The sequence below is a fragment of the uncultured Fibrobacter sp. genome, assembly GCF_946062555.1.
Taxonomy (GTDB): Bacteria; Fibrobacterota; Fibrobacteria; order Fibrobacterales; family Fibrobacteraceae; genus Fibrobacter.
Genome location: NZ_CAMGVQ010000005.1, coordinates 1 through 101,590 on the forward strand (window position 1 = coordinate 1; position 101,590 = coordinate 101,590).

At 50.9% G+C, this 101,590-nt stretch carries 80 protein-coding genes, 3 tRNA genes, 1 other RNA gene and 1 pseudogene; 41 read left to right on the forward strand and 44 right to left on the reverse strand.

Annotated features, from left to right (window positions below; all coding sequences use genetic code 11):
- The first annotated feature begins 373 nt into the window (after positions 1 to 373).
- Positions 374 to 1,108: an SDR family oxidoreductase gene (locus Q0P86_RS02150; RefSeq protein WP_294111596.1), complete on the forward strand. Its 735-nt coding sequence runs from the start codon at positions 374 to 376 to the stop codon at positions 1,106 to 1,108.
- A 66-nt stretch (positions 1,109 to 1,174) separates the two neighbouring features.
- On the opposite strand, the gene tgt is transcribed toward Q0P86_RS02150, so the two are convergent.
- Positions 1,175 to 2,311 carry a tRNA guanosine(34) transglycosylase Tgt gene (tgt, locus tag Q0P86_RS02155; RefSeq protein WP_073317409.1) on the reverse strand — a complete coding sequence of 379 codons (1,137 nt, stop codon included), beginning with the start codon at positions 2,309 to 2,311 and terminating at the stop codon, positions 1,175 to 1,177.
- Between the two features lie 200 nt (positions 2,312 to 2,511).
- Between tgt and Q0P86_RS02160 the strand changes: the two genes are divergently transcribed.
- On the forward strand, positions 2,512 to 4,746 hold the full coding sequence (locus tag Q0P86_RS02160) for a carbohydrate-binding protein (RefSeq protein ID WP_295037130.1): 2,235 nt from the start codon (positions 2,512 to 2,514) through the stop codon (positions 4,744 to 4,746).
- 164 nt (positions 4,747 to 4,910) lie between these two features.
- Here Q0P86_RS02160 and Q0P86_RS02165 read toward each other — a convergent pair.
- The 6 genes from Q0P86_RS02165 to Q0P86_RS02190 form a co-directional block, all read right to left on the reverse strand.
- Positions 4,911 to 4,994 (reverse strand) — tRNA-Leu (locus Q0P86_RS02165).
- 163 nt (positions 4,995 to 5,157) lie between these two features.
- Positions 5,158 to 6,510 carry a UDP-N-acetylmuramoyl-L-alanine--D-glutamate ligase gene (gene murD, locus Q0P86_RS02170; protein ID WP_295037132.1) on the reverse strand — a complete coding sequence of 451 codons (1,353 nt, stop codon included), beginning with the start codon at positions 6,508 to 6,510 and terminating at the stop codon, positions 5,158 to 5,160.
- 229 nt (positions 6,511 to 6,739) lie between these two features.
- A tRNA-Leu gene (locus Q0P86_RS02175) sits at positions 6,740 to 6,823 on the reverse strand.
- Positions 6,824 to 6,862: 39 nt separating this feature from the next.
- Positions 6,863 to 7,291, reverse strand: coding sequence for a preprotein translocase subunit SecG (secG, locus tag Q0P86_RS02180; RefSeq protein WP_290995587.1), 429 nt, complete (start codon positions 7,289 to 7,291; stop codon positions 6,863 to 6,865).
- Between the two features lie 30 nt (positions 7,292 to 7,321).
- The gene (gene tpiA / locus Q0P86_RS02185; RefSeq protein WP_290995590.1) at positions 7,322 to 8,083 is read right to left on the reverse strand and encodes a triose-phosphate isomerase; all 762 of its coding nucleotides are present in this window, start codon (positions 8,081 to 8,083) and stop codon (positions 7,322 to 7,324) included.
- A gap of 168 nt (positions 8,084 to 8,251) precedes the next feature.
- A complete protein-coding gene (locus tag Q0P86_RS02190) occupies positions 8,252 to 8,692 on the reverse strand; it encodes a hypothetical protein (protein WP_290995593.1) in 441 nt (146 codons plus the stop codon).
- 79 nt (positions 8,693 to 8,771) lie between these two features.
- Here Q0P86_RS02190 and Q0P86_RS02195 point away from each other — a divergent pair, with 79 nt between their 5' ends.
- Positions 8,772 to 9,758, forward strand: coding sequence for a hypothetical protein (locus tag Q0P86_RS02195; RefSeq protein WP_290995595.1), 987 nt, complete (start codon positions 8,772 to 8,774; stop codon positions 9,756 to 9,758).
- Here Q0P86_RS02195 and Q0P86_RS02200 read toward each other — a convergent pair.
- The 3 genes and pseudogenes from Q0P86_RS02200 to Q0P86_RS02210 all read right to left on the reverse strand — a co-directional run bounded on the left by Q0P86_RS02200 (position 9,669) and on the right by Q0P86_RS02210 (position 12,417).
- Entirely contained in the window at positions 9,669 to 10,439 is a 771-nt protein-coding gene (locus tag Q0P86_RS02200) for a hypothetical protein (protein WP_290995597.1), read from the reverse strand. The two genes, Q0P86_RS02195 and Q0P86_RS02200, sit on opposite strands and share 90 nt — an antisense overlap.
- A 345-nt stretch (positions 10,440 to 10,784) precedes the next feature.
- Positions 10,785 to 11,792 (reverse strand): annotated as a pseudogene (gene recA / locus Q0P86_RS02205) (recombinase RecA); the annotation flags it as partial.
- A gap of 40 nt (positions 11,793 to 11,832) precedes the next feature.
- Positions 11,833 to 12,417 carry a CinA family protein gene (locus Q0P86_RS02210; protein ID WP_290995601.1) on the reverse strand — a complete coding sequence of 195 codons (585 nt, stop codon included), beginning with the start codon at positions 12,415 to 12,417 and terminating at the stop codon, positions 11,833 to 11,835.
- Between the two features lie 204 nt (positions 12,418 to 12,621).
- Between Q0P86_RS02210 and Q0P86_RS02215 the strand changes: the two genes are divergently transcribed.
- Positions 12,622 to 13,701 carry a DUF5683 domain-containing protein gene (locus tag Q0P86_RS02215; RefSeq protein ID WP_291023120.1) on the forward strand — a complete coding sequence of 360 codons (1,080 nt, stop codon included), beginning with the start codon at positions 12,622 to 12,624 and terminating at the stop codon, positions 13,699 to 13,701.
- A gap of 47 nt (positions 13,702 to 13,748) precedes the next feature.
- Here Q0P86_RS02215 and Q0P86_RS02220 read toward each other — a convergent pair whose 3' ends face one another.
- Together Q0P86_RS02220 and ffs are read right to left on the reverse strand one after the other, a co-directional pair.
- Positions 13,749 to 14,366, reverse strand: coding sequence for a histidine phosphatase family protein (locus Q0P86_RS02220; RefSeq protein WP_295037136.1), 618 nt, complete (start codon positions 14,364 to 14,366; stop codon positions 13,749 to 13,751).
- A 63-nt stretch (positions 14,367 to 14,429) separates the two neighbouring features.
- Positions 14,430 to 14,526: signal recognition particle sRNA small type (gene ffs, locus Q0P86_RS02225), an RNA gene on the reverse strand.
- Positions 14,527 to 14,928: 402 nt separating this feature from the next.
- Here ffs and Q0P86_RS02230 point away from each other — a divergent pair.
- From Q0P86_RS02230 to Q0P86_RS02260, 7 genes are all read left to right on the forward strand, one after another.
- Positions 14,929 to 19,299, forward strand: coding sequence for a cadherin domain-containing protein (locus Q0P86_RS02230; RefSeq protein ID WP_295037138.1), 4,371 nt, complete (start codon positions 14,929 to 14,931; stop codon positions 19,297 to 19,299).
- A 283-nt stretch (positions 19,300 to 19,582) separates the two neighbouring features.
- Positions 19,583 to 28,414, forward strand: a complete 8,832-nt coding sequence (locus Q0P86_RS02235) for a cadherin repeat domain-containing protein (RefSeq protein WP_295037139.1) — start codon at positions 19,583 to 19,585, stop codon at positions 28,412 to 28,414.
- A 50-nt stretch (positions 28,415 to 28,464) separates the two neighbouring features.
- Complete coding sequence (locus Q0P86_RS02240; RefSeq protein ID WP_290996412.1) at positions 28,465 to 28,794, forward strand: stress response translation initiation inhibitor YciH; 330 nt, start codon at positions 28,465 to 28,467, stop codon at positions 28,792 to 28,794.
- Between the two features lie 81 nt (positions 28,795 to 28,875).
- Positions 28,876 to 30,489: a FecR domain-containing protein gene (locus Q0P86_RS02245; protein WP_295037142.1), complete on the forward strand. Its 1,614-nt coding sequence runs from the start codon at positions 28,876 to 28,878 to the stop codon at positions 30,487 to 30,489.
- Complete coding sequence (locus Q0P86_RS02250; protein ID WP_295037144.1) at positions 30,489 to 33,611, forward strand: right-handed parallel beta-helix repeat-containing protein; 3,123 nt, start codon at positions 30,489 to 30,491, stop codon at positions 33,609 to 33,611. The genes Q0P86_RS02245 and Q0P86_RS02250 overlap by 1 nt, the downstream gene beginning before the upstream one ends.
- A 6-nt stretch (positions 33,612 to 33,617) precedes the next feature.
- Positions 33,618 to 34,460, forward strand: coding sequence for a deoxyribonuclease IV (locus tag Q0P86_RS02255; RefSeq protein WP_366941253.1), 843 nt, complete (start codon positions 33,618 to 33,620; stop codon positions 34,458 to 34,460).
- A 48-nt stretch (positions 34,461 to 34,508) separates the two neighbouring features.
- A complete protein-coding gene (locus Q0P86_RS02260; RefSeq protein ID WP_295037146.1) occupies positions 34,509 to 36,344 on the forward strand; it encodes a glycoside hydrolase family 9 protein in 1,836 nt (611 codons plus the stop codon).
- Here the strand turns inward: Q0P86_RS02260 and Q0P86_RS02265 are convergent.
- The 4 genes from Q0P86_RS02265 to Q0P86_RS02280 form a co-directional block, all read right to left on the reverse strand.
- Positions 36,330 to 37,181, reverse strand: coding sequence for an ElyC/SanA/YdcF family protein (locus tag Q0P86_RS02265; protein ID WP_295037148.1), 852 nt, complete (start codon positions 37,179 to 37,181; stop codon positions 36,330 to 36,332). The genes Q0P86_RS02260 and Q0P86_RS02265 overlap by 15 nt on opposite strands.
- 1 nt (position 37,182) lies before the next feature.
- Entirely contained in the window at positions 37,183 to 37,647 is a 465-nt protein-coding gene (gene rimI / locus Q0P86_RS02270; protein WP_295037150.1) for a ribosomal protein S18-alanine N-acetyltransferase, read from the reverse strand.
- A gap of 31 nt (positions 37,648 to 37,678) precedes the next feature.
- Positions 37,679 to 38,305: a tRNA (adenosine(37)-N6)-threonylcarbamoyltransferase complex dimerization subunit type 1 TsaB gene (tsaB, locus tag Q0P86_RS02275; protein ID WP_290996404.1), complete on the reverse strand. Its 627-nt coding sequence runs from the start codon at positions 38,303 to 38,305 to the stop codon at positions 37,679 to 37,681.
- A gap of 86 nt (positions 38,306 to 38,391) precedes the next feature.
- Positions 38,392 to 39,426, reverse strand: coding sequence for a D-alanine--D-alanine ligase (locus tag Q0P86_RS02280; protein ID WP_290996402.1), 1,035 nt, complete (start codon positions 39,424 to 39,426; stop codon positions 38,392 to 38,394).
- 788 nt (positions 39,427 to 40,214) lie between these two features.
- On the opposite strand from Q0P86_RS02280, the gene Q0P86_RS02285 reads away from it, so the two are divergent.
- Entirely contained in the window at positions 40,215 to 40,337 is a 123-nt protein-coding gene (locus Q0P86_RS02285) for a hypothetical protein (RefSeq protein ID WP_295037153.1), read from the forward strand.
- Positions 40,338 to 40,351: 14 nt separating this feature from the next.
- Positions 40,352 to 42,904, forward strand: coding sequence for an AAA family ATPase (locus Q0P86_RS02290; RefSeq protein ID WP_295037155.1), 2,553 nt, complete (start codon positions 40,352 to 40,354; stop codon positions 42,902 to 42,904).
- Positions 42,905 to 43,064: 160 nt separating this feature from the next.
- Here Q0P86_RS02290 and hisN read toward each other — a convergent pair whose 3' ends face one another.
- Both hisN and hisC read right to left on the reverse strand, forming a co-directional pair.
- The gene (gene hisN, locus Q0P86_RS02295) at positions 43,065 to 43,877 is read right to left on the reverse strand and encodes a histidinol-phosphatase (protein WP_295037157.1); all 813 of its coding nucleotides are present in this window, start codon (positions 43,875 to 43,877) and stop codon (positions 43,065 to 43,067) included.
- Positions 43,878 to 43,891: 14 nt separating this feature from the next.
- Positions 43,892 to 44,983: a histidinol-phosphate transaminase gene (hisC, locus tag Q0P86_RS02300; RefSeq protein ID WP_295037159.1), complete on the reverse strand. Its 1,092-nt coding sequence runs from the start codon at positions 44,981 to 44,983 to the stop codon at positions 43,892 to 43,894.
- 186 nt (positions 44,984 to 45,169) lie between these two features.
- Here hisC and Q0P86_RS02305 point away from each other — a divergent pair, with 186 nt between their 5' ends.
- Entirely contained in the window at positions 45,170 to 45,736 is a 567-nt protein-coding gene (locus Q0P86_RS02305; protein ID WP_291023096.1) for a hypothetical protein, read from the forward strand.
- A gap of 33 nt (positions 45,737 to 45,769) precedes the next feature.
- Here Q0P86_RS02305 and Q0P86_RS02310 read toward each other — a convergent pair whose 3' ends face one another.
- Entirely contained in the window at positions 45,770 to 48,091 is a 2,322-nt protein-coding gene (locus Q0P86_RS02310; protein WP_295037161.1) for a DNA internalization-related competence protein ComEC/Rec2, read from the reverse strand.
- A 232-nt stretch (positions 48,092 to 48,323) separates the two neighbouring features.
- On the opposite strand from Q0P86_RS02310, the gene Q0P86_RS02315 reads away from it, so the two are divergent.
- From Q0P86_RS02315 to Q0P86_RS02350, 8 genes are all read left to right on the forward strand, one after another.
- Positions 48,324 to 49,508, forward strand: coding sequence for a hypothetical protein (locus Q0P86_RS02315; protein ID WP_295037163.1), 1,185 nt, complete (start codon positions 48,324 to 48,326; stop codon positions 49,506 to 49,508).
- Between the two features lie 25 nt (positions 49,509 to 49,533).
- Positions 49,534 to 50,085 (forward strand): DUF4416 family protein, encoded by a 552-nt coding sequence (locus Q0P86_RS02320; RefSeq protein ID WP_295037164.1) that lies wholly within the window; start codon positions 49,534 to 49,536, stop codon positions 50,083 to 50,085.
- 30 nt (positions 50,086 to 50,115) lie between these two features.
- Positions 50,116 to 51,102, forward strand: coding sequence for a hypothetical protein (locus tag Q0P86_RS02325; protein WP_290991688.1), 987 nt, complete (start codon positions 50,116 to 50,118; stop codon positions 51,100 to 51,102).
- A gap of 12 nt (positions 51,103 to 51,114) precedes the next feature.
- Complete coding sequence (locus Q0P86_RS02330) at positions 51,115 to 52,062, forward strand: asparaginase (protein ID WP_291023088.1); 948 nt, start codon at positions 51,115 to 51,117, stop codon at positions 52,060 to 52,062.
- A gap of 99 nt (positions 52,063 to 52,161) precedes the next feature.
- The gene (fmt, locus tag Q0P86_RS02335; RefSeq protein WP_290991683.1) at positions 52,162 to 53,085 is read left to right on the forward strand and encodes a methionyl-tRNA formyltransferase; all 924 of its coding nucleotides are present in this window, start codon (positions 52,162 to 52,164) and stop codon (positions 53,083 to 53,085) included.
- Positions 53,073 to 54,371, forward strand: coding sequence for a transcription antitermination factor NusB (locus Q0P86_RS02340; protein WP_295037167.1), 1,299 nt, complete (start codon positions 53,073 to 53,075; stop codon positions 54,369 to 54,371). The genes fmt and Q0P86_RS02340 overlap by 13 nt, the downstream gene beginning before the upstream one ends.
- Positions 54,372 to 54,974, forward strand: a complete 603-nt coding sequence (locus tag Q0P86_RS02345; protein WP_290991677.1) for a hypothetical protein — start codon at positions 54,372 to 54,374, stop codon at positions 54,972 to 54,974. It abuts the gene before it with no gap.
- Positions 54,974 to 56,695, forward strand: coding sequence for a hypothetical protein (locus Q0P86_RS02350; RefSeq protein ID WP_295037168.1), 1,722 nt, complete (start codon positions 54,974 to 54,976; stop codon positions 56,693 to 56,695). Before Q0P86_RS02345 ends, Q0P86_RS02350 begins: the two co-directional genes overlap by 1 nt.
- 129 nt (positions 56,696 to 56,824) lie before the next feature.
- Here Q0P86_RS02350 and Q0P86_RS02355 read toward each other — a convergent pair whose 3' ends face one another.
- The 7 genes from Q0P86_RS02355 to aroE form a co-directional block, all read right to left on the reverse strand.
- A complete protein-coding gene (locus tag Q0P86_RS02355; protein ID WP_295037169.1) occupies positions 56,825 to 57,871 on the reverse strand; it encodes an A/G-specific adenine glycosylase in 1,047 nt (348 codons plus the stop codon).
- A gap of 123 nt (positions 57,872 to 57,994) precedes the next feature.
- Positions 57,995 to 59,482, reverse strand: coding sequence for a glycosyltransferase (locus Q0P86_RS02360; protein WP_291023075.1), 1,488 nt, complete (start codon positions 59,480 to 59,482; stop codon positions 57,995 to 57,997).
- Entirely contained in the window at positions 59,451 to 60,272 is an 822-nt protein-coding gene (hisA, locus tag Q0P86_RS02365) for a phosphoribosylformimino-5-aminoimidazole carboxamide ribotide isomerase (RefSeq protein ID WP_295037172.1), read from the reverse strand. Before hisA ends, Q0P86_RS02360 begins: the two co-directional genes overlap by 32 nt.
- Entirely contained in the window at positions 60,272 to 61,285 is a 1,014-nt protein-coding gene (locus tag Q0P86_RS02370; RefSeq protein ID WP_295037175.1) for a hypothetical protein, read from the reverse strand. Before Q0P86_RS02370 ends, hisA begins: the two co-directional genes overlap by 1 nt.
- Positions 61,286 to 61,384: 99 nt before the next feature.
- Entirely contained in the window at positions 61,385 to 62,368 is a 984-nt protein-coding gene (locus tag Q0P86_RS02375) for a GDP-mannose 4,6-dehydratase (RefSeq protein WP_290991665.1), read from the reverse strand.
- A gap of 92 nt (positions 62,369 to 62,460) precedes the next feature.
- Entirely contained in the window at positions 62,461 to 64,071 is a 1,611-nt protein-coding gene (gene aroB, locus Q0P86_RS02380; RefSeq protein ID WP_294111532.1) for a 3-dehydroquinate synthase, read from the reverse strand.
- Between the two features lies 1 nt (position 64,072).
- A complete protein-coding gene (aroE, locus tag Q0P86_RS02385) occupies positions 64,073 to 64,960 on the reverse strand; it encodes a shikimate dehydrogenase (RefSeq protein WP_295037177.1) in 888 nt (295 codons plus the stop codon).
- A gap of 155 nt (positions 64,961 to 65,115) precedes the next feature.
- Here aroE and Q0P86_RS02390 point away from each other — a divergent pair, with 155 nt between their 5' ends.
- The 3 genes from Q0P86_RS02390 (at position 65,116) to Q0P86_RS02400 (ending at position 68,490) form a co-directional block, all read left to right on the forward strand.
- Positions 65,116 to 66,240, forward strand: coding sequence for a PD-(D/E)XK nuclease family transposase (locus tag Q0P86_RS02390; protein ID WP_295037179.1), 1,125 nt, complete (start codon positions 65,116 to 65,118; stop codon positions 66,238 to 66,240).
- A gap of 62 nt (positions 66,241 to 66,302) precedes the next feature.
- Positions 66,303 to 66,749: a hypothetical protein gene (locus tag Q0P86_RS02395; RefSeq protein WP_290991657.1), complete on the forward strand. Its 447-nt coding sequence runs from the start codon at positions 66,303 to 66,305 to the stop codon at positions 66,747 to 66,749.
- Positions 66,715 to 68,490 (forward strand): DNA repair helicase XPB, encoded by a 1,776-nt coding sequence (locus Q0P86_RS02400; RefSeq protein ID WP_295037192.1) that lies wholly within the window; start codon positions 66,715 to 66,717, stop codon positions 68,488 to 68,490. Before Q0P86_RS02395 ends, Q0P86_RS02400 begins: the two co-directional genes overlap by 35 nt.
- A gap of 39 nt (positions 68,491 to 68,529) precedes the next feature.
- Here the strand turns inward: Q0P86_RS02400 and Q0P86_RS02405 are convergent.
- A tRNA-Thr gene (locus Q0P86_RS02405) sits at positions 68,530 to 68,602 on the reverse strand.
- Between the two features lie 107 nt (positions 68,603 to 68,709).
- Here Q0P86_RS02405 and Q0P86_RS02410 point away from each other — a divergent pair.
- Positions 68,710 to 69,393: a tetratricopeptide repeat protein gene (locus tag Q0P86_RS02410; RefSeq protein WP_072977005.1), complete on the forward strand. Its 684-nt coding sequence runs from the start codon at positions 68,710 to 68,712 to the stop codon at positions 69,391 to 69,393.
- A 139-nt stretch (positions 69,394 to 69,532) separates the two neighbouring features.
- Here Q0P86_RS02410 and Q0P86_RS02415 read toward each other — a convergent pair whose 3' ends face one another.
- The 4 genes from Q0P86_RS02415 to Q0P86_RS02430 form a co-directional block, all read right to left on the reverse strand.
- Positions 69,533 to 70,504 (reverse strand): rhomboid family intramembrane serine protease, encoded by a 972-nt coding sequence (locus tag Q0P86_RS02415; protein ID WP_295037194.1) that lies wholly within the window; start codon positions 70,502 to 70,504, stop codon positions 69,533 to 69,535.
- 45 nt (positions 70,505 to 70,549) lie between these two features.
- Positions 70,550 to 72,133, reverse strand: coding sequence for a hypothetical protein (locus tag Q0P86_RS02420; protein WP_295037196.1), 1,584 nt, complete (start codon positions 72,131 to 72,133; stop codon positions 70,550 to 70,552).
- Positions 72,133 to 73,038 carry a hypothetical protein gene (locus Q0P86_RS02425; RefSeq protein ID WP_295037198.1) on the reverse strand — a complete coding sequence of 302 codons (906 nt, stop codon included), beginning with the start codon at positions 73,036 to 73,038 and terminating at the stop codon, positions 72,133 to 72,135. Before Q0P86_RS02425 ends, Q0P86_RS02420 begins: the two co-directional genes overlap by 1 nt.
- 155 nt (positions 73,039 to 73,193) lie before the next feature.
- The gene (locus Q0P86_RS02430) at positions 73,194 to 74,048 is read right to left on the reverse strand and encodes an outer membrane protein assembly factor BamD (protein WP_295037199.1); all 855 of its coding nucleotides are present in this window, start codon (positions 74,046 to 74,048) and stop codon (positions 73,194 to 73,196) included.
- A 67-nt stretch (positions 74,049 to 74,115) separates the two neighbouring features.
- Between Q0P86_RS02430 and Q0P86_RS02435 the strand changes: the two genes are divergently transcribed.
- The 13 genes from Q0P86_RS02435 to Q0P86_RS02495 all read left to right on the forward strand — a co-directional run bounded on the left by Q0P86_RS02435 (position 74,116) and on the right by Q0P86_RS02495 (position 89,136).
- On the forward strand, positions 74,116 to 75,528 hold the full coding sequence (locus Q0P86_RS02435; RefSeq protein WP_294111514.1) for an LptF/LptG family permease: 1,413 nt from the start codon (positions 74,116 to 74,118) through the stop codon (positions 75,526 to 75,528).
- Complete coding sequence (locus tag Q0P86_RS02440) at positions 75,525 to 76,664, forward strand: LptF/LptG family permease (RefSeq protein WP_290991640.1); 1,140 nt, start codon at positions 75,525 to 75,527, stop codon at positions 76,662 to 76,664. The genes Q0P86_RS02435 and Q0P86_RS02440 overlap by 4 nt, the downstream gene beginning before the upstream one ends.
- 10 nt (positions 76,665 to 76,674) lie before the next feature.
- On the forward strand, positions 76,675 to 78,495 hold the full coding sequence (locus tag Q0P86_RS02445; protein ID WP_294111511.1) for a sensor domain-containing diguanylate cyclase: 1,821 nt from the start codon (positions 76,675 to 76,677) through the stop codon (positions 78,493 to 78,495).
- A gap of 82 nt (positions 78,496 to 78,577) precedes the next feature.
- Positions 78,578 to 80,065: a sodium:solute symporter gene (locus Q0P86_RS02450; RefSeq protein WP_295037203.1), complete on the forward strand. Its 1,488-nt coding sequence runs from the start codon at positions 78,578 to 78,580 to the stop codon at positions 80,063 to 80,065.
- Positions 80,066 to 80,073: 8 nt separating this feature from the next.
- A complete protein-coding gene (locus tag Q0P86_RS02455; protein ID WP_290991634.1) occupies positions 80,074 to 80,838 on the forward strand; it encodes an SIMPL domain-containing protein in 765 nt (254 codons plus the stop codon).
- A gap of 379 nt (positions 80,839 to 81,217) precedes the next feature.
- Positions 81,218 to 83,548: an anaerobic ribonucleoside triphosphate reductase gene (locus Q0P86_RS02460; RefSeq protein WP_295037205.1), complete on the forward strand. Its 2,331-nt coding sequence runs from the start codon at positions 81,218 to 81,220 to the stop codon at positions 83,546 to 83,548.
- A gap of 102 nt (positions 83,549 to 83,650) precedes the next feature.
- Entirely contained in the window at positions 83,651 to 83,797 is a 147-nt protein-coding gene (gene nrdD / locus Q0P86_RS02465; RefSeq protein WP_144264974.1) for an anaerobic ribonucleoside-triphosphate reductase, read from the forward strand.
- A gap of 1 nt (position 83,798) precedes the next feature.
- Positions 83,799 to 84,353: an anaerobic ribonucleoside-triphosphate reductase activating protein gene (gene nrdG, locus Q0P86_RS02470; protein ID WP_290991627.1), complete on the forward strand. Its 555-nt coding sequence runs from the start codon at positions 83,799 to 83,801 to the stop codon at positions 84,351 to 84,353.
- Positions 84,354 to 84,374: 21 nt separating this feature from the next.
- Positions 84,375 to 85,910, forward strand: a complete 1,536-nt coding sequence (locus Q0P86_RS02475; RefSeq protein WP_295037208.1) for a hypothetical protein — start codon at positions 84,375 to 84,377, stop codon at positions 85,908 to 85,910.
- Positions 85,911 to 85,937: 27 nt separating this feature from the next.
- Entirely contained in the window at positions 85,938 to 86,531 is a 594-nt protein-coding gene (locus Q0P86_RS02480) for a DUF1007 family protein (RefSeq protein WP_295037210.1), read from the forward strand.
- 67 nt (positions 86,532 to 86,598) lie between these two features.
- Positions 86,599 to 86,922: a thioredoxin gene (trxA, locus tag Q0P86_RS02485; protein ID WP_290996452.1), complete on the forward strand. Its 324-nt coding sequence runs from the start codon at positions 86,599 to 86,601 to the stop codon at positions 86,920 to 86,922.
- A 5-nt stretch (positions 86,923 to 86,927) separates the two neighbouring features.
- Positions 86,928 to 87,704, forward strand: a complete 777-nt coding sequence (hisF, locus tag Q0P86_RS02490) for an imidazole glycerol phosphate synthase subunit HisF (protein WP_295037212.1) — start codon at positions 86,928 to 86,930, stop codon at positions 87,702 to 87,704.
- A 49-nt stretch (positions 87,705 to 87,753) separates the two neighbouring features.
- Positions 87,754 to 89,136 (forward strand): TldD/PmbA family protein, encoded by a 1,383-nt coding sequence (locus Q0P86_RS02495; RefSeq protein ID WP_295037214.1) that lies wholly within the window; start codon positions 87,754 to 87,756, stop codon positions 89,134 to 89,136.
- A gap of 55 nt (positions 89,137 to 89,191) precedes the next feature.
- Here the strand turns inward: Q0P86_RS02495 and fabV are convergent, their stop codons facing one another.
- The 13 genes from fabV to Q0P86_RS02560 all read right to left on the reverse strand — a co-directional run bounded on the left by fabV (position 89,192) and on the right by Q0P86_RS02560 (position 99,639).
- Complete coding sequence (fabV, locus tag Q0P86_RS02500) at positions 89,192 to 90,397, reverse strand: enoyl-ACP reductase FabV (RefSeq protein ID WP_295037216.1); 1,206 nt, start codon at positions 90,395 to 90,397, stop codon at positions 89,192 to 89,194.
- 408 nt (positions 90,398 to 90,805) lie between these two features.
- Positions 90,806 to 92,617, reverse strand: coding sequence for a fibrobacter succinogenes major paralogous domain-containing protein (locus tag Q0P86_RS02505; protein WP_295037218.1), 1,812 nt, complete (start codon positions 92,615 to 92,617; stop codon positions 90,806 to 90,808).
- A 42-nt stretch (positions 92,618 to 92,659) separates the two neighbouring features.
- Positions 92,660 to 93,241 carry a hypothetical protein gene (locus Q0P86_RS02510; RefSeq protein ID WP_295037220.1) on the reverse strand — a complete coding sequence of 194 codons (582 nt, stop codon included), beginning with the start codon at positions 93,239 to 93,241 and terminating at the stop codon, positions 92,660 to 92,662.
- Between the two features lie 24 nt (positions 93,242 to 93,265).
- Positions 93,266 to 93,502 carry a hypothetical protein gene (locus tag Q0P86_RS02515; protein WP_295037222.1) on the reverse strand — a complete coding sequence of 79 codons (237 nt, stop codon included), beginning with the start codon at positions 93,500 to 93,502 and terminating at the stop codon, positions 93,266 to 93,268.
- Positions 93,503 to 93,604: 102 nt separating this feature from the next.
- Positions 93,605 to 94,606 (reverse strand): hypothetical protein, encoded by a 1,002-nt coding sequence (locus Q0P86_RS02520; protein ID WP_295037224.1) that lies wholly within the window; start codon positions 94,604 to 94,606, stop codon positions 93,605 to 93,607.
- Positions 94,607 to 94,627: 21 nt separating this feature from the next.
- Entirely contained in the window at positions 94,628 to 94,789 is a 162-nt protein-coding gene (locus tag Q0P86_RS02525) for a hypothetical protein (RefSeq protein WP_295037226.1), read from the reverse strand.
- Between the two features lie 205 nt (positions 94,790 to 94,994).
- Entirely contained in the window at positions 94,995 to 95,483 is a 489-nt protein-coding gene (locus tag Q0P86_RS02530) for an FISUMP domain-containing protein (protein ID WP_295037230.1), read from the reverse strand.
- A gap of 39 nt (positions 95,484 to 95,522) precedes the next feature.
- Complete coding sequence (locus Q0P86_RS02535) at positions 95,523 to 95,834, reverse strand: hypothetical protein (RefSeq protein WP_295037232.1); 312 nt, start codon at positions 95,832 to 95,834, stop codon at positions 95,523 to 95,525.
- An 18-nt stretch (positions 95,835 to 95,852) separates the two neighbouring features.
- A complete protein-coding gene (locus Q0P86_RS02540; protein WP_295037234.1) occupies positions 95,853 to 96,653 on the reverse strand; it encodes an amidohydrolase family protein in 801 nt (266 codons plus the stop codon).
- A gap of 112 nt (positions 96,654 to 96,765) precedes the next feature.
- Entirely contained in the window at positions 96,766 to 97,410 is a 645-nt protein-coding gene (locus Q0P86_RS02545) for a hypothetical protein (RefSeq protein WP_295037235.1), read from the reverse strand.
- Positions 97,400 to 98,842 carry a radical SAM protein gene (locus Q0P86_RS02550; RefSeq protein WP_295037238.1) on the reverse strand — a complete coding sequence of 481 codons (1,443 nt, stop codon included), beginning with the start codon at positions 98,840 to 98,842 and terminating at the stop codon, positions 97,400 to 97,402. The genes Q0P86_RS02545 and Q0P86_RS02550 overlap by 11 nt, the downstream gene beginning before the upstream one ends.
- A gap of 3 nt (positions 98,843 to 98,845) precedes the next feature.
- The gene (locus Q0P86_RS02555; RefSeq protein WP_295037240.1) at positions 98,846 to 99,388 is read right to left on the reverse strand and encodes a hypothetical protein; all 543 of its coding nucleotides are present in this window, start codon (positions 99,386 to 99,388) and stop codon (positions 98,846 to 98,848) included.
- A 110-nt stretch (positions 99,389 to 99,498) separates the two neighbouring features.
- Positions 99,499 to 99,639: a hypothetical protein gene (locus Q0P86_RS02560; protein ID WP_295037242.1), complete on the reverse strand. Its 141-nt coding sequence runs from the start codon at positions 99,637 to 99,639 to the stop codon at positions 99,499 to 99,501.
- Between the two features lie 295 nt (positions 99,640 to 99,934).
- Here Q0P86_RS02560 and Q0P86_RS02565 point away from each other — a divergent pair, with 295 nt between their 5' ends.
- Together Q0P86_RS02565 and Q0P86_RS02570 are read left to right on the forward strand one after the other, a co-directional pair.
- A complete protein-coding gene (locus Q0P86_RS02565; RefSeq protein WP_290994616.1) occupies positions 99,935 to 100,234 on the forward strand; it encodes a helix-turn-helix transcriptional regulator in 300 nt (99 codons plus the stop codon).
- A gap of 148 nt (positions 100,235 to 100,382) precedes the next feature.
- Positions 100,383 to 101,579: an AAA family ATPase gene (locus tag Q0P86_RS02570; RefSeq protein WP_295037244.1), complete on the forward strand. Its 1,197-nt coding sequence runs from the start codon at positions 100,383 to 100,385 to the stop codon at positions 101,577 to 101,579.
- Positions 101,580 to 101,590: the final 11 nt, after the last annotated feature.

A 101,590-nucleotide genomic window follows, 5' to 3' on the forward strand; every position in this document is an offset into this window, starting at 1 on the left:
CCCGTACGTCATCCTGCCCCAGTATCCCCGTTCGTCATCCCGCCCCAGTATCCCCGTACGTCATCCTGCCTCAGTATCCCCGTACGTCATCCCGCCCCAGTACCCCCGTTCGTCATCCCGCCCCAGTATCCCCATACGTCATCCTGCCCCAGTATCCCCGTTCGTCATCCCGCCCCAGTATCCCCATACGTCATCCTGCCCCAGTATGGGGCGGGATCCAGTGGCTGCATTCCTGCTTAAGGAATGAAAAACCTTCCCTTTACTTTTGTATACAGAAAAGGGCGGATTTGTTTTGCTTTTTGGGGTGCGAAAGTCTATTTTTTATTTGGAAATATGGCGGATTGTTTCGTCGTTAAAATAAAAAGGATGGATTATGATCGATGTGAAGGGCAAATGGACCTTGATTACCGGCGGCTGCCGTGGAGTTGGCCGTCTCACCGCTATTGAAATGGCGAAACTCGGTGCGAACATCATTTTGCAGGGGCGCGATAAAGCTCATGCCGAACCGGTGATTGCCGAACTCAAAAAATATGGTGTTGAAGTCTGCGCCGTAGGCTGTAACCTTGAAAACGAATCCGAAATTGATGCGGCGCTTGCCGAAATTGATAGCTGGGGAGTGCAGGTAGACTTGGTGTTCAACAATGCTGGACTCATGAGCCATTACTTTACCGACTATCTGACCAATACCATGGACGATTTCCACCACGCCATGGCGGTGAATTTCTTTGCCCCTATCAAGATTGCCTATCATTTCTTGCCGGGTATGATCAAGCGCGGTTTTGGCCGTATGCAGCTCACCACGAGCGGTATTGCGAATGAACCCGAACTGATGGGGTATGCGTGCGCCAAGGCCGCCCTCACCAAGTTCGTGAAGGATTTCGCCTGCAAGCTGAATGGCACCGACGTGATGATGAACGTGATGGATCCGGGTTGGCTCCGCACGGATCTCGGCGGCCCGAACGCACCTAACGCTCCCGAATCCGTGATTCCAGGTTCCATGGTGTCTGTGCTTCTTGACGACATGAAGAGCGGCCGTTGGTTCAGCGCGCAGGAATTTACCGGTATGTCCCTTGCCGACGCAGTTGAAAAGGGCAAGTCCGTAGAATAATTGAAAAATCGGGGGGTTTGATAAAAGGTCCGGCAAAGAATGCTGGACCTTTTTAAGTGCTCGGGACTATTGAAGGTCGCGCTGCAAAATTTCGCACTTTTCCTTTTTCCATTCCTCGAAGGTGTCGTCGGCGATGTGCTGCTTGGCCTCGCGCATCAGGTGCAGGTAAAAGTGCAGGTTGTGAATGCTTGCAAGCGTAAACCCGAGGGATTCTCCGGCGTGATGCAGGTGGCGCAGATACGCGCGGCTAAAGTTACGGCAGCAATAGCAGTCGCAATTCGGGTCGACCGGCTTGTCGAATTCTTCGGCATGGCGGGCGGCCTTGTAGCGTAATACACCTTCGCTGGTAAAGAGCATTCCGTTGCGGGCGTTTCGGGTAGGCATCACGCAGTCGCACATGTCCACGCCGCGCTCGATGAGTTCGAGCAGGTTCCACGGTGTTCCGACGCCCATCACGTAGCGGGCGTGGTCCTGCGGCAGAATGTCGGTGCAGAAGTCGGCGATTTCGTACATGGTTTCGGTCGGTTCGCCGACAGAAAGGCCGCCCATGGCATAACCGTCGGGGCCGAGTTCCGCGATGCGTTCGATAGCCTGCTTGCGCAGGTCCTTGTGCATGCCGCCCTGGATGATTCCGAAGAATTGCTGGTCGTAGCCGTGAATGGGCGGGTGTTCCTTGAGCCATTGCATGGCCTCGGCCGTCCACTTGAGCGTGAACTTGAGGCTATGTTCGGCTTCCTTGGCGGTACTCGGGAACGGAGTACATTCGTCAAGCGCCATAATGATATCAGCGCCGATTTCGCGCTGGGCGTTCATGACGCTTGCCGGGCTGAAAAAATGCTTCGAACCGTCCAGGATGCTCCTGAATTCCACGCCTTCGGGGGTGATTTTGCGCAAATCCTTTAAGCTCCATACCTGGAATCCGCCGCTATCCGTCAAGACGGGGCCGTCCCAGCCCATAAATTTGTGGATGCCGCCCGCTTTTGCGATTCGCGGGGTGGTGGGGCGCAGGTAAAGGTGATAGGTGTTTGCAAGGATAATTTCGGCCTTGATGTCCTTGAGTTGCGCGGGCGTTACCGCTTTTACGGTCGCTTCGGTGCCCACAGGCATGAAAATCGGCGTTGTCACGTCGCCATGGTCGGTGTGGACCACGCCAAGACGCGCTTTTGACTTTTTGGAGGTCTTTAGAAGCTCAAAACGGTTCATTAAGCCCAAATATAAAAAAACATATCGCAAAATCCAATTTTTTGAATCTAATTCCGAAATCCGAACTCTGAAATCCGAATTTTCCCCGTTGTCAATTTATCCATAGCAATATTGAAATTTAACTGGTTCTTACGCAAAAAAGGGGGTAGTTTTAACTTTGGATGGGTCTACATGTTGTAGATTCCAGTATGGAGTGATATATGGATTACAAAAAGGTGTGGAAAAGGGCCACCTGTCTTTTGGCGGGCTTGGCTGTGTTTGGCTTAGCCGACAATCCGATTTCAACATATCATTATTTGGCGGACCCTTCTGCCGCATCTGACGGCGATACGTTCTACATCCTGACCGATGTCGACGACTACAGTCCTCAGAAAGATTTTAATTACGATATTGTGGGGCTTAACGCGTTCACTTCACAGGATATGAAGAACTGGACCGATCACGGCATGATTTTCAAGTCGAAACGCGAGTTTGGAAATTACCCCGACAATACCTGGGCATCCGGCATCGCCGTCCATAAGGGCAGAATCTACATCGTTTACCCTAATGGCGCTAGCGGCGTGGGCATGATTACTGCGACAAGCATCGATGGCCCCTATACCGATCCTGTCAAGGAAACCCATGGCGTGAACTACATTGCGGCTTCCTTTGGATCTAGCGTGATTGGCAGCTGCGACCAGATTGCCCACTGCTTCGACCCGGGCATTTTCATCGAAGATGACGGTACGGGCTATGTGGTTTTCGGCGGTGGCGAAAACGCTCAGCGCCCCTATGGCAACAACCTGGATATCATTAAGTTTACCGAGAACAATGGCAAGATTACGTTCGATAAGAATTCCCTGAAGCGCATCAATGCTCCGGGTTCCTTCGAAGCTCCCTATATCCATAAGAAGGGTAGCACGTATTATCTGAGCTTCAATACGCAGCCGCAGGTGATCGACTACAGCATGTCCAATAACATCATGGGCCCCTATACGTTTGTAGGAACGGTCATTCCGGCTATCTGGAAGGTGCCTGATGCCCATAACGCGGGCGGAAACAACCACCAGGGCTTTGCGGAATTCAAGGGCAAGTGGTATGCCGTGTATCACGACCGCCGCCTGGTCACTGCGGACGAACATCCGGGTTCCTGCACGCAGTCGGGCCAGTGCACCAATAGCCCGAACAAGGAAAACCACAGAAGCGTGTCCATCGACGAACTCACCTGGGATGGTGACAAGATGAATGAACTGACCTTCACGAGCGAGGGCCCCAAGCAAATCAAGAATTTCGACCCGTACAATACCTACAAGGCACTCACGAGTTCCAAGCAGCGTAACGTGCGCAGCCGTACCGACTGGACCAAGGGCAAGCCCGTGGTGCATGTGCTGACTCCGCTTGGCACGAAGGAATCCTGGATCCGCGTTTCTGGCGTGGACTTTGGTAACGGTGCCGAGAATCTCCGCGTGAAGGCTGCGAACGTGGGCGACGGCAACAAGATTGAAATCCGCAAGGGTTCCGTGAGCGGCACGCTCGCCGGTACCTGCAGCCTCGAAAAGACGGGTAACTGGAACTCCTATGTCGATAACGATTGCGAAATGAGTGGTCTTTCTGGTGTTGTCGATGAACTCTTCTTCGTGTTCAAGGGCTCTAAGGATTCCACCATGGGTATTATCGAATGGGAATTCCAGGGCACCAAGCGCGAACCTGAACCGCAGCAGCCGTTTGGCGGCAAGGCTTGGGCTATCCCGGGCAAGATCGAGATGGAAGACTTCGATGAGCCGGGCTATGGCGCAGGCAATGATTCTTATGCCGATAACGATTCCGATGATCACGGTGCCGAAAGTAATGGCGGCAAGAGCTACCGCGAAGGCACGGGTGTAGACATCTACAAGAAGGCAACGGGCTATGTGGTTGGCTATAACCAGACTGGGGAATGGCTGGAATACACTGTGGAAGTGGCTGAAGCAGGCGATTACACCATGTATGCTGCGGTAGCCTCGGCCAATGCGACCTCAGGCTTCAAGCTTTCTATCGACGGTGACGACATTACCGAAGAAATCGCCGTGCCGCAGGCAAGTTCCGGCGAAGAAAACTACGATGACTACAACAAGGTCAAGGAAAACATGACCCTCACGGCGGGCAAGCATATCCTCCGCTTCACCGTGACCGGTGACTGGATGGATATTGACTACATTAACTTCGTGAAGGGCAAGGATGCCGAAGATACCGACCCGATCGGAGGTCCGACTGCAATCGGGAACAAGGTTGCGTTCAAGGCGATGCACTATACGGCTTACCGTGTGTTCGACCTGCGTGGCTCTGTGATAGGGACCGTGAACCTGGATCATGCTAATGCGGCCGAAGCCCTCAATGCTGCAGGTTTTGGCAAGGGCGTTTACATGCTCAAGCAGGTGCAGGGCGGCAAGAAATTCATGGTGAATACCGCCAAGTAGAATTTAGTCATACACACCTCCAAAAACCTTCTCGGTTCATGCCGGGGAGGTCTTTTGTTTAATGTCGTTGCTAGCCTGATTTGACAACGAGGTGATCTCTAGAGACAAAGTATTGGATTAGTTTTAAAACGAAAAAAGACTCAGTTTTCACTGAGTCTTTCTTCTGCGGTCGGACAGACTTGAACTGTCATGGGATCGCTCCCACTAGCACCTCAAGCTAGCGTGTCTACCAATTCCACCACGACCGCGTGGTCCTTAGCGGAACGACCCAAATTTAGATTAATTCATTCCGCTTGTAAAGGGGTAAGGGCGAATTTTTTTGAAAAAAAAGTGAAAAAAAAGAAAATGCCGCACAGGGTGCGGCATAACTTTAAAATTGATAATTCCGAAATCTGTATTCTGAAATCCGAATTACATGTCGGCGACGAGTTTGTCAAACACCTGCCCGCGGACTTTGTAGTTCTTGAACAGTCCGAAGCTTGCGCAGGCGGGGCTCATGATGACTGCGCCGCCTTCGCCGATTTGCAAACTGTCTGCAAACGCTTCTTCTAGAGTGGGGAAGATGTTTGCGGGGGCCTTTAGCCCGGCCTGCTTCAGCGATTCCAGCATGCGTTCCGCTGTAGCGCCGATGAGCGCGATTCGCTTGAGGTTCGGACGTTCGTTCACCAGAATCTGCGAGAGTTCGGTAAAGTCTGCGTTCTTTTCGGAACCGCCCAGAATCAGCGCGAAGGGGCGCTTCATGCTGGCGGTCGCGGCGATCGTCGCGTCGGGGCGTGTGGCGTAGCTGTCGTTAAAGAATTCGATGCCACGCTTTTCGCCCTTGAATTCCATACGGAAGGGGAGTGTTTCGTAGCTTTTCAGCGCTTCGAATGCGTTCGCCACCTTAATGCCCAAGGCCTTGCAAGCGAGGGTCGCCGCCGCCATGTTTTCGAGTTGGTAGATGCCGCGCACTTTGCAGTCCGAAAGGTAAAGTTTCTCGCCGTCGATGGCGAGGGTGGCTCCGTCGATGACGGCGTCTCCGTCGCCCGCGCTCGGACCATCCTTAAGACTTACTGCATATTTGGTCCCAGCGGGGCTTTCGCCTGCAATCTTTGCGGTCGGTTCAGCATCCTTCAGGTAAACGCAGGTGCCGGCGCGCTTCTGCCAACGCACCAAGTTCGCTTTCGCGTCACGATATTCTTCGACGCTCTGGTGCCAATCCAGGTGCTCCGTTGATACACGCAGAACCACGCCTACGTCCGGCGAAACCGACAGGGTCATCAGCTGAAAGCTCGAAAGCTCCAGAATGCTCACTCGGTCTGCCGTTTCTGTTTCGAGCAAGTCTAACGCCGGCACACCGAAGTTGCCGCCAATCTCGTTATTCACGCCGCACTTCGTCAGGATGTGGCTGATCATGCTTACGGTAGAACCCTTGCCGAGTGTGCCTGTAACGCCAACGACCTTATTGGATTTAGTTTGTTCTAAAAACAGCTGAATCTGGCTGGTCATTAGTCCGCCGTTCATCTGGAACTTGAACAGCGCGGGACTCATCGGGTAAACGCCTGCGGAACGCACCACCGTTACGCAGTCCTTAAGGCCGTCCATATAGTTTTCACCGGAACTCACCTTCACATTTATACCGGCGGGAACTTCCGGTAACTTCACCGGGTTTTTGTCCATGATTACGATGTCCTTGATACCGTTACGAACAAGGTAATTGAAAGTGCTCTGGCCTTCGACGCCAAAGCCCAGGACTCCGACCGGCGCGACTAATGTATTCTGCATAGATAAACCTCTTATAGAAATGTAGATAATAGGTTTAAGGTCGGCTTGCTTTGCAAGCCTTTGAACTGTGAGGTCGCACTTGCTGTGCTTTGTGTCAAAATATCAACGGCGCGACCATAAAACCTCAAAGACGCGAAGCGCCGTGCTCACTCCTCGGAGGCCCGACCTCATACACTGCGGCTATGCCGCAAAAAAATCCACCCCACTGTTAGCAGGGCGGACTTCGTAATGCGGTCGGACAGACTTGAACTGTCATGGGATCGCTCCCACTAGCACCTCAAGCTAGCGTGTCTACCAATTCCACCACGACCGCAGCGTTGCCTGCGCAGCCTAAGCCGCGCGAGACAAAACCTTACTTGGCTTCAGCCGGAGCGGCAGGAGCTTCCGAAGCAGGAGCTTCTGTAGCCGGAGCAACGTCGGCGGCCGGTGCAGCAGCGTTAGCGGGAACTGCAAAGTCAGCCGGGAGTGCCGGAGCCGGGGCTTGCTGCTGAGCAGCGTTTTCGCGGGTAGCCTTCTGCATCGAAGATTCTTCGACAGCCTGGTCCTGCTTGGCAGTAATCAGGCCGAGGGCGAATACGACGATAAAGAAGATCACGGCCACGACGCGGGTCAACTTCTGGATGAAGGTCGCGGCACCTGCGGTAGAGAAGGCAGACTGGGAAGTCATGCCGCCGAGGCCTGCGAGACCGCCCATCTTGTCGTTCTGAACCAGAACGAGCAACATGAGGAAGAGGCACAGGAACACGTGCAGGACGATACCAATCCAAAAGAGAGTTGTCATAGTCGTTTTACCTTGAGTTTAAAGTTTTGATTAGCGAGCTTCGGCAGCGTCGATGATTTCCTTGAAGGTGTTAGCCTTGAGGCCTGCACCACCAATGAGACCGCCATCGATGTCCTTCTGGGCGAGGAGGCCGGCAGCGTTGGCACCCTTCATGGAACCACCGTACTGGATGCGCATACCTTCGGCAACAGCTTCACCGTAGATTTCCTTGACAACGGAGCGAGCGTAGGCCTGGGTGTCCTGAGCCTGTTCGTCGGTAGCGGTAACGCCAGTACCGATTGCCCAAACCGGTTCGTAAGCGAGAACGCACTTGGCGGCGTCTTCGGCAGAAACGTCCTTGAAGGCGCCCTTGATCTGGAGACCGAGGACTTCCTTCAGGATGCCGCCGTTGCGCTGGTCGAGGGTTTCGCCAATGCAGATGATCGGCTTCAGACCGGCTTCGAGAGTCTTCTTGACCTTCAGGTTGACGGTTTCTTCCGTTTCGTGGAAGTACTGGCGCTGTTCGGAGTGACCGATAATCACGTATTCGGCACCGATTTCCTTGACCATGTCGATGGAAACCTTGCCCGTGTATGCGCCCTGGTCCTTCCAGTGGATGTCCTGGATGGCGAGCTTCACGTTGGTACCCTTGATGACGTCTGCAACCTTAGCAGCGGCGAGGTAAGTCGGGGCGATGACCACTTCGGTCTTCTTCACGTCCTTGACGGCTTCCACGATATCCTTAGCGAGCTGAACGGATTCGCTAACGGTCTTGTTCATCTTCCAGTTACCAGCAATGATATACTGACGCATAATTAACTCCTTGAGAGGTTTAAAATTTAACGCGCCTAAATTTAGTAAAATTCAACCGAAGGCGGTAGTCGGTCTTTCTTTTTTGCAAAAAAAGAAGATGCCCGCGCGATAGCGGGCATGACAACTCCATTATGTCATTCCGGGGTTTGACCCGGAATCCCTAATGAATTAGTAGTTGCTGGAATGCTTGGAGGTCGGAGCCGGAGAACCACCGTAGCGGTCGCCTTCGATTTTTTCCAGGATCCATTCGTTCTCGTAGCCCTTCAGGCGAGCCTGGTCAGGGTGCTTCCAGATAAGGCGGGTAATGAGCTTACCTTCGCGGGTGTAGTATTCCCAGATGCTCGTCTTGTCGTTGGTCTTTTCGTGGTCGGGAGGGCCCCACAGCAGGTTGACCATGTCGTTGGTCATGCCTTCTTCGATATAGCCCTGCTTGAACACGTCCTTAAGACGCTTGTCGATGCCCATACTTTCCTTGACGGCAAAGTATTCGCGTTCGTATTCCTTGCGACCTTCGCCACGTTCAATCAGGATGGGGGAGGAATAACGGCTAGCGCATGCCCAGAACATCAGGGCGCTCACGCCAAGCACGCATAAATGAGACAGCTTCATAGTGACTCCTATAAATTAATGCCTACAAAATAAGAATTTATGGCGCAAATGGGAAAATTATTTTAAATTTTATCCCGAAATGTCTTTTTTTAAGAAATTTTCGGCCTTTATTGTAGTTTTTTTTACTTGCAACGTCGCCTCCTTAGCTGACGGTTTCAATGAAATTGCCAATTATGGCTTCCGTTACGGCCCGAACCTTTCCTGGAGCCTGATGGGAAACGCCCCGTTCGTGTGGGGCCAGTGGCTTCCGCAGGCGACGGGTATGCTGCACTATACCTGGCTCGAACCCTTGCAGGATCTAGCGTACGGGGAACGTCTCGATATCAATCCGACCTACCTGCGTATGGATGCCGCGCTGGAGGTGTCTCCGTTTTATGGCGGTTACCTCGCTGGGCTCGGAATCCGTCCGTTCAAGACGAATCCGCAGCTGGAACTCAACGCGGTTTATGAAAGCTATGTTTATTTCCAGTCTAACCAGGAAATGGTGACTGCCGAGGTGGAAGGCGAGGGGCGCATTGCTGAAAGCTGGAACGCCGACTACATCACGGATAACCTTTACGAGGGTGACGACGATATTAACTATATGCAGCTTATTGACCTTGCCGCAAGCCTCAGCTATTCCTTTCCGAAGGGCTCCATCCTGGGGTTGAAGTTCCACTATGTCCTGTCGGACATCAGTACCGACTTCGAAGGCAAAAGCTACGACTACCGCAGGAATATTCCCGTGTTCAGCCGCGATTTTATCATCGTCCTGGAAGGTTACGGTCGAATTCCCCTGAACAATAACTTCGCGGTGCTGTTCGAATCGAGCTTTTACAAGACTGGCCTTTTGCGCGAGAAGAATACGGTGCAGAAGGAGTCGCTCAGTTATGGCAAGGCAATGCTCGGTACGCATTTCTTCTGGGATGACGGCCTGCAGAACATAATCTTGGAAGTTGGTGGCTGGAGCCGCACCGAAAAGCGGTTCTATAACGGATCACTCGCGCAGCAGTTCCTGATTCAGCTTGAGTATCAGGGGTATTTTTCTTTCCCCTTTCACCGGAATTTTTCTAAAGAGGTCCGGTAGCGGCTGCTTGGTCTTGCCTTCGACCTTGTTCTTCAACGGGTCGCTTGCGAGCGCTTGCATCGGATAGGCGGAACGGATCCAAAGTTCGCCACTGTATCTTTCGCTTTCCAGCTTTACGAGGGTGGGGAGCATTTCACCCGAGTAGTTTTTCCACTGACGGATGCTGAAGGTTCGCTTTTCTTTGCGTGCGCCGTTCATGGTGACCTTGGATGGCGTGGGCAGCGAATCTGCAACCAGGTTCCACCAGGCCATCGAGAAGGCGGTCGACAGAATGTTCGGCTTTTGTTCCGTAGAATCCTTGCACAGGAACTGCCCGTTTGCGAGAAGCTCCATGTCGTCAAGTTTCAGGGGAGTCTCGCCGATGTTTTCCTTGAGATGGTGCGTTCCCAGTTGACGCTTGACCTTGATATCTGGGAATTCCATATAGCGGTATTCGCCCGCAGTAATGAAGTTGAACTTGGGAGCGTCAGGCTGGTTCACAAAGAATGTGTCCAGTGCATCTGGATGGTGTCGCCATTCCACGTCGAGGCTTGCTCGTGACATCTTCTGGTTGATGAAAAATCCCTCGATGTTCACGACCATCGGGCTTTCCAGCAAAAAATGTGGACACGACGACTGGGAGTGGCACAAGGTGGCAATTCCGGCAATTGCAATCATCGCATTCTTTATTTTGCTGAACATATTTATAAAATAGCAAATAAATTAGACTGGGCGCTTCGGCTCGATGCCGCCTTGATCTGTAAACGGAAAACCCCGACCTGTCCCAATGGCTAAAGGATTGGTCGGGGTTTGTTGCTCTTCAGGAAGAAAAGGTTCGTCATTCAGGAGCGAGCCGCAGTTTCCCGTAATGGAATCGCAGAATGCTCCGGTTCGTCATTCAGGAGCCGCTAGGCGACGGAATCCAGAGATGCTGTTCCTGATGACTTTGAATGACTTTTATGCTTCGTCGCTAACGGCGACTTCTTCGCCTTCGTCGGCTTCGATGGAATCACCTTCGTTCAGCTTGAACAATTCCACGTCCTTCATGCTTTCGCGGATCTTCTGCTCGATTTCGTTGCAGAGTTCCACGTTGTCCTTCAGGAACAGGCGGGTGTTTTCGCGACCCTGACCGATGCGTTCGTTGTTGTAGCTGAACCAGGAACCGCTCTTCTGGATGATGTCGAGCTCGGTGGCGAGGTCAAGGATAGAGGCTTCGCGGGAAATTCCGCAACCGTAAAGGATGTCGAATTCGCACTGGGTGAACGGAGCTGCCACCTTGTTCTTTACCACCTTGACGCGGGTGCGGTTACCGATGACTTCTTCGCCGTCCTTGATAGCGGCGATACGGCGGATATCGATACGCTGCGTGGCGTAGAACTTCAGGGCGTTACCGCCGGTGGTCGTTTCGGGGTTGCCGAACATCACGCCGATCTTCATACGCAGCTGGTTGATGAACAGCATGCAGGTGTTGGACTTCGAGAGGATGCCGGTGAGCTTACGCAGGGCCTGGCTCATGAGGCGAGCCTGCAGGCCGACATGGTTGTCGCCCATTTCGCCGTTGATTTCTGCCTGCGGAACGAGGGCCGCCACGGAGTCGATGACGATGATGTCGATGGCTCCGGAACGCACGAGGGTCTCGGCGATGTCAAGGGCCTGTTCACCGGTGTCCGGCTGGGAAACGAGCAGGGATTCGATATCGACGCCGAGCTTACGGGCGTAAACGGCGTCAAAAGCGTGTTCGGCGTCGATGAAGGCTGCGACACCGCCAAGCTTCTGGGCTTCTGCAATGGCGTGCAGGGTGAGGGTCGTCTTACCGGAAGATTCCGGTCCGTAGATTTCGATGATACGGCCGCGGGGGAAACCTCCCACGCCGAGGGCCATGTCGAGCTGGATACAGCCGGTCGGGATCACGGGAATGTCTTCGACGGGCTGCTGGCCGAGAGCCATGATGGAACCTTTACCATAATTCTTTTCAATCTGGGCGATGGCGGCTTCTACTGCCTTTGCCTTGTCTGCGGAAAGGTTGCTGGTCGGGGTTGTTGTTTTCTTAGCCATATTGGACTCCATTTTGTTTTTTCGTTTTTAAATATAACATTTAGTGTTCACTTGTGCAAGTGCTTTTTTGGTTATTTAGCAAAAAAAGTAACTTGCCCAATACACTATACACGCTTTTTTCACGCACACAAGTGCGGTTTCCTGCGAAAATTTTACAAAAAGCCGTATTTTTTTTACCATTGGCCACTGCCATCCATACGGTGCCGACGGGTTTGCCGGGCTCTGCACCACCCGGACCTGCGATTCCCGAGGTGGCGATTGCCCACTGGCAACCGAATTTTTTGCGGGCACCTTCGGTCATGTTGAGCACTGTTTCGGCAGAAACGGCCCCCTTTTCCTCGAGAACGGAATGCGGGACTCCGAGAAGAGCTTCCTTGATTTCGTTCTGGTAGGCGACAATGCCTCCGGCGAACACGGCGGAACTTCCGGCAATATCGACGATGTGGCTTGCCACGAGACCGCCCGTAAGCGATTCGGCGGTGGCCATCATCTGGCCGCGCTCCAGAAGAATCTGCTGAATCTGTCGAGCGATTTCCTGCGTCTTTTCGCGGATGGTGGCGAGGTCTTCGCTGCGCTCGATTTCGTCCAGTTCGGCCATTTCGATTATTTTCGTTTCGTTTGCCATGTTCTTTCCTTTTACATTACCAAATATAGGTAAATTTAATGTCATAAAATGACAATGAAGTAAATCTGTGAAAAAAAGTAGAAAAAAACGAATTTGGAATAACGTTATTGCGAGCGAAGCGCGGCTATCTGCAACCGTAAAAGGTCCCTGGGCTTGCCGTAGAAGCGACTATGCCTTATCAACTATTTTCTATATTCACGCTCGATGTTTTTCCGTTCGTTTATTATGGGCGTTGTCTTGGCGGTACTGTTTGCGGTGCCGTCCTTTGCCGACGACAATCTGGCGGAAAAAGTTGCAGAACATCCTGCAGAAGTTGAACCTGCTCCAGAACCAGCTCCAGAAACGGCGGCTGTAACGGATTCCTCTGTGGTGGATTCTGTAGCTCCGGCAGATCCCTTGCAAAAGGGCAAGACGGGCATTGTCGCTATTGATACGCTTACGGTGAACGAGTGGGATATTCCGACATCGCATAATTCATTGCCGCTTACGCTGCTGTTTGCCATTTTCCCCGGTGGCGGTCAGTACTATACGGAACATTACGTGCGGGGCGGCTTTATTACGGGCATCGAGTTGTTGCTTCTTTACGAGGTGACGGCGAACAAGAGTTACCAGGACCGCCGCGTGCGGGAACAGACGAAACCGTTCCAGGATTCGGTCGGGATCTATACGCAATGGTTGCTCCATTCCTCTACGCGGGACAGTCTCGAATATTATCACGAAAAACGCGCCGAGTTCGTGGCACGCGTCCGCGAAAAAAATGACAAGAAGATGGAACAAGAAGATCTCCGCAAGGCTGAAACTGCCTGGATGTACGGATTGTATTTGTATAGTTTCTTTGATGCGTTTGGAATCTGGTATAACAACAATTACCGTAGTGTTGAACTCAAGAGCATGAAAACCGCTCTTCTCTGGTCGATTATCCCTGGTTTTGGGCAGATGTACAATCGCGAATTCGGCAAGATGGGGTTGTTGTATATGGCGTTCATCGGTTCAGCCACCAGCATCTGGACATCGCAGAACATGGTGGAATACTATCTGGACCGTAAGCACCTGGTCGAAAAGGAAAGTACATCGTCCGAGGAATACGAACGCGTCTGCGAACGCATCACCTACTACCGCAAGAACCGTAACCAGTACATTTGGGCAATAGCTTTAATTTATCTGTATTCCGTTGGCGATGCTGCGGTCGATGCCCTGTTGAGCGATTTCGACAACCCGATGCACCTGGCCGTGCTCCCGCGTCTCGAAGGCGGCGTGCAGGCGCTGATGTCGTTTGATTTTTAACTGTCATTCCGGGCATGTCCCGGAATCGCCATTTCTGCTTAAATACTTTAGCCGATTTTCAGCGGTTGCATCTGGATGCCGTCGTGGATTTTTTCGAATGTTCCGCGGAAGTGTCCTTCGGCGTCGCGCTTGAACTCGAAACGGGTTACCATGGCGTAACTAAAGGCTCCTTCTACGAACTGTTCGTCGGGGAGCCCGCAGGCAAAGTGCTGCAATGCGGCAATCACGCCCGCGTGCGTAATCCACAGGACTTCGCCGTTGTCGTCGAGCGTGTCCAGCAGCGACTGCACGCGGCGGTCGATATCATAAAAACATTCGCCGTCCTTGAACTTGTATCCGCGCAGGTCGCGTGCCCAGGCCGCCATTTCTTCGCGAGGAACTTCCGTGAGTTTCTGGCCTTCCCAGGTGCCGAAGTTCATCTCGATGATTTCTTCGCGCTTCTCCATGGAAAGTCCTGTCGCCTTTTCTGCCTTTTCGGCGAGTCGCAGACAACGCAAGAGGGGGCTCGTAAACATCCTTGTGGGTTTTGCGCCAGCGCCCAGCAACGCTTTCAATGCCCCGTCGCTTTCTTCTTCAAAAGTGGGGGATACATCAAAGTCGAGCCTGCCGTAGCAGACGTCGTTCGGGTTGTAGGGCTTGGTGTGGCGAATGGTCCAAAGAATCATGCTGCTGTATCCTGAGCTTGTCGAAGGATCTAAACTAAAAAGGCAACCGGGGCGGTTGCAAAAAAATCCTAGGCGACCTGAGCACATAAAAATTCGCAAGTCCGTTGCTGCTTTCGCCCTGGCGATTTGCCCGCAAATAGTCATTGCGCAGGGCCTAGGACTACCAAATCTAGCAAATTCCGTTGATTTCTGTCAACGATATTGCGCGTTTGGGGCTAAAATGAGTGATTTTTTGACATTTTGTTAACGAAAATACGATTAGTAGTAAAAAAATAGTAACATTTGTAATTTTTTTTGTATATATTAAGGGCGTGATGTTGAACACATTCCTTGCATCACGGGGGTTGTTGTATTTACTTGTTGCTCCAATTTGGAATATGCCAGATTGGGAAAACAGAAGGTTTGTATGAAGCTGAATGTGAAAAATATATGGTTAGCTTTTGTGGGGCTTTGTGCCGCCTGTTGTTTATGGGCGGCAGAGTCAACCTATTCAATAGATGTTTATCCTCTAACGTTTGGTACCCAGGACACAACGGCGCAGCTTAAGGTGTGGAACCGTCTAATGAAGTATAAGCTGTTCGCGGAGGGTCTTGCAGATGCCGATGGAATAGAGGGCGTTACCTTTGCGGGCCAAAATATCCATATTACCGATGAAGTGGGCTATGTCGGGAGCGCTACGGGCGATTTCCGTTTACAGGGAAACTTGAACCATTCTGTCGGCGGTCCGGTCTTGTTTGCCGGAAAGTTTGTCAACGGGGATGGTACGGATTCCATTCTTACTGGGCCGACGCGTTTTCTGCAAAAGTTTGAACCGACGTTCAATAGTAAGGACAAGAACTTTTTTGCGGGCTTTTATTGTTTTGATGCGGGGTATAACGCTGAATATACGATGCCTGGAATTGAAGCGGGAAAGACTGTAGTTTCGAATACGGCGATTCTTAGCACCACCTCGTGTGCCGATACGTCGGTTGTTCCTGCTGTCGATACGGATGTGGATATCCCGGAGCTCACCGGCGGTGTCAATGCGTATGCCTGGAATACGGGTATTAGCGGAAACGGGACGACGGAATATATTCATGTGCCGCCTCCGGCTGATGAAAACGATTTCAGCAGCTATAGCTATTTTGTCGAGTCCATTTCGTTCAGCAATAATTCGAAGCTATATATTGTCATGCCTCCCGAGGGCCGCTTGACGAAGGTTTTCGTTAAGACCTCGATTTATGGCTTGGGAAGTACAGACAATAATGACATCGTCGTGGTTTCCGGTGCTGAGGGATCCTGGAATGGGTCGGAATGGACTGAAATTGGTGAACCGCTAGAAAATAAGGACTATGCGGGAAACCTCCTCTTTTTCGTCAATGAAGATCTTAGTCTGGGGGCCGGTCAGAAAACAATGCAGGGTACCTACATTTCGACCGGAGTAATCAAGTTCGCGCAGCACACCAAGTTCGCGGGGCAGCTTCTTGCAAAAGTCATCAAGATTGATGCGGATTTTGAAGCCGGAGACTTCAAGTATGTTCCGTTCAATCCGCCCGTACTTGATCCTACGGCGCTCGCGTCAGGCCTTTTCTTGGAAAACGACAAGGACGTGAAGGTCCCGGTTCACCTGAACAAGGCTACAGAAACGGGAGTGTCCTTCAAGTATTGCTTTGAACTGAACGATTCGATTGCGGAAGCTGATTTCAACAAGATTATCGGGGACTATCCTCGCAAGGGAATGTTGCCCCCGTTCTGCGGAATCGATTCTGCAGAAGTTAAAATTGACAAGAATAATACGGAACCGACATTGCTTACCGAGGTATACCTGAATGTCACGGACGACAACCTTGAAGAAGGCAACGAAATGCTCCGGATGCATATCTCGGAGTTGACCGGCGCAGTGCTCCCGGGTAACAAGCGTTCGGGCTTCTTTACGTTGACCCTGGTTGACGCTCCGATTATTGACTTTGTCGACAACAAGGGTGACTATAGCGTCGAGGAAAATTCTCCTACAGAAACCGAAGTGGTGAGAATCAAGCTTCGGGGAAGTGATGCTTCCAAGATGGTGCTTTCGATGGTGGATAACGGAAGCGTAAAGTTCCCGCTCGATAGCCTGTTCAAGTATGACTTGGTCAAGGAAGGTTCTACTTACTATGCTGTCATTACCGTAAGGGATAGTGCCAAGCTGGATTATGAGCAGATTGACTCAGTGTACAAGGTGACGCTTGTGCTGAAGGACAAGAATGGTGCCGAAGGCTCTCATACGGTAGAGGCTCCTTTGAACATTCACATTATTGATGTCAACGAAATGCCGATTGCCATACATCCGACTCCGGATCCGACAATCAACGAAAACATGCCTTCGGGAACGGTTGTCGATACCCTCGAATATGACGATATCGACAAGGCTCTCAAATTCAGGGACGATGTGTTTGTTGCCGTCGGTGGTGATACGACTTTCTTCAGCATCGACCCCAGTGGCGTCATCAGGACCAATCAGGTTTTCGATTACGAAATGAAATTGTATGACAATCGCGATACGACCTATCAGTTGATTGTCCTTTTGAGGGACCGCAACGACGCTACACTTTCGGTACTCGATACGGTCGTGATTCATATCAAGAACGTGAATGAAATCCCCTACATACTGACTGATACGACGAGCGTTCTCGAAAACACGAAGCCGGGGACGGTGGTCGATACGTTGAAGGCTGTCGATGCCGACTTTGACGATGTTGATTCCTTGCTGAAGTTTACCTTGGTCGAGGATCCGAGCGGCTGCTTTGTTGTTTCTGAAAAGGGCGTCATTACGATCAAGGAATGTAAGGATCTCGACTACGAAAAGAACAAGCAGATTTCTATCGTGGTCAAGGTGGAAGATTCGCACGGCGGTTCCAGCACCAAGACTATCCACGTGAAGGTCCTGGATGTTCCTTCGCCTACGCTTGAAATCACCGAGGCAAGCAATGAAGATTCTATCTGGGTTAAGCCGAAAAACCCGATTTATACGAATGAGTCGGACATGAACGTCTGCTGGGAAGTGAACCGTACGAACCAGGATTGTGCCGATACCATCCTCAAGCCGGGAAAGAATGTTATCCGCAAGGAAGTCTGCGATATCGAAGGCTTTGAGGGCTGTGCCGTAGACTCGTTGATCGTGTATTACAGCAATGAGGCTCCGGTCGTGATCGTGTCTGCGAATCCGGATGACCAGAAGGCCACCAATATCTACACGATTGTCGAGAAGACGGATTCCGCCGATGCGAATATCTACGTGAACCGTACCCAGAACGATATCTTGGTGACGGTGAAGGATTCCGCAAGCCATAAGGATACCTCGTTTACGGTCAAGCTGAATCTGGAAACGTTGTCTGTTCCCAACAAGACTTACGAAACCCTGGCGTCCGTGGTGAAGGAGTCGGTCGCCCTTGACGAAGATGCGAAGAACAAGAAGTTGACGCCCGTAAACGGTACCGAAATCAAGGTGTCGTATCCGGCAAAGGTGGCTGGTGTCGATGTGACCGTAAGTTACATGACCGACAATGACGGCGAAATCGTCAGGCAGAAGGTCGTGAACGACAAGGGCAAGGAGGAATCGATCGAGGTTATCACGGTGTCCTACGAAACGGTAATCAACGGAAAGACCGTGACGGTCTCTTATCTGGCGGACGCGGCGACCGGTGCCAAGCTGGTCAAGGATGCCTCGGGCAGACTGATGACGGAGTCTGCGACCGAAAGCGAAAAGGTGCAGGCCGGATCGTACTCCGTGACTTACGAATACAAGGATGCTTCGGGCAATACCGTGGTGGTGACCTACTTTGTAGACGAAAAGGGCTCTTTGGTGAAGAATTCCGAAGGGAACACCGGCTACGAGGTTTCCTACGCTTATGAAAACCAGTACGGCAATTCCGCGACCCAGTCCGTGTTTATCGTGCTGGACCAGGTGGGACCCAAGGTTGAAATTATTACGCCCGTCAAGGGGCAGGTCATCCGTTCTAACTTTGTGAAGGTGGTGTGGACGGTTGATGGCTTGGAACAGGATTCCTTGACGCTCCAGGGCCTTGAAAAGGGAAAGAATTCGATTAAGCGAATCTATCGCGATAAGGCGGGTAACGAAGCTGTCGACTCGGTAGTCGTCATTATGAAGGATAGCAAGGATGTTGATATCTCGGTCGAACAGCCGGTGACTGAGATTTCAAAGGATAAGGTCGAAAAGTTCTATGCGGAAAATCCGCCTAAGGAAGGCCAGACCTTTGCGGTGAGCATCAGGAACCCGGGCACGGGCGAAGAAGTAGAAACCCTGATTGGCGGAGACTTCAAGACGACGGCGGGAAGCGGTAAGGCACCGTATTCGGGTGAAACGACCCATTTGGGCCCGACACTTGCCCTGGATGTTAAACTTCCCGTGGTGAGTGGCGTGGGCGGCCTTGCGACGCTAGACGACCTGTTGAGTTCCGATGGATTGATCCCGATGGAAGGCGTGGATGCCGATGGCGGAACCAAGATGACCGTAGAGGAATATGTCCAGGAATACTGTGAAGACGACGTAAAGACAGATGACTTGAGCCGGGTGAATCTGTATAAGACCAAGCTGAGCGTCAAGATCTGGGTATACACGACTCTCGGGAATTTTGTGGATTACTTCAGCTTCGGACAGGATATGAACGATCCCGATTATACGAACGATGCCGGCATGCTCCAGATGTTCTTTGAACTGAAACCGGACAAGGATGGCTACGTTCGCGCCGAAAATGGCAAGATGATGGGGACTGGCGCCTACCTGTACAAGGTGGAGGCATCGATCAAGTCGCATCTCCGTTGTACCTTGCCGTCTAAGGAATTCGATTCCAAGACGAAGACTTTCGGTGCAAACGCCAAGAAGAAGGGCGATTCCATCCGTTCTTCCGAAGACCTGCTGAAACCCTTCGGTTACAAGCGCCCCTCCGGCAAGTAGCCCAAGGTTCTGTTCAACATAATATGTGCAAAGGTTGTCCTGCGGGACGACCTTTTGCTGTTTCTGAAGTTTAGAAAGAAAAACTTTGGAATAGGCGAAATTTAGTGCATATCTCACGGAAAAATGTCTTTTCCTACAAAATCAGGATAATTAGTCAATGAAAAGAAGACTTTGTAAACTTTTTGTGCGAAAAGGTTATTGTAATTAAAATAAAAGTTTTCTATCTTTTACACAAAAAAATTTATAGGGGTGTATTGTACACTCTTGAGATTAGGAGTTTATTATGTGGTTTGGAAAGAACATAATGACAAAACTCGGCCTTGTACTGGCCATGGCAGTCCCTGCTCTTGCTGCGGATACATATCCTCTGTATTATACGGGGAAAACAACTGCACAAAATAATGACTATTGGGATTCCCTGATGATTTTTAAAGCATGGGGAACTACTGGTGTTGATATTGGCGGCCGTTCTGCCCTTCCTGATGAAAGTGGTGCTACGGGAACTGCCTTGGGTAGTTTGTCTTTGAATGACGATAAGGTTGAACTTGGTGGCCGTCTTCTTATTGGTGGTGATCTTACTGGCGGAAATGGTGGACATACATTAAATTCTGGGTCTGCTAGAATTCGTGGTGCTATTACCCTAGGAAATGGAACTGCGAATAATTTTAAGGGAACGTATTGCGTCACTGGTGCCAGTACTGTTGGTGGAAATGATGTTGTAGATGGCATTATTTATGCTGACGGAACTGCTATGGGTGATGGTCAGGCTTGTGCAATGAGTGCTGAAAAGCCCATCTCGCAGGTTTTTGATTATTTGTCTGTGCCCTTGCTTCACGATGAAAATGTTGATTATACACAGGAACGAATTGTTGTTGTTAATGGTACTCCCCAGAAGGTATATGGAGAAATTGTTGCCGATCAAAAAACTGTTGCAATTGATGTTCCGAAAATGGAAGAAGGTGATTCTAAGTTATATGATATATACCTTAAGAGCATTACGGTTAGAAATGGCGGTCGTATTATTGTAAGGATGCCCTATAATGGAGGAAACCGACTTGTCCGAATTTTCTTGAGTGAATCGATATCTTTTTCTGGTTCTCCGCGAAAGCTTCAGATTGTTTATGTTGGAAAAGGAGCTGAATTTAAAGATGGTAAGTGGAATGATGTTGGCGATGATTCTACCGTCGTAAAAAATCTTGATTATGCTGGAAATTTGTTGTTTTACGCTAAGGATGATATTACTTGGGGGGCCTTTAATGGAGGCGATACCATTCAAGGTTCTTATGTGACAAGGGGTACCTTGACGATGGGTACAAACGTAGCCCTTGCTGGTCAGCTGATTTCTGAAAAACTTATTATTCCGCAGGACTTTAATGGAAGGGGCTTTAGGTATGTTCCTTTTGATCCTCCTATTTTGAAACTGGAACCTACTGCAACAGGTGAAGCTGCCTATATTGTTGAACGTGATAATGCCAGTGATAAAATAAATATTACCTTGGATAAAGTTGCTGCAACCCCGATTAGCTTTGAATATTGTTTTGAATTTAAAGGAACTCCTGATTCTGAAAAGGGTGATGGTAAGCCTTATGCTAGTAAAGAGGACTTTATTGGATCTTTGCCTTTGTATGAAAATGGAGCTTGTACAAGTACAGAAAAAGCTTCATTTGAACCTGGATCGTTGGAATTGGTAGGATCGGGAATTGTATTGAAGGTGTTTAATGATAATATAATTGAAGATGCTTTAGAAAGTTTCAATATTAGAATTGTTAATTTACAAGGTGCCACCCTAGAATCCGGGGCCAGAGATGGATATATAGAATTGTTTGTTCAGGATAACGATGGCAAGCCTTTCGGTGAAAACATTACTGTTTCCGGAACGGAAGACATCCCCTACGTTTTCAATGCGTTTAATGTCATTAATTCTGACGGTGATGCGTTAACAGATTATTCTGTAGTTATTGCAACTTTCCCGAGTAAGGGTACGCTTTCTTATGTAAATACCGATGGCGATACCGTTGCTGTTGTAAAGAATCAAAAAATTGCTTCTACTGATATTGATGCAGGCAAGTTCGTCTATAAGTTTGTTGAGGATGACTATACCGTAGATACTCAAGCCGACTACCATCGCTATGATTTTGAATTCAGAGTTGTAGATGCTATGGGAAATGAATCTGATGATGCTTATAAGGCTTCGGTAACTGTTGCTCCGGTGAATGACAAGCCGAAGGCTGAAAGTGCTGAATTCACGATTAAAGAAAACAGCGTGACAACCACTATGTTGACCTCCTATGCCGAGGGTGATATCGGTGCAACGGATGTGGAAAATGATGTATTGACCTATTCGTTCGACCTTACTGCTGATACTCGTACTGCGGAATACTATGAGCATGTCGCTGAATTGTACGACATTGAACCGGCTACGGGAAAAATCTTTGTCAAGGAAGGCGCCAAGCTTGACTATGAATCGACGGACAGCTTGCTTTATATCAAGGTTAAGGTGACCGATGATGGGCATACGACAGCTGATCCCGATGACGCCAAGGATACGACGGTTGTCGTAACGATTCGTATGGTCGACGTGAACGATCCGCCTACTGTTGCAGACACGACGTTTACTATTCCTGAAAACCTGGGTAACGATAATTTCGTGGGCGAAGTTGTTGGTAAGGATCCGGATTCCTTGAATCAACATGGTTTCGAACACTTGGAATACTTTATTGACCCGACCAATACGGTTGCCAATGCTGCCTTCAAAATTGTGGATCCGACGAAAGGAAATATCGCCGTTAAGAATTCTACGAAGTTGGATTATGAAACGGTTCCGGGCCATAAGTTCGAATTTGATGTGCTCGTTAGAAACTGCGAATACGATGCAGTCAAGAAGGACTATACGGCAAATTGCTTAGAGGACGTGGTTTCCCATGTTACTGTTGAACTGACCGATGAGGGCGAACCGCCTATCATTATTCCTATATGCGAAGGCGATGAGTGTCCCACAATATGCCAGGGCGACAAGTGCGTCGAGTGCAAGGATGAAAGCTGTCACGAGGAATGCGTTGAAAATTGCGACAAACCGAATGATCCGGTCGATGTCCTGACTGTTTCTGTGAATGAAAATTCTCGGCAGAATTACGAGATCATGAGGTATCTGGTTCGCGATGAGGACTTTGATGTTGGACATTCCATGGCGTTGACGGCCGAAATCAAGAATACGACCGTTAACACCGGTGCTGAAGACCTTTTCGGAGCCAAAATGGAAAAGGATGCCGACGGTAATTGGAACGTAGTTGTCTATGTCGCTGATAGCTCGAAACTTGATTACGAGACGTTAGACTTCTATACGCACGATGTGACGATTAACGTGCGTGATCCTGATGATGCGGAAGGCGTGCATGGTTCTCTCCTCCGTGTCATCAAGGTTGTCGATGTGAACGAACCGCCTACTGTTGCTGACCCGACGTTTACTATTCCTGAAAACCTGGGTAACGATAAATTCGTGGGTGAAGTTGTTGGCAAGGATCCGGATTCCTTGAATCAACATGGTTTTGAACACTTGGAATACTTTATTGACCCGACAAATTCTGTTGCCAATGCAGCCTTCAAAATTGTGGATCCGACGAAAGGAAATATCACCGTTAAGAATTCTACGAAGTTGGATTATGAAACGGTTCCGGGCCATAAGTTCGAATTTGATGTGCTCGTTAGAAACTGCGAATACGATGCAGTCAAGAAGGACTATACGGCAAATTGCTTAGAGGACGTGGTTTCCCATGTTACTGTTGAACTGACCGATGAGGGCGAACCGCCTATCATTATTCCTATATGCGAAGGCGATGAGTGTCCCACAATATGCCAGGGCGACAAGTGCGTCGAGTGCAAGGATGAAAGCTGTCACGAGGAATGCGTTGAAAATTGCGACAAACCGAATGATCCGGTCGATGTCCTGACTGTTTCTGTGAATGAAAATTCTCGGCAGAATTACGAGATCATGAGGTATCTGGTTCGCGATGAGGACTTTGATGTTGGACATTCCATGGCGTTGACGGCCGAAATCAAGAATACGACCGTTAACACCGGTGCTGAAGACCTTTTCGGAGCCAAAATGGAAAAGGATGCCGACGGTAATTGGAACGTAGTTGTCTATGTCGCTGATAGCTCGAAACTTGATTACGAGACGTTAGACTTCTATACGCACGATGTGACGATTAACGTGCGTGATCCTGAGGATGCGGACGGCGTGCATGGTTCTCTCCTCCGTGTCATCAAGGTTGTTGACGTGAACGAAGCTCCGACGATTACTGGCGTTGAAGATTTGAACGGCGATTATAAGGGTACCAAGGATGATTTTACCTTCTACCCGAAGGAAGACCTCGTAGCAGGCGGTCCTGTGGGTTATGTCCATACGTATGATCCGGATGTGAAGCATTTGGATGAATTCGGTTATCGCGAATTCTCTCTCGATAATCCCGATAACTATCCGTTCGAAATGAAGGACTCCCTGCTGGTTCTGACGAAAAAGCTTGACTATGAGAAAGATTCCAAGGTGTACACGTTCGATGTCATTGTCAATAACTGCGAGCGAGCAAAGAATAGTGCGGGCAAGTATGAAAAGATTAATCCGCCGAAGTGCACTGAACCAGTAAAGCAGACCGTAACTGTTAAACTGCAGGATGTCCCAGAACCGCCTAAGATTATTCCCGTATGCGAAGGTGGTAATTGCGTCGAAATCTGTAAGGGAGACAAGTGCGAAGTGTGCGTGGGAGAAACTTGTGACGAACATGAAATTTGCACTGACAACTGCGATAATCCCCGTGGTGACGACCCTGCAAAGACTTTGACTGTTGCTGTGAAAGAACATTCGCAGACAGGTCATAAAATTATCAGCTATGCTGTTCGCGACGAAGACTATGGCGTTGGCCATACCACGGCTTTGACCGCTGAAATTAGGAATACAAATGGTTCTGGTGCGGACACCCTCTTCGAAGCCAAAATGGTGAAGGATATAAATGGTAATTGGAACGTTGTAGTTTCTGTGATTGACAGCGCGAAGCTCGACTACGAAAAAATCAATGAAACTCATAATGTGACGATTTACGTGTACGATCCCGAAGATTCGGATGGAATGTATGATTCGCTCCTCCGTGTCATCAAGGTTGTCGACGTGAACGAAGCTCCGAAGGCTGAAGACGCTGACTTTAAGCCGGAAGAAAATCTGCCGGATAGTGCAGTCGTGGGTGAACTGATGGTTGTTGAGCCGGATATCAAGCATATCAAGGAATTTGGCCACCTGGAATACTCCATTATCGGTAAGGACGAAACCTTCGTATTCGCGATGGATTCCAATAGGGTCATAGTGAATGATCCGTCCATGATGGATTATGAACTGCCTGTTCATTTCTACATCTTCGATGTCTTGATTGCAAACTGCGAATTGAACAAGACTTCGGGTAAGTATGATGTAGCCTGTTTGTATGACACCGCCAAGGTGACGGTCGATATCCAGGATGTCAACGAAAAGCCGACCATTATCGTTGATGGTCCGATTCCGGATGGTGACGACGATTCCGATCCGCTTTGTGTTGCCTACTGCGATACCACAGACCGTGGTGTTTCGACAGATTCTATTCTTACTATTGGAATCAAGGAAAATACCAAAGATAGTCTGCTTTCTAAGACGGATATGGTCATATTCCAATATCATGTAGTCGACCCGGATACCGGTCATGCTATGGGGGCCAAGGTCGAGTGGATCGATTTTGGGTCAAGCATAAGCTCTTCTACAGTGAAGGGTCCGGATCTCTTTGATATCAGCTACGATCCTACTACGCAGACGATTAAGGCTACGGTCAAGGACGAAAAATTGCTTGATTACGAAGAACTCAGGAAGGCAACTTCTCGTGAAGATCCTGATCCGGAATATAAGGTGGGTATTCTCGTTACCGATCCGAATGGTCTGAAGGATACTTTAATTCGTGTCATTCGGATTATTGACGTGAACGAAAAGCCGCTCTATACTGCGGAACCCTGCGTCGTTGTCGAAGGCAACCATCCTGGCGACTCTATTGGCCATGTGGAACACCCGAGCGACATCGACTCCCTGTCCAGGAATCCGGCCTTGTATGATAACCAGTTCAAGATTACAGGAGGCGATTTCGATCGCTTTGAACTGAGAAAGGATTCGACGGACTTGATGAGAGTCATGCTTGTCGCCCTTGATTCTATTGACTGCGAAAATGGTAGCTATGTTTGCGGAGTGGATTCCGTCTATTGGGTTGAATTGACCTACGGTGATACCACACTCAAGACCGTTTATAACAACATTAGAATACCGGTCAAGGTTCTCGACTTGAATGAACCTCCTGAGTTTAGGACCGATACTATCGGTGTCGCTGAAAACTCTCCGATGGGTACTGTTGTCGATACCATCAAGTGGTTTGATTGGGACCGCTTCGATACCACAATGCACTTCGAAATTTCTAACGATTCGAGTGGCTGCTTCGCTATTGATAAGAATACCGGTATTGTAACAGTGAAGAAGGATAAATGCGCCGCTCTTGACCATGAAAAGAACCCGACCTTAAAAATCGAAGTGGCTATTACTGACATGGTGGATGTCACGGATCGTAGCCTGATTTCCGGTGGCCCCAATACGGTCAAGAAGATTATTACGGTGAATGTCCACGACGTGAACGAACCTCCGACCATCATAAAGGAAACGTTCTCTGTGGATGAAGATGCCAAGAAGGGCTCCGTGGTGGATACGGTCAAGGCGACCGATCCTGACAAGGATCCTAAGTATAACAAGCTCATCTTCACGGCTATCGGTGGCGACACTGCTACGTTCAAGATCGATTCCATTACAGGTATCGTTACTCTGAAGGATACCTTGGATTACGAAACCAAGAACAAGTACGAACTTGTTGTTCGTGTGTACGACGGTGAGTATGCCGATACGGCAATCGTGCCGATCTATGTGAATAACAAAATCGAAAAGACCGAAGTGAAAATTACCTTGTACGACGATTCGACGAAGGTTTGGCATGATCCGGATACGGTGTTCACGAATAGTCCGGGGCGCGAAATCTGCTGGGTGCAGGGACGTTCTGACCGTGACTTGAAGGATACCTGCATGGATGTCCACATTACCAAGGATTCGGTAATCGTCATTCGCTATAAGGATCCGACGACGGATTCCTATGGTGTCGATTCCCTGTTTATCTTCTATAGTAACGCGACTCCGATCGTGACCATTTCGGGTGACCAGGAGGCTAACCTGGCGAACAACTTCTATACGATTGTCGAAGACACGGACAAGGGCGATACCAACCTGTATGTGAACGAGCGTAAGAAGGATGTACGCGTGACGGTGAAGGATCCTGCGAACAAGAAGGATACGTCTTTCGTGGTGAAGTTGAACCTGCAAACGGTGAATGTTCCGCAGAAGACGCTTGACGCGGTCAATAAGATTGTCAACGAAAATCGCTTTGTCTTGAACGAAAATCCGAAGGGCGGCGTGACCCGCACTCCGGTAAACGGCAACGAAGTCAAATACTCCTACAGGGAAGTCTTTGGCAAGGATACCGTGACGGTTTCTTATATGACCGATAACGATGGTAACCCGGTGCTGGTTCCTGTCTTGAATGACAAAGGCAAGGTTGATTCTATTGAAGTAATGACCGTTTCATACAATGTCGTGATTGACGGCAAGACGGTGACGATCTCTTTCGTGGTTAATGCTGCGACGGGCGAAGTGCTGGTGAAGGATTCTAACGGAACGCTTATGGAAAGTGGCGCCTCCAAGGTCGCATCCAGCTCGTCTTCGAAGGGCGATGCAACCTCTTCTAGCTCTAGCAACAAGTCTAGCGTGACCGAAGGCATGTTCCTGATTACATACAGCGTGAAGGATCCTCTTGGAAATTCCACAACGGTTTCTTACTCTGTCGACGAAAAGGGTAAGATGGTGCAGAATGCCGATGGCGATACGGGTTACGCTGTGGCCTATACCTACACGAACAAGTATGGCAATTCCGCAACGCAGTCCCTGTTCATTGTGCTTGACCAGAAGGGGCCGACTGTTGAAATCTTGAAACCGCTCAAGGGTCAGGTGATTCGTTCCAACTATGTGGAAGTGGTCTGGACGGTCAATGGCGAAATCCAGGATACCTTGACGGTGCAGGGACTTGACAAGGGTCCGAACTATATCAAACGCTTCTATCGCGACAAGGCCGGTAACGAGGCTGCGGATACGGTGCTTGTGATCATGAAGGATAGCAAGGATGTGGAGATTGCCGTCGTGACGCCGGTGACAGAAATGAACCCGGACGAGGTGAAGGAATACTACGAAGAAAATCCGCCTGAAGAAGGAGAAACCTTCGCGGTTAGTATCCTTAATCCGACGAGTGGCAAGGAAGTCGAAACCCTGAAGGGTGGCTCCTTCAAAACCAAGAAGGGTAGTGGTGAGGAACTCTATCCGGGCAAGGAAAAGAAGCACCTCGGTCCGACCCTTGCTCTTGATGTGAAGCTCCCGACCATTAAGGACGGCGAGGGCAACACGGGCCTGGGCGGTCTTGCGACACTTGACGACCTTGTGCTCCCGAACGGCAAGATTTCGAATATCGGTATCGGTATCGATACGTCGAAGTTGAGTGACGAACTCAAGCGCGAGTATAAGGAGTACACGGTTGAAGAATACGTGGAAAAGTTCTGCGAAGACGGAACCAGCGTACCGAGCGACTTGAGCAAGTTCAATATGTACAAGACCAAGATGCAGGTGAATATCTGGGTTTATACCTCGCTCGGAAACTTCGTGGACTACTTCAGTTTCGGTCAGGAAATGAACGATCCTGAGTACACTAACGATGCCGGCAAGTTGAAGATGTTCTTCGAAATGAAACCGGACAAGGATGGCTTTGTCAAGGCGGATAACGGCAAGCTTTATGCGACGGGCGCCTATCTGTACAAGGTGGAAGCGACAATCCGTTCGACTCTGCGTTGCACAATCCTGGACGAAGCTGTGCTGCACGACAAGCCCAATGCCAAGCGCAAGGGCGACAAGATCAAGTCTGACGACGAACTCTTGAAACCGTTCGGCTACAAGCGTCCGAAGACGAAGTAGGAATCTTTGGCCCCCGCCCCTTAGAGCGAGGGCCTTTTACAGGAGTGGATATGTCTATAGAAGAACGTTCAACGCTGGTTTATTCGACTGCCCTGGGCGGCCGTGTCAAGCAGGAGAAGCCCAAGGCCGAACGCCCTAAGGGTGACGGCGTGGTGCGGATTCAGCTCAAGAGACTCGGCGGGGGCAAGATGGCCAGTGTCGTGGTCGGGGTTCCGCTCGATGAACCGGAATTGAAGGAACTGGGCCGTGAATTGAAGCAAAAATGCGGTGTCGGCGGGTCGGTCAAGGATTTTGCGATAGAAATCCAGGGCGATAAACGGAACGTTTTGAAAGCCGAACTAGAAAAAAGGGGCTATACGGTAAAACTGGCCGGCGGTTAGGGTTGTTTTTTATCACCCTTAAAAAAAACTTTTACCCTTTTTGAAAAAAAAGGGTATTTTTATTATATCATGAAGGTGTCTATGTTTTGTTCTGCTAAGTTCTTTTTCCGTGTGGCAGTTGCACTGGCTGTTTTGCCTGCACTGTCGTTTTCTGCACCGGCTGCGGGCAAGGTTCGTTCTACATTGGGGATTGTCGACCGCTGGAAGGTAAAGTTGAATAATTGGGAGCAACTTTGGACGGGTGCGAAGGTCTATCAGTCCGACCTGGTGCGTACGGGTGTAGAATCCGAAGTTGTTTTTGCATTGCCCGACGGAAGCTCTATTACGATTGCTGAAAATACGGAAATAGAATTGTCCCAACTTTTGGAACCGAATGACGAAGGCGGTTTCGAAACGAAGATCGATGTTCACAAGGGCTTTATCAATTTTGCAGTCCGCAAGCAGAAAAACAAAAAGTCGAATTTCAAGTTCAAGACGGGAACGGCAACGGCATCGATTCGCGGAACTGAAGGTTTTGTCGGTGGCGAGGGAACGTTCTTTGCGGGACTTAAGACGGGTAAGCTGGAAATTGTACCCGACGGTAGCAACAGGATGGTGGCGATCGAGGCTGGCGAGACGACCTTCGGTCGCGATTCGCTCGTGGTCCTGAAGCTGGCGTCATCGGGCGAGAAGCGCTTTGCCGAACGCCTCGAAAAAATCCTTTTGAACAAGTCCAAGTCGATGGGAGATCTGGTGCGCGAGGTGCAACAGGCTGATTCGGCATTCCAGGAACAGTTGAGGGAAGAGGCTATTTCCCTGGCGCTGCCCGAAAACGGCTTTGCAGTGACGTCGGCTTCGCCGGTGAACGTCTGCGAACAGGGCCTGGTGCTGGAAGGTTCTTACAGAACTTCCGATGAAAACGCTTCGTTGATTTTGCAGGTGGGGAAGGGCTTTGTCTCGAACAACCTGATTCGCTCCGCCGACGGCAATCCCCATCCCTTTTCGCAGCAGGTCGTGGTGAATGACGAAAACGGACTGTGGACAGCGAACAAGGCTACTCTGACATTTACGGGGGCGGGTTTGACAACGAGTAAGTCCATTGACTTGAAGGTGAACAAGGCTTGCCCCGAAGTGAATATCAAGGCTCCGACCGTAGTGGTAGAATCCTACGATTCCTTGCGCTGTTCCGCGAATATTGCGATTAATGAAATGCAGAACGATGCGGGTATCATGGTTGTGGCGGCAGACGGGGCTCCGCTGTCCGAAGATGCGGTGACCAAGAATACTCAGAAACGCGTAAAGCTAAAATCGGGAAAACACGAGTATACAGTCAATGTCGAGGACCAGGCCGGCAATAAGGTGACTGTGGCAAAGACGATGGGCTGTTATCCGGTCAAACGCTTTAACGTGGACATTCAGGGTGGCTCCAGGGAAGTGCTGAAGGTTCCACCTCCGCCCAAGGATGTGACGGACCGGATTTCGCAAAGCTTGCAGTTCAGGATACGTATTCCGGATAACAATCCCGAAAACCTGTACAAGGTTGTCGTCAAGCAGAACGGAAAGGTTATTCGGCAGGAACTCCTGGCGCAGATCCATAGCCTGGATTACCAGATTCCACTTGAGTTGTCGAGAGGCGGTGTAAACCGTATTGAAGTGGAGGTGACCCACAAGAGCGGGTTCAAGGCGAAGGCTACGAAGGTGTACGAGGTTCGTTGATGAAATGGAAGTATTTGGCCTTGATGGTGTTTTTGATAGTGGCACTCCATGGGGGTGCTTTTGCCGTTGATACGGAGGAAGCCTCGGGGAATGTCATTGGGGGAAATCTTTCCGGCTTTTTGAAAGCGGATAGTTCGCCATACAGGGTGAATGAAACTCTCGTTGTTCCCGAAGGTCGCGTTCTTTTGATTGAGGCTGGCGTAGAACTGTATTTTGCGGAGGGAACGGGCCTTGATGTTCGTGGTGGATCGCTTGCAGTGATGGGTGAACTGGGAAATCCGGTTGTATTTGCCGCGGCAACGGAAGGGGGCTCCTGGAACGGAATCTCGGTGACGGGGGCGAAACGCTCCGAGGTGCAGGGTGTTGTTGTCAAGGATGCCGAGTTCGGTTTTTCAGTCGAAAGCGGCGCCCTGGAACTTCGTGATGCCGAAATTAATAATGCCTCACGGGCGGCCCTTTATGTCCGCAATGCGTCGGTCGATATTCAGTGGGCGACAATCCTGAATTCAGGGAATGTCGGTGTATGGGCGACTCAGAGTGCTTCGGTGATGATTGACGGGACGAACTTTGACAATAACCATATCGCCCTTGTGGTGGGGGATGAATCCAAGGTGAGCTTGCAACGTTCCTATTTGGAATCGAACGAAGCGGCCATTCTTGATATAGGGAACAGTTATCTGAAATTGCGCAATACGGTCTTGGAAGGAAACCAGATTGGCTATGCATCGCAGGACCTGCCTCCCGAAGACGTGAAGAAGTCCATGAAGAGTAACCATAAGGATATGATTCACGATGTGGAATATTTGCAAAACGGCATTGGCGATGAACCGCGCAATCCCTACGCGAACGGGTTGAAAATCGGCGCGAATCTCGAGGTGGAATCGGTCGATTCTGTATGGAATGTTTCGGGAAGTGTCGGTGTCGAAGTCGGTTATCACAAGGTGCTGACCCGGAAACACTATGAGAGTGAACCTTATGTGTCCGGAACCGATACGGTTTATACGGGGGATCGTTACATCAACTATTTCCAGGTTCCGGGACTGTTTACGAACTGGAATGCGGATGTCTTGATGCAATCTCCGACTGGGCAGGTGGTTGAGGTGGTCGCCGACGTTTCTAACGACAGCTGGGATCATTTCAAGGTGCACCGTTTCCAGGCGTCGTATACCGATGAAAACCAGCGACTGGTTTTGGGTGATGTCTATGCGCATGCGGGAGAACTTTACCTAGCCGGAGTGAACGCTTTCGGTGGCTCGTATGACTTGAAGTTTCTGCAAAATTCTGTGAAGGATCCGCTGTTCGAAGGTTCCGTCTTTGTGGGCGAGACCAAGGCTCCCAAGATTATAGGGGAACGCAACTATGACGTATACAAGGATTATGTGGAAGACGGCGAAGCGGAGCCGCAACGGATGATTGTGGGTGGAAAGGTTCGCTGGAACATGCATCGTCGATTCAATGGAACGCTTGGCTTTATCGGAAACGAGGATTACGTGGAAGATCCGTTCTTGAGGGACGGCATGTCGGAAAAAGTCAATATGGCGAGCCCGAGAATTTCGTCGAAGACTTTCTTTGCCGATGGAAACTGGCTCTTTTTCCCGGGAGATATCAAGCTGAATGGCCAGGTGGCCGTCGGTGGCGTCGATACGGTGAATGTCGAGACGATGAGGGCGATTAACCAGGTGTTTGCCGATGCGGGGCTGGATGCCTCTAATTATGCCTTGCTGAACCGTTTGATGAAGGACCCGCGTCAGGTCAGTGCGTTGACGGCTAAGCAGCTGGAATCGATTTATGGGGACAATTCACTGAAGACTCCTTCGGAAATGCGCGCAGAATTGCGGAGCCTGTTGGAAAAGGTGTCTAAGATTGCAAAAGAAACGGTCGTGGACCAGGCCAAGCCTTCGAAAGGAGATTTCTGGGGACATGAACATTGGGCAGTGGCGGGGTCTTACCAGTGGTCCGACGACAACACTTTTATAGAAGGTTACTTACGTTACGTGGGGAGCGAATACTTTAGTGCCGGATCTCCGGACCTGTTGCAGAATACGCGTATGATTGGCGGTAACCTAAAGCGGAAAATCTACGATTTCTGGAACCTGGGTTTTGGCTATACGGTGAATGTGGAAAACGCTGCCGACGATGGTTCCGGCTACAACATATTCGGCATGGCGGAAGGTTCCAAGTGGGGAATGTTCTCGGGAGCGGAAAGTGACTGGCTCGAGGAACATGAGCAGGATGAAACACGTGCTCAGTATATTCACGATGCTTACTTGAACAACGATTTCGGCTTGACGGACAAGCTTAACCTGATGCTGAAGTATTCCATAAATTATAGGACTCGCAGTACGCCGCAGCGTTTGTATGCCAATTATTCAGCCAATTCCGGAATCTATAATGATCCTTGGTTCAGGGCGCAAAGAGGATGCCCGACTTTGAAGGTTTATACCGAAGATGACACGTTACTAATTGACTCGGCTCGCTGGGCGAAGTATTATAGCGTGGCTGACGAAGATTACCTTGCGACCCAGTTTGTGGAGCGGTTGATGAAGCATACGCTTGAACTGGGATTGACTTTTAAGCTGCCCCAGAAGAGTGTCTTGAAGGTGGGCGGTGCTGTGGAAGTTCGTTCGGACATGTCCAAGTTTGAACAGGATGACCTGTTGGACCAGTTTGATTTCAATGATGAAACTTACGGAATATTGGGATACTATTTCCACGGTGGAGATTACTTTGAACAACGTTATCCAGTTTCCTTGACCATTTCAAGTGACGGCTTCAGGAATATGTTTGCCGTGATGCCGCGATACAAGATTTATAACCGCAACGAGATGCGCGAATTTGAATGGACCCTGTCGGACAATATGGATATCGACTTGTCCAGGAATTTCCTGGAACTTTCGCTCGGTGCGGGGCTCCGTCAGAATTTCCTGAGCTATGAAATCGAGGAAGAGGATTATGACGAAATGGAATTGGATGTAGATGGTTCCGCCAAATTGCGCGTGTATCATACGTCGTCGTTGTATTCGGATTGGACTGTCGGCGCAATCTTTAATTACAGACCGGATAACCGGGCCGATCAATACAAGGATTTCTACATGATTGCTGCTTTGAACTATGAATTCTAGAGGACCGTGATGTATATCGGTTGTCATTTGTCATCTTCCGCCGGTTTTTTCGCGATGGGCGAAACGGCTTTGTCGATTGGTGCGAATGTTTTTCAGTTCTTTACGCGAAACCCGCGCGGCGGTGCCGCAAAGCCCTTTGACAAGGCGGATGCGGCAAAGCTTGTCGCGTTGCTGGCGGAACACTGTTTTGGCCCGATTTTGGCGCACGCTCCGTATACGCTGAATGCCTGTGCCGCCGATGAAGGCCTTAGGCAATATGCCATTGACGTAATGAAGGATGACCTGTTCCGTATGGATCATTTCCCGGGAGCGATGTACAATTTTCATCCGGGAAGCCATGTGAAGCAGGGTGCCGAAGTCGGCATAGAGCTGATTGCAAAGGCATTGAATGAAATACTGAATCCTGCACAGAAAACGACCGTGTTGCTGGAAACGATGGCTGGCAAGGGCTCTGAGGTCGGAAGAACTTTCGAGGAATTGCGCGCGATTTTAGACCGTGTGGAACTTTCTGACAAACTGGGCGTTTGCTTGGATACTTGCCACGTGTTTGACGGTGGCTATGATATCGTGAATGACTTGGATGGCGTCCTGGAAAAGTTTGACAAGGTGATTGGACTGAAGCGCCTGAAGGCGATTCACCTGAATGATTCGAAGAACCCCATGGGAAGCCATAAGGATCGTCATGAGGTCCTTGGGGGTGGTTTTATTGGACAGGAAGCCTTGTTGCGAGTGGTGAAACATCCTTTATTGAAAGGGCTGCCTTTCTACCTGGAAACGCCCAATGAATTGCCTGGGTATGCGGCCGAAATTGCGCTTGTACGGAAGGCGGTTGCGGCGGTAAACGAATAAGTGGCGAAAGGGGTAGTGGGATTCGTTTTGAAAAGCTATTCTTGCGCTATGAAAATACCTGTCCGCTATAACCATGTGGGATATGCCCCCCAATGTGCCAAGATTTTCTTTGTGAATACGAAAGACTTGCCGTGTGACGGACTTGCTGTAGACGACTATTTCTTTAGAATCGTGAAAGTCGGTCGCGGTGTGGATGGTGTGCAGGTGTACGAGGGCCGTTTTAGGGACGGTACCTTTGAACACGGGGGACTTTGCGAGTACACAGGGGAATTGCTCTGGTCGGGTGATTTTTCGGTGGTCAGGGAGCTCGGCGACTATACAATCCAGATTTGGCAGAAAAACCGCATAGAGAAGGAGATGCTGTTGTTTGAAACTGCCCCGTTCGTAATTTCGGACGGCTGGATTTATCGTCAGTTGCTTGCGAATATCAAGTCGTTTTATTTCCAGCGGAGCGGGGTGGATCTTTTGCCCGAATTTGCGGGGAAGTGGATGCGTCCTGCGGCGCATCGCGACGATGCGATTGAATTTCACCCAAGTATGCAGAGAAAGGGCGTGTGGAACGCCCATGGCGGCTGGTACGATGCGGGGGACTATGGCAAGTACATCGTGAACGGAGGGGTGTCTGTGGCGACACTTCTGTTCGCTTGCGAACTGGCGGATGAAAGCCTTTGTGGAGAACCGGTTCCGTGCCAAAATCAGCTCCGTGAGGCGATTCTTGGCGGAGGGGTGGAATCGGGGGATGGCCTCAAACAGCATGGCCTGAAGGACGAGGTGAGGTTTGAACTGGAATTCTTCTTGCGGATGCAAGATGAGGACGGGGGCGTATTCTTTAAGGTGACGCCGGAACATTGGGACGGCTTTGTTTCGCCGAAAGATTCTGACTTGCTGCAGAAACGCATGATTCTGGGGAAGTCGACGACTTCGACGCTGAATTTTGCGGGTGTATTGGCGGCGGCTCACCGCGTGTATCGCGGAAGCGATGCAGCGTTCGCTGAACGCTGCCTGCAGTCCGCGGTTTCGGCGTACCGCTGGGCGGTCGCGCGCCCGTTTGTGGATTGGCCGCACAATACCGAAGGCAGCGGCGGGTACGGCGACGAACACGCCGAAGATGAATTTTTCTGGGCGCGCGCGATGCTGTACCGCGAACTGCAGACACGCGGCGGTGCATTCGCTGGGATGACTGCTGCGGAACTCCGCCCGCAGATTCTAGAAGATATGGAAAAGTTGCCGCCGAAGTTCGGTGCGGATTGGCGCGATACGCAGAACCTCGGCTGGATGGGGCTTGCCCTGCAGGACCAGGATGTGGAATTGCGGAATAGCGCAAGGAGCGCTCTCGAAAAGACCGCTGAAGATATTGTCGAGGCGCAAAAGCACGATGCGTACGGCATTTCCCTTTCCAAGTTTATTTGGGGCAGTAACGGCGAAATTGCAAACCACGCCCTCACCCTTGCTGTCGTGAAACGCTGGAAAAAAGACGGCTGTCTTGATGACGCTTGCGGCGGCGATTGTGGCAAAAATGTTGGCGGCGGCGAGCGCGAAGCCCGTGGAAAGGGTTTGTCTCTTGATTTCTGGTGTCGCGAACTGTTGAACTTTATCTACGGTCGCAATCCTGTAGATGTAAGCTTCGTGACGGGCTCGGCCTGGAGTTCTCCGAAGTATCCGCATCATCGCCTGAGCCATTCGGATGGCGTGACAGAACCGATTCCCGGACTTTTAGTGGGGGGAATTAACTGTGACCGTCAGGATATGCACCGCGCCCCGCATTACCCGGGAGAACTTGCGGGATTTTCGTATACCGACGAACGTTGCTCTTTTGCGAGCAACGAAACGGCTATCAACTGGAATGCCCCGCTGACAGCAGTCCTTGCCTTACTTTGTTGTTGAGTCCTTTGTCGTCGAGTCTTTCTTGACGACGGTATCCTTGACGGTCGTGTCCGCCTTTGCGGTATCCGCAGAGGTTTCCTTCAGCTTTTCCTGCACCTTGGGAAGGAGCGATTGCAAGTCGATGACGGGGTTGCTTTCGGATTCGAATTCCTTTGCGGAAATGATCGGCTTGTAGTAGAAGGAGTCTGTTGCAGTAAGGTTCCCTGCGGGCAAAAGATCGTAGTACGAGACAAGCAGAGCGGCCCAGCCTCGCAGCCATTCCTTGCGGGATTCGCGGCTTGTATACCAGGAATCGGCATTGTAGATAAAGTGGTGAAGGTCTTTGGTGAAGTAGACGGGACTGTCTCCGGAAAGAGTCCTGAAAATGTTCTTGACCCGGTGGGTCGAGGCGGCGCTAGTCAAGAGAAGCACGGTGTCCGCCTTGTGTTTCTTGAGCCAGGGAATAATGGTGTATGCTTCGCCGATGGTGGACGGATCATCATGCCTTGCGATAAAGACCGCATTACTGTCGAAATCCCCTAGCTTCATGAAATCGTCTAGGTAGAATTCGGCGTTGGTCTTGTTGCGGAAAGTACGTCGGCCGAGAATCAGTACGGAGTCCGCTTTCCCGCTAGCCATCAATTCGGCTGCATAGTCGGTGCGTTCCATATCGGCGGTCTGTCCGTCCAAAACGACAACCCAGTTTACGTGGTCGAAATCGTCGTCATCGACAAGCCAATGCCCGCTCTGCGTCATTACGATGTAGAAGGTGATGACGGAAAAAATGGCGGTAAGGACAAGCGCACTAAGAATGATCTGTTTCTTCTTGATTTGCTTCTTGGTGGGTAGCTTGGACAATTTAAACTCCTTTTCGCGATGGATCTATGTCGCTTCTTTTTTCGGTGCGGTAGAGGGCCGCGTTTTCACCGTCGGCGTAGTATTTCTTGCGTATTCCGAACAAAGTAAATCCGTGTTTTTCGTAAAAGCGGCGGGCTTTGAGGTTGGTCTCGCGGACCTCCAGAAAGCAACAGTCCGTTTTTTCAAGGTCAAGTTGCGAAAGCCCTGCCTGCAAAAGTTTTCCACCGATTCCGTTATGTTGAGCCGAGTCGCGGACTGCGATGGAGAGCAATTCCGAATCAGCGCCCAGTAGATGGAATACCGCATACCCGGTGATATCGCCATCGTTTTCGTAGACGACGGCGTAGGTGTAGGGAGCCTTGATTTCAATCTCGTATTGACGCTCGTTCCAGTCTTGGAATGCGAGTTCGCCCTGAATTCGCAGTACGGCAGGAATGTCGGCTGAATTCATCTTGCGAATGGGCATGGCGTTTTCCTATGTGGCTGTAAGGCGGATGTCAGTGCAATTTTTCGAAATAGGATGGCTGGATGTAGTTTGCTTCGAGCATCAGGCTTGGAGTGACCGTATTGAAAAGGTTGCTCCATTTGCTGAGCGGCTGACCCTTATCCAGAATAGTCCTTGCGCCGGTTGAATTGAATGCGGCTTGCAGGGACTCGTCGGCGAGGGCTGCCTCGTCTACGACGACCTCTTTTACAGGGTGAGCCTTGAGGGCTTCGATGACCTGGGCCGTTTCGATAAAGCCTTCTTTTTCGTCGAGGCGCAGGTACCAGTAGTCCTTGCGGGCGCGGATGACGACTGCCGCACTTTCGGACGCGTCGGCAAAGCAGGCTAGGGCCGCAAGGGTGGAGACTCCGTAGAGCTTGCGCTTGCCGCTAAAGCTGAGCCCTTCGCAAAAGGCGACTCCCGTGCGTAGGCCGCTGAAAGAGCCGGGACCGAGCGTGACCATGACGCGCGTGACCTGGTCGAGGGTGGCGCCCGCTTTTTCGAGGAGGGCGTCGAGCATGGCCGAGGCGGTTTCGCCACGGGCCGATTCATCGATGGATTCGATGTAGCGGTTTGCTCCCGATTCGAGGAGCGCCATCGAGATTCCCTTGCGCGAAGTATCTACAAATAAGTCGAACATAGTTAGAATTTAGAGCTTTGGGCTAAGAACTTAGAACTTAGAAGAGCTTTTCTTGTCGAAGCTCTACCAACTAAGTTCTACAAACTTTATCTTTTGATGTAGAGGCTCTTGTCGATAATCAGGTCAATCAGCTGGCTGTAGGTAATGCCTACGCTGGCGGCTTCGGCCGGAAGAATCGAAGTCGGAGTCATGCCCGGGAGCGTATTCGTTTCGATGGCGAACAGCTGCTTGTCTTTGGTGATACGCACGTCGGTACGGCTGTAGCCTGAACCGCCAATAGCATAGTGAGCGCTTTTCACGAGTTCCTGGATGCGCTTGGTGAGGTCTTCGTCAAATTCGGCCGGGGTGACTTCCTTGCATTCGCCGTTGTACTTGGCTTCGAAGTCAAAGTATTCGCGGGTGGTCATGCGCATTTCAGTCGGCGGCAGGGGCTTTTCGCCTTCGATGTAACCGCAGCTCGCTTCTTCGCCGGCAATGAACTTTTCGCAGAGCAGGCGGTTGGAATCCTTGAACAGGTCCTGGGCAATTTTGCCTGCTTCGTCAAGGTCCTTGGCGATACCGATGCCGATGGAGGAACCGCCCAGCGGGTCCTTGATCACGAGCGGGAATCCGAGTTCATCGGAAACGGACACGAGCGTGTCGCCGGTAAAGTCATGCTTCCAGATGACGCGATACGGCGGAGTCGGGATGCCATTTGCCCTGTAGATTTCCTTGGTCTTCACCTTGTCCATGGCAAGGGCCGAGGCAAGGAGGCCGCAACCGGTGTAGGGAATGCCCCAGTTTTCGAGCATAGCCTGGATGTGGCCGTCTTCGCCCCATTTACCGTGCAAGGCGAGGAAGGCGATGTCGGCATCGGGGAGTTCAGAAAGGGCCGGAGATTTTTTGCAGTTGGCGGCAGCACCTTCGAGTCCGCGGAAATAATTGACCGAGAAATTGTCCTTCTGGTATGGGGAAAGTTCGCGGGAAGACCAGTGCCAGGTGCCGTCTTTGTCGATAAGGACGGGGTGGATATTGTAACGGTCCGGGTTCATGGCACGAACAACGCCGGTGCCACTGACAACGGAAACATCATGTTCGGTGGACGGGCCACCCATTAAAACGAGTACGCGCATACGAGCCATTATAAACCTCTTTAGAAATAAACTTTATAAATAATGTAGTAAATTAGGAATTTTGGGGAATAAAAAAACTAACGGCATCCCCCCAAAGGGATGCCGTAGTTGGTGTTTGGGATGTTTGGTTTCGTATCTATAAGATAGATTTGTGGAGGGGCAAAAGGTAGGGGGAGGATTGATAAAGTGTTGTTGCGTTTTACAACACTTTTAGCTCTCTTTGAACATCAGCGAGGGGGGGGAGGGCATATAATTTTCGTTAAAAAGAAGATTTATATGCTTTTTGCTCAATATTAAGAACAAAGTAACTGTTTTTTTGTTGAAAAAGTGGCTTATGCTGCATATAATTTTGCCAAAATGGGACTTTTATATGCTTCACACTTTTTTTTACCCCCAAAAAAGCTTATGTTAATGATGATTTTTTGGGGCTGAGGCATATAAATAGTAGAAAAAGATTGAATTATATGCCTGCGTCATAAATGAACTCTATTTAAAGGGCTTTTCGGCATGCCATAGCCGCGATTGTCTTTGATGGAATGCGAGTGCAGGTGTGCGTCGTGACAAAAATGCTTGCATTTGTTTATTGAAATATCCGCATTCTTTGTTTTTTTTATTGCCATGCCTCAAATAAAACAGATGACATACGGATCGCTTATCAGGTGCATAATAATGTGCGTAATGTTGTTTTCTTTCCACACCTTATTTTATCTCGGCTCATAAAGAGTCCCTATAAGACCCATTTCTGAATATACATTATTTATGCGGAATTAAACACCCTTGCGTCTTATTTTGAAAAAATGCCGCTGAAAAATGCGACATTTTTTGCTTTTTTACGGCGAAAAATGCCGTTTTTGCACGGTTTTGGGCGTTTTTTGCCGAGCGTGGCCCTTGGCATGGGTTTTGCATCTGGAAAGCGGTAAAAAAGAGAGGTTATATGTCTGATTTCAATAACGATGCAGAAAAGGTGTTGGCGAAGGCCCAGAGCCTGCGCGACCGTTGCTCGCATTCCTACCTGGGTGCGGCGCATTTGGCGGTAGGCCTTGTCGAAGGCCCGGATGCCACCTTGAAGAAACTCTACAAGTCGAAGGGCGCGAAGACGAAAGAGCTCCGCGGCAAGTTGGAGCCGTTCGTGCAGAAGATCCCGCGCATGGAAGGCGTGAACCCCGACGTGGAACCCGATAACGACTTGAACCGCATTTTGCGCGCCTCTGTGCAGGCGGCGCGCCAGGTGAACCGTATGGTGACCCCGGGCGATATGCTCGTGGCCTTGATGAAGTTCTCGGGCGATCGTGGCCTTGCGAAGGTGTTCGAAGATGCTTTGGGAAGTGTCGAGGTTGTGGAAACGTGGCTTTCGGACCCGTTTGCGGGTGCCGCCAATGCCGAGGAACAGTCTCCGCTGAAACTCTACGGCCGTGAGCTCGTGGAAATGGCTGCCGACGGCAAACTTTCGCCGGTGATTGGCCGTGAAGAGGAAATCCGCCGTGTCATCTTGATTCTGAGCCGTAAGACGAAAAACAACCCGTGCCTGGTCGGTGAACCCGGCGTGGGTAAGACCGCCATTGTGGAAGGCCTTGCCGAGCGTATCTATCGCGGCGATGTGCCTGACGCTCTGAAGGGCAAGAAGTTGTTCGCGCTGGATTTGTCGGCCTTGATGGCGGGCGCAAAATACCGCGGCGATTTCGAGGAACGTTTGAAAGCCGTGCTGGACGCCCTTGAAGAAGACGGCAATACTTTGCTGTTCATCGATGAAATCCACACCATCGTGGGTGCAGGCAAGACGGAAGGATCCATGGACTTGGGCAATATGCTCAAGCCGAAACTCGCCCGTGGTGAACTGCACTGCATCGGTGCCACCACCACGCAGGAATACCGCAAGTACATCGAGAAGGATTCCGCATTGGAACGCCGTTTCCAGCCCGTGCAGGTTGACGAACCCAGCGAAGAAGAATCGATTTCTATTCTGCGTGGCATCAAGGATGGTTTTGATGCGCACCACGGCGTGCGTCTGCACGACAACGCGCTTGTGGCCGCGGTGAAGCTTTCGAACCGCTACATCAGCGATCGTTTCTTGCCGGATAAGGCTATCGACCTGATTGACGAGGCCGCAAGCCTTGTGAAGACGCAGATGGATACGGTGCCCGAAGCCTTGGATACCTTGCAGCGTAAGGAACTCCAGATGAAAATCGAGGAGCAGGCCCTGGCGAAGGAAACCGACGACACCAGCGTAAAGCGCCTGAAAGAGCTGCGTGAAGAACTCGCGACGACGGATGCCGCAGTCAAGCTGATGCAGGACCGTTGGCAGGAGAGGCGCGCGAAAAACGCCGAGTTGCAGGGCCTTAAAAAGTCCTTGCAGCAGGCGAAGGACGAGATGGAGCAGGCAGAAGCCCGCTACGACTTGAACCGCGCCGCCGAACTCAAGTACAACAAGATCGTGAACCTGGAGCGTGAAATCGCCGCGAAGACGGAAGAAATCAAGAAGTCCGCAAGCGACGGCGACCTGAGCGAAGAGGTGACGGAAGAGACCATCGCCCTTGTGGTGAGCCGCTGGACCGGAATTCCGGTGACCAAGCTTTGTGAAGGCGAAAAGGCCAAGTTGTTGCACCTGGATGAACGCCTGCATGCCCGCGTGATTGGCCAGGATGAAGCCGTGGAAGCGGTTTCGGAAGCAATTCTCCGTAACCGTAGCGGTCTTAGCCGCGAGAATGCGCCGATTGGCAGTTTCTTGTTCCTGGGCCCGACGGGTGTGGGCAAGACGGAACTGGCGAAGGCGCTTGCCGTGGAACTGTTTGACGACGAGAACGCGCTGGTGCGTATCGACATGAGCGAATACATGGAAAAGCATAGCGTGAGCCGCTTGATCGGTGCGCCTCCGGGATACGTGGGCTACGAAGAAGGCGGCCAGCTGACCGAAGCCGTGCGTACACATCCGTACTGCGTGATTCTGCTGGACGAAATCGAGAAGGCTCATCCCGACGTGTTCAACACGCTGTTGCAGGTGCTTGACGACGGTCGACTGACCGATGGCAAGGGCCGTACCGTGAACTTCAAGAACACCTTGATTCTCATGACGTCGAACCTGGGTGCCGCTCACTTCCAGAACCGCGCGGGTGATGCAAAGCCCGTGACCCTGAAGGAAATCGAGCCGGAACTCCGTAGCTTCTTCAGGCCGGAATTCCTGAACCGTCTGGACGAAGTGCTGGTATTCCAGAGCTTGACAAAGCCGCAAATCAGGGACATCGTAAGGCTCAAATTCAAGGGACTCGCCGAACGCGCCGCCCGTCAGGATTTGCAGCTCACCCTGACCGACAAGGCGCTCGATGCCATCGCTGATGGCGCTTACCAGCCGGAATTCGGCGCGCGGCCGATTCAGCGTTACCTGGAAAGGAACGTGGAACGCCCGCTGAGCCATGCCATTCTCGCTGGCAACGTGAGTGCGGCAAAGCCCGTGGTCATCGACTACGACGGAGCCGCGTTTACGGTAAAGTAATTTCTCCAATCATCCCTCCCTAACCAAAAGACCCGCCCCAGTGAAAACTGGAGCGGGCTCTTTGGGTTATATATAAACAACGATCAAAGAGAATTCCAACAGACTGCTGGTCCGTTGCCGCAGCTTGGCTTTTTTAAAGCAAGGATGGATTGCCGCGTTGCTACGGGTTCATGATTTTCGCGACTTCGTCGTGAATCAGTCCGTTCGAAGCCATACTTGTATAGCCTTCGTAAATCGGGGCAACCGGCTTGCCGCTTGCATCGAAGAGGTCCGTTTTGCCATCGATGGTACTGAACTTGCCGCCCGCTTCCTTGAACAGGAGCGGATATGGGGCGATGTCCCACAGCGAAACCACGGGATCAATCATCAGTTCGGCGCGTCCGGCGGCCACCAGGTAGTAACCGTAGCAGTCGCCCCAACCGCGGTGCAGCTTGGCAGCGCGACGCACGGCTGCATACTTTTCGCCGTAGCCTGCAGTTTCCATGGTATTCACGGTGCCCGAAAGTACCAACGATTCCGAAAGGGTTGCTACCTTGGAACAGCGAATTTCACGGCCGTCTAAGAAAGTTCCGCCATCTTTGACCGCCCAGACCGCCGTGTTCATCGCGGGAATGCGAATGAGGCTTGCAATCGGCGTGCCCTTGTGATACAGCGCAATCAATGTTCCAAACAACGGCACGCCGTGAATGAACGCCTTGGTGCCGTCGATGGGGTCAATTACCCACTGGTATTCGGCATCAGGATTTTCGATGCCGAATTCTTCGCCAATCACGCCGAAGCCCGGAGTTTCTTTTTCCCAGAACTTGCGGGCAATTTCTTCGGTGCTCTTGTCGGCGATCGTTACAGGCGTGTTATCCTTTTTCCATTCCACGCCGACACTCGCCTGAAAATGCTTCATGATATTTTCTTGGGCAAGTTCAGCCGCCTTGAGCGCGATTTTCAAGAATTCTTGATTTTCTGCAGTCGCTGCCATAACACCTCCGGCGATTAGACTTGAGCCATCCACTTTTTGACGAGGCTGACCAGGAGTTCGTTTTCTTCGCGCTTGCCGAGGGTCACGCGGATGTGCTCGGGCAAGCTGAAGCTGGTGAGGCCGCGAACGATCATGCCGTTCTTTTCGAGGAACAGCACGAGGTCCTTCGCCTTGGGGCCAATGTGCACGCAGATAAAGTTCCCCTGGGTCGGCAGCACCTTGAATCCGAGCGATTCAAATTCCGGTGTCAAGTACTTGATGCCTGCGGCGTTGAGTTCAAGAGTCTTCTGGACATGTTCCTTGTCGGAAAGGGCTGCAATCGCCGCCACTTGGGCAGCCTGGTTCACGTCGAACGGCGGCTTGATTTTCCACATGGCCTTGATGACTTCGGCATTCGCCATGGCGTAACCAATGCGCAACCCTGCGAGTCCGTAGATTTTACTGAAGGTGCGGTTGATGAACAGATTCTTGTATTTGTCCAGCATATCGATGAGCACCGGATAATCATCGGCGGTCGCAAATTCGGAATAAGCCTGGTCGAGGAATACAAGCACTTTGCTCGGAACTTTGTCCAGGAATTCAAGCAGTTCTTGTTTGTTGTAGTAAACGCCAGTCGGGTTATTCGGGCTGCAGATAAAGACCACGCGAGTCTTGTCGTTGATAGCCTTCAAGAGTTCCGAAAGTGGCGTTTTCTGGTCGCCGATGCCGACACCGATAAAGTCGGCGCCGTTTGAAAGCGTCGTAAACTTGTAGACCGAGAAGGTCGGCGTAATGCCCACGCAGTTGTCTCCCTGACGGATGAAGGCCTTGCCCACCATGTCGATGATTTCGTCGGAACCGTTACCGATGACAATCTGGTTTGTGTTCACACCGTAAAAATCGGCGATGGCGTTGATAAGCTTGGGAGCATCACCGCGCGGGTACAAGTGCAAGGAGTCCGCGATTTCGTGGTAGGCTTCGACGGCCTTCGGGGAGGCTCCGAGCGGGTTTTCGTTCGAGGCGAGTTTGACAACTTCGGAGAGCCCGTACTTTGCACGGATTTCCTCCATGGATTTGCCGGGAACGTAGTCAGAAAGTTTAGAAAGCTCTGGACGCGGATCTATCATGATATCCTCTTTTTTTGTGGCTAAAATTTAGCTAAATTGAGGCGCATGAAACATGTCCATTTCATTATTTTGGCGTTAATCTGTATTTGCTTTCAGAATGTGTTTGCTCTGGATCGTATGTGGAATATGCGTTTTACCTTTGGTCCTGAAGCAAGGCCAGTACCGAAATTTGGAGCCGGCGTAGGGATGCGTTCTGATTTTGGCAGTAATGTCCTTTTCCCGATCAACATTATGGGCTCGTTGAACAAGGAGTGGGAACTGGGCGCCAAGGTGGATATGTATACCTACAACCAACTGGATAACGTGGAAGCGTCGGTGGACTTTGGTGGACGCTACCGTATGGGGGCTGCCCGCTATATTCAATTGGATGGTTACTTCGGGCTGAACCGAAACAATGGTGGAGCTTTGGTTCTGACTTACGGAAAGGAACATTACATCGCCAAGAACTTCTCGAATTCCTATGAAGCCCGTGCCGGTTTTCTGGAAGGAGTCACGGGGGAAGATGGGTATGTGAAGTTTGGTCTGGGAACAATTCCGACGCTTCATTTTGGAAGAAGTTTTCTTTGCATGATTGAAATTACGTCCAGCGGTAGTATTGGACATTTGAAGGACGATTTCATGGTGGATATTATCCCCAAGATGGAAATCGCCTTCGGTGCGACTAGGGTTCGTGTCGAATTTGATATCGGCGTGATGCAGGACGATAACAATGATCAGAAGAGTATCGCCTTGTACGTGATGACTGCTTTATAGATGTGTGATGTGGAATGACATTGTTCATTCAAGCTATTCTATCATAGTTTCAACAATCATCGTATCTGCGCGGAATGTTATGTCAATCGTTCCGCGTTCAGCCGTATTCAAATACGGAATTTTCAGCGAATCAAGTCTTTGCAGGACCTGCTTGCTTGGATGGCGGAAACGGTTCTTTCGTCCGCTAGAAATAGTGGCCAGTTTCGGTCGAATTTGCTTCAAAAAGGATCGGCTGCTTGAAGTCTTTGAACCATGATGCCCCAGTTTCAGAATGTCACTGTTGAGGTAAACATCGGTTTTGAGAATATCCTTTTCTCCTTGAACGGTCAGGTCTCCGGTCAGTACCGCCGAGTGCTTGAGACCTGCCATCCTGAAGGTGATGCTTTGAGTATTGGCGTCTATGCAGTGCCTGGTTTCGGGATGAAGGACTTTGATTTCAAAGAGGTTTTCCCTGTATCTAAATCCGCGTGCAATGTCGCGTATGCGTATGTTGCGCCGGTAGGCTTCGGAGATGATTTGTTGCCATTCTTCTTTGGGTTCGATTCTAGCACAGTCGGTAATCCAAAGTTCCTTGACGGGGAATGTCTTGATGAGCGAAAGGGCTCCGCCGAAATGGTCCTGGTCCGGATGCGTGATGATGAGTGCGTTCAGGTGCGATACCCCGATATGGTGCAAGTAGGGGACGATGATGTCCTTCCCTGAATCATGTCGCTTGATGTCGCCGGCGTCTACGAGGAGGTGATTTCCGGAGGGGGTGGTAATCAGGTGAGAATCGCCTTGGCCCACATCGATGGTGGTGAGTTTCCAAGTCGGTGAATTGGCCGAATGAAAACTGCTGTAGCTGAAAATAGTTGCAAATAGCAAAAGGCTTGTTAGTGAAATTCGTCTTGCAATGCGATTCTTGTAGAAAATAGGAAATAGGACAAGCAGAAATCCTGCTAAAAGGAGAATGGATGGGCCGAAGGGGCCGACGGTGACGGAAGCCTGAGCGGAATCCGACAGTAGCCGGGTCAGGAGAGAGGCGAGCCTTAAAAAGAAACGTGCCGCGTAGCAAAAGTGCTCCCGCAGCAAATCTATTGGCGACAGGAGTGCGAAAAGTCCCGCCTGCATTCCCATCGATATTGCCGGTACTACGACGATATTGCCGAGCCAGGCAACGGGGGAGAGCGTCTTGAAATGGTGTATCAGAAACGGGGCGGTCGAAAGGGTTGCACATAAAGTAACGTATGTAGGATCCAGGATGAAGGCTTGGAATCGCGTCCACCATTTGTTCTTGATAAGCGCTTCGGGGAGTTTTTTGAACGGATTTAGCGGGCCTCCGATAAGGATGCCCATGGTGGCGGCGACAGAAAGCTGAAATCCCGGATTCCAGATGACGGAGGGCTCCGGTAAAATGATGAAAAGCAGGGCGACTCCGAGGCTGTTCAAGGTGTTGGCGGGGCGTTGAAATAAGGCCCCTAGCTGCGGCACGGCGAACATCAGGACGGCCCGCCTTACGGCGGGCGAGCCGCCGGTCACGGGAACATATAACAGCAGCAGGAGAACGGCGGCTACCCGCACCAGCCGGTGCGGGAGTCCTGTCGCCTTAAGGAATATCATCAGCATTCCGGCGAGCAGCACCACGTGAAATCCGCTGATGGCAAGTACGTGAACCAGTCCCGATCGTTGAAAGTCGCTCCTTAATGCATCGGGAATTCCTGACCGGTCTCCCGCGAGAAGCCCGAGAAGAAGCCCTGTTTCGGCAGAATCCAGGTACTCGTGGAATCTGTGCCCTATCCAGTTGCGGAAGGCAAAAAAGCTGCGCTCGGGAATCCAGTGGCTGCCGTGTACAGTCCAGTGAAGCATTTTGCCGTAGGCGGCAAGACCCTGTGAATTCAGCCAATTCCTGGTGTCGAATGCACCCGGAACGCTTGGAGGCATGACGGGGTACCATGAGGCTTCGTAACAGATGGAATCACCCGGTAGCGGGTACTGCGGCAATTCCCTTTTTTCGGTTAGCCTTATACGATACTCTGTTTTTCCCGACGGAATTTTGGTGGAATAGCCCGTACGGATGACGATTGCCTTTCCGCTTGCTTTTTGCTGGATTGTTTCGATCGTTCCGCAGGCTTTGGTGGCGGGGGTTGTCGTCGATGCGATGTATGGACTGTTTCCTGAAATTAAACTGTGACTTACGATAGCCGTTGTGATTGAAAATAGGACGACCCATTGGAGCGGCCTTGGAAAGAAATGCGTTGCAATAACCAGAGGAAGCATCAATGCGGGGGCGAAAGTTGGGGCGTCTAGGCTGGCGAATACGGCGATAATAATGATGGCACTTAATAGGGCTGGTTTTCCGACTAGAGGAGATAGCATCTGCACAAAATCGGCAGAGAGGGCGTGTTTTTTATACCATTTGGAACTCATAAAGGTGTATTTCCTTGTAAAAAGTTGTATCTTCTCTATACACGTATCTTTTGATGTCTCACGGTGCCTTTTTATGCAAAATTTTTGTAAAAAATTTTTTATTGCGCTTGGCTTTAGTATCGCTCTTTGCGTAAGTGTTCTTTTGACGGCCTGTTTTTGGGAGGATGAATCTTCAGAAAAAGTGGTTCTGTATCCCGACAACACGATATCCTTTTCGATATTTCCGAATGACCAGGCTCCCAATGATTCTATAGCTGCAAACCTTGCGCACGGAATCAGCCTAGAAGTTCATCCATCGGCGGAATACCTGCTGTCTTTCGATGAAGATCCTTCTTTTGAACCTCCCGTTCTCCAGCTGTTCCGGGTCAATAAGAATAATCGCTACCGTCAAGTCAGGACGTTGAAGGCGGAACGCTCAGGGGGTCGTCTGGTTTATCGCTTTGTTTGCGAAGAGTCTTCTGCTACGGAATGGGTTACGACCTTGGAACAGTCAGGAACATTCTATAAGGGGAAGGTTTCTAATGTCCGGTTTGAAGGCGATGGCGCTTATTCCTCGGTTCTGTCCCTGAACCTGATTGCGGTCGGTAATGTAGAAGAGGAACTGGGTGATATAAGCTTGCGGGAATTTGGGGACGAGTTGCTGGCTGCTTTCCGTCATTATTATACTTCGATAACGATAGATACCTTATATGTGAACCGTGCGCATGAACATCCGACTTTAGGGGGAAACTATCCGGCAAATCTGCCTTGGGTGGCTGAGTATGGATCTGCCGGCATGATGCTTTCGGAACTGGGGGCTTGGCCCGGGGCTGAAAAGGCTTTGGACATCGTTTTGGTTCACGCGATTAACAGTGAAGGCATTCTCGGTACCTCTTCGCTTTTTGGCGGTGGTCTGGGTGGCGGTATTGCCAGTACGATCTTGTTAGGAACAAGTGTAGTCGCTCCGTATAATACCGAAAAACGCGAATCTCTTGAATCGATTGTCGAGACTGCCGTGCATGAGACGGGACACTATTTTGGACTACGCCATACGACTTCGACGAAGGCTGATATGCAGCATTTGGTGGATGGAATTGATTATGGCGATTATTCCAATATCGAAGATGGCTTGGATGATACTCCGTTTTGTTCGGAACTGTTCAAGAGCGGTTTGCTCAAGGCGTCCGGATCGGTCAACAGCGATGTTGTTATTTATCCGCCTCATAAGAAATACAGCCTTTATCAAAGGTCTCTAATTGATATGACTGCTGAATGTCCCGATGCGGAAAATGTGATGTTCCCGACGACAGTCAAGAATCGTTCGCTAAAATTTAGTGATCAGCAACTCCAGCTGATTCGCAAGAGCTTAATGATTTTCCCGCATTGATGGTGCGGTCTAGAGATAAGATACGATGAAAGCTTCTCAATTTTCTGAAAACGCACAACTTTTGGCTTTTGTCTTGCAGCCCAGTGAGCAGTGGCTGCCCGAAGTGATTGACGCACTGGAACGTACCTGGGGCAAAATCCGCCACAAGGGCAAGCTTTTCGCATTCGACCAGACGCCTTATTACACTCCCGAAATGGGCGAAGGCCTTTACCGCGGCGTGGTTTCTTTTGAAAAGGAAATTCCGCCCGAAACGATTGCCGTGGAAAAGGAACGCAGCAATACTCTGGAACTGACGATGGCGCAGGCGAGCAACCCCGATGCGCGCTGCGTGAATATCGACATCGGTTACATGGACTTGGACAAGGTGGTGCTCCCGAGTTATAAGCGAGGGCCGTTCAAACTTTACGCCGGCAAGGGCGTGTGGCTTGACATGCTGTTGACTTATGCAAAGGGGCAATTCCACCCGACGGCGTGGGCGTTCGAAGATTTCAAGCGGAACCCCTACCAGCACGACTTGCAGCTCATTCGGGAAAAATTCAAGAAATTGGGCCGCCACGTCATTGCGAGCCCCCTGTAAGGGGACGAAGCAATTCATTCTTAAGGTAAAATGAAGAATCTTGTTTATATAATCATCGGCGTAATCGTCTTGCTTATTGGTGTCCGCTGGTTTATGCAGCAATCGGCGGCCAAGGAGGCTTTCGACAAACACGAAGCATTAATCAAGGAAACCAACGAATGCCTAGAAATGGCGGAGTGGAACTGCGCCGAGAAAAACGTACGCGCACTTCTCAAGGAATCTCCCGACGACCAGAATTTGCAGCTCCATTTGGCAGGAATCCTTTACGAACAGGAGCGCTACGAAGACTGCATTGCCTATGTGCAGTCGCGCAAGTTTAATCACGCCGACTTGGATTATTTGAAGCAGAAAAGTGAAGCCCTAATCCGCGAAATGGACGAGCTCAAGATCGAACGCTCCATGCATTTCCGCGTGGAATTCGAAGGCCGCCCCGCCCGCAAGGATATCATGGAAGCGCTCGCCGTGCTGGAAGTCGCCTACGATTCGCTCTGTCACCTGTTCGATTTTCATCCTGAAAACAAGATGCACCTGGTGCTTTACGAGTCGTCGCAGTACCAAGGCGTGGGGCCTCGCCCCGAATGGGTTGGTGCCGTTTTTGACGGCAAATTGCGAATTCCCGTAAACGTGATGGCCTACCGCGAAATTTACCGTCCGATGTTTTTCCACGAACTTACGCACGCCTTTATCCGCGCCATGACGCGCTATCATGTTCCGCTTTGGGTTAACGAAGGAATCGCCCAGGTGATTGACGCTTCGCGTACAGGCATGCAACGGCCCGAGGGTGGCGCCCCCAGCATCGGAGCACTTACGACACCGTTCGTGAACGAAAACAACACCGGTGCGGCCGTTAAACTTTACTGGTATTCGCAGGCCATGGTGGAACGCCTTTTGGCCCGCAATGCAAGCCTTGTGCACTTTAGGGATTTCATCCAAAATATGCGCACTTTGGGCGACGAGCCTGCTTTGCAAAAGTTCTATGGCGTGACAACGCAGCAGCTGCTCGACGAAGTGAGGTAGCAGAGGATTTCTATGGCGAAGAAAAAACACATCGTGATTCTTGCGACGGGCGGCACTATCGCCGGCGTCGGTGAGCCCGGCAAAAATACGGGCTACGTGTCCGGGCAGATTTCTGCCGAAGACTTGGTGGCGTCCGTGCCGGAGCTTTCGGAGTACGCCGAAATTACGGCCGAGCAGATTTGCAACGTGAATTCCGACGACATGACGGACAAGCTGTGGATAGCGCTTTCGAACCGCATTGCCGACTTGCAGATGGACGATTCGGTGGACGGCATCGTAGTCACTCACGGCACCGACACCATGGACGAAACGGCCTACTTCGTAAGCCTTACGGTCAAATGCGAAAAGGCGGTGATTTTCACGGGCTCCATGAAGCCCGCTACCGCCAAGGATCCCGACGGCCCCGCAAACTTACTGGGCGCCGTGCGTGCGGCAGCCGGCTTCGCGGTCGACGACGATCCGCCGGCGAATTTGGTGTGGGTGTATTTTGCGGGCGAACTTTTTGACGCCCGGAGCGTTCAAAAGTGCTCTGCCTCGGCGATTAACGCGATGGGCGTAAGCGCTCCCGGCGAGGGCTCCAACTGGAACGCCTTAAAGGAACAGAATTTCTTTGACGTTTCTAAGCTCGAAAGTTTGCCGCGTGTGAACGTGGTCTATTTTACGGTCGATGCCAACCCTAAGATTCTGGAGTACGCCGCCTGCGTCTCCGACGGTCTCGTGATTGCGGGCGCCGGCTCGGGCGAATTCAGTATCGCCTGGGCCCGCGCCCTCGAAAAGATCGATATTCCCGTGGTCGTTTCGACCCGAATCCACCACGGGCTCGTGACGCTCAACGAATCCCTTGCGCCTGGCCGCATTTGCGCTGGCCGCCTGCCGCCTCAAAAGGCCGCAGTCCTCCTCAAGCTCGTGCTCACACAAACTAGCCGCACTGACGAAATTAAGCGTGTTTTTGCGCTGTAGAGTGGACTAGATTTTGTAGATTGTTGAAAGCCTTGAAAATGCCCGCGGATGCGGGCTTTTTTAGATGCATTTTGCAGGGGGTTTTCTAAATTATTCATTATGAAAATCGTATTTATGGGAACGCCGGATTTCGCGGCTCATTTTTTGGAACATCTTATCGCTTCTGATAATGAAGTTTTGGCTGTTGTCACTCAACCGGATCGTCCTGCGGGCCGTGGGCGCGTCCTTACGCCTCCGCCGGTGAAGGAAGCTGCTCTGAAGCATAATTTGCCGGTGCTGCAACCGACGGACTTGAAGTCGCATGAGTTCGAAGCGGATCTTCGTACGTACGATGCAGACCTTTTTGTGGTGGTCGCCTATTCGATTCTGCCGAAGAATATCCTCGCTGTTGCGAAATTCGGTGCGGTAAACGTTCACGGAAGCCTTTTGCCGAAGTACCGCGGTGCGGCTCCGGTGCAGCGTGCGATTGCAGACGGTCTCCCCGAAACGGGCGTGACGGTTTTCCGTCTCGACGAAAAGATGGATCATGGCCCGATTTTGGCGCAGCGTACGGTTGTGATCGGTCATCAGGATACGACGGCGTCGCTGTTGGACAAGATGGTTGCTCCCGGTTGCGATGCGCTGGACGATGCGATTCGCCAGTTGAAGGGTGGCTGCGAGAAGGACTTGACCCAGGATCATGCGCAAGCTTCGGGAGCTCCCAAGCTGAAAAAGGAAGAAGGCCTGATTGATTTTAAGTTGCCGGCGAAGGTGATTCACGACCGGATTCGAGCTTTCAATCCGTGGCCGGGCGGATACGGAAAACTCGGTGGCCGCATGGTGTACCTGCGTAAGACGGATACGCCGGAAGTAGGGCCGAAGCTTGCCCCGGGCGCGGTTGAATTCAAGGATAATCGCTTCTATGTCGGAACGGGCGAGGGAGTCCTCGAAGTCGTCGAGATTCAGGCCGAAGGCAAGAAGCCGATGCCGGTCGCCGACTTTATGCGTGGAATCCAGAAACACGAAGGACTTTGCTTTTGCTAGATGAATCCTTGAAAGAACGCATGGACGCTTACCGCGTCCTTTTGCTTTGGCAGAAGGACGGCTCCTTTATCAAGGAAAGCGGACTTTCGCCATTTGCGATGGAACTTGCCCTGGGCGTGTGCCGCCGGCATTTGTATCTGCAATATGTTTTGAAGTCGCTCGTGAAAAAGGCGCCTTCGCTTGAAGTCTGCACGGTGATTGAACTTGGACTTTTTCAGATGTTCTTCACCGAAGTGCCGGACCATGCCGCCGTCGCGACGACGGTCGAGTTGATTAAGGCGGCGAACCTTGGCGAAGGTTCCGCGCGGCTCGTGAATGCCGTGCTGCATGCCGCGCGCAGGTCCGGCTTGCCGCAGCTCCCGCCGCAACGGGTGCGTCGCGTTTCTATCGAGAATTCGGTGCCTGAATGGCTGGTGCGCCGCTGGTTCGATATTTACGGAGGCGACCGCGCCGAAGCGATGGCGAAGGCGACTCTTGAACGCCCCGTGGAATGGATCCGCGTGAACTTGCAGAAAACTTCGGCTCCGGTGGTGGCGCAGAAGCTTGGCTTGACTGGCGTAAGCATTCTCTACGATCGCTACATTCAAGTGCCCGCCGATGCAAAACTCAAGCCGATTCTGGAATCGGAATCCTTTGCAAAGGGCGAATTCAGCTTGCAGAATCCGGCCGCATATCGGGTTATCCAGTTGCTTGACTTGAAACCTGGTCTTAAGGTGTGGGATGCCTGTGCCGCTCCTGGTGGCAAGTCTGCGCTGATGGCCGAGATGGATTCTTCGCTAGATATTCTCGCGAGTGATGTCTCCGAGACCCGCGTGCCCAAGATGCACGACCTTGTAAATCGCCTGGGACTTACGAATGTCCGTGTGGAATGCCTTGATGTACTTGGGGGCGTTGCGGGCTCTCCCGCTAGAAGGGGTAGCGAGCAACGGACTCGTGCGAGCGAGGGGGAGACTTCCCCCTTTGACAGGATATTGCTCGATGTTCCTTGCAGCAATATGGGCGTTATCGCGCGTCGTCCGGAATCGGTTTACCGCATTACACAGGAGTCGATCAAGGAACTGGTCGAGTTGCAATTTAATCTGCTGGAAAGCGCTTCACGCTCGCTAGCTCCCGAAGGCGTTCTTGTCTATGCGACTTGTAGTCCCGATCCCGATGAGACAACGAAGGTCATAGACCGATTCTTGAATGCCCATCCTGATTTTGAAAAAGCGGGCGTTGCGGTGCTGCCCGGCACTGAGGATTCCCGTTTCGATGGATTCTTTGCACAGGCTTTGCGGAGAAAATAGATGGTTTTGAATAAATTAAATATCGTGCTGGCGGTTGCATTCTTTGCGGTGCTGTCGTGGGCTGAACCGAATGCGTCCGTAGAAGATGTTGCGTTTTCGCATGCGTCCATCGGCATTGAGGGTGGTGAGATTTATCCGTTCGGAGAGCTGGAAGACGCCGTAGAAAGTTCGCTTTACGGTGGCATGAATTTTCGTTACGCCTATTGGGAAAATGTGGAAGGCGTCGTGATGTTCCATTATGCCTATTTTAAGCCGATTCCAGAAGCGGTGCCTTACGACGGCGTGCATCAGGCATCGGGTAAGCTGGGAATGGATGTTCAGTTGCCATGGATTCGTTTTGCGAAACTTGGAGCGGGATTTGCCTGCAACTGGACGCGTGCCGACTTGGAAGATGAAGACAAAAATGAAATTTATGGGCAACCGGGTGGCACTCTTGGTGACAACGAAACGGAATTCGGCTGGTACGCAAGAATGAATTTGAATGTGCTTCATTACGAAAAATACAAGGTCGGCCTCAACGTGATGTGGGAAGAACTCTGGACTCTGCCGGAACGTTCGGACATGTTGTATGTAGGCCTCTATGTAGAAAGGAGTCTCTGGTGATGGAGAAATTTGTACAGATTCCTTTTTTGGCGTTGTCCGTTTTGCTTGGAATGGCCGTTGCTCCGTTTGCCCAGATTCCTGCAGAAATGGAAGGAATGGAATACGAAATTCGTGCCGATGGAACGTTCTTGATTGGTGGCCCGACTTATGCGTTTGATCGGATTCTTGGTGCCGGGGGAGTTCATTCCGAAAGTGAACTTTGGACTCCCGCCAAGTTGCGTGACCGTCTGCTTTTTAACCGTTGGTCGGGTACGCCTTCGTGGACTCCGTTCGAACCTTCGGTCTGGATGAAGACCGGAAATGAACTCGGCGACTTGATTTACCAAGATTTTGTGACCGAAAAGGACAGGCCTGCCAACAGGACTCCGATTTTGGAAGGCGGTTTCCGTACCCCCGATTACAAGGGGCTCTGGGCGACTGCCCGCTTGTTCCAGGACGATCATTTTTGCAGCGGCGCTTATGGCTACCGCTATAAGGCCGTCGATGGAGATTATTCGCATTTTGGTGCCAATTGGCCGTTCTTCAGTTCGGCGTACGCTGGATTCGGTTTCACGAATTCGCTCGTGAATGCCTCTGTGCTGGCGGGCGAGGAATATCTGTGGTTCTACACGGCGACCTCGCTTTGGATTCCGGTACATTACAAGCCGCGCGTCGAGGGGCGTGTCGATGTGAAAGATTTGTCCTTGACCGTTGCCTACGAAGACGGCGAATACCAGAATATGTACAAGAAGGAAACGGGAACGCGCAAGGAGGTAAACGGTTCCGTTTACTACAAGTGCGGTAAGGCTTGTCAAAAGGGTATTTTGCAGGTCTCGGCGGGGCTCGCTTTCCGTGCGGTCGATGATTCGGGCAGTGTGTATACGGAACTTGAAGAAGACCGTGTCGCTTGGCCGTTTATGGAGCTGCGTGTACAGCCGATTCACTGGATGAGTGCCGACGTGGCGTTTGGTATAAATGAACGTGACTGGTTGGTGCAAGACAGCTTGCAGTTCATGCCGATAACTCCCGATGATCTGGGAGTGACAATTGGTGTCAAGAATATTTCGGGCTCGCGAATGAATCCGTTGGCGGATACGAAGGAATTTTATGATGGCCGAGTGGTTGATTTGACTGCAGACGGTCAGATGAATTTGATCCAGGGATACCTTTCTTTTGTAGATACGATGGGATTTGTTGCCATGGGGGGGCGCGGCTCCTATTGGGCGGAATACGGTGCCGAAACTTTCGAAGTCGAAAAATATTTTTTGGGAAAAAATGATGACCAGGCTGGTATCCAGGCTCGCTATGGAAACGTCGGCCGGATCCACGACTGGATCAAGGGCGTGACGGGTGAATTTTGGCTGAATGCATGGTATCGCGATATGTTCAAGTTCACGGCGATGGCAGGGTTTGAACGCATCGATGGTCCTGTCGAAAATGCGGAAGTGACTCCTGCGGAGTTCTACACGGGCTTTACGGGGGACTGGCTCCTGAATGGAACTTTCAAGATTTCGCATTCGTTGCGTTACCGGAGCGACGCCCAGTGGAATTTGCGCTCGAGGGATCCGATGGTGGTCAAGGGGGACTGGATCTGGGATGCTTCGTTCTCGCAGATGTTCCCGAAGTACGGCTTTACCTTGACGGGGACGCTGTTGCATGTGCTGGCCGACGAGGTAATGGAAACGGTGAATGGCGGCTATGACCGCATCCGCTTTATCTGCACGGCGAAAAAGACCTTCTAGAAGAACGTTTCCCGTGTTCCTATTATGCCTTCCCTGTACATTCTACATGCTCAGGGCTGGCTTTGGCGGGGATCTCCATTTCTTGTGTATGTCATTCTGGAACCACGAAGTGGTGACGCAATCCAGGGATTATAGCAAGGCCAATGCTTTTAGGCAGAAGCTGTTCGCGAAAAATTCTTGAGCTTCTTCTCGCTTGATCCACTGAATTTCATGCGCCGTTTTTGCAGAATGATTGCGAACGGGAGCCTTGCTTCTGAGCTGGATATGCAAAACGTCGCATTCCATTTTATGCACCGTGATGTTGTGCTTGAATTTCCCGATGCATTGAACGCTTGTCACTAGGTCTGCGTTAAAGTAGGTTTCTGCCTGGGCGGGAATACCTGCGGTCGCATTTCGCGGCGATTCAAAATGTGGCAGCGTGAATTGGTTCTTGAAGAATTTTTGTCCACCGTGGATTGCCAGAATCTTGTGGTCGCTGCTTTCGATGACGAGGATGGTTCCGTGCCAGTCCTTTTGAATATGCTTTTTGCTGGGCGGAAATTCGGCGGTGCGATTTTCAAGAGCCGCTCGGCAGACCTTTTGAAATGGGCAGCTTGCGCAATCGGGATTCTTGATTTTGCAGACGGTGCGGCCTAGCTCCATCAGGGCTTCGTTATGTATGTAGGCCTTGGGTGAGTCGGCGATTTCGCGGGCGTAATCCCAGTAGGTTTTTAGGGCGTCCTTGGATTCCGTCGGCAAAAAATCGAGTGCGTAAAGTCGCGAGAAAATGCGCACCAGGTTGCCGTCGAGAATCGCTTCTTGCTGGTGGTAGGCGAGGCTTAAAATCGCCCCTGCCGTGTATGCCCCGATACCGGGCAACGCTTCCAGTTCCTTGCGGGTCGTAGGCATGGTCGCCTTATTGTCATCCTGGAGCCGTAGGCGACGGGATCCATCCATTTTTTGCTGATTGATTATCTTGGCCGTCTTCAGAATGTTCCTGGCGCGGCTGTAGTAGCCGAGTCCCTGCCAGTAGCGGAACACTTCGTTTTCATCGGCGGCGGCAAGCGTTTCTATGTCGGGAAACCGCTTCATCCATCTTACGAAATAGTCGCGTACGGTAGAAACCTGCGTCTGCTGCAGCATAGTCTCGCTAATCCATACCGCATACGGATCGCGCGGCGCATCCAAATCGCTCAAGCGCCACGGCAAATCCGCAGCGCTCTTACGGAACCAATTGCGGAGTTCTTTTAAGGATTGCTTCGTCGTGATACTCCTCGCAATGACGTTTTGAATTCTGAAATCCGAATTCAGAATTCCGGATTATATCCCGTACGCTTCTTTTTTCAGTTTCCTAAAGTAATCGAACTGGGCCTTGGTGGAAGATTCCATAGTGTACTTGAGGCTGCGTTCGTGGGCCGTTTCGCGCATCTTGGCGTAGGTATCGGGTTCTTCAAGGTACAGCTTGCGGCATTCTTCCAGGGCGTTCAGCCAGGCGTCTTCGTCAATCGGCAAGATTCGGCCGGCGGCTTCGTCCATCACGATGTCGTGCGGTCCGCCGTAATCGCTGACGATAGCGGGCGTGCCGGTGGACATGGCTTCGACGACCACATTCCCGAAGGTATCCGTGGTGCTCGGGAACAGGAAAAAGTCGGAATCGGCGTAAAGGCCTGCGAGTATCTCGCCGCCCTGTTCGCCTGCAAAATGCACGCTACTGTCGCCTTCGAAAAATTTCTTGATTTCTTCGAGGTACCAGCCGTAACCTACATACATGAGTTCTACGTCTTTGTGCTTGGCTGCAAATTTTTTCCAGACGCTGTTCAGGAATTCCAGGTTCTTTTCCTTGGAAATGCGCCCGATGAACGAAAAACGAACCTTGCGCGCGATCCTAACTTGAGTCGCATTCGATTGTACAACATCTGTTTGTGTGTTGTCGGTAGGCGCGCCTGCTCCGTTGAACCTTTCCCAGGTTCCCTTGCCGCGTAGGTTCTGCGAGAATTTTTCTAAGGGGAGTCCGCGGGGCAAAATTTGCACTTGGTTTTCGGGCACTTTTAGCTGCGAAGTCAGAATGTTCGCATAGTCCTTGCAGGGGCTGACCACGGGGCGCGTCATGCGGTAGAAAATCTTCATGAGCCGAAGTACAAAGTGGAACATCCACTTGGCTTTCACGAGCGTCTTGGTGTAAGTCGGAACGTCGGTGCGGTAGTGGCTGAATACCTTGATGCCTGCGACTTTCGCGCAGAAGCAGACAAGCCATGCGCCAGGACTCGGTGTCTCGAATTCAATCAAGTCGACGGGGTAGCGCTTGAGCAGGCGAAGCACCGGGCCTACGCGCGGAATGGCGAGCTCGCTATTGGCATATCCGAGTTGTTCCATGCTGAACATGCGGGGAAGCAAAAGGCAGTAGCCGTTTTCCACGACGCCGCAGGGACGCGTGTTGAAAGCGTTTCCGGCGAGGAATGCGTTCATGCCGTGGGCCCGCATGTAGGGGATCACGTTTCTTAAGTTGTTTGCGATACCGTTGGTTTCGTCCAGGTTGTCGGAATAAAAAAGAATGCGCACATCATCGGCTGGGTGCTTCTTGCGTTCTTTTTTTAAATAGAATCGCAACTTCAGAAGTTTAGGCAAATTAAGAAACAGCGATCCGAATACGATCGGCGGAATCATGCCGGTGCGCAAGTTTCCGGGGGGCTGGTGCTTGAAACCGGACATCTTTCTGAAGGTGCTCGTGACGGTGCGTCCAAAGATAGCCGGACGCGTATCTAGCGAATCTGTTGGCTTAAGCTTTGTTGAATTTGACGCAGTCGGCATACTTCACTCCTTTGCCACCGAACAGGTCCAAGGCCGATCCGATGGTGAGATCAATCGTTCCGTTAGAAATTTGTTTGCAATGCTTGAGGTCTTCTAGCGACTTGGCGCCTCCCGCATACGTGCAAGGAATCGGGCTGTGCTCGGCGAGGAACATAATCAGTTCATCGTCCATGCCCTGCTGCTTTCCTTCGACATCGGCGGCGTGAATCAGGAATTCGTCGCAGTAACGCGAAAGGTCTTCGAGCGTTTCCTCGTTGATTTCAATGTCTATCAAAGTCTGCCAGCGGTTCGTGGCGATTTTCCAGCGGGGGCGTGCTTCGTCCGGACCGTCGATTTCGTCGTCGGGGACAAATTGCTTTCTCTTCGCAGAACTCACGCGCTTGCAGCTCAAGTCAAGCACCAGATGCTCCTTGCCGACCGTCTTGGAAAGCAATTCCAGGCGCTCACGGTCGAGCTTGCCTTCAGGGAAAATCCAGCTTGTCACGATTACATGAGATGCACCGGCATCCAGATATTCTTTCGCGTTCTCGGCAGTGATGCCACCGCCGACCTGCAGTCCGCCGGGATAGGCGGCGAGCGCTGTTTTCGCGGCTTCGGTGTTGCCCTTGCCGAGCATAATCACGTGGCCGCCCTTGATTCCATCTTTCTTGTAGAGTTCCGCAAACCAAGCGGGGGAACGGTCCGTTTCAAAATTCGTCTTGAGGCCAGCTCCGCTGTCATTCAGCGAGCTTCCTACAATCTGCTTTACACGTCCGTCGTGCAGGTCGATGCAGGGGCGAAACTTTGTCATTAGTCTTTAACTCCGGTAATGCACCAGTCCAGTTTTTTCCCGTGGCTTGCGTCGCTACGACCCCTGTAAAAGAGGACTTCGCCGCCGGCTGCAATCTTGAAGGCCTTCTTGGCGAACCAGCCGTCTACCTTGTCCAATAGACTAGCTTTCTGGAGCGTCTTTGCCACGCTGAACTTGAGTGCAGGAATAGAGGCGTCTTGCCATTCGAAGGTCAAGTCGCTTTTAGCAAATTTCTTGCCGTTGTAATTGTCGCTACCATCTTTGATTGCCTTGGGGCTTGCGACTTTCATTCCGGATTCGTCCTTGTATAGTGCGTATCCGAACGGTTCGCCACTTTTGGAAATCGAAACTCGGCCAGCAAATAGCGGGCTACGGGCGCTGGTGCTGAAGTTGACCGAACGTGCGGCCATATCGGTGGCCTGCTCGGTTTGCCAGGTCTGATCCATGTAGGCGTAGCCCTTTACGGCGATGGTGTCTTCGTTGTAGGCAATTTTGCCTTTTACACGGCCGTAAGGAATGTGCACGTATTGCCCGAATGTTTCTTTGCCGATTTTCCACACGCCGTTGCCGGGAACTTTTCCGACTTCGGCAGATTCGAATGTCACGTCGACCAGGAATTTGCCTCCCTTGTCGGCGGAAAAGAGCACGCGGTGATCTTTGCCCGGCTTGTGTTCCATCGCATATTCGCCGTTGATGTCTATGCTTGCCGTGGCCTTGTTTGCCTTCAGGCGTTCTGGCGGATACTGGCGGCCAACCGTGTACGTTTTGCTCTTGAAGTTCCAAAAGCTCATGTCGCAGGTGACTTTTTTACCGGCGCCAGGAATATGGAGCGTGGAATAGTTGATAAAGGCGCGAGTACCGTTGTCGAAAACGAACTGGTAACTCCAGGTCTCGTTGAATTCCTTGACGTTGCTCTGGTGCGGCATAAAGTCGTCGACCGATACGCTACGCACGGAACCTTGCGGCGCCACCACATCGCCTGCAAAAGCAAACGATGTACAGAGTGTTGCCATAATCGCTATCAGTATAGATTGCTTTGTCACGTTCGTTCCTCGCAATGACAATTCATTTTTTTCATATTCTATTCCGAACTCTGAATTCCGAAATCCGAATTAGAGTCTCAAGTCCTGTCCCATACCGAGCTTGAGTTCTGTACGACGGCGTAATACCATTTCATTGAACAAGTCGGTCAGGCAGTCTTCGATGCTGATCATCGGCTTCCACCCCATGCTCATGGCCTTTTCTGGGTTTCCGATCAGGAGCGGAATGTCGTTGCTGCGTTCGTAACCGGGGTCAAAACGGAAGTCGACGCTCACGCCGGCAATGTCGACGAGCATTTCGGTGAGTTCGCGGAACGTGTATGACTTGCCGCAGCAAAGGTTGTAGGCTTCACCCGGTTCGGACTGGTTCAAAAGCTGAATCATGCCGCGTGCCACATCGCGCACGTCAATTACGTCGCGGCTAATGTCGAGACTGCCCGAATAGACGGTGGGCTCCGCGCCGTAATACTTGATTTTGACAAGCTGGTAGGTGATGGAAGGAATCACGAAACGGCGGCTGTGGTGCGGGCCCGTAAAGTGGAAGGGACGCGCGAAAACCACGTGCAATCCGTAGGCGTTCTTGAACTGGTTGCCCAGAAGTTCCATGCAAGCTTTCGATGTTGCATAAGGCGTGAGCGGATTCGGGGCGTCTGTTTCTTTATGCAAATAGGTGAGCTGGTGGTCGGTGCGACCGTAAATTTCGCTGGAACTCAAAAGCATCACCTTTGCCTTCGGGCAATTCTGGCGCACGGCTTCGAGCAAGTTCTGCGTGCCGAGCAGGTTAATGTTCAGCGTTTCGTACGGCTTCTTGTAGCTGAGCCCCACCGACGACTGGCTCGCCAGGTGGTAAATGTGCGTGGGCTGCACGAACTGAATCACGTCTTGCATGTGTTTGAAGTTCAGCAAGTCACCATTCAGGTATTCGACTCCTTCGACTTTCTGCCAGGGCTGCGGCTGTTCGTCGCTAAAGCTGTACAGATCGTGGGTGGTACCCACAAGGCTCGACAGAATGTGGTACCCGAGGGCACCCGTTCCTCCAGTTACAAGAATACTCATATATTCGTCCTTAGTCCATAGTTGTTGGCAATTAGAAATAAAGAATCAGAATTGCAAAATCATTCTGAAATCCTAATTTCCTAATCCCGAATTCATTTAATCGCTCCCCAGCTTTGAGTAATGAAGTCTTTGTCGATGTTCACGACCTTTTCCACGGCTCCAATCTTCGTGGGAAGGATGTAAACACGTTTGCCCTTTTCTGCCTTCTTGTCAACAGCCATGGCGTCCCATGCGGCTTCCACGTCGATATCGTATTTCTTCGGGAATCCGAGGTCGTCCAAGAGTTTGTTCTGACGAGCTTCTTCTTCGGCGCTGATTTTGCCGAGGAGAACTGCTGCGCGGGCGGCCACGCGCATGCCAAGCGACACGGCGATGCCGTGGGTGAACATGCTGTAGTGCGTCAAGTTTTCGATAGCATGCCCGAAGGTATGCCCGTAATTCAAAATAGCACGGAGTCCCGCTTCCTTTTCGTCGATGCCGACGACTGCGGCCTTGATGGCGCAGCTGCGGTAAATCAGGTGCTTCAAAACGTCGAGGTCGTGAGCCTTGATCTTTTCGACGTTCTGTTCCATATAACGGAAGAATTCTTCGTCGTAAATCACGCCGTACTTTACGATTTCGGCAAGTCCCGCCAGGTATTCCGTTTCGGGCAAGGTGCTGAGCACCGCGAGGTCGCAGACCACAGCCTTCGGCTGGTAGAATGCGCCAATCATGTTCTTGCCTTCGGGGTGGTTCACGGCAACCTTTCCGCCCACGGAACTGTCGACCATGCTCAAAAGAGTTGTCGGGAACTGGATAAACGGAATGCCGCGCTGGTAGGTGGCGGCACCGAAGCCTGCCATGTCGCCGACCACGCCGCCGCTAAACTGCAACAGGCAGCTCTTGCGGGTGTAGCCGCGGTGGAGCATGAAGCTGAACAGCTGGTTCAGGTTGTGAAGCGTCTTGTTCTTTTCGCCGGCCTGGAATTTGAAAATTGGACAGCGTCCGGCCTGGCCTCTCAGTTCGCCGAGCATCTGGCTCTGGACCTTTGCGATGTTTGTGTCGGTGCAGACCAGGAACTCGTGGCTTGGTGCAAGCTTCAGACATTCCAGCAGCACGCCCGCTTCGGGAATAATGTTCTTGCCGATAAAGATGGGGTAGCGTCCGCCGCTGCTCGGGCACACGTCCAGCGCATGACTGTTCCAGAAATTCAGGATGTACAGGATGCGTTCGATCACGTGGTCTTCGGTGTATTCGTCGGAGCTTTCTACACTGAAGTCGGCGTGTGCGTAATTCTTTTCGCGTTCCTTGAGCATCACCTTGATTTTTTCGAGGCGTTCTTCGTCGGAGAGGTTCGCAAGCAGCGGGCGAGTGTTCTTGCGGCCAATGCGTTCCGAAAGCACTTCGGGCTTTGCCCACAGGCGAATGATCGTGCCGTTTTCGCGGATGACTTTGAGGTTGTCCGGCTGCGTGAGGGCTCCGCCGCCCAAAGAAATAATGTGCGGCGTTTCTTTCTTTGCAAATTCGGCAACCACGTCGCGTTCCATTTCGCGGAACTTGGCTTCGCCGTCCTGTTCAAAGATTTCGCTGATGGTTTTTCCAGCTCGTTCGACGATAACGGCGTCGGTATCCACGTAGGGGCGGTTTAACCGTTCTGCCAGGGCGCGTCCGGTGCGGGATTTTCCACTTGCCATGAATCCGGTGAAAAAGATGTGCTTGTTCATGTTAACCCTGCATTCCTTTACGCATAATCTGTGCGAGTTCGTCGTTCATCTTGTTTTTAGTTTCTTCGGGGAACCATTTTCTAAAGCTTTCGATACCCTGGTGCACCAGCATTCCTTCGCCGGTCACCACCTTGCAGCCTTTTGCCTGGGCCGTTTTTAACAGCTTGGTCATGGGCGGTGTGTACACGATATCCATCACGGCCTGACCTTGGTGCAAGGATTCTTCGGTCAGGGGAGACTGGTCTTCGTTTGGAGTCATGCCCACGGAGGTCGCATTGATGATGATTTCGATATCCTTGGATACGACCGGAAATTCATCGAACGTGGCGACTTGGACCTGGGGAGCCTTGCCGTTAAAGAACTGGTTCAGGCTATCGGCGAGCGCTTGGCCTTTCTCTCGGCTACGGCACACGATGGTGAGCTGGTTCTGCATTTCGGCGAGCGTGTAGGCGATTGCCTTGGCGGCTCCTCCGTTTCCGAGGAGCGCTACTCTCTTGTTCGAGGGCTCAACTCCAGATTCCTGCAGGTTGCGGATGCATCCGTAGGGGTCGGTTGTCGTACCACATAAAGTGCCCCCGACAACGCCGTCTTTCCAGTAGAGCGTATTCACGCTGCCGGTAAACTTCGAAATGTCCGAAAGTTCGTCCACAAGGTCCATAACGGGTGTCTTGTAGGGAATCGTGACATTTGCCCCGCGGAACTTCATGGCCCTAAAACCCTTGATGGCGTCGGCCAAATTATCGGGCTCCGGGGCGTAGGGCAAATAGGCCGCATTGATGCCTAATGCTTCAAATAGCGCATTATGCATCAGCGGCGACTTGCTATGACCAACAGGATGACCGAAAATACAAAGCGTCTCGGTCTTTCCATTCAATTTTAACTGGCTCAAAAAAACCTCTTTTTTTACAATATAAAGATATAAAAATACACGAAAATGAAAGATTGTGATGTCACGGAGGGTGGTATATGGTCTTTATTTTCTCATTTTTTCAAATACTTGCGTGTATAGTAGTAGGGACTATTAAAAAAAAGGAACTATTGACTATGAAAACTGCAAATAATCGTGGCGTTGACCCCATTCTCGAACTTCTCGGCCTTGCACACCTGTATCGTGGCAGGCGTCCGCTTGTCTGGATTCCGGATCTGTACCCAAAGCCGGTATCTACACCTCTAAAAACCGATGAACAGCGCGAAACGAAGTCGAATTCTTTACGTGAAAAGGTTTCTGCGTATGGGGTGGGATCAAGGGATCCCGGTAAAACGGGGGATTCGGCTAGCAGTTCCGTCGAGGTCGATCTCTCGGAATATTTCGTTGACACCAGGGAGGATGGCCCCTACGCGAGCCTCTTGACTGATGAAACCTTCAAAAAGGCGTTTTCCCCCGATACGGAGCAGGGCAAGTGCAACCTTCTCAACTTGCTGAACGATATGCTCGAAGGGCAGATTCCGCACCGCATTATTGACGTGTATTCGCAGCAGCTTGAGCAGAACGAATCCGGCAGCAAGGAGTCCAGGACTTCCATTTTTGACCTGCATTGTCGCGACGAGGTGGGGGATTTTATCGAAATCGAGGTACAGATCCGTAAAAAGACGAACTTCTTGAAGCGCCTTGCTTTCTATTCGGGGCAGATGATTGTAAAGCAGGGGATTCCTGGTGACGAGTGGAATTACGATGTCAAGCCGACTTACGTCATTGCGATTACGAAGCACAGGGTGTTCGATGATGACCGCACTATCCACCGTGCGGGTATCGTGGATTATGCGACTAACAAGCCGATTGTCGATAGTGTCAACTTTACGGTGGTTGAGTTGCCGAAGGTCGGGCGGATAATCCGCGAGAACGATGCCGAGGCTGCAAAATGGATGTTTGCTCTCAAGTACCTGAACCGTATCAAGCGCCTACCTCCCGCCTTGAACGAGGGAAAGTTCAAAGGGTTGCTTCTTTCTGCAAAAGTAGCTAGATTCAATAAGGAAGAACTAGAAAGGTACAGGTATACTATGAAAATGGAATGGGACGATTATGCGGAATGGACTGCCCTTGTCGAGGACCACCCAGAGTACTTGAAAGAGGCTGAGCAAAAGGCCGTTGACGCTCGTGATAGTGAAATAGCGCAAATGCTTGATGACGGAATGACTCTGGAAAAGTTGCGGGAGTACTTGCGTAAATAGGGATCGATTCGTTTTATGGGAATGGTGATTATGTTTTGCTAAAAAATCATTCCTTTTTCCCGATGATGGCGCTATCTGCCATTTTCTTTACTGCTTGTGGCGAAGATTCCTCTAATAACTCGAACACCTCGGAACAGGCGGCCTGTTCCGTGAGCAAGAATGACGATGCTGAGTCCTACACCCTCAAGTGCCTGGACGGCACCGAAGTCGTGATTCACGACGGTAAAGACGGTTCCGACGGCAAGAATGGCTCCGATGGAAAGAATGGCGATGATGGTGGCGCGGGCATTTCCGGCGAAGGGTGTTCGGTAAAGTCAAATGATGACGGCTCGTTTGCTTTGACTTGTCCCGATGGTACGAACATCGATTTTTATGCGCCTTTCAAGATGAGTGTGCGTGAAGGTAGTGAGAATGTTTTATTTAAAAGCATAAAATATTATTGTCATTCCGATTTTTTTACTAAATTTGGCGCCTATGAATCCGAATGGCGCCATTATTGTTCAGAGTAATATGGAAATTATGGTGGAGGTTGATGCCCCTACCTACGAAGCTGCCCGCGACGCGATTGCCCCTTTCACCGAACTGGTCAAGAGCCCCGAGCATTTGCATACCTACAAGATTAGCCCCCTCAGCCTGTGGAACGCCGCTTCGACGGGCCTTCGTGCACCCGAAGTTCTGGAACGTCTCGAAAGCCAGAGTCGCTTCCCGATTCCTGAAACCGTCGTTACGGAAGTTCAGGATTACATGGACCGTTATGGTCTGTTGCGTCTTAAGAAAGAAGGCGACAAGCTGATTGTCGAATCCGATGACAAGTACATGTTCACCGAAATCTGCCACCTCAAGGAGGTGGAACCGTTCATTCGTCAGTTTATTGACGACTTGCACGCCGAAGTGGACCCGGAACGCCGCGGCCACTTGAAGATGGCCCTCACGAATGCGGGTTTCCCGGTGGAAGACTTGGCCGGTTATACCATGGGCGATCCGCTTCCGATTCACTTGCGTGAAACGACGGTGGGCGGAAAGCCGTTTGCTCTCCGCGACTACCAGAAGGAAGCTGCCCAGGTGTTCTACGCGAGCGGTTCCGAAAAGGGCGGTTCGGGCGTGATTGTGCTGCCTTGCGGTTCGGGTAAGACCGTGATTGGCCTTGCCACGATGGCTTTGGTACAAACTAAGACCTTGATTTTGACGCCGAACATTTCGGCTTCTCGTCAGTGGATTCGTGAAATTTGCGACAAGACGGACTTGACTCTCGACCAGGTGAAGGAATACTCCGGCGAAGTCAAGGAAATCGGCCCCGTGACGGTGGCGACCTACCAGATTTTGACGCAGCGTAAGCGTGCCAAGAAGGCCGACGAAAAAGCCGATGCCGATATCGATGATTTGACCGAAGAAGAAGTCAAGAAGGAACTCGCGAACTTCCCGCTCTTTAGTCAGGAAAAGTGGGGCCTGATGATTTACGACGAAGTGCACTTGCTGCCGGCTCCGGTGTTCCGTCTGAGTACCGAAATGCAGGCCACTCGCCGCCTGGGCCTTACCGCCACGCTCGTGCGCGAAGACCACAAGGAAACCGAAGTGTTCAGCTTGATTGGCCCCAAGAAGTACGACATCCCGTGGCGTATTCTGGAAGCCCAGGGCTGGATTGCGACTGCCGACTGTAACGAAATCCGCATCCCGATGGAAGCGGAACTCAAGATGAAGTATGCGCTTGCGCCTGTCCGCGAAAAAATTACGCTGGCATCTACAAACCCCGAAAAGACGGACATCGTGGAACGCCTGCTCAAGTACTTTGACAAGCCCGATGACCGCGTGCTGATTATCGGCCAGTACATCGACCAGCTCGAAGCCCTTTCCGAAGACTTGCAGATTCCGCTGATTACGGGTAAGACGCCGAACAAGGAGCGCGAAAAGCTTTATGCCGCCTTCCGTAACGGAACGCAGAAGAACTTGATGGTCTCGAAGGTGGGTAACTTCGCTATCGACTTGCCGGATGCCAACGTGCTCATCCAGATTTCGGGTACCTTCGGTAGCCGACAGGAAGAAGCCCAGCGTCTCGGTCGCGTGCTCCGCCCCAAGAGCGACGGTGGCGCCGCCCACTTCTACAGTATCGTGACGCAGGATTCCAAGGAACAGGAATTCGCCATAAACCGCCAGCTGTTCCTTACGGAACAAGGCTATGCTTATAAGATTATCAAAAGAGGAGACTGGGACATTCTCGCCAGAACTCCTGAAGAGTTAGCTGCTAGAAAATAAATAAAAGAAAAATCCCGCTCATCGAGCGGGATTTTTTCGAGCCACCCAGCAGATTTGAACTGCCGACCTGCTGATTACGAATCAGCTGCTCTACCAGCTGAGCTAGAGTGGCGTGGTAGGCCAAAATTAGTAAATCGGGGTTGTTTTGTCAAGGTCTGCTGACAATACAATAAAATTTTTCTATGATTGGAACACGAAAATTTAACATGGATGTTAAAAATGGCTAACGAATCGAATACCAACAATTCTGAAATTAAGGAATTTTTTGTCGCTCACGGCTCCAAGGTCGTTGCCGCCCTCGTGGTGGTGATGGTTATCGTGGTGGGTGTGGTGCAGTTCCGCGACTACCGCAAGGCTTCTGCCGCTGAACAGGCTGAACTCCTCGGTCCTGGCATGACTTATCTGTATGCAAGCGAAAAGGACAGTGCCTTGGTGGAATTCGAATCCAAGATCAATTCTGGCAAGCTTTCCGGCGTGGCTCTGGCCAAGGCCGCTCTCTATGCAGGCAACATCAAGTACCAGTCCGGTGACTTTGACGCCGCCGCAGTGTTCTTCCAGAAGAGCCTCGACAATGCCGGCTCCGTGGCCTTGGTCCGTTCGGCCGCCATGCACGGTCTTGCCTCCGTGAAGATTGAAAAGGGCGACTATTCCGCCGCTGCCGGTCTGTTGGAAAAGTACATCTCCGAATTTGCAAAGCGCACGGGTGACCAGGAAGACCGCTTCCAGAAGGACGAACCGGTGGACGAAGTTCCGATGGTGGCCGACGCCATGTGGAAACTCACTCTCGTTTACGAACAGCTCGGTGCTGCCGACAAGGCCAAGCAGACTGCAGAACGCATTCTCACGGTCTACGGCGACAACCAGGCGTACGCCGACAAGGCAAAGAAGTTCCTCGCTAAGTAATTAGCGACTGCGCTCTTGTGGCGCATCAGTTTTGCCGAGTATTAAGAAAGGCGGCTTTTAAGCCGCCTCTCTTGTTTTTTATCGCTGTCAAAAAATGTCTCGCAAAATCCAATCCAATTTAGAGCCAGGTGGGAATCTCTTATAAAGCCAATTTCCACGCGATTACGTATAGCGCGTAGTAAATGAGCAGGCCGACTCCGTCGGCGGTAGCAAGCGGCGTTCCCCAGCGGAGCGCTTTTTTGCTGGGAATGAATCCGCAGAAAAGTCCGGCGACGAATCCGTAGGCGTGCCCCAGAATGTCGGCGTTCTCGCCGAGTCCAAGGAACACGGCGAGCGATGCCGCGCCGCAGAGCGGCGCGAACCTGCGAAGCAGTCCATGCGTTTCCTTGGGCATGAGCCTAAATTCAACGACGCTGAGGCAACCGATAGCGGCGAAAACGAATGTCGAAAACCCGAGCGAACGGAAACTCGTCTGTACGGTCAAGGAAACGCACAGGTTCGCGATTGCTGACGCAATCGCGATAAACGGCGCGAGCCGTAAGAGCGGAATGCGGAAGGTAATCATATTCATCACGATGTAGCCGCAAATTAAATTCGAGGCCAGGTGCCTTACGTCGCCGTGCAATGTTTGCGCGGTCAGCGAACGCCACCATTCGCCCTTAAGGACCTTGGCTGCATCCGAAATGCCGGGCGTATGCAGGTTCATGGCGTCTGTAAAATCAATCAGCGTGACAATCAAGGGTGCAAGCAAAACCCAGAGCGGCTGCAGGCTAAAACTCAAGGGAATCGGCGGGTTTTCTTCTTTGGGCGGATTCTCTTTGCGGTACAGCTCCAACTGTTCGCGTGCTCGCGCCTCGTGCTCGGGCAAAACAAAAATCAGGAACGGGCCTTCGATACTGCGCAAGAGCCGGTGCGAAATTCCCTGCGAAAGCAGCACCAGGCTGTCATCTCGAATCTGGCGGAACGTGCCTTCGGACACGCAGACGATTTCAGGGTATTCTGGTTCCTGCGGCTCGGGCGATTCGTCGTTTGGCGTTGGAGGCTGTTCGGGCGGAATATCCAACGGAGAACGCATGTAGCGCGGTCGCAATGGCGACATGAATCGTGGCATGTGTACCTCCTCGGATGGGTTTCCCTTAAGATATAAAATTCGCTACTACGCGAGTACCGCCGCCGAGGTCATCGCGAACTTGCCGCTTGCCGTTTCGCATTCGGCGCGCAGGTAGGCAAAGTTGTCTGCGTTTACGGTGATGTCTGTTTTTGCCGGGGCGGCGACAAGGCTTTCCATGCAGACGGTTTCGTTCTTGGCGAGCTTGCCACCTGCAGAACGCTTGCGCCCGAAAATGCGGATGTAGCGGAAGGCTCCGCCAAAATCTTGCGTATTGCGGGCATGGAATGTCACCGTCTTTTCGCCGCGTTCCCACCAGAGAGCCGGGCCATCGGTAATGTAGCAGTTGTCGCCCGCGAATGCTTCGTGGATTGTCTCGCTTGAAACTTTAGTTCCGAATTCCGAATTCCGAATTCCGCATTTAATTACCGTTCTCACTTTCCCGAAAACATGTTCGCGTGAAAGCCTCAATGAAATCAGCGGCATGCTGACTGATGTCGTGTCGTTCAAGTCGCCGTGAGCGTCGTTGCCACCAATCGGGAGCAAGAAATTCCCCTTGCCGAGTTCCTCGATCCACCATTCTCTTCCAAGCTTGAATCCTTCATCACGAATTCCGTTCCAGAACTGGATTCCGCGGATTTTGTGAGGGGCGTCCAGATTCAAATCTTTGTGGCTCCAGTAGCCGCGACGGAAAATGAACTTTTCGAGGTAGCCCATGGGCTGCATCGGGTGGGCTGCAAAGCAATGTGCCGCGGTCATTTCCAAAAGCTTGGAAATCTTGAAGGTAGGCTTGTTGTCGAGCCAGTTGCGCCCGCAGTCGCCAAGGCCGGGCAGGTATCCTTCGGGGCCGAGTACAGTCATGTGCACGTTTTCGCCTTTGGAATTGCCTGCAGAAACTTCTTCGCCCGCAATCATCAGAGGCATGTCGGTGACCTCGTTCAGCTTGCGTACTTCTTCACGGAGGGCATCAAAGCGGGTGAGCGGAGTGTCCGCCTCTTTGGTGTAGTCTTCGGTGGTGTAGGCAAAATCGTAGGCGTGGTCGGTGCAACTTACAAAATCGAGCCCGACGGCTTGGGCCGCCTGTTGCAATACTGCAGGCGAGGCGCCGTGTTCCACGTGGTCTGCCGAGTAGTGCGTGTGGCAATGCATTTCGCTGGCGATAAATCCCGGGGCTTTCGGCGGCTCTTCGGCGAGCACATGAATTTTTAAGGGCTTGGGTTTTAAGCCCGGATAATTCCAGCGGGTAAAAATCTTGGTTGCAGTGCGCTCGCCATTCTCGTTGATTCGCTTTGCGTAAATTTGGCAGTCGATTTCATAATTACCCGCAGGAAGCTTGCCCAACCTGACGGGGTAAAATCCAAATTGCTCCGTGGTGCGGATATGTAAATCGACGCTCTTGTTAGTGCTGAAATTTTCGGAGCCTGTAATTGAAATTTCAATTTTTTCAATAAGCGTCGGGAACCGATGCGCGTCGCGGACCACCAACCATAAAATAGGCTCGACTCCAGGAACAAACTGAAAGGGCGCGTCCGCTAGAATTTCAGGCCACGGCCTAAACAGCAGCGACCAGGGGAGTTTAAACTTGAAATGCGTCTCGGCGTAATGCAACTTTTCGCCAGGAAGAAAACTCATTATTCCTCCGGGGCTTTTTCTTTTGCAGTCTGCTCCGGTTCGCTTGCCGGGGGAGTTGCTGTGGAAGTTGCCGGGGGAGTTGCTGCGGAGGTTGCCATGGATGTTGCCGGGGGCGTTGCAGTATTTGTTGAGTTGTCGTCCGCGTCGTCTTCTTCGACAGGCTCGGGTTCGTTCCACAGCCCAAAGCTGACGCGCACTTGCATCGTGAGTCCGCCGATATTCCATTTGGCTTTCTTTTCGGGACCGTCAGGAGCGATGTCCGAATACTTCTTGTCCGATTCCACCTTGATGCTGCTGTAGCCTATGTCGCCGTAAATGTTGAAGCTTTTCCAGTTGGCAATAAGGTAGCCGACGCTGATGCCGAAACCCGCTCCCACAGCGGACGATTTTGCTTCCAGCTGTCCCCAGGTGCTGTAAATTTCGGTGCCTGGCAGCACCCAGTACCAGCGCACGGCGATACTGAAGAGGCTTTCTCCCGAAAGGGTCATCAGGTTGCGCGGAATGCCGAGGCGGTATTCAAGGAACAGCGGCATTCCCTGGATGGTGTAGCTGTAGTTATGCGTCCTGTTCTTGCGGTCGGTGAGCACCACCTCTTCGTTGTCGTAGATAAAGCTCAAACCGAGACTTACGAAATTCTCGGGGAAAATTTGGTATTGCAGTCCGGCCGAAATCGGGAAACAGAAATTCACCTTCTGGAAATCCTGCTTGGCGACGCTGAGCGATTCACTTTCGGTGAGGGCGTCTTCCCTAAAACTGTAGTAGAGGGTGTCGATGGCGTTCTGGAAGTATTCTCGCTCCGGAAAATCCAAAAAAGAAACGGCGGGCTGCAAAAAAATCGAAAGTCTGGAACGGTCGCGTGTCGAGGTTTCTTCGGCGGCCATCGCAGATGCGGCAAGGAGCACCACAAGGAAAATGTGTAGCAACTGTTTCGTTTTTGGTTTCCTATTAACGTCTATCACAATACGTCATTCTCGACCCTGGAGTGCGTAGCACGATAGGGGAGGGAATCCAGTACTGGTTCCCGTCCCCCCTTCGGGGGGCCAGGATGACATTTTAAGGGTTAGTTCTGCATTTGTCGGTCTTCTTTCCAGAACCTCTTCTTCTGAGAATCCTGCTTCATGCGCTTGGCGAAGGCGAGCTCGGACTTGTCGATAGCCTTTTCGCTTTTCTCGATTTTTTTCAGGATATCCTTGTCGTCGGGGGAGGCCTCGTTTCTTGCGATGTTCAGGTACAACTTGGCGGTTTCGAACTGGTCAAGTTCGTTGTAGGCTTCCGTAATCATGAACAGGGCCTCGGTATGGCGCTTGCTGTTCGGATAGGTTTCCAGGAATTCCTTCAGATAGATGACGGCTGCCTGGTACTTGTCCATGCGCATATAGAGTCTGGCCGTCTGGAATTCCTTTTCGGCAAGGCGTTCCACCAGCAGGTTGTAGTAGTAGTTCACCGAGTCGCGCAGCGGAGATTCGGGGTAGTTCGACAGGTAACGTTCGAAGTCCCTCATGGCGATTGTCGTGTTGGCTTCGTCGCGGCTCACGCGGAATTCCATGTTGAACGAAGAAATGGCCTTGCGGAATTCGGCGGTCTCGATAAACGGGGAACCGGGGAAGTTCAGGATAAAGCTGCCGTACTCGCCGCGGGCCTCGATCCAGTCTTCCATGTTGAAATAGCTTTCCGCTATCAGGAACTGGGCCTGTTCCATATAGCCGGTTCCGGCGCAGGTGGCGAGAATTTCTTCGAGTTTGTCGGTTGCACGCCCGTACTTCTCTTTCTTGAAGAGTTCCTCGGCGTTCTCGTAGCGGATTCTGCACCATTCGGTATGTTTCATCTTGGTCTGCCCGCTAGACGAACAACCTATAAAAGCGATTGCAAGGGCCAAAAGATAAAGGAATAGGGGAATCTTTTTGAACGGGTTCATTTTTTTTCTTTGGTTTTAATTCTAATTTTACTCCCGTAAAGTAGAAAATTTTGCAAGTCCAGAAGTAATGATTCTAGTCCGCTATGTGTTGAAAGAGCTTATAGCCCCGTTTTTGGCGGCTCTTTTGGGCATCACCTTCTTGTTCGTGGTGGACTTTCTCGTAAAAATCTTGGACAACGTGCTTTCCAAGGGACTCCCGGCGGAAACGGTGCTCGAAATATTCGCCCTGAACCTCGCGTGGATGCTCTCGCTCTCGATTCCGATGGCGGTGCTGGTGGCTAGCCTCATGGCGTTCGGCCGGCTTTCGGGTGATCAGGAAATTACGGCCTGCAAGGCGGCGGGCGTGTCGCCGCTTTCGCTGATGCGCCCGGTTCTTCTCGTTTCGTTGCTGATTTCTTTGTTGATGGTGATTTTCAACAACTGGGTGCTTCCCGAGGCGAACCACCGTTCCGTGGAACTCATGAATGCCGTGTCGCGCAAGAAACCGCACGTGTTTATCGATGCGGGCCGCCTTATTACGCAGTTTCCTGACGTGCAGCTGTGGGTAAACCGCATCGACCCCGTTTCCGGAACTTTGTACGGAATCCAGATTTTCGAGATGGAGAAGCGCGGTGCTCCCCGTATCGTGTATGCGGATAGCGCTTCCATGGAATATGCGGATAACGGCGCGACCTTGATGCTTAGGCTCCGCAGCGGCGAGACGCACATGACGGATGCCGACAACCCCGAAAACTATTTCCGCATTCGATTCTTCTCGCAGGATCTCGCGATGAAGAATGTCGATGACCGCCTGGAACGCCGTAGCCGCAGTTACCGCAGCGACCGCGAAATGCCGATCGAGATGATGACCGAAGTCGTGGAAGATGCGCAGAAAAAATATGTGGAATACCGTGATGCGGCCCTCGAAAAGCGTCTGGGCTCGCTGGTGGCGTTGCGGAACGATGTCGAAGGCGATTCGATTGTTCCCGAATCGCTCGAGAGCGGCGTGACACTCGATTCTATCCAGCGCAGGCGGTCGTTGCAGCGTCTGCGCGTCCAGGAAATCGCGACTTTCCGCACGACGGAGCGCCTGTACGGTCGCATGGAAGCGGAACTCAAGCGCGAGGCGCAGTATACGGTAGAAATCCAGAAAAAATACAGCACGAGTTTTGCCTGCTTCATCTTTATTCTGATCGGGGCTCCCCTCGGTATCATGGCCCGCAAGGGCGGTATCGGAACGGGTATCCTCTATAGCCTTGCGTTCTTTGTGATTTACTGGATTTGCCTGATTGGTGGCGAAAATATGGCCGACAGGCTCCTGGTGAGCCCCTATCTTGCCATGTGGGCGTCCAATATCATTATCGGTGCGTTCGGCATCTTCATTACGATTGCGATGGTGCGAGACCGTTTCTCGGGCGATTCCAAGTTCTTCAGGGCGGTGCGTGCCGTGGGGCGCTTCTTCAAGAATATCTTCGGCTTTTTGGGGAGGAAATTCAGATGAAGTTTACCCGCTACATGATGTGGAATTTCCTCAAGATGTTCCTGCTGGTGTTGCTGGGCGCAATCCTCATGTTTGCGGTCATCGACTTTGTGGGTAACATCAAGACTTGGCTTGCCCGCGACACCAAGGATGCCGTCGATTACTACGTGAGCTATATCCCTTACATGGTGTACCTGATTACGCCGGTCGCCTTGTTCATTGCGGTACTCGCATCTATCGGTAACATGGCGCGTCACCTGGAAACGAGTGCCATGCAGAGTTCGGGGCAGAGCCCTCTCAAGACCCTTTTCCCGATATTTGTTTTTGGAGTCCTTGTTTCGATCGGCTCGTACGAGATGAGCGAACTTTGGCTGCCCGATGCGAACCATAAGCGACTCGAGACAATGGAAACGAATGCGCAGAAAAAGAAGAATCCGCGCATCAAGGAAAAACGCGACTTTACCTTTATCGACAGTGAACGGGCGAGCTGGTTCTTTAGGCATTACTCCGGCGTCAATCGACTAGGCCGCGACGTGGTGCTCCTGCTGCGCGAAGATGGCCGCCTCCGGGAACGGTACGACGCAAGGATTGTCCGCTGGGAAGAATTTCCGCCGAAGGATTCCTTGGATTCTATCGCCCGGCTCGAAAGTATCGAACCGCCGCCGGGATGCTGGCAGTTCGAACGGGGAAACCGCCGTGAATTCAACAAGGACGGTTCCGTCAAGGTTTACCCGATCAAGCGCGAAAAAATTTGCGACAAGGTCAACACGCATCCGAACGACCTTATCAACGAACGCCAGACCGCCGACGAAATGGATTCCAAGATGGTGATGGCGCGAATCAGCGTGCTGAAACGTTCCGGCGAAGATACCCATGCCATGGAAACGGCCTTGCAGTTCAAACGTTCGGCCCATTGGATGAACTTGATCGTTCTGCTCATTGGAGCAGCTCTTTGCCATCGCTATAGCCGTTCCGGGGGGCTTTCCCAGAAGTTCGGGGTTGGCCTCTTGATTGTTTTTAGCTATTATATCTTTGAACGAATCGGTTTGAAAATGGGAGAAAACGGTGCGTTGACGCCTTTCTGGGCGGCGTGGATTAGCCACTTCGTTTATGGAGGCGTTGCCGTGGTCATGTTGTACCGTTCGTTCCGTCTTTAGAAGGTGAAATATGTCGGTTTCTGAAATATTGTTTATTGTGGCAGGTCTTTTGCTTGGCCTTTCGTTTCTGAACGGGATGTTCCTTTTCCTGATCCCCTTTGCCGTGGTGGCTTTTGTCCTTGCCTGGATGAATCGTCCGCGCCTGGCCGGCCCGGGGGCATCTACGGCGACACTTCCGGTGATTACGCTCAAGAACCGTGCAACGGGTACGACTCCCGTGGTGGCTCCCGATTTGCGTTCCGAATTCCGCAACGGCAACGGTATGGCGAATGAACCCGAAGCGGCTCTCAAGGTGAGCCAGGTCTGGGCGCGTGCCAATGCCGACATCAACAGGGCCATGATGGATCTTCTCCTTGCCCTTAAGGGTATTGTCCCGAATGTCAATTCCGCCCTGGTCTTTTCGCAGCGCAATGCCAAGGAATGGGGCGTCCGCAATTACGTGAATGACAAGGAAGTTTCCGTCAATCCATCTACGGTAATCACTGAAACTTCCGGACTTTTAAGTCAGCTTTTCCGTTCCGGGGTTGACCGTCTCCTGGAAGGCGACTTGCCTGGTTGCAAGAGTCTGCAATATTATGTGGACAACACCCCGATTAAGTCGGTGGTGGCCGTGCCCCTGATCGACCATGGAAGCGGAGTCCGTGTTGGTGCCCTGATTTTGGATTCTGTTTGCCCGAACGCCTTCAACAATGCGACAGCCCGAGCGCTGACTTATGTGGCCGGGGCGATTTCGATGCTCGACTACAAGGGCTTCTATTCGGCACAGAAGCATATTGCCCTGCAGCAGTATAGCGGCCTTTACAACTACTTGCGCAAGTTCTTCAAGACGATGTCGGTGAATGACATTTACAAGGAAATCATCAACTACGTCAGGGCCAATATGGCCTACGATCGCCTGACGATCATGGCGATGGACAAGGATAAGGATTCTGGTCGTGTCATCCATTGCGACGGCGTGGATGCGGACCAGTTCGTCAACAAGCGCTTCACCCTTTCGGACAAGGGCATCTTTGTCCTTTCGATCATGCGCAACCGTCCTATGGAACGTTCATTCTTGCCCGGCTTTAAGGATTACCTGCCTCGCCTGAACGATTCCGAAAAGAGGAACCTGAACCTCCGCCAGATTTTCGTGATGCCTATTGCGGCTGAACACGATGCCGCCACGGCCGATATCGCCATTTGTCTCGAAAGCAGCAGCTCGCTTCCCTATAACGATCACGAGAAGGAATTGCTCAAGGCGTTCGCAAGTGTTGCCGGTTTTGCCTACGACCGTGCCTGTAAATTCGAAATGGGCCGTGAACAGGCGATGCGTGACGGCCATACGGGGCTTATCAATAAGAAGACTCTGTTCGAAAAACTCCGTGCCGAAAAGAGCCGCGCCGATCGTAGCAAGTACAGTATCGGTGTCCTGATGATGGATATCGACCATTTCAAGAGCGTGAACGATACCTACGGGCATCCGATCGGTGACGTGGTCATCAAGGGAATCGCCGATACGATCAGCAAGGAAATCCGTAGCGATATCGACATCGTGGCGCGTTTCGGCGGCGAAGAATTTGTTGTGGGGCTTATCGAGACCGATGCGAATGGCATGGTCGAAACGGCCGAACGTATTCGCAAGGCCGTCCAGAAGCTCTCCTTCGACATTCACCAGGCGGAACCCCTGCGCGTAACGGTCAGTATCGGTGCGTTCCTCCTGCAGCCCAATTTCAACGGGGATCTCCAGAAGGCGGTAAACAACGCCGACCAGGCACTCTACCGCGCCAAGGAAGGCGGGCGTAACCAGGTGGTTCAGTTCCAGACGGCGGAACCCGAACCTGTCGCAGTTTAATTTTGAAATAGGAATTCTGAATCCTGAATAAGAAATTGTAACTGCGAATTCTCTAAGTTTAACCAACTAACGGCTTCCTGCTATGTTTACTGTTCTTGATTGGATTGTTCTTTCGGCGTACTTGCTGCTGTCTGTATTTATCGGTCTCTGGGTGTCTCGTGGCAACAAGAACCTCAAGGAATACATGCTTGGCGGCGGCTCCATCCCGTGGGTGGCCGTGGGCATCAGCCTTATCGCGACGTCGGTGAGTGCGACCACGTTCCTCGGAGCGCCTGCCGATGTGTATGGCGACAACATGACATTCCTGATGTTCCAGATCGGGGCGCTCATAAGTATCGTGGTCGTCGGCTTCGTCTTTATTCCCAGGTTCCGCAGTTCGGGAATCAATAGCGCCTATGAACTTTTTGAGGTGCGCTTTTCCAGGCCGGTCCGTCGGCTCGCTGCTATTTTCTATTGCCTGCACCTGTTGCTCCGCACGGGAATCCTGCTGTTCGCGCCGTCGCTGGTGCTTGCGCAGATTCTGCATATCGACCTTAAGCTAGCGATTGTCGTGTCTGCAACCGTGGCCATTTTCTACACGTGGTTCGGAGGCATCAAGGCGGTCATCTGGACCGATGTGATGCAGTTCTGCGTTTTCTTTGGTGGCGGCGTGCTGGTGCTCCTGGTAATTGCGAATTCCGTCGGTGGCTTCGGCGAAATGGCTGCTCTCGCTTCCGAGGCGGGCAAGACCAAGTGGTGGGACTCCTCGATGGATATTTCGAATGCCCGTACGCTTGTTTCGGCGGGCTTTGCATACGCCATTCTTGAAATTGCAATTCGCGGCTGTGACCAGCAGTTCGTGCAGCGTTACCTGAGCTGCAAGGATGTCAAGGCGGCAAACCGTTCGAGTATCCTTTCGATGGTGCTGGGCTGTGCGGTCTCGATTCTATTCTACTGGGTAGGTGCTGCGCTCTACGTTTACTACCAGAAGGCTCACGCGGCTCCGCTCCCGGAAGGTCTGGGACAGAACGACGTCTTCCCATACTTTATCGTCCATGGACTTCCCGCGGGAATCACGGGACTCATCGTGGCGGCGATTTGTGCGGCGGCCATGAGCAGCCTCTCGAGTGCCATCAATTCGCTCGGCAATACGTCTGAACGAGATTTCCTGGGCTGGGACGAAAACGAAGGAATTGGCGGCCTCAAGCGTGCCAAGATCTGGACGGTCGTGTGGGGCGTTTTAGGGATTTTCTTTGCCCTGTTTGCGGCGACGCAGCAGGGAAGCCTGCTCAAGAATGCCTTGTTTTTTACGGGACTTTTCACGGGACCGCTCCTGGGTATGTTCCTGTTGGCTTTCTTTGCCGACAGACTGTTTGGAACGGGGGCGAAAAGACTTCGTGGCTGGGTCGTAATTGTGGCCGTGCTCTGCGGCATGGCAAGCCTTGTCCTGGTGCAGGGAATTCCGGCCTTTGGCGTTTCCGCGGTGCTTGGAGGAATCTTCAGTTGGCCGTGGATGCCCTTTATCAGCATGACGACGACGGTGGCCGTGGCGCTCCTAGTCAATGCCTTTGTTAATTTATTTAAAAAGTAGGAGGAAAAATGTCTAACAAGCTTTTTGTTTTGGTCATAGTCCTTTTGGTTTTTGTCGCCTTCATCGTCGTGTCGGTGGATAAGGACGAAACTCCCGGCGAAAAATTGTCGCAGATGCTGCCTCTTGGCGACAAGACAACGCCTACGGTAGAAGTTTCCGCTTCGGAAAGCCGCAAGTACGAGGCCAACGAATTCGTTACGGTTGCCTGCCTTGAATTGCACGGCAAGGACAAGGAACTTCTTTTCAAGCAGTTGACGAGCCGTCGTGCTTCTATCTTCGAGCAAATGAAGAACATCGACGTGACGGAAAGTGATATTGAACAGAACAGTGTCGAAATGCGCAAGGAATGGTCCTACGACAAGGGAACGCGCAGTCTTACAGGTTACGTGGTCAGCCAGTTCTTTGCGATCAAGTCTTCGAACAGGGCTACGGCTGCGGCGGTGATTGCGGCCCTTTCTGCCGAACTGGATGTGGAAATCAGCCATACGTCGGCAACGCTCAAGAACGAGGCCGAACTCAAGAAGGGGATTATTAAGGCGGCTGGGGAAAAGGCTCTCGAAACGGCGTCCAGCTACGCGGAAAGCGTGGGCGGCAAGCTGGGTAAGGTTATCTCGGTGACGGGAAATGGCGATGGCCTTTCTTTTAGAAATTCTGTCCTTGGTGCAAGGAAGGCCGCTTTCTATGACGGGGCGACAGCGGATAATCTTTCCGCCGTGGCGGATTCGGTAGAAATTTCGGCGTCTATCCACCTGGTGGCGGAACTGCTCCAATAGCGGCTAGTCAAGAAGCCTATTATTGTCAAGGTGTAGTTTACAAAAAAACTTTTGTTTTTCTGTTGATAAAGCTAACTTCTTATAAATAAAGGGGTTAGCTTTTGCTTTTGTTAGTTTGTTTGTGCCTGCGTCGAAACCCCTTAAAAGGTTGTGGATAAAACGCCTTGTTTGAAAATTAAAATTTACATAAAAAGCAAATTTTTTTCTGAAAAATGTCTTCCAACTGCGCCTACATTTATTATATTGTTTTCCATATCTTGTGCTTTTGACTTGAAGGAGAGCACAAGATATAGTAAAAAAAGAAATTGAAAGAAAAATGTATGTTCGGTACGGAATTTGCCCGTAGGGGGCCGATTCCGCCGGATACAAGGATTGGTAGATGATTGTTTCTGTAAGGAAGCGTGACGGCCGTGAGATGCCGTTCAACATTGAAAAAATCGCCGATGCCATTGTCAAGGCTTTCCGCGCCTCGGGTGAACTTGATGAGCAAATCAAGGCGTCCCAAAGTCAGTTGAATTTGTTGGGTAGCGATGACGTGCTTACGAGCACGGCGCTCAAGGTGTCTGCCGATGTGGTGGGCAGACTCGAAGCCGAGGGCAAAACCGTTCCTGAAATTGAAGAAATCCAGGATGCTGTAGAAAAGTCTCTTACCGAAGGTGGCTACGCCGATACCGCCAAGAGCTACATCTTGTACCGTGCCGAACGTACTCGCGTGCGCGAAGTGAATACTCGCCTCATGCATACGCTCCGCGACATCACCTTCAGTTCTGCCAAGGAATCCGACCTCAAGCGCGAAAACGCGAACATCGATGGCGACACCGCTATGGGCACCATGCTCAAGTACGGTTCCGAATCGGCCAAGCACTTCTACACGATGATGATGCTCAAGCCCGAGCACAGCCGCGCCCACATGGAAGGCGATATCCATATCCACGATTTGGATTTCTACTCCCTTACCATGACATGCTGCCAGATTGACCTCAAGAAGCTCTTCAAGAACGGTTTCAATACCGGTCATGGTCATCTGCGTGAACCCAAGGATATCCGTAGCTATGCCGCCTTGGCCGCTATCGCGATCCAGTCTAACCAGAACGACCAGCACGGCGGTCAGTCCATTCCGAACTTTGACTATGCCATGGCCGACGGCGTGCGTATTACGTACCGCAAGAGCTATTTGGCCAATATGGTCAAGGCCCTCATGCTCTTGACTTCCAAGACTGAAGAAGAAATTCAGCCGGTCGTCAAGAAGCTCCATACCGAAATGGCGGAAATGGGAATGGTGGCGACGCTCGTGCCGAACGAAAAGTTCCAGGATACCGAAGCTCGTGAACTTTCCAAGACTTATGGCGAAGAAGCTGTAATCAACGCTCAGAAGTTTGCCGAAAAGATGGCTTACGAAGAAACCGACAAGGCGACCTTCCAGGCCATGGAAGCCTTTGTCCACAACTTGAACTCCATGCATAGCCGCGCCGGTGCCCAGACTCCGTTCAGCAGCATCAACTACGGTATGTGTACGGAGCCCGAAGCCCGCATGGTCATGAAGAATTTGCTCCTCACGACCGAAGAAGGCCTCGGCGGTGGCGAAACGGCTATCTTCCCGATTCAGATTTTCCGCGTCAAGGAAGGCATCAACCTGAACCCGGAAGACCCGAACTACGATTTGTTCAAGCTGTCTTGCCGCGTGAGCGCCAAGCGCCTGTTCCCGAACTTCAGCTTCCAGGATGCCCCGTACAATCTGCAGTACTACAAGCCGGGCCACCCTGAAACCGAAATTGCCTACATGGGTTGCCGTACCCGCGTGATCGGTAACCACTACGACCCGAGCCGCGAAATCAGCTTCGGCCGTGGCAACTTGAGTTTCACGTCGATCAACCTTCCGCGTATCGCCATCAAGATGAAGTCCGTGGACCTGTTCTTCAAGGAACTCGACCGCATGCTGCAACTGGTGAGCGACCAGCTCATGGAACGCTTTGCCGTTCAGAGCCGCCGCAAGGTCAAGAACTTCCCGTTTCTCATGGGACAGGGCGTGTGGATTGATTCCGACAAGCTCGGCTGGGAAGATACCGTGGGTGAAGTCATCAAGCACGGTACGCTTTCGATAGGCTTTATCGGACTTGCCGAAACCCTGGTGATGCTTACGGGCAAGCACCACGGCGAATCCGAGGAATCCCAGAAGCTCGGCCTCAAGATTATCGGCCACATGCGCGAATTCTGCGACAAGGAATCCGAACGTCTCGGCCTCAACTTCAGCTTGCTCGCTACGCCTGCCGAAGGCCTTTCCGGTCGTTTTGTGCGTATGGACAAGAAGAAGTTCGGTATTATCCCGAACGTGACCGACCGCGACTACTACACCAACTCTTTCCATGTTCCGGTGTACTACAAGATTTCCGCTTTCAAGAAGATTTCGCTGGAAGCCCCGTACCATGCGCTCACCAACGCAGGCCACATCAGCTATATCGAACTTGACGGCGACCCGACGCAGAACCTGGATGCCTTTGAAAAGATCGTGCATCACATGGCGAAGTCCGGTATCGGCTATGGATCCATCAACCACCCGGTCGATCGCGACCCGGTGTGCGGATTCGTGGGTGTCATCGGTGACTGCTGCCCGCGTTGCGGCCGTACCGAAGGTCATGCGATTGCCCCCGAAAAGATCGAGGCACTTCGCAAGCTGTATCCCGGCATGCCCGTATTCAAAGGAGTCCGGTAGTAAGAACTTGGAACTTAGAACTTAGAACTTAGAACTTAGAACTTAGAACATTCTCTTTTCTCTAAGTTCTACCAACTATTTATCTAGCAAGGAGAAACAACAATGTCCGAAAAAGAACTGAACAAGTATGGTGAAGGTGTTGGATTCGAACGTATCCGCCGCATCACGGGTTACCTCGTCGGTACCGTCGATCGCTTCAACAACGCCAAGCGTGCCGAAGTGAACGATCGCGTGAAGCACGGCGTATAGTATGGACGAATACCCTCGCTTGCGGATTGCCGGAATCGAACCCGAATCGTTCGTGGACGGTCCCGGAATCCGCATGACAATCTTTACTCAAGGTTGTCACCATAATTGCCCCGGGTGTCAGAACCCGAAGACCCACGATTTTAACGGGGGTCATTTTATTGATATTGAAGAAATCCTCGATATGATCGAGGAAAACCCGTTGCTCGACGGCATCACGTTTAGTGGCGGTGATCCGATGGACCAGGCGGCTGCCCTGATCCCTTTGGCGCGTGAAATCAAGGAACGGGGCATGAACCTGGTGATTTTCACCGGTTACACCTACGAACGCCTGATGGAACTGACGCATGAACGTCCCGAAATGTTCGAACTCTTGACGTTTGCGGACATTTTGATTGACGGACCGTTTATCTTGGCGAAGCGTTCCCTGGAACTCAAGTTCAGGGGGTCGTCGAACCAGCGCATTATCGATGTGCAGGCTAGCCTTTCCCAGGGTCATGTGGTGCTTCACCAGATTCAACTGGACGAAATGAAGGCTCACCCCGACCTTTTGGGCTAAATATTTATTTATTTTTAGAACATGTTTAAACGAATTCTGATTTCGTCTTTTTTGGCGTTGGCGTGGGCTGCTTTTGCCCAACCGTCTTCGGCTGAGGTCGTTTCGTCTTCGGTGGAGGTGGTCGCTTCTTCGTCGTCTGCGACGGTGGTTGCAGCCTCTTCTGCAGCGGAGGCCCCGAAGGGGCGTGAAGTTCCCGTCCGTTACTGGATTAACGGAGACTCCGTGGAACTGGAGGCTATCTTTGTCAAGATCGAGAACGATACGGTCTACCTGAAGAAGCCGACCGAGGCCGAACAGAAGCACATCGACAAGATTGCCGACGAAGAGGCCCTTGCCCTGCAAGAAAGCAACGGACAGCAGGTTGCGGATTCCCTTGAAGACGAAAATGACGATGTGGACCTGAAGAAGGATTCCTCCGTCATTATCATGACCGATGCGGTCAAGGACTCCCTCGCGGCCCGTGCGGATACCTCCACGGCGGCCGAGGCCGCTCCTGTAGATGACGGTGCCGCAGATGACCTGGAAACCGCTCTGGCCAAGGAAGACAGGCGTCTTAAAAATGAGGAAATCGAGAAGTACGAAAAGGAACTTCGTGAACGCGAAATCCAGGACAGTATCGCAGCGGCGAAGAAGAATCCCTATATCAAGATTTTCAGGTTCGAACTCAAGCGTCTTTACAACATGGAAGACGAGGTGATGATCGACCTCTCGCTTTCGAACTATATCGTGCCCGAAATCAAGGAAGAAATCGAGAAGGATCTTTATCCTCCTGGAAAGGCCAACTTGCTGGTGGTCTCGGAACCGGAAGCCTGTTCGCTGTTCGTGAACGGAATTCCCCTGAAGATTGTCGCTCCCGATACCATCAAGAACATCAAACCGGGCAAGTATACGATCTCGGTGATGAAGGTCCTGAAGGACGTGGAATGGTGGGGCTCTGCCGTGGTGCGCATCGATGCCGATAGCCTGAACAAGGTGACGATTCCGGTGGTGCGTCCGTCTACCAGGCTTACACTCAATACGAACCCCGAAGCGGTAGAAGTGTATGTGGGGGAGAAACCTTCCGTGAACCGAATGCCCGATTATATGACCGATATCGTGGTGGATAACGTCAAGCCGCGGGTCGGGGCTACGGTGTTCTTCAGGAAGGTGGGGTATCGCGATACCTCCGTGACGATGGAAATCAAGCCCTATATGCCGAACCTGGTCTATGTCGACATGACGCCCGTTCTGGAAGATTTGGATTTCATCGAGGAACAGAAGGTCTTTGACAAGGAACGTAGCCAGAGGCGTATCGGTCGTGGACTCCTGTGGAGCTCGATTGTGCCGATTCTTGCGGGCGGTGTTCTATGGTACTTGGCGGAACGTGACTGGAGCGATGCTGCGGACAAGAAGCATGCCTACGAGAAACTCTCTGCCTTCGATAGCGACGATACCCGCAAGATGGTGAAGGACAACCATGAACTGAATGACCGTGGCGATACCAAGTGTGGCGTGGCGATTGGTCTCGGTGCTCTTGGACTGGGTCTCCTGACAGCAGGCATCATCCTTGCTTTCTAGCTTGCAACGCTAGGAAATTAATTTGTTATGAAAATTCTTTTGCGGGTGCTGTGTCTGATTCTCCTGTTTGGCCTGGCGCCCGTTTTTGCGCATCCGCACGTTTTTGCCGATTTGAAGATTAAGGTCGTTTTCAACGATAAGGGCTTTGCGGGGATTCATAACCGCTGGGTCTTTGATGAAATCTATAGCACCGCCATGATGTCCTCGGGTGATGCAGACGGCGACGGTGAAATTTCGAATGCCGAAGGTGAATGGTTCCGTAGGGCGATTTTGGATCCCTTGCAGGACAAGAACTACTGCAACTACGTTCTGCAGGGAACGTCTTTTGTGAAGGCCCGCAAACTGAAAAATTTCAGGGCGAGTTTCCAGGGAGGGCGCCTGGTGCTCGATTTCGAGACGGAATTCGAAATGCCTTTGACGGCGGATTATACGATGTTTGTCGTTGTGGTTTCCGATCCGACGAATTATATCCAGATGACGACGGATATGGAAAACGCAGACGTAGATGCTCCCGATGCAATCGATGTGGAATTCTTCGATGACGGCCTGGAAGGACTGACTATGTTCAGGGCTTTTGTGTACGCTCCTCAGGGACTTTTCCTGAGATTCAAGAAAAAATAGCCTTTGCAAATTTGCTATTTTTGCACGCAAAAAGCGGCCCCGTGCCGCAGCAAAAGTGGAGAATCTTATGCCTGCAATTCACCTTACTGCAGAAAATTTTGACCAGGCCATTTCTTCGGGTCAGCTGGTCTTTGTGGACTTTTGGGCAACCTGGTGCCGCCCGTGCATGATGATGGGCCCGATTATCGACGAACTTGCCGATGAATACAATGGCCGTGCCGTCATTGCGAAAATCAACGTGGACGATGCCGGCGTGGGGGATATCTGTGGCCGTTTCGGCATCACGAACATTCCCAACATGAAGCTGTTCAAGAACGGTGTCGAAGTGGGCAACGTGGTAGGTGCCGTTCCCAAGGCGACCGTGAAGGCTGTCATCGATCGCAACCTGTAATACCCATGCTTACAAAACGTCTTATAGTCTGCCTCGACGTCCGTGACCGCAAGGTAACGAAGGGCGTCAAGTTCAAGGGCAATATCGACATCGGCGACCCGGTTGAAATGGGCGCTCGCTATAGCGATGACGGCGTCGACGAGCTCGTTTTCTACGATATTACGGCCAGCGCCGAGAACCGTCCCTGCGATATGGAAATGATTCGCCAGATTGCGCGCCGCGTTTTTATTCCTTTTGCGGTGGGCGGCGGAATCCGTAACCTCGACGACATGCACGAGGCTCTCCTGGCGGGTGCCGAAAAGGTGAGTGTGAATAGCCTCGCCGTGCTGCATCCCGAAATTATTGCCGAGGGGGCCAAGGCCTTCGGTCGTCAGTGCATTGTGCTTGGCATGGATGCGAAGTTCGTGGGAGTATCCGAGAAATTTCCCAGCGGTTACGAAGTGTATATCCGCGGCGGTCGTCAGGCGATGGGCCTCGATGCGGTGCAGTGGGCGAAACGCGCCGAGGAACTCGGAGTCGGTGAAATCTGTCTGAACTCGATCGATGCCGACGGCGTCAAGGGTGGCTATGAATTGAATATTACCGACCAGGTGTCGCGTGCGGTGCAGGTGCCGGTAATCGCGAGTGGCGGTGCGGGGACGCCGGACCATATCGTTGACCTTTTTGCTAAGACATCTGCGGATGCTGCCCTGGTGGCGTCGATGGTTCATTTCGGCGACTATACGGTACCCGGAATCAAGGATGCCATGCGTCGTGCGGGAGTTACCGTTCGCGAAAAGTAATCTAGTGAAGCCGAGGGGCGTTTCGGATGTCGCTCGGCGGGAGTGTTGAATGAATCCTTCTGTCGCGGTAAAAATTTTTGAGGCGGGTAAGAGCGCCGGTGCGGATTTTGTCGAAATTTTTGAAGAAGAAACGCGTAGCTCGACTTTGGGATTGAAGTCCTGCCAAATCGAATCGGCGACAGCCGGAACCGAGTACGGTATCGGCATCCGCCTTTTGTATGGAACGGAAGTACTTTACGGTTTTACAAGCGATGATTCCGAAGAAGCTCTGCTGAAATTGGTTCAGACGCTTGCTTTTGGCCGTATCGCGGGAAAACCGTCGATGCCGTTCGAGTTTGCTCCGCAGAAACGCGTTGCCGATTACAACATCGCAGCCTTTATGGATCCGCGGGTACTGGGACAGGCGGTCAAGCAGGATTTTCTGTTCCGAGCAGACAAGGCTGCCCGCGCCATTTCGGATAAAGTAGTCCAGGTCGGCGCTTCCGTCACGGATTCGTGTACATCGATTACGCTGTTGAATAGCGAAGGTCTGAATATGGTCTTCGATCGTGCCCGCCTTCGCGTGAACGTGACGGTGACTGCAAGTGATGGAACCGAAAGGCTTACGACGCACGAGGCCCCGGGTGCCTTGGGCGGTTACGAGCTACTGGAAAATTATTCTCCCGAGGCTTTGGCTACGGAATGTGCCGAACGTGTGCTCCGGATGCTTTCGGCCGGCTACATTCAGGGCGGACAGATGCCCGTGGTGATGGGGAACGGCTTTGGCGGCGTCATTTTCCACGAGGCGTGCGGACATCCGCTCGAGACGGAATCGGTCCGTCGCGGCGCAAGTCCCTTCTGCGGAAAAATCGGCGAGGCAATCGGGCAACCGTGCCTCACGGCAATCGACGACGGTACCTTGGAAGGCGTATGGGGAAGCCTCAAGTGCGATGACGAAGGAACTCCTACGCAACGTACGGTGCTAATCGAGAACGGCATCCTGAAAACTTACATGAGTGACCGTGTAGGCGCTGCCGAGGTGGGTATTGCCCGTACGGGTTCCGCCCGTCGCGAAAGCTACAAGTATGCGCCCGTCAGCCGCATGCGCAACACCTTTATTGCACCGGGTAAAGATTCGCTCGATTCGATGATCGCGAGTGTCGACAACGGCCTGTACGCCGCCCGCATGGCGGGCGGTTCGGTGAACCCGGCGACGGGCGAGTTCAACTTTGCCGTCGATGAAGGTTATGTTATCCGTAACGGCAAGATTTGCGAACCGGTTCGCGGCGCAACTCTTATCGGAAAGGGCCATGAGATCATGCCGCGCATCAGTATGGTCGGCTCCGACTGGGAAGTGGCGGCCGGTGTCTGCGGCGCTTCTTCGGGACATGTCCCCGTGACAGTCGGCCAACCTACCATCAAGGTGGACCAGATTCTCGTCGGTGGCCGATAATCGTAGAATAAAAAATGCCCGACTCAGTCGGGCACTTATAATATACAGCGAAAGTTTAAATCGTTTCGACGCTCTTGACGTCGGCACTGTAATCGACGCCTTCGACATCGAATCCGTTCGTTGCCAAGAAGTCGTGGCGGTAACCTTCGAGGTCGCCCACCTGGGCGAAGTTTTCTTGGGTAATGGTCGCCATACGCTTGTTGACTTCTTCCTGTACCTTCGGGTCCAGTTCCCAGTCGTCAATGCGGATCAGGTGATTTTCGTCTGTCGGTACGGCCTTGCCCGTGTACAGGCGTTCGCTCATCAGGCGCTCCATCTGCTCGATGCAACCTTCATGTGAGCCCTGTTCCTTCATCACCTTGAAGAGTACCGAGAGGTACAGCGGGATAATGGGAATCACGGCACTGGAACGCGTCACCAGTCCCTTGTTTACAGAAACGTAGGCTTCACCTTTTAGGTCTTTCTGCAGTTCGGCGTTCAGTTCGCGGGCGGTCGCTTCGAGATGCTTCTTGGCGCCGCCAATCGTTCCGTCGCGGTAGATGGCGTGGGAGAGCTTGGGACCGATGTAGGAGTAGGCTACAGTCTTTACGCCTTCGGCAAGCACGCCTGCGGTCTTCAGCTGGTTTACCCAGAGAGCCCAGTCTTCGCCGCCCATCACCTTGACGGTGTTCGCGGCTTCTTCTTCGGTGGCGGCTTCTGCGCTGATGGTGCTGATTTTGCCCGTCATGCAGTCGATGGTGGCTCCCGAGAAGGTTTCCCCTATCGGTTTCAGCACGCTGCGGTAAAGGGTGCCGTTGTCCGGGTCTACGCGCACGCTCGAGGCCACGCTGTATACCAGCAGGTCAACCTTGCGGCCCATCTTGTTCAAGGTGTCGATGACGTTTTGGCGCATTTCGTGCGAGAAGGCGTCTCCGTTGAATGTGACGGATTCTAGGCCAGCTTCTTTTGCAAATTTGTCGAAGGCCATATTGTTGTACCAGCCCGGCGTTCCCGTTTTCTGGCGAGGTTCGTCAGTGCCCTCTTTTTCGAAAGATACGCCGATGGTGGCGGCGCCGTATCCGAAGGCGGCGGTAATGCGGCTGGCAAGTCCGTAGCCGGTGGAGCAACCCAAAACGAGGACCGTTTTTGGAGTGTCCTTGGGTTCGCCGCGCTCGGCCATTTTCTTCTGCACGTAAGCGATCTGGCGCTTTACATCCATAGCGCAGCCCTGCGGGTGGGCGCTGACGCACATATTGCTACGGATCATCGGTTCAATAACCATAAATTCCTTCTTCCTTTATCTTTTCTTTACAAACCGCGCCAAACTTAGAAAATAAGGTGTGTGTTTTGTACCCTTTTGGAGCCTTTTTGCCAAAATCCGTAAGAAAAAAGTAATTTTATAAGTTTTTTAACAATTCGGAGAGGATATAAAGTTAATACGTCTTCATCTCTGTTGGGCTAATTCAGGCAGACCGAATTTCTGGCGGGCCCAAGGTTCCATATAGGGCAGAATTTCCTTGTAAGGCACCACGATCATCACGCTGCCGTGGGAATGCCAGCCGATTTCGAAAGAGTACCCGTCAAAACCGATACCGTCCGCCAAAGGATGTTGTCGATGAAGTCAGGCATAGGTCGCCTCTACTAGTTCGCTTTTTGCATGAAAGTCAAAGGAATCTGTGATTATAGAAAGTTAGTCCTTCACGCAACGGACGGAGAGCGCTTCATATTTTCTATGGGACCCCAATGTACTGGCTTCGTCTCGATAGGCGTTTATAAACATCCTGCTTGCATGGTCTACTTCATCGGAGGATTCTGTGGCACTCCAAAAGATCGCATCGTATCCGGCGTCCATAAAACTGCCTTCTTCAGGCTTTTCAACGGAATGATCATCTTCATAACGTATCCCCCCGGGGAGCGCAGAAAATCCGTAGTCGTCCGTTCCATTGTGCTTGTTGTACCAACCCCTTCGGGACTTAAGTGCCTTGCCCGCTTTGCATGGGCAACCTACCGTGGTAATGAGCATATCCCATTCCGCTTTTGTCGGCAAATGCCATCCCGACGGGCAAACGCCACGCACTTTCTCGGGCAATTTGCACCGTTGGCCGTCACCACACTGTTCTTTTGTATCCTTGTATATCTGCACGGAATCTATAGCCGCCGCCCATGTATAGAGACGACCGTATTTGGTGCATAAATCCGCGCGATTTCCGTAGCAATAGCTCTTTGCCGATCCCTCGTTGTATCGGTAATTCAAATTTTTCGCCATCCAAGTCTGATCGCCGATTTTCACGGTTTTGTAGGTCTGTCCATCACGCGTATCCTTCATAAAACCCCTTGTGACCTCGGAGAATGGGGACGCATTCTCCGACTTTGGTTTCGCCGCAATACCAGACGCGGTCACTTCAGCTGAATCATCCTTGACGCAACGAACAGGCAAATACTCATACTTCTCGGTGTTTTTGAGAATCGAAACCGAAGAGTCCGCTGGTGACACCCTGACATTGTGGGCGTAAAAAGAATCCGAGTCCGAGGCACTCCAGAAGAAAGCTGTATTTTCTAACAAGACATGGCTCATGTGGACCAAGCCTGTCGGGAGCGCCGAGAAGCCGTATGCGTCCAGATTGTCTTCCTTGCCCCAGCCGATTCTCGCCTTAAGGGCTTGCCCTGCAACATCAACACCCCCTACGGAAACGAACAAAGTATTCCATTCGTCGTCCGAGGGCAAGTGCCAGCCATCAGGGCAAACACCCTGCACCTTGGCGGGCACTGAACATTTTGCATCGCAGAAGCAACATTTTTCCGGATTCACGGATTCGCTGACAAGTCTTGCGGAATCTACAGCGGCGGCCCAAGTATAAAGAACCCCTACAACGTCACACGTCTTGTTTTGTTCGTCGAGGCAAGTCGCATTGTAGCACGACCGATAACCGTCTATTCTAGAGCAGCCCATTTTCAGCGTGTCCACGTATTTGAGGTTTTCCGCCATCCATGTCTGGTTGCCAATTTGAACCGTTTTGTATTTATGTCCGTCACGTGCGTCCGTCAATGTACCGTAATCGATTTTGGGATTCAAGCGTTCCTCCTTCGGCACATCCCAGAATTTCCATCTTATATCAGGGCAATACTCTTTTGTGTGAGTATAAAAGCCACCTTTTACCCTAATTTCATCTGAGTTGGCAGCAATGCATTTATGGAGATCGAGTTCCGTATCATTGTGCGATGTCACTTCAGGCGCGTTCCTTGGCGGAGTTTCGACAGAATCATTGGGGCCACTTTTGAAATGGATGAATATCAAAAACACCAGTACCGCGGCAAGGTATGCCGCCGACAAAATCGAACTCACAATTTTCTTTGCCCTGGAACCTGTCGGGCTTGGCCTGTTCATCATGGCGAGCACGAACGCCACCACGGCAAGCGGAAGCAAGAACAGGGACATTCCTCCCCGCGACACAAGACCAACGAAAAAACCGGCCAAGATAAAAAGAGTTTCAAAAACTGCCATATTTTTCCTTCGGCTAATAAAAGCCCCTATAAGATGTTTGGATTAATGTCGAGATTGGAAGTGGAGGTGTTCGTTCACGGTTCCCTGGCATTTCCATTCTACCTTATATTCTTTGGGTAGGGTTCCTTCGAGGATTTTCACGACTCGTCTTCTCTTGTAGTATGGTAGGTCCACGAGGCTGATATCGACAGCTCGACCTGTTTTATGATGGGACCACTTGTCATGTCTATCGAAGGAGTCATGGGCGGATATAATGGTCGGGGCGAAGTCCTCTCCGAACTGGCTTTTGAACACTTTGATGACATACACGAGACCACGTTCAAGGGCGGGTGTAAGCTCCATGACGACATAGCTCTTCTGGATGGTGTTTTCCATGATGTAGTCATGGTTTTCACCCACTTGGACAGGAACATTGGTTCGGAAGTCATAGTTTTCTTCCTGGGTCTTGGGTTCCCTACGCTCGGGATTCGAATATGTCTGTTCTGCTACAGGTCTATGGGACCAGCTGCTGTTAGGTGATTCGGGTCTATACGGGTCAAAGATGAGCTTATAGCCAACGATGAGCATGATGGCAATCATGATTAAGCCAAGGAAGATTTTGATAAGGTTGACAAGACATCCCATGGTGACAACTCCGTTGTTGATGGTTCACTTCCCGTATTGTTCCTCATAGAGGCGTTGCAAAGCCTCCTTGTATTGTGCGTCTCGTTCTGCCTCAATTTGTTCCCTTTGCTTTTGCTTCGAGTGGTCCACATAGGGGTTCTTGTTGTGCCTGTTAGTTGCGAGGGCAAGCAAGACGACAGCAAGAACGATGATGATGAGCAAGACCACCTGCGTGAAGAAATACGATATGCGTTCTAGGATGTTGCTGATGAAGTCAAACATTGGTTGCCTCAGTTGGTTGTATTCTCTGTATAATTATCGTAGGCTGTCGCGCCAATGTAAAGCAAGTCTGCTCTCTTTATTTGAAAACATTATGACGCTTTGTTATTTTTCGAAGCCGAATTTTTTCAGCACATCCTTACGGATTAGCGGAAGAATCTGGCTGTAAGGTACCACAACCAAGCCGTCTTTTCTGTCGAAATCGGTAATGCCGATATAGAAGTATTTGAATCCGATACCGTTTTTTAGGAATAAGGTGAGATTTGGCTGGATTTCTTGGTTGATTTCGTCTATAATGGCGTGATCGGCCGCATTTTTCCGGATAAGGGCGGTTAGGAGTTTTTGCGATCCTGGTAAGAAAATGGAACGGTCTACTACGGAACAGTCTTGCTTGGAGAACGTCATATAGCGGTTTCTTCTCCAATGGACGGCTTCACAGTCTTTGTATTCCCTTTCGTACAGCAGGTAGGTCGCCCAGGATTTCGTTTCATATATGGGGGCGATGCTGTCAACCAGTTGCATAGGTATGGTGTCGGCATAGGCATGGCTTCTTTCTTGAATATTTATGTTGGTATCTGAAGTATCCGTACATCTGTGGATTTGGTCTTTGTGCGCCTCGTCGGCGAATCTTTTTAAAATGGTCTGCATGTGCGGCTTGTCTAGTGTCAAATCGGTCTTTTGAACCTTGTCACCTAGAAGCGTGCGGATTATCCTGTTTCGGGCTGTTTTGCTTATACCCTTGGTGGGGAGCGTCCAATGGGCGTAAACTTTACTGAAAGGCCATTGCACCGTGTCTATGGAGACCGTGAAGTGCTCGATGTCGTTGTTTTCCGCGAGAGCCTCGTGTGCGTATAGGCTGTTTTGGAATTCGTTCCTCAGTGAATCCTCGAGTAAGAACTGTCGAAGCGTGGAGTCCAATTTTTTTGACCGTTCCTGTGACAATTCTAATTGTTCCTGCTGGATAAGCTTCTGGTCGTGCAGGTCGCTCTTCTGCGTCTGCGTGTTGGACAGCAGTTCCCTCGTCTTCCGTAGGTCGCTTTTTGTCTCATCCAGGTCTTGCTTGATTAAGTTAAACAGCCCAAATGCATATATGCATGTAATCAGCACTATTACAATAGACGTAATTAGTTATGTTCGTCCCGTCGTTGATATCTGCTTGGCAGGCCTGTTCATCATGGCGAGCACGAACGCCACTACCGCAAGCGGAAGCAAGAACAGGGACATTCCTCCCCGCGACACAAGGCCAACGAAAAAACCGGCCAAGATAAAAAGCATTTCAAAAATTGCCATATTCTACTCCATAGTAGTGAAAAATATTACACAGAAAAATTAGATAAAAATTCTCACACCTCATTTCAGTCTTATAACTCGTTCCGAGGGTGTTCGCGAGCCTGAGAGCAATTTAGGGCGGAGCCTTAGCCGTTATTTTTCAAGCAGAACTTTCAATCAGGCACTATTTTGACACCGTCTTCTAGAACGTCTTCGGTCAAATAAGCTAAGGATTCCGGAGACAATGAACATAACTCTTGTGATCCTTTTGGTCGTCACAGAACGAACTGAAGCCCATATCATCCAAGACCATCTTGTAGGCGCTGTTGCCATCATTCTCTGTGGCAGTCCAGTAATCACAAAACACAGGAAGAACAGAAAAACCGTATCGGTCTTTGTCCCTAGCTAGGAAGTATCCCCCCCATCTTAGATCCCTTTCATATTTTTCATCTGAGTCGCTATACAGTTTTTCTATTGTTTCTTCTTCTTGTTTTTCTACGTAGTTTAATAGGGTTTCATATTCTTCTTTGGTGGGAAGATGCCAACCAACTGGGCATGCATTCAATGCAGATTCCCAAATGTAAAGCCGTCCGTACTTAGCGCATTTTTCTGGAAAGCAATAGCTGCCGTTTGTTTCATAATTCAGATTCTCGGCCATCCACACTTGGTTGCCTATTTTCGCAATTTTGTAGGTTTTTCCATCGCGAGAATCCATGATGTAATTATGATTTTCCTGTGCGAATTGGTTGGGTTTTTACTCACCCTCGTTTGATTTCTGATAGGGTCCCTCTTGCGTTTCGGGGAGAGCCCGCTTGTATTCTGTAGCTACAGAAATATCGTTGCCGTGGTCGTAGGACGAACCACTCGGAGATTTTTTCATATCGACAAGTACGAAAATGACGAACCCTATGAAGCACATGATAAAAAACAGAGATGCGGGGCTCTTGATAATGTCTATGACGGTTTGGGCGGTGAATATGGCGAATCGGATGCCAATATTGACGAGCAATATGATACCAACGAAAATCAGTAAGATTACGAGAAGGATGATGAATATTGTGCTCATGGCATCTTCCCTGTAAAATTAAAGTGATTGTGATGCGGCCGGATAATGATTTCTCTTATAAAACTCGGTCAGCAGTTCTTTTCCGATACTCGGAATTTTTTCTTTTTCACGGACATTATACCACCAATAGGTAACTGGCATATCGGTGCCCCAAAGGATTCGCTTGGGTTCGACGCCGTCATCTACAAGCGCTCCAATTTCGTTCTCCCCGGCAAAAGAGGAATCGACCACTACATTAGGGTAATTTTTTAGCATATATTCCTGAGCATCCAGGTCTTTCAAATGAGCAAGCTGAACAAGGCAATTTGGATGAGCCTTGATGAAATGTTCGAATCGTTTCGGTGAATCATCGCCACTGGCCCCTGTATGAATCAAAATGCGCAAATTTTGTTTTTCCGCATACGAAAAGAGCTCTTCCGTAAAATTTACAGTTACGGGATCGTCAAGTTTCCACTCTTGAGCGCGAGGGTGTAACTTGAAACCTTCGTAAGGGCATTCTGTCATTGCCCGCTCAATGCCAATGCCGCTTTTGACAATATCGGGAACAACCCAATAAAGGGCATGAGCCTTGAAATCTATTGTTTGCGCATATTCCAAGGCGGACACGACTTCTTCGCGGATTTTTAGATAAAGTTCCTCATGATTTAAAACCTCGGCATCACTTTTCCCTGCGACAATTGTTTTTGAAGACAAGCAACTGGTTGTAGAAGAAAACCAACATTCGCCAATGCCATTTTTTTTCAAGGCATAGAAAATATCTTCTGCCTTGAAATAGACATCGTTCCACTGACCAATATGAACATGATAATCCGTCATCATTTTGAAAATGTCCGTTTCGCCTTGGCATCTTCGACCAACATGCGGTTCAGGTGGATTGCCTTGATTTTTTCTATGGTGAAATCCTTCGTGGCATGTCTGTGCGCCCGTTAAGTTAGAGTGTATAATAGACGGCAATAGCGATTATAAGTATTGCCGTCGCTATAAGAGTTGTTACGCACCCCTTTCTATAGTCATCATTTTGTTTTACAGACGTCTGTCTTTTTTGTTCTACATTGGATGATAATATTGGTAAAATTCTTCTTTTAGCATCGTCCACAATCTCTCTAAATTTTTTTTCAAGTTGAAGCTCTGCATTAGATTCTAATCTGCCCCCACCATGAATCATAGCTGGTGGCATTTTAGGGTCTTCATTTCTTACTTTTATCAGAGCTCTCTGGAAATAATCGTTTGCCCAAGCCTCTCCATAGCGATAAAATTTCCACGGCATAAAAGTTTTTATGTCACTTATTGATTCTATCCGTCCTGTTTCAAGAAGATAGACGAATTGCCATGTATATGCATATTTTTCAACATCATTAAACGGGTAAACAACCAATGGGGGATTATAATTATCCTCAAAGTAGATTGATGCGAGATAAGCATGGATGCGTTCATGAACAATCCAACCGTCGGGATCGTTTGCTATATCGTAATCAGGCCTTACATAAATTTTTTTTGAATCAATATCATAAAATGTCGGATCTAATTTTCTAGAATCCCAATTATTATAATATTGTGCGGAAAAATCATATAACAACTTTTTTGAACCTCTCTACAACTTGGCGATTTAGGTGAGCCGCCTTGCAGAAGTGCGGAGCAACTTTTAAATAATCGCCTCCACTTTCGTTGAAGTTACGGACAAGACATGGTGCGCAGAACTGTTTGTCTTCGCAGTCGTAACATTGCGGAATTGCTGATTTGGTGAGATTGCGAAGTTTATTCAGTTGCGGAGATTTTTCCCAAATGTCTTTGATGGGCTGCTCACGAACATTGCCGCACGCCATGCCTTGCCAACCACTACAAGGATACACGATTCCATCACTTGCTATACATAGATTATCCATGCCAACGCCACAGAAAGGTCGTTTACCCCATTCTTCGCGGGAAACATCTGGAACCGGTGTGTCGGTGTAATTGAGGTAATCCTTATCGAATTGAATAATATCATTAAGCAGTTCTTCCGTTTGTTCCATGGTCAAGCGTTCTGCCAGATTATCCGTAGTAAAATCATAACGGGCCATCATTACAAAATCGGTTTGTGCCTTGCAATTCCGCTCGTAGGCATATCTCAATACATCTTTGTAAGTGTGATAGTTGGTCTTCATTACGGGGCAATTGATTTGCACAGGGATGTTTGCAACAATCAATGCATCAATAGCAGCCTTTGTCTTTTCGCAACTGCCTTTGAGTTGTGTAATGTGATCGTGCTCTTCGGGATAGACGCTATACAGGGAGGTTTGAACAAGTCCCGGATTCACCTCCTTCAACACTTCAATCATGTGCGGGTTAAGCAAGGTGATGTTGGAAAGAATCGAGATGGAAAAATCCAATTCGCTGGCCTTGTGTAAAATCTTTTCGGCATCTGGGTGACAGAAAAACTCTCCGCCCGAAAGTGTCAGGTGCAGTGTTCCTAATTCATGCAGTTGGCGTAATACATTCTCAATTATTTCGTATGGTAAAACCACGTACTTCAATTCATGTGGAATGTAACAGTGAATACAGCGTTCATTACAGCGGTTGGTGGTCTCGATTTGGCAACTGTAAATTTGCGGATGTTCACGATAGTGTAAGCCTAACATTTCTTGCGTGTCGGCATAGTGTTTGTCATCGTCGGGATTTTGCTGGGCGTTGTAGGTGAACAGCGTCTTTGGGTTTTCCGCATAGCTAAAGAAAGTATCCTTGGCGGCACATTCTTCGGCTGTATTACCTGATACCAAGTAACGGTCTGCAACTAGGGAATCCAGGAATTCCTTCATATCACCTTGAATATCTTCGGGTGTTACATCTTCAAAGTATTCACAAGCCTTTGCAGAAAGTTCTTCCAAACTCTGTGGTTCCCTCGAAATCACGGAAAGAAAGGCCTTGCCTTCTTGTGTATAGGTGCGGTCGTGTTTGGTGAGCTGGCTATAGATATAACCGTAGTCACCGATAGAACGGATGAATGTATCGCGGGATTGATGGTAGAACATTATTTAATCTCCAATGTAAGGGTGTACTTTTTGAAAAGACGAAAGGCTTTTTCTCAAAGCTTCATCCACAGCATCATTTATGCTTTTATCAGTATCAAAATGAATCATATCAACCTTTTTATAGGGGCCTTCTATTAGAGCTCCTGTTTCATCGAGTATAGCAAGTTCTCCTTCATTAAATAGGTCTATTGCACATGAAATATTAGGTTGCAAGAAAATAGACGAAGCCGAATTTATTTCTTCTAAATATTTTGTAATTGTATAAATGAATGTATCATGCTTCCATATCGGATGTTTTGAATCTATAGTTGTTTCAATCATCTCTCGATAAGTCAAATTAATTGACTTTTCGGAGACAATAGTACATTTTGACAAACCAAGGCGGTGTTTCTCGTCATTTGTTGATTCAAGAGTGTAATCAAGTGATATCTGCGAAGGTCTTTTGGAAGAAAAAAAATTGTTTGTTTCAAAAAAATTTTTCAAAACGGTTTGTTCTGAACCCCATATAAAATGCAACTGTATGGCAAGAAAGGAATAACTAGACATGGTAAAGATCTTTTTTAGATTGTTCAATGGTTTGTGAAATTGTTCAGATGTTTATAACTCCTGACAGGAAGGTGCTTGCGCACCTTCTTGCCGGGGTTATGCCCTATTGATTAATAGCCTGTTTCGCAGTACTGACATGCCGCGGGGGACACGTGATCCTTGCAAGGACATCCAGCAGCGAAGCTACCGGTCGGATTGTTCTTGGCGATAAGCTGGGGCTTCTTGTAAGCCATCTTCTTTGTTGTTTTCATATTATACCTCTAAAGTATATCTCCCTTTGTCTAACCTAGTCAAGGCCGGGAGAACCCTGACCAGCAGTCACAGACTTCTGTAACTTTTAGCAAAGTTACATTATTTTTGCCCAGAAATCACAGATATATGTGATTTTTCTTGCTTTTTTCGAACATATATGTCAAAAATGGCCCTTTTAAGTTGTCTTGGCACCCCGCCAGTCCGTCCTTATGCCATCACAATCCTCTGTAAAAAATAACAGACATCTGTATATCTCAAAGAACGTCCAATAACTAATATCTTAACATGTCACACATGCCTAAGATAGACCTGCAAGATTTGCAGAAAATGGAGGACGACCGCTTCGCCGAAGCCCTCGCAAAGGTACTCAGGCGGCACCGCAAAGCGAGGGGCATCACTCGCGATGGACTCGCGTTCCAGCTAGGTCTCCACAAGAACACACTCTACGGCGTAGAAGTTGGCATCAAACGCAAGAGCGGACATTTTAGCCACACCCAGCTCACCATGGCAAACTTCATTCGGCTCGCCGCTTTTTTCGGCTATCAGCCCGGCGAATTCCTGCAAGAAGTCCTTATCGAAGTAAGTGACTGCTAGATTTACCCCCGCCTAACGCCACATCAAAATTGCCAAAAATACGCACAATCGGCGTTTTTTGTTAAATTGATAACTGTACTTAACAAAATAGAGCAAAATTCGTTAAGTCTAGTTGACAATTCTGTACCCCGAAATTATATTTCAGGGTATGCAATCGCTAGAAGACATCTACAGAAAGAAAATCTCACTTACGGACATGTCCTTTGTCCGCAGCATGGAAGCCTCCATCAACTGGAAGGCAAGGCTCGTATGCATTCGGGGCGCTCGCGGCTCAGGCAAAACGACTCTCATGTTGCAGCACATCAAAAAAGCTTTTCACAAGAACCTGGGGAAAGCGATGTACGCAAGCCTGGACAGCCTCTATTTTTCTGAAGTTTCGCTTGTTGAATTTGCGGATAATATCGTAAAACGAGGCGTGACGCACCTCTTTCTGGACGAAGTCCACAAGTACCCCGACTGGTCACGTGAAATAAAAAACATTTACGACGACTATCCCGAACTTTCCATTGCATTCACCGGTTCCTCGCTCCTGGAGATTCTAAACGCTCGCTCCGACCTCAGCCGCCGCGCCCTAGTGTACGAACTGCAAGGACTATCTTTCCGAGAATACCTGAACCTTGTCGCCAGGAAGAACTTTCCCGCCTATCCCCTCAAGGACATCCTCCAAAAAAGCGAAACCATTTCGGCAGAAATAGTCTCAAAGATAAAGCCGTTCAAGTATTTTGAGCATTATTTGCGCCATGGCTACTACCCTTATTTTTTAGAAGGCGTTGACGACTACTACAGCCGTCTTGCAGAATCGCTCAACATGATTGTCGAGGTGGAGTTGCCGTTACTCCGCGGCCTTGAACCCGCCTATATCGCAAGGATCAAAAAACTTCTCGCCATCATCGGAAAGTCCGCCCCATTCCTGCCCAATATTTCAGGGATTTCGTCGGCGATACAAATATCAAGGCAAACCCTTTTGCAGTATTTCCAATACCTTGAAGACGCCAAGCTTATCTTCCGTGTATTCAAGGAGTCCCGCGGTCTCGGAGCGCTTGAAAAGCCAGACAAAATATTCCTCGAAAACACAAACCTGATGTTCCTCCTCGGACAAACCGAAACGAACATCGGAAACGTCAGGGAAACCTTCGCCTACAACCAGCTATCAAGTTTGCACGAAGTCCTGTTCTCCGAACAAAGCGACTTTCTCGTCGATAAAGAATACACCCTAGAAGTAGGCGGCAAGGGCAAAACCCGAAAGCAAATCAAGGACATTCCGAACTCCTACATCATTGCCGACGACATCGAATACGGCACGGAAAAACGCATTCCCCTTTGGCTATTGGGATTTTTGTATTAAAGCGAGTAAAA

Bases quoted from the DNA above. Each gene is read 5' to 3' on its own strand.
- Q0P86_RS02495 (WP_295037214.1), top strand. From the start codon at position 87,754: ATGAATCCTTCTGTCGCGGTAAAAATTTTTGAGGCGGGTAAGAGCGCC.
- nrdD (WP_144264974.1), top strand. From the start codon at position 83,651: ATGTCCGAAAAAGAACTGAACAAGTATGGTGAAGGTGTTGGATTCGAA.
- rimI (WP_295037150.1), bottom strand. From the start codon at position 37,647: ATGCCCATTCGCAAGATGAATTCAGCCGACATTCCTGCCGTACTGCGA.
- Q0P86_RS02325 (WP_290991688.1), top strand. From the start codon at position 50,116: ATGAAGAATCTTGTTTATATAATCATCGGCGTAATCGTCTTGCTTATT.
- Q0P86_RS02525 (WP_295037226.1), bottom strand. From the start codon at position 94,789: ATGGCAATTTTTGAAATGCTTTTTATCTTGGCCGGTTTTTTCGTTGGC.
- fabV (WP_295037216.1), bottom strand. From the start codon at position 90,397: ATGGTTATTGAACCGATGATCCGTAGCAATATGTGCGTCAGCGCCCAC.
- secG (WP_290995587.1), bottom strand. From the start codon at position 7,291: ATGACAACTCTCTTTTGGATTGGTATCGTCCTGCACGTGTTCCTGTGC.
- Q0P86_RS02245 (WP_295037142.1), top strand. From the start codon at position 28,876: ATGTTTTGTTCTGCTAAGTTCTTTTTCCGTGTGGCAGTTGCACTGGCT.
- Q0P86_RS02280 (WP_290996402.1), bottom strand. From the start codon at position 39,426: ATGGCTCGTATGCGCGTACTCGTTTTAATGGGTGGCCCGTCCACCGAA.
- tpiA (WP_290995590.1), bottom strand. From the start codon at position 8,083: ATGCGTCAGTATATCATTGCTGGTAACTGGAAGATGAACAAGACCGTT.
- tgt (WP_073317409.1), bottom strand. From the start codon at position 2,311: ATGAACCGTTTTGAGCTTCTAAAGACCTCCAAAAAGTCAAAAGCGCGT.
- hisA (WP_295037172.1), bottom strand. From the start codon at position 60,272: ATGACAAAGTTTCGCCCCTGCATCGACCTGCACGACGGACGTGTAAAG.
- Q0P86_RS02215 (WP_291023120.1), top strand. From the start codon at position 12,622: ATGTTTTTCCGTTCGTTTATTATGGGCGTTGTCTTGGCGGTACTGTTT.
- Q0P86_RS02240 (WP_290996412.1), top strand. From the start codon at position 28,465: ATGTCTATAGAAGAACGTTCAACGCTGGTTTATTCGACTGCCCTGGGC.
- Q0P86_RS02235 (WP_295037139.1), top strand. From the start codon at position 19,583: ATGTGGTTTGGAAAGAACATAATGACAAAACTCGGCCTTGTACTGGCC.
- Q0P86_RS02260 (WP_295037146.1), top strand. From the start codon at position 34,509: ATGAAAATACCTGTCCGCTATAACCATGTGGGATATGCCCCCCAATGT.
- Q0P86_RS02535 (WP_295037232.1), bottom strand. From the start codon at position 95,834: ATGAGCACAATATTCATCATCCTTCTCGTAATCTTACTGATTTTCGTT.
- Q0P86_RS02565 (WP_290994616.1), top strand. From the start codon at position 99,935: ATGCCTAAGATAGACCTGCAAGATTTGCAGAAAATGGAGGACGACCGC.
- Q0P86_RS02415 (WP_295037194.1), bottom strand. From the start codon at position 70,504: ATGCCACGATTCATGTCGCCATTGCGACCGCGCTACATGCGTTCTCCG.
- Q0P86_RS02375 (WP_290991665.1), bottom strand. From the start codon at position 62,368: ATGAGTATTCTTGTAACTGGAGGAACGGGTGCCCTCGGGTACCACATT.
- Q0P86_RS02505 (WP_295037218.1), bottom strand. From the start codon at position 92,617: ATGGCAGTTTTTGAAACTCTTTTTATCTTGGCCGGTTTTTTCGTTGGT.
- Q0P86_RS02230 (WP_295037138.1), top strand. From the start codon at position 14,929: ATGAAGTATAAGCTGTTCGCGGAGGGTCTTGCAGATGCCGATGGAATA.
- Q0P86_RS02250 (WP_295037144.1), top strand. From the start codon at position 30,489: ATGAAATGGAAGTATTTGGCCTTGATGGTGTTTTTGATAGTGGCACTC.
- Q0P86_RS02445 (WP_294111511.1), top strand. From the start codon at position 76,675: ATGTCGGTTTCTGAAATATTGTTTATTGTGGCAGGTCTTTTGCTTGGC.
- Q0P86_RS02450 (WP_295037203.1), top strand. From the start codon at position 78,578: ATGTTTACTGTTCTTGATTGGATTGTTCTTTCGGCGTACTTGCTGCTG.
- Q0P86_RS02570 (WP_295037244.1), top strand. From the start codon at position 100,383: ATGCAATCGCTAGAAGACATCTACAGAAAGAAAATCTCACTTACGGAC.
- tsaB (WP_290996404.1), bottom strand. From the start codon at position 38,305: ATGTTCGACTTATTTGTAGATACTTCGCGCAAGGGAATCTCGATGGCG.
- Q0P86_RS02555 (WP_295037240.1), bottom strand. From the start codon at position 99,388: ATGTCTAGTTATTCCTTTCTTGCCATACAGTTGCATTTTATATGGGGT.
- hisF (WP_295037212.1), top strand. From the start codon at position 86,928: ATGCTTACAAAACGTCTTATAGTCTGCCTCGACGTCCGTGACCGCAAG.
- hisN (WP_295037157.1), bottom strand. From the start codon at position 43,877: ATGGCAGCGACTGCAGAAAATCAAGAATTCTTGAAAATCGCGCTCAAG.
- Q0P86_RS02480 (WP_295037210.1), top strand. From the start codon at position 85,938: ATGAAAATTCTTTTGCGGGTGCTGTGTCTGATTCTCCTGTTTGGCCTG.
- Q0P86_RS02320 (WP_295037164.1), top strand. From the start codon at position 49,534: ATGAAAGCTTCTCAATTTTCTGAAAACGCACAACTTTTGGCTTTTGTC.
- Q0P86_RS02190 (WP_290995593.1), bottom strand. From the start codon at position 8,692: ATGAAGCTGTCTCATTTATGCGTGCTTGGCGTGAGCGCCCTGATGTTC.
- trxA (WP_290996452.1), top strand. From the start codon at position 86,599: ATGCCTGCAATTCACCTTACTGCAGAAAATTTTGACCAGGCCATTTCT.
- Q0P86_RS02475 (WP_295037208.1), top strand. From the start codon at position 84,375: ATGTTTAAACGAATTCTGATTTCGTCTTTTTTGGCGTTGGCGTGGGCT.
- nrdG (WP_290991627.1), top strand. From the start codon at position 83,799: ATGGACGAATACCCTCGCTTGCGGATTGCCGGAATCGAACCCGAATCG.
- Q0P86_RS02430 (WP_295037199.1), bottom strand. From the start codon at position 74,048: ATGAACCCGTTCAAAAAGATTCCCCTATTCCTTTATCTTTTGGCCCTT.
- Q0P86_RS02510 (WP_295037220.1), bottom strand. From the start codon at position 93,241: ATGGGATGTCTTGTCAACCTTATCAAAATCTTCCTTGGCTTAATCATG.
- Q0P86_RS02435 (WP_294111514.1), top strand. From the start codon at position 74,116: ATGATTCTAGTCCGCTATGTGTTGAAAGAGCTTATAGCCCCGTTTTTG.
- Q0P86_RS02285 (WP_295037153.1), top strand. From the start codon at position 40,215: ATGCCGCTGAAAAATGCGACATTTTTTGCTTTTTTACGGCGAAAAATG.
- Q0P86_RS02515 (WP_295037222.1), bottom strand. From the start codon at position 93,502: ATGTTTGACTTCATCAGCAACATCCTAGAACGCATATCGTATTTCTTC.
- Q0P86_RS02200 (WP_290995597.1), bottom strand. From the start codon at position 10,439: ATGTTCAGCAAAATAAAGAATGCGATGATTGCAATTGCCGGAATTGCC.
- Q0P86_RS02395 (WP_290991657.1), top strand. From the start codon at position 66,303: ATGATGGCGCTATCTGCCATTTTCTTTACTGCTTGTGGCGAAGATTCC.
- Q0P86_RS02160 (WP_295037130.1), top strand. From the start codon at position 2,512: ATGGATTACAAAAAGGTGTGGAAAAGGGCCACCTGTCTTTTGGCGGGC.
- Q0P86_RS02345 (WP_290991677.1), top strand. From the start codon at position 54,372: ATGGTTTTGAATAAATTAAATATCGTGCTGGCGGTTGCATTCTTTGCG.
- Q0P86_RS02305 (WP_291023096.1), top strand. From the start codon at position 45,170: ATGCGTTCTGATTTTGGCAGTAATGTCCTTTTCCCGATCAACATTATG.
- Q0P86_RS02210 (WP_290995601.1), bottom strand. From the start codon at position 12,417: ATGGCAAACGAAACGAAAATAATCGAAATGGCCGAACTGGACGAAATC.
- Q0P86_RS02220 (WP_295037136.1), bottom strand. From the start codon at position 14,366: ATGATTCTTTGGACCATTCGCCACACCAAGCCCTACAACCCGAACGAC.
- Q0P86_RS02290 (WP_295037155.1), top strand. From the start codon at position 40,352: ATGTCTGATTTCAATAACGATGCAGAAAAGGTGTTGGCGAAGGCCCAG.
- Q0P86_RS02460 (WP_295037205.1), top strand. From the start codon at position 81,218: ATGATTGTTTCTGTAAGGAAGCGTGACGGCCGTGAGATGCCGTTCAAC.
- murD (WP_295037132.1), bottom strand. From the start codon at position 6,510: ATGCAGAATACATTAGTCGCGCCGGTCGGAGTCCTGGGCTTTGGCGTC.
- Q0P86_RS02560 (WP_295037242.1), bottom strand. From the start codon at position 99,639: ATGAAAACAACAAAGAAGATGGCTTACAAGAAGCCCCAGCTTATCGCC.
- Q0P86_RS02440 (WP_290991640.1), top strand. From the start codon at position 75,525: ATGAAGTTTACCCGCTACATGATGTGGAATTTCCTCAAGATGTTCCTG.
- Q0P86_RS02390 (WP_295037179.1), top strand. From the start codon at position 65,116: ATGAAAACTGCAAATAATCGTGGCGTTGACCCCATTCTCGAACTTCTC.
- Q0P86_RS02360 (WP_291023075.1), bottom strand. From the start codon at position 59,482: ATGCCGACTGCGTCAAATTCAACAAAGCTTAAGCCAACAGATTCGCTA.
- Q0P86_RS02550 (WP_295037238.1), bottom strand. From the start codon at position 98,842: ATGTTCTACCATCAATCCCGCGATACATTCATCCGTTCTATCGGTGAC.
- Q0P86_RS02410 (WP_072977005.1), top strand. From the start codon at position 68,710: ATGGCTAACGAATCGAATACCAACAATTCTGAAATTAAGGAATTTTTT.
- Q0P86_RS02530 (WP_295037230.1), bottom strand. From the start codon at position 95,483: ATGGATTCTCGCGATGGAAAAACCTACAAAATTGCGAAAATAGGCAAC.
- Q0P86_RS02310 (WP_295037161.1), bottom strand. From the start codon at position 48,091: ATGCTATCTCCTCTAGTCGGAAAACCAGCCCTATTAAGTGCCATCATT.
- Q0P86_RS02455 (WP_290991634.1), top strand. From the start codon at position 80,074: ATGTCTAACAAGCTTTTTGTTTTGGTCATAGTCCTTTTGGTTTTTGTC.
- fmt (WP_290991683.1), top strand. From the start codon at position 52,162: ATGAAAATCGTATTTATGGGAACGCCGGATTTCGCGGCTCATTTTTTG.
- Q0P86_RS02420 (WP_295037196.1), bottom strand. From the start codon at position 72,133: ATGAGTTTTCTTCCTGGCGAAAAGTTGCATTACGCCGAGACGCATTTC.
- Q0P86_RS02370 (WP_295037175.1), bottom strand. From the start codon at position 61,285: ATGGCAACACTCTGTACATCGTTTGCTTTTGCAGGCGATGTGGTGGCG.
- Q0P86_RS02150 (WP_294111596.1), top strand. From the start codon at position 374: ATGATCGATGTGAAGGGCAAATGGACCTTGATTACCGGCGGCTGCCGT.
- Q0P86_RS02540 (WP_295037234.1), bottom strand. From the start codon at position 96,653: ATGATGACGGATTATCATGTTCATATTGGTCAGTGGAACGATGTCTAT.
- Q0P86_RS02330 (WP_291023088.1), top strand. From the start codon at position 51,115: ATGGCGAAGAAAAAACACATCGTGATTCTTGCGACGGGCGGCACTATC.
- Q0P86_RS02350 (WP_295037168.1), top strand. From the start codon at position 54,974: ATGGAGAAATTTGTACAGATTCCTTTTTTGGCGTTGTCCGTTTTGCTT.
- Q0P86_RS02400 (WP_295037192.1), top strand. From the start codon at position 66,715: ATGAATCCGAATGGCGCCATTATTGTTCAGAGTAATATGGAAATTATG.
- hisC (WP_295037159.1), bottom strand. From the start codon at position 44,983: ATGATAGATCCGCGTCCAGAGCTTTCTAAACTTTCTGACTACGTTCCC.
- Q0P86_RS02195 (WP_290995595.1), top strand. From the start codon at position 8,772: ATGTCTTTTTTTAAGAAATTTTCGGCCTTTATTGTAGTTTTTTTTACT.
- aroB (WP_294111532.1), bottom strand. From the start codon at position 64,071: ATGAACAAGCACATCTTTTTCACCGGATTCATGGCAAGTGGAAAATCC.